The 115,343-nt window shown below is 73.2% G+C and carries 96 protein-coding genes and 1 other RNA gene (2 of these 97 cut by a window edge); 61 read left to right on the top strand and 36 right to left on the bottom strand.

Annotated elements, in window-relative coordinates:
- A protein-coding gene (ptsP, locus tag D5H75_RS23030; RefSeq protein ID WP_119928591.1) for a phosphoenolpyruvate--protein phosphotransferase crosses the window boundary here: on the top strand, nt 1-908 show its 3' portion. 775 nt of this gene lie to the left of the window's left edge; only the last 908 of its 1,683 coding nucleotides appear in the window; the start codon falls outside the window, past its left edge; its stop codon occupies nt 906-908.
- 164 nt (nt 909-1,072) lie between these two features.
- On the top strand, nt 1,073-2,812 hold the full coding sequence (locus D5H75_RS23025) for a glycoside hydrolase family 3 protein (RefSeq protein ID WP_119928590.1): 1,740 nt from the start codon (nt 1,073-1,075) through the stop codon (nt 2,810-2,812).
- A gap of 125 nt (nt 2,813-2,937) precedes the next feature.
- Here the strand turns inward: D5H75_RS23025 and D5H75_RS23020 are convergent, their stop codons facing one another.
- Nucleotides 2,938-3,351, bottom strand: a complete 414-nt coding sequence (locus D5H75_RS23020; RefSeq protein ID WP_119928589.1) for an ATP-binding protein — start codon at nt 3,349-3,351, stop codon at nt 2,938-2,940.
- 141 nt (nt 3,352-3,492) lie between these two features.
- Between D5H75_RS23020 and D5H75_RS23015 the strand changes: the two genes are divergently transcribed.
- On the top strand, nt 3,493-4,341 hold the full coding sequence (locus tag D5H75_RS23015; protein ID WP_119928588.1) for a helix-turn-helix domain-containing protein: 849 nt from the start codon (nt 3,493-3,495) through the stop codon (nt 4,339-4,341).
- 5 nt (nt 4,342-4,346) lie between these two features.
- Entirely contained in the window at nt 4,347-4,535 is a 189-nt protein-coding gene (locus tag D5H75_RS23010) for a DUF397 domain-containing protein (protein ID WP_119928697.1), read from the top strand.
- 428 nt (nt 4,536-4,963) lie between these two features.
- Here the strand turns inward: D5H75_RS23010 and D5H75_RS23005 are convergent, their stop codons facing one another.
- Together D5H75_RS23005 and D5H75_RS23000 are read right to left on the bottom strand one after the other, a co-directional pair.
- On the bottom strand, nt 4,964-5,842 hold the full coding sequence (locus D5H75_RS23005) for an alpha/beta fold hydrolase (protein WP_119928587.1): 879 nt from the start codon (nt 5,840-5,842) through the stop codon (nt 4,964-4,966).
- Between the two features lie 381 nt (nt 5,843-6,223).
- Complete coding sequence (locus D5H75_RS23000; RefSeq protein WP_119928586.1) at nt 6,224-7,423, bottom strand: acyl-CoA dehydrogenase family protein; 1,200 nt, start codon at nt 7,421-7,423, stop codon at nt 6,224-6,226.
- A gap of 108 nt (nt 7,424-7,531) precedes the next feature.
- On the opposite strand from D5H75_RS23000, the gene D5H75_RS22995 reads away from it, so the two are divergent.
- The 3 genes from D5H75_RS22995 (at nt 7,532) to D5H75_RS22985 (ending at nt 9,773) form a co-directional block, all read left to right on the top strand.
- The gene (locus D5H75_RS22995; RefSeq protein WP_277949967.1) at nt 7,532-8,236 is read left to right on the top strand and encodes an HAD family hydrolase; all 705 of its coding nucleotides are present in this window, start codon (nt 7,532-7,534) and stop codon (nt 8,234-8,236) included.
- Between the two features lie 357 nt (nt 8,237-8,593).
- Entirely contained in the window at nt 8,594-9,118 is a 525-nt protein-coding gene (locus tag D5H75_RS22990) for a DUF6912 family protein (RefSeq protein WP_119928584.1), read from the top strand.
- A gap of 19 nt (nt 9,119-9,137) precedes the next feature.
- Nucleotides 9,138-9,773, top strand: coding sequence for an HAD family hydrolase (locus tag D5H75_RS22985; RefSeq protein ID WP_119928583.1), 636 nt, complete (start codon nt 9,138-9,140; stop codon nt 9,771-9,773).
- A gap of 49 nt (nt 9,774-9,822) precedes the next feature.
- On the opposite strand, the gene D5H75_RS40930 is transcribed toward D5H75_RS22985, so the two are convergent.
- On the bottom strand, nt 9,823-10,011 hold the full coding sequence (locus D5H75_RS40930) for a hypothetical protein (protein WP_147425255.1): 189 nt from the start codon (nt 10,009-10,011) through the stop codon (nt 9,823-9,825).
- 112 nt (nt 10,012-10,123) lie between these two features.
- Between D5H75_RS40930 and pruA the strand changes: the two genes are divergently transcribed.
- From pruA to D5H75_RS22955, 6 genes are all read left to right on the top strand, one after another.
- Nucleotides 10,124-11,752 carry an L-glutamate gamma-semialdehyde dehydrogenase gene (gene pruA, locus D5H75_RS22980; protein WP_119928582.1) on the top strand — a complete coding sequence of 543 codons (1,629 nt, stop codon included), beginning with the start codon at nt 10,124-10,126 and terminating at the stop codon, nt 11,750-11,752.
- 102 nt (nt 11,753-11,854) lie between these two features.
- Nucleotides 11,855-12,553: an HAD family hydrolase gene (locus D5H75_RS22975; RefSeq protein WP_242454448.1), complete on the top strand. Its 699-nt coding sequence runs from the start codon at nt 11,855-11,857 to the stop codon at nt 12,551-12,553.
- A gap of 161 nt (nt 12,554-12,714) precedes the next feature.
- On the top strand, nt 12,715-13,065 hold the full coding sequence (locus D5H75_RS22970) for a hypothetical protein (protein WP_147425254.1): 351 nt from the start codon (nt 12,715-12,717) through the stop codon (nt 13,063-13,065).
- A gap of 359 nt (nt 13,066-13,424) precedes the next feature.
- Nucleotides 13,425-15,374 carry an acetoacetate--CoA ligase gene (locus tag D5H75_RS22965; protein WP_119928579.1) on the top strand — a complete coding sequence of 650 codons (1,950 nt, stop codon included), beginning with the start codon at nt 13,425-13,427 and terminating at the stop codon, nt 15,372-15,374.
- A gap of 96 nt (nt 15,375-15,470) precedes the next feature.
- Nucleotides 15,471-16,262, top strand: a complete 792-nt coding sequence (locus D5H75_RS22960) for a tryptophan 2,3-dioxygenase (RefSeq protein ID WP_119928578.1) — start codon at nt 15,471-15,473, stop codon at nt 16,260-16,262.
- A gap of 33 nt (nt 16,263-16,295) precedes the next feature.
- Nucleotides 16,296-21,191 (top strand): NAD-glutamate dehydrogenase, encoded by a 4,896-nt coding sequence (locus D5H75_RS22955; protein WP_119928577.1) that lies wholly within the window; start codon nt 16,296-16,298, stop codon nt 21,189-21,191.
- 79 nt (nt 21,192-21,270) lie between these two features.
- Here the strand turns inward: D5H75_RS22955 and D5H75_RS22950 are convergent, their stop codons facing one another.
- Complete coding sequence (locus D5H75_RS22950) at nt 21,271-22,299, bottom strand: DUF8094 domain-containing protein (protein ID WP_119928576.1); 1,029 nt, start codon at nt 22,297-22,299, stop codon at nt 21,271-21,273.
- Nucleotides 22,300-22,395: 96 nt separating this feature from the next.
- Between D5H75_RS22950 and prfB the strand changes: the two genes are divergently transcribed.
- Complete coding sequence (gene prfB / locus D5H75_RS22945; RefSeq protein WP_119928575.1) at nt 22,396-23,511, top strand: peptide chain release factor 2; 1,116 nt, start codon at nt 22,396-22,398, stop codon at nt 23,509-23,511.
- A 360-nt stretch (nt 23,512-23,871) separates the two neighbouring features.
- On the opposite strand, the gene D5H75_RS22940 is transcribed toward prfB, so the two are convergent.
- Nucleotides 23,872-24,057, bottom strand: coding sequence for a hypothetical protein (locus D5H75_RS22940; protein WP_119928574.1), 186 nt, complete (start codon nt 24,055-24,057; stop codon nt 23,872-23,874).
- A 252-nt stretch (nt 24,058-24,309) separates the two neighbouring features.
- Here D5H75_RS22940 and ftsE point away from each other — a divergent pair, with 252 nt between their 5' ends.
- The 9 genes from ftsE (at nt 24,310) to D5H75_RS22900 (ending at nt 31,792) form a co-directional block, all read left to right on the top strand.
- A complete protein-coding gene (ftsE, locus tag D5H75_RS22935; protein ID WP_119928573.1) occupies nt 24,310-24,999 on the top strand; it encodes a cell division ATP-binding protein FtsE in 690 nt (229 codons plus the stop codon).
- 21 nt (nt 25,000-25,020) lie between these two features.
- Nucleotides 25,021-25,929 carry a permease-like cell division protein FtsX gene (gene ftsX / locus D5H75_RS22930; RefSeq protein WP_119928572.1) on the top strand — a complete coding sequence of 303 codons (909 nt, stop codon included), beginning with the start codon at nt 25,021-25,023 and terminating at the stop codon, nt 25,927-25,929.
- Between the two features lie 60 nt (nt 25,930-25,989).
- Nucleotides 25,990-26,457, top strand: coding sequence for an SsrA-binding protein SmpB (smpB, locus tag D5H75_RS22925; protein ID WP_119928571.1), 468 nt, complete (start codon nt 25,990-25,992; stop codon nt 26,455-26,457).
- 2 nt (nt 26,458-26,459) lie between these two features.
- On the top strand, nt 26,460-28,385 hold the full coding sequence (locus D5H75_RS22920; RefSeq protein ID WP_202638410.1) for a penicillin-binding transpeptidase domain-containing protein: 1,926 nt from the start codon (nt 26,460-26,462) through the stop codon (nt 28,383-28,385).
- Nucleotides 28,386-28,906: 521 nt separating this feature from the next.
- Nucleotides 28,907-29,284, top strand: a transfer-messenger RNA (tmRNA) gene (gene ssrA, locus D5H75_RS22915).
- A gap of 48 nt (nt 29,285-29,332) precedes the next feature.
- Nucleotides 29,333-29,473, top strand: coding sequence for a hypothetical protein (locus D5H75_RS41845; protein WP_202638409.1), 141 nt, complete (start codon nt 29,333-29,335; stop codon nt 29,471-29,473).
- Between the two features lie 85 nt (nt 29,474-29,558).
- A complete protein-coding gene (locus tag D5H75_RS22910) occupies nt 29,559-29,969 on the top strand; it encodes an ATP-binding protein (protein ID WP_119928570.1) in 411 nt (136 codons plus the stop codon).
- Nucleotides 29,970-30,149: 180 nt separating this feature from the next.
- On the top strand, nt 30,150-31,418 hold the full coding sequence (locus D5H75_RS22905; protein ID WP_206781966.1) for a PP2C family protein-serine/threonine phosphatase: 1,269 nt from the start codon (nt 30,150-30,152) through the stop codon (nt 31,416-31,418).
- Nucleotides 31,419-31,435: 17 nt separating this feature from the next.
- On the top strand, nt 31,436-31,792 hold the full coding sequence (locus tag D5H75_RS22900) for an STAS domain-containing protein (RefSeq protein ID WP_119928568.1): 357 nt from the start codon (nt 31,436-31,438) through the stop codon (nt 31,790-31,792).
- A 388-nt stretch (nt 31,793-32,180) separates the two neighbouring features.
- On the opposite strand, the gene D5H75_RS41840 is transcribed toward D5H75_RS22900, so the two are convergent.
- Entirely contained in the window at nt 32,181-32,342 is a 162-nt protein-coding gene (locus tag D5H75_RS41840; RefSeq protein ID WP_202638407.1) for a hypothetical protein, read from the bottom strand.
- A 45-nt stretch (nt 32,343-32,387) separates the two neighbouring features.
- Between D5H75_RS41840 and D5H75_RS22890 the strand changes: the two genes are divergently transcribed.
- A complete protein-coding gene (locus tag D5H75_RS22890; protein WP_147425253.1) occupies nt 32,388-32,702 on the top strand; it encodes a hypothetical protein in 315 nt (104 codons plus the stop codon).
- A gap of 9 nt (nt 32,703-32,711) precedes the next feature.
- Here the strand turns inward: D5H75_RS22890 and D5H75_RS22885 are convergent, their stop codons facing one another.
- From D5H75_RS22885 to D5H75_RS22865, 5 genes are all read right to left on the bottom strand, one after another.
- Nucleotides 32,712-33,611 carry a hypothetical protein gene (locus D5H75_RS22885; protein WP_119928565.1) on the bottom strand — a complete coding sequence of 300 codons (900 nt, stop codon included), beginning with the start codon at nt 33,609-33,611 and terminating at the stop codon, nt 32,712-32,714.
- The gene (locus tag D5H75_RS22880; protein WP_242454447.1) at nt 33,608-33,913 is read right to left on the bottom strand and encodes a PadR family transcriptional regulator; all 306 of its coding nucleotides are present in this window, start codon (nt 33,911-33,913) and stop codon (nt 33,608-33,610) included. The genes D5H75_RS22885 and D5H75_RS22880 overlap by 4 nt, the downstream gene beginning before the upstream one ends.
- A gap of 101 nt (nt 33,914-34,014) precedes the next feature.
- Entirely contained in the window at nt 34,015-37,245 is a 3,231-nt protein-coding gene (locus D5H75_RS22875) for a S8 family serine peptidase (RefSeq protein ID WP_119928563.1), read from the bottom strand.
- Nucleotides 37,242-38,054 carry a hypothetical protein gene (locus tag D5H75_RS22870; protein ID WP_147425252.1) on the bottom strand — a complete coding sequence of 271 codons (813 nt, stop codon included), beginning with the start codon at nt 38,052-38,054 and terminating at the stop codon, nt 37,242-37,244. Before D5H75_RS22870 ends, D5H75_RS22875 begins: the two co-directional genes overlap by 4 nt.
- Before the next feature lie 119 nt (nt 38,055-38,173).
- Nucleotides 38,174-38,632: a YdeI/OmpD-associated family protein gene (locus D5H75_RS22865; RefSeq protein WP_242454446.1), complete on the bottom strand. Its 459-nt coding sequence runs from the start codon at nt 38,630-38,632 to the stop codon at nt 38,174-38,176.
- A gap of 321 nt (nt 38,633-38,953) precedes the next feature.
- On the opposite strand from D5H75_RS22865, the gene D5H75_RS22860 reads away from it, so the two are divergent.
- The 4 genes from D5H75_RS22860 (at nt 38,954) to D5H75_RS44235 (ending at nt 45,293) form a co-directional block, all read left to right on the top strand.
- Nucleotides 38,954-39,856, top strand: a complete 903-nt coding sequence (locus D5H75_RS22860) for an ABC transporter ATP-binding protein (protein ID WP_340137771.1) — start codon at nt 38,954-38,956, stop codon at nt 39,854-39,856.
- A 1-nt stretch (nt 39,857) separates the two neighbouring features.
- A complete protein-coding gene (locus D5H75_RS22855; protein WP_119928560.1) occupies nt 39,858-41,012 on the top strand; it encodes an ABC transporter permease in 1,155 nt (384 codons plus the stop codon).
- Nucleotides 41,009-42,169, top strand: a complete 1,161-nt coding sequence (locus D5H75_RS22850; protein WP_119928559.1) for an ABC transporter permease — start codon at nt 41,009-41,011, stop codon at nt 42,167-42,169. Before D5H75_RS22855 ends, D5H75_RS22850 begins: the two co-directional genes overlap by 4 nt.
- 244 nt (nt 42,170-42,413) lie before the next feature.
- Nucleotides 42,414-45,293 carry a helix-turn-helix transcriptional regulator gene (locus D5H75_RS44235; RefSeq protein ID WP_277949966.1) on the top strand — a complete coding sequence of 960 codons (2,880 nt, stop codon included), beginning with the start codon at nt 42,414-42,416 and terminating at the stop codon, nt 45,291-45,293.
- Nucleotides 45,294-45,414: 121 nt separating this feature from the next.
- Here D5H75_RS44235 and D5H75_RS22840 read toward each other — a convergent pair whose 3' ends face one another.
- From D5H75_RS22840 to D5H75_RS22825, 4 genes are all read right to left on the bottom strand, one after another.
- Entirely contained in the window at nt 45,415-45,816 is a 402-nt protein-coding gene (locus D5H75_RS22840; RefSeq protein WP_119928557.1) for a hypothetical protein, read from the bottom strand.
- Nucleotides 45,809-46,174 (bottom strand): hypothetical protein, encoded by a 366-nt coding sequence (locus D5H75_RS22835; protein WP_119928556.1) that lies wholly within the window; start codon nt 46,172-46,174, stop codon nt 45,809-45,811. The genes D5H75_RS22840 and D5H75_RS22835 overlap by 8 nt, the downstream gene beginning before the upstream one ends.
- 342 nt (nt 46,175-46,516) lie before the next feature.
- The gene (locus tag D5H75_RS22830; protein ID WP_119928555.1) at nt 46,517-47,221 is read right to left on the bottom strand and encodes a dienelactone hydrolase family protein; all 705 of its coding nucleotides are present in this window, start codon (nt 47,219-47,221) and stop codon (nt 46,517-46,519) included.
- A 4-nt stretch (nt 47,222-47,225) separates the two neighbouring features.
- Nucleotides 47,226-48,806: an AMP-binding protein gene (locus tag D5H75_RS22825; protein WP_242454461.1), complete on the bottom strand. Its 1,581-nt coding sequence runs from the start codon at nt 48,804-48,806 to the stop codon at nt 47,226-47,228.
- A 107-nt stretch (nt 48,807-48,913) separates the two neighbouring features.
- Here D5H75_RS22825 and D5H75_RS41835 point away from each other — a divergent pair, with 107 nt between their 5' ends.
- The 8 genes from D5H75_RS41835 (at nt 48,914) to pgfA (D5H75_RS22790) (ending at nt 64,064) form a co-directional block, all read left to right on the top strand.
- Entirely contained in the window at nt 48,914-50,998 is a 2,085-nt protein-coding gene (locus tag D5H75_RS41835; protein WP_202638404.1) for a hypothetical protein, read from the top strand.
- 115 nt (nt 50,999-51,113) lie between these two features.
- The gene (locus tag D5H75_RS22815; protein ID WP_119928553.1) at nt 51,114-53,330 is read left to right on the top strand and encodes an acyl-CoA dehydrogenase family protein; all 2,217 of its coding nucleotides are present in this window, start codon (nt 51,114-51,116) and stop codon (nt 53,328-53,330) included.
- A gap of 65 nt (nt 53,331-53,395) precedes the next feature.
- Complete coding sequence (locus D5H75_RS22810) at nt 53,396-55,372, top strand: MmpA family trehalose lipid delivery protein (protein WP_119928552.1); 1,977 nt, start codon at nt 53,396-53,398, stop codon at nt 55,370-55,372.
- 46 nt (nt 55,373-55,418) lie between these two features.
- A complete protein-coding gene (locus D5H75_RS44230) occupies nt 55,419-55,550 on the top strand; it encodes a hypothetical protein (RefSeq protein ID WP_277949965.1) in 132 nt (43 codons plus the stop codon).
- A gap of 216 nt (nt 55,551-55,766) precedes the next feature.
- A complete protein-coding gene (locus D5H75_RS22805) occupies nt 55,767-56,996 on the top strand; it encodes a glycosyltransferase family 4 protein (RefSeq protein ID WP_422674048.1) in 1,230 nt (409 codons plus the stop codon).
- Entirely contained in the window at nt 56,993-61,249 is a 4,257-nt protein-coding gene (locus D5H75_RS22800) for an alpha-(1->3)-arabinofuranosyltransferase (RefSeq protein WP_119928550.1), read from the top strand. Before D5H75_RS22805 ends, D5H75_RS22800 begins: the two co-directional genes overlap by 4 nt.
- Nucleotides 61,246-63,021: a hypothetical protein gene (locus D5H75_RS22795; RefSeq protein WP_119928549.1), complete on the top strand. Its 1,776-nt coding sequence runs from the start codon at nt 61,246-61,248 to the stop codon at nt 63,019-63,021. Before D5H75_RS22800 ends, D5H75_RS22795 begins: the two co-directional genes overlap by 4 nt.
- An 8-nt stretch (nt 63,022-63,029) precedes the next feature.
- Nucleotides 63,030-64,064, top strand: coding sequence for a cell envelope lipid trafficking protein PgfA (gene pgfA / locus D5H75_RS22790; protein ID WP_202638402.1), 1,035 nt, complete (start codon nt 63,030-63,032; stop codon nt 64,062-64,064).
- Here the strand turns inward: pgfA (D5H75_RS22790) and D5H75_RS22785 are convergent.
- On the bottom strand, nt 63,971-64,702 hold the full coding sequence (locus tag D5H75_RS22785; RefSeq protein WP_119928547.1) for a class I SAM-dependent methyltransferase: 732 nt from the start codon (nt 64,700-64,702) through the stop codon (nt 63,971-63,973). The two genes, pgfA (D5H75_RS22790) and D5H75_RS22785, sit on opposite strands and share 94 nt — an antisense overlap.
- On the bottom strand, nt 64,699-65,931 hold the full coding sequence (locus D5H75_RS22780) for an acyltransferase family protein (protein WP_119928546.1): 1,233 nt from the start codon (nt 65,929-65,931) through the stop codon (nt 64,699-64,701). The genes D5H75_RS22785 and D5H75_RS22780 overlap by 4 nt, the downstream gene beginning before the upstream one ends.
- Nucleotides 65,932-66,129: 198 nt before the next feature.
- On the opposite strand from D5H75_RS22780, the gene pgfA (D5H75_RS22775) reads away from it, so the two are divergent.
- Both pgfA (D5H75_RS22775) and D5H75_RS22770 read left to right on the top strand, forming a co-directional pair.
- The gene (gene pgfA / locus D5H75_RS22775) at nt 66,130-67,128 is read left to right on the top strand and encodes a cell envelope lipid trafficking protein PgfA (protein ID WP_242454445.1); all 999 of its coding nucleotides are present in this window, start codon (nt 66,130-66,132) and stop codon (nt 67,126-67,128) included.
- 222 nt (nt 67,129-67,350) lie between these two features.
- A complete protein-coding gene (locus D5H75_RS22770; RefSeq protein WP_119928694.1) occupies nt 67,351-68,466 on the top strand; it encodes an NAD(P)H-dependent flavin oxidoreductase in 1,116 nt (371 codons plus the stop codon).
- Between the two features lie 167 nt (nt 68,467-68,633).
- Here the strand turns inward: D5H75_RS22770 and D5H75_RS22765 are convergent, their stop codons facing one another.
- From D5H75_RS22765 to D5H75_RS22755, 3 genes are all read right to left on the bottom strand, one after another.
- Entirely contained in the window at nt 68,634-69,203 is a 570-nt protein-coding gene (locus D5H75_RS22765; protein WP_147425251.1) for a sortase domain-containing protein, read from the bottom strand.
- A 132-nt stretch (nt 69,204-69,335) separates the two neighbouring features.
- Nucleotides 69,336-71,738, bottom strand: coding sequence for a hypothetical protein (locus D5H75_RS22760; protein ID WP_147425250.1), 2,403 nt, complete (start codon nt 71,736-71,738; stop codon nt 69,336-69,338).
- Nucleotides 71,739-71,949: 211 nt separating this feature from the next.
- Nucleotides 71,950-72,762: a crotonase/enoyl-CoA hydratase family protein gene (locus D5H75_RS22755; protein ID WP_119928542.1), complete on the bottom strand. Its 813-nt coding sequence runs from the start codon at nt 72,760-72,762 to the stop codon at nt 71,950-71,952.
- Nucleotides 72,763-72,893: 131 nt separating this feature from the next.
- Between D5H75_RS22755 and D5H75_RS22750 the strand changes: the two genes are divergently transcribed.
- Genes D5H75_RS22750 through D5H75_RS22735 form a run of 4 tightly spaced genes read left to right on the top strand, consistent with a single transcriptional unit; the run spans nt 72,894 to nt 77,552 of the window.
- Nucleotides 72,894-74,447, top strand: a complete 1,554-nt coding sequence (locus tag D5H75_RS22750; RefSeq protein WP_119928541.1) for an acyl-CoA synthetase — start codon at nt 72,894-72,896, stop codon at nt 74,445-74,447.
- 1 nt (nt 74,448) lies between these two features.
- Nucleotides 74,449-75,360: a Zn-ribbon domain-containing OB-fold protein gene (locus D5H75_RS22745; RefSeq protein ID WP_119928540.1), complete on the top strand. Its 912-nt coding sequence runs from the start codon at nt 74,449-74,451 to the stop codon at nt 75,358-75,360.
- A complete protein-coding gene (locus tag D5H75_RS22740) occupies nt 75,357-76,391 on the top strand; it encodes a thiolase domain-containing protein (RefSeq protein WP_119928539.1) in 1,035 nt (344 codons plus the stop codon). Before D5H75_RS22745 ends, D5H75_RS22740 begins: the two co-directional genes overlap by 4 nt.
- 12 nt (nt 76,392-76,403) lie before the next feature.
- A complete protein-coding gene (locus D5H75_RS22735) occupies nt 76,404-77,552 on the top strand; it encodes a thiolase domain-containing protein (protein WP_119928538.1) in 1,149 nt (382 codons plus the stop codon).
- Nucleotides 77,553-77,772: 220 nt separating this feature from the next.
- Here the strand turns inward: D5H75_RS22735 and D5H75_RS22730 are convergent, their stop codons facing one another.
- Nucleotides 77,773-79,149, bottom strand: coding sequence for an MFS transporter (locus D5H75_RS22730; RefSeq protein WP_119928537.1), 1,377 nt, complete (start codon nt 79,147-79,149; stop codon nt 77,773-77,775).
- A 91-nt stretch (nt 79,150-79,240) separates the two neighbouring features.
- On the opposite strand from D5H75_RS22730, the gene D5H75_RS22725 reads away from it, so the two are divergent.
- From D5H75_RS22725 to D5H75_RS22710, 5 genes are all read left to right on the top strand, one after another.
- Nucleotides 79,241-79,801, top strand: coding sequence for a TetR/AcrR family transcriptional regulator (locus D5H75_RS22725; protein WP_242454444.1), 561 nt, complete (start codon nt 79,241-79,243; stop codon nt 79,799-79,801).
- 180 nt (nt 79,802-79,981) lie between these two features.
- On the top strand, nt 79,982-80,890 hold the full coding sequence (locus D5H75_RS22720) for an ATP-binding cassette domain-containing protein (protein WP_119928535.1): 909 nt from the start codon (nt 79,982-79,984) through the stop codon (nt 80,888-80,890).
- Entirely contained in the window at nt 80,887-81,669 is a 783-nt protein-coding gene (locus D5H75_RS43370; RefSeq protein WP_242454443.1) for an ABC transporter permease, read from the top strand. The genes D5H75_RS22720 and D5H75_RS43370 overlap by 4 nt, the downstream gene beginning before the upstream one ends.
- Before the next feature lie 11 nt (nt 81,670-81,680).
- The gene (locus tag D5H75_RS43365) at nt 81,681-82,793 is read left to right on the top strand and encodes a sensor histidine kinase (RefSeq protein WP_242454442.1); all 1,113 of its coding nucleotides are present in this window, start codon (nt 81,681-81,683) and stop codon (nt 82,791-82,793) included.
- Nucleotides 82,784-83,428: a response regulator transcription factor gene (locus tag D5H75_RS22710; protein WP_119928534.1), complete on the top strand. Its 645-nt coding sequence runs from the start codon at nt 82,784-82,786 to the stop codon at nt 83,426-83,428. The genes D5H75_RS43365 and D5H75_RS22710 overlap by 10 nt, the downstream gene beginning before the upstream one ends.
- Here D5H75_RS22710 and D5H75_RS22705 read toward each other — a convergent pair.
- Nucleotides 83,413-84,330 (bottom strand): LysR family transcriptional regulator, encoded by a 918-nt coding sequence (locus D5H75_RS22705; RefSeq protein ID WP_119928533.1) that lies wholly within the window; start codon nt 84,328-84,330, stop codon nt 83,413-83,415. The two genes, D5H75_RS22710 and D5H75_RS22705, sit on opposite strands and share 16 nt — an antisense overlap.
- Before the next feature lie 74 nt (nt 84,331-84,404).
- On the opposite strand from D5H75_RS22705, the gene D5H75_RS22700 reads away from it, so the two are divergent.
- Complete coding sequence (locus D5H75_RS22700; protein ID WP_119928532.1) at nt 84,405-84,974, top strand: cysteine dioxygenase family protein; 570 nt, start codon at nt 84,405-84,407, stop codon at nt 84,972-84,974.
- On the opposite strand, the gene D5H75_RS22695 is transcribed toward D5H75_RS22700, so the two are convergent.
- The 5 genes from D5H75_RS22695 to D5H75_RS22675 form a co-directional block, all read right to left on the bottom strand.
- Entirely contained in the window at nt 84,923-85,534 is a 612-nt protein-coding gene (locus tag D5H75_RS22695; protein WP_119928531.1) for a hypothetical protein, read from the bottom strand. The two genes, D5H75_RS22700 and D5H75_RS22695, sit on opposite strands and share 52 nt — an antisense overlap.
- Nucleotides 85,535-85,555: 21 nt before the next feature.
- A complete protein-coding gene (locus tag D5H75_RS22690; protein WP_119928530.1) occupies nt 85,556-86,140 on the bottom strand; it encodes a TetR/AcrR family transcriptional regulator in 585 nt (194 codons plus the stop codon).
- Complete coding sequence (locus D5H75_RS22685; protein ID WP_242454441.1) at nt 86,137-88,419, bottom strand: YhgE/Pip domain-containing protein; 2,283 nt, start codon at nt 88,417-88,419, stop codon at nt 86,137-86,139. The genes D5H75_RS22690 and D5H75_RS22685 overlap by 4 nt, the downstream gene beginning before the upstream one ends.
- Nucleotides 88,416-89,489: an ATP-binding cassette domain-containing protein gene (locus D5H75_RS22680; protein ID WP_119928529.1), complete on the bottom strand. Its 1,074-nt coding sequence runs from the start codon at nt 89,487-89,489 to the stop codon at nt 88,416-88,418. The genes D5H75_RS22685 and D5H75_RS22680 overlap by 4 nt, the downstream gene beginning before the upstream one ends.
- A gap of 141 nt (nt 89,490-89,630) precedes the next feature.
- Entirely contained in the window at nt 89,631-90,980 is a 1,350-nt protein-coding gene (locus tag D5H75_RS22675; RefSeq protein ID WP_119928528.1) for a M20/M25/M40 family metallo-hydrolase, read from the bottom strand.
- Nucleotides 90,981-91,235: 255 nt separating this feature from the next.
- On the opposite strand from D5H75_RS22675, the gene D5H75_RS22670 reads away from it, so the two are divergent.
- The 3 genes from D5H75_RS22670 (at nt 91,236) to D5H75_RS22660 (ending at nt 94,396) form a co-directional block, all read left to right on the top strand.
- On the top strand, nt 91,236-92,630 hold the full coding sequence (locus D5H75_RS22670) for an aspartate aminotransferase family protein (protein ID WP_119928527.1): 1,395 nt from the start codon (nt 91,236-91,238) through the stop codon (nt 92,628-92,630).
- A 48-nt stretch (nt 92,631-92,678) separates the two neighbouring features.
- Entirely contained in the window at nt 92,679-93,794 is a 1,116-nt protein-coding gene (gene ald / locus D5H75_RS22665; RefSeq protein WP_119928526.1) for an alanine dehydrogenase, read from the top strand.
- A 161-nt stretch (nt 93,795-93,955) separates the two neighbouring features.
- Nucleotides 93,956-94,396: an SRPBCC family protein gene (locus D5H75_RS22660; protein WP_119928525.1), complete on the top strand. Its 441-nt coding sequence runs from the start codon at nt 93,956-93,958 to the stop codon at nt 94,394-94,396.
- On the opposite strand, the gene D5H75_RS22655 is transcribed toward D5H75_RS22660, so the two are convergent.
- The 3 genes from D5H75_RS22655 to D5H75_RS22645 all read right to left on the bottom strand — a co-directional run bounded on the left by D5H75_RS22655 (nt 94,371) and on the right by D5H75_RS22645 (nt 97,389).
- Nucleotides 94,371-95,318 (bottom strand): sulfite exporter TauE/SafE family protein, encoded by a 948-nt coding sequence (locus D5H75_RS22655; RefSeq protein ID WP_242454440.1) that lies wholly within the window; start codon nt 95,316-95,318, stop codon nt 94,371-94,373. The two genes, D5H75_RS22660 and D5H75_RS22655, sit on opposite strands and share 26 nt — an antisense overlap.
- A 221-nt stretch (nt 95,319-95,539) precedes the next feature.
- Nucleotides 95,540-96,202 carry a response regulator transcription factor gene (locus D5H75_RS22650; protein ID WP_119928523.1) on the bottom strand — a complete coding sequence of 221 codons (663 nt, stop codon included), beginning with the start codon at nt 96,200-96,202 and terminating at the stop codon, nt 95,540-95,542.
- Complete coding sequence (locus tag D5H75_RS22645) at nt 96,199-97,389, bottom strand: sensor histidine kinase (protein WP_119928522.1); 1,191 nt, start codon at nt 97,387-97,389, stop codon at nt 96,199-96,201. The genes D5H75_RS22650 and D5H75_RS22645 overlap by 4 nt, the downstream gene beginning before the upstream one ends.
- Before the next feature lie 240 nt (nt 97,390-97,629).
- On the opposite strand from D5H75_RS22645, the gene ggt reads away from it, so the two are divergent.
- The 3 genes from ggt to D5H75_RS22625 all read left to right on the top strand — a co-directional run bounded on the left by ggt (nt 97,630) and on the right by D5H75_RS22625 (nt 102,347).
- Complete coding sequence (gene ggt / locus D5H75_RS22640) at nt 97,630-99,459, top strand: gamma-glutamyltransferase (protein ID WP_119928521.1); 1,830 nt, start codon at nt 97,630-97,632, stop codon at nt 99,457-99,459.
- A gap of 398 nt (nt 99,460-99,857) precedes the next feature.
- Nucleotides 99,858-101,207 (top strand): proprotein convertase P-domain-containing protein, encoded by a 1,350-nt coding sequence (locus D5H75_RS41830; protein ID WP_202638401.1) that lies wholly within the window; start codon nt 99,858-99,860, stop codon nt 101,205-101,207.
- 177 nt (nt 101,208-101,384) lie between these two features.
- The gene (locus tag D5H75_RS22625) at nt 101,385-102,347 is read left to right on the top strand and encodes a hypothetical protein (RefSeq protein WP_147425249.1); all 963 of its coding nucleotides are present in this window, start codon (nt 101,385-101,387) and stop codon (nt 102,345-102,347) included.
- Here D5H75_RS22625 and D5H75_RS22620 read toward each other — a convergent pair whose 3' ends face one another.
- Nucleotides 102,348-103,817, bottom strand: coding sequence for a flavin-containing monooxygenase (locus D5H75_RS22620; protein WP_119928518.1), 1,470 nt, complete (start codon nt 103,815-103,817; stop codon nt 102,348-102,350).
- 379 nt (nt 103,818-104,196) lie between these two features.
- Complete coding sequence (locus D5H75_RS22615; RefSeq protein WP_119928517.1) at nt 104,197-104,376, bottom strand: hypothetical protein; 180 nt, start codon at nt 104,374-104,376, stop codon at nt 104,197-104,199.
- An 86-nt stretch (nt 104,377-104,462) separates the two neighbouring features.
- Between D5H75_RS22615 and D5H75_RS22610 the strand changes: the two genes are divergently transcribed.
- Together D5H75_RS22610 and D5H75_RS22605 are read left to right on the top strand one after the other, a co-directional pair.
- On the top strand, nt 104,463-105,260 hold the full coding sequence (locus D5H75_RS22610) for an SURF1 family protein (RefSeq protein ID WP_119928516.1): 798 nt from the start codon (nt 104,463-104,465) through the stop codon (nt 105,258-105,260).
- 124 nt (nt 105,261-105,384) lie between these two features.
- A complete protein-coding gene (locus D5H75_RS22605) occupies nt 105,385-105,714 on the top strand; it encodes a DUF3817 domain-containing protein (RefSeq protein ID WP_242454439.1) in 330 nt (109 codons plus the stop codon).
- A 170-nt stretch (nt 105,715-105,884) separates the two neighbouring features.
- Here D5H75_RS22605 and D5H75_RS22600 read toward each other — a convergent pair whose 3' ends face one another.
- The gene (locus D5H75_RS22600) at nt 105,885-106,076 is read right to left on the bottom strand and encodes a hypothetical protein (protein ID WP_119928515.1); all 192 of its coding nucleotides are present in this window, start codon (nt 106,074-106,076) and stop codon (nt 105,885-105,887) included.
- A 248-nt stretch (nt 106,077-106,324) separates the two neighbouring features.
- Between D5H75_RS22600 and D5H75_RS22595 the strand changes: the two genes are divergently transcribed.
- The 3 genes from D5H75_RS22595 (at nt 106,325) to D5H75_RS40925 (ending at nt 111,396) form a co-directional block, all read left to right on the top strand.
- Nucleotides 106,325-107,023, top strand: coding sequence for a response regulator transcription factor (locus D5H75_RS22595; RefSeq protein WP_119928514.1), 699 nt, complete (start codon nt 106,325-106,327; stop codon nt 107,021-107,023).
- A complete protein-coding gene (locus D5H75_RS22590) occupies nt 107,023-110,928 on the top strand; it encodes a DUF4153 domain-containing protein (RefSeq protein ID WP_119928513.1) in 3,906 nt (1,301 codons plus the stop codon). The genes D5H75_RS22595 and D5H75_RS22590 overlap by 1 nt, the downstream gene beginning before the upstream one ends.
- A gap of 207 nt (nt 110,929-111,135) precedes the next feature.
- Complete coding sequence (locus D5H75_RS40925; protein ID WP_147425248.1) at nt 111,136-111,396, top strand: hypothetical protein; 261 nt, start codon at nt 111,136-111,138, stop codon at nt 111,394-111,396.
- A 143-nt stretch (nt 111,397-111,539) separates the two neighbouring features.
- Here the strand turns inward: D5H75_RS40925 and D5H75_RS22585 are convergent, their stop codons facing one another.
- Both D5H75_RS22585 and D5H75_RS22580 read right to left on the bottom strand, forming a co-directional pair.
- On the bottom strand, nt 111,540-112,382 hold the full coding sequence (locus D5H75_RS22585; RefSeq protein ID WP_119928512.1) for an SDR family NAD(P)-dependent oxidoreductase: 843 nt from the start codon (nt 112,380-112,382) through the stop codon (nt 111,540-111,542).
- Nucleotides 112,375-113,226 carry a M24 family metallopeptidase gene (locus tag D5H75_RS22580; RefSeq protein WP_119928511.1) on the bottom strand — a complete coding sequence of 284 codons (852 nt, stop codon included), beginning with the start codon at nt 113,224-113,226 and terminating at the stop codon, nt 112,375-112,377. The genes D5H75_RS22585 and D5H75_RS22580 overlap by 8 nt, the downstream gene beginning before the upstream one ends.
- Nucleotides 113,227-113,441: 215 nt before the next feature.
- Between D5H75_RS22580 and D5H75_RS22575 the strand changes: the two genes are divergently transcribed.
- A complete protein-coding gene (locus D5H75_RS22575; RefSeq protein ID WP_119928510.1) occupies nt 113,442-113,975 on the top strand; it encodes a MarR family winged helix-turn-helix transcriptional regulator in 534 nt (177 codons plus the stop codon).
- Nucleotides 113,976-114,173: 198 nt separating this feature from the next.
- A protein-coding gene (locus D5H75_RS22570) for an NAD(P)/FAD-dependent oxidoreductase (RefSeq protein ID WP_119928509.1) crosses the window boundary here: on the top strand, nt 114,174-115,343 show its 5' portion. The gene runs 18 nt beyond the window's last position; the window shows 1,170 of its 1,188 coding nt (coding positions 1-1,170); its start codon is at nt 114,174-114,176; the stop codon falls past the right edge of the window.

The following is a 115,343-nucleotide window of genomic DNA, read 5'->3' as shown; positions in this document are numbered from 1 at the left end:
ACGAGGTGCCGCTGCTGGCGAACATCGGGGGGCCCGCCGACCTGCCGACGGCGCTGGAGAACGAGGCGCAGGGGGTGGGCCTCTACCGGACGGAGTTCCTGTTCCTGGACCGGACGACGCCGCCGACCGTGGATGAGCAGGAGGCGGCCTACCGGGAGGTCCTGGAGGCGTTCCCCGGCGGGCGCGTCGTCGTGCGGGTGCTGGACGCGGGGGCCGACAAGCCGCTGGCGTTCCTGCCCCCGCCGGGTGAGGAGCCGAACCCGGCGCTGGGGGAGCGGGGGCTGCGCATGCTCCTGCGGAACCGCCCGACGCTGACCGGCCAGCTTGAGGCGCTGGCCAGGGCGGCCCAGGGGACCACCGCGAAGTTGCAGGTCATGGCGCCGATGGTGGCGGGTCTGGCGGAGGCCGAGGAGTTCGTCGCGGCCTGCCGCGCGGCGGGCGTCGAGACGGCCGGGATCATGATCGAGATCCCGGCGGCGGCGATCCGCGCGTCCGACCTGGGCCCCGCGGTGGACTTCTTCTCCATCGGGACGAACGACCTGGCGCAGTACACGTTCGCGGCGGACCGGCAGGTCGGGTCGCTGAGCGCGCTCCAGGACCCGTGGCAGCCGGCGTTGCTCGACCTGATCGCGATGACCGCGGAGGGGGCGAAGGCGGCGGGGCGGCCGTGCGGCGTCTGCGGCGAGGCGGCGGCCGATCCGGCGCTCGCGTGCGTGCTGGTGGGGCTGGGGGTCACCTCGCTGTCCATGGGGGCTCCGGCGCTGCCGCTGGTCAGGGCGGCGCTGTCGCGGCACACCCGGGCGCAGTGCGAGGCGGCGGCGGTGGCGGCGCGGCAGGGGCAGACGGCGGACGAGGCGCGCGATCTGGCGCGCGGGCTCCTGCCCGGACTGTCCGACCTGGCGCTCTAGCCTGCCGGGGTACGGCTCGCGCCGGGGTACGGCTCGCGCCGCGGTACGGCTCGCGCCGGGTGCGGGGGGCGTAGGTGGGCGGGGTTATCCACAGGCGTAGGGTTTTCCACAGGTTGGGGCGACCGGGGCCCGGGCGGTCCCGGGGAGGTACTAGCGTCGAACGCATGGTTTTCCGCTGGAGGTCGTTCGCCGCGCTGACATCGGGGGCGGTCATCGCATTGACGGGGTGCGCCGGGTCCGAGGGGTCCGGGTCACAGGGGCAGGCGACGCGCTCGCCCTCGGCCGTCGTGCCCGCGTCCCCGACGGCCGCGCCGACGCCGGCTCCGTCGGACCCGGTCGAGGCGGCGCTCGCGCGCATGAGCGTGCGGGAGAAGGTCGGCCAGCTCTTCATGCCCGTGGTCTACGGCCCGGCGGCCGACGCGCGCTCCGACCAGAACCGCAAGTCGTTCGGCGTCGCCACCCCGGCGGAGGCGGTGCGCCGCTACCAGGTGGGCGGGGTGATCTACTTCCCCTGGGCCGACAACGTCAAGAGCGCCTCCCAGCTCGCCCGCATGTCCAACGACCTGCAGCGGCAGTCGCCCAAGATCCCCCTCCTGATCGGCGTCGACCAGGAGAACGGCATCGTCTCCCGCCTGGACGGCATCGTCACGCCCATCCCGGGCCAGATGGCCCAGGGCGCGACCCGCCGCCCGGCCGACGTCGCCGACGCGGCCCGGGTGACCGGCGAGGAACTGCGCGCCCTCGGCATCCGCCTCAACTTCGCCCCGGTCGCCGACGTCAACGTCAACCCCCGCAACCCCGTCATCGGCGTGCGGTCCTTCGGCTCCGACCCCGCCGCCGTGGGCCGCCTGGTCGCCGCCGCGATCAAGGGCTACCACGCGGCGGGCGTCGCGTCCTCGGCCAAGCACTTCCCCGGTCACGGCGACACCCACGTGGACAGCCACACCGGCCTGCCGGTCATCGAGCACACCCGCGCCCAGTGGGAGCGCCTGGACGCCCCGCCGTTCGCCGCCGCGATCAAGAACGGCGTCGACGTCATCATGAGCGCCCACGTCGTCATGCCCAAGCTCGACCCCTCGGGCGATCCCGCCACCCTCTCCAAGCCGATCCTCACCGGCCTCCTCCGCGACAAGCTCGGCTTCCGGGGCGTGATCAGCACCGACGCCCTCGACATGGCGGGCGTCCGCAAGAAGTACGGCGACGCCGAGGTGGCCGTCCGCGCGATCCTCGCCGGCGCCGACCTCCTGCTGATGCCGCCCGACGTGAAGGCCGCCCACGAGGCCGTCCTGAAGGCCGTCGAGAGCGGCCGCGTCTCCGCGGCCCGCCTCGACGAGTCCGTGCGCCGCATCCTGCGGCTCAAGCAGTCCAGGGGCGTCCTCGCGCGGCCGGACACGGTGGACCCGGAGCGGGCCGCGCAGGCCGTGAACACCGAGGCCCACCGCGCGGTCGCCCAGCGCGTCGCCGACCACGCGGTCACGCTCGTCCGCAAGGGCCCCCTCCCCATCCAGGGCAAGGCCCGGTTCCTGGTCGTCGGCCCCAACCCGGAGGCGCTGGCCAAGCCCCTGGCCGCGCAGTCGGTCTCCCTCCCGGCCGACGGCACGGTCCCCGCCTCCCTCGCCCAGACCGCCGTCGCCCAGGCCAAACGCGCCACCGCCGTCGTGGTCCTGACCCGGGGCTCGTCGGCAGCCCAGCTCACCCTGGTCAACGCCCTCGCCAAGAGTGGCAGGCCGGTCATCGCCATCAGCACCGGCACCCCCTACGACCTCCCCCGCCTGAGATCCGCCAAGGCCGCCCTCGCCACCTACTCCACCAGCCCCGCCGCCATGCGCGCCGCCGCGAGCGTCATCCGGGGCACCCTGACCCCCACCGGCAGACTCCCCGTCCGGGTCCCCGGCCTCCGCTGACCCGCGCCGCCCGCCGCGCGTCCTCCGCCCGGCCCTACGGTCGGCGCCGCCATCGCGCACGGCGCCTGCCGTACGGCTCGCGCTGGGCGGGGGGTGGGGGAGTGGCGGGGCCGGGCGTGGGGTGGTCACAGGGCGAACCAGGTGGTCGTGCCGGTTTCCGAGGCGGAGAACCCCCAGGACCTGGACAGGGCGTCGACGAGCTGCAATCCGCGTCCCGAGGTGGCCAGGTCGTCGGCGGCGGACAACGCGGGAAGGCCCTCGCCGCCTTCGTCGTGGACTTCGACGCGCAGTCCCGGGGCGAGGGCCAGGGCCACCACGACGACGCGCCCTCCGGGTGACCCCGAACGCGAATGTTCTATGGAATTCGTCACCAATTCGGACACAAGTAATGCGACCGTCTCCGCCTCGTCGTCGTCCAGCGCGGGGGCGCGGCGGGCGAATTCCCGGGCCCTCGCCACCTCGGCGATCTCGCCCGGGAGAACCAGGACCCACGATCTGGCCGATACTTCGCGCCGGGCTTCGGTAGCGTTCTGCGTCATGGCGTACTCCGGTCCACGGTCCGACTCGGTGCACCCCCAAGCTTGTTCTTTGATTATCAATCTCGCAATACTAAAATCGTATTGTCCAGCAATCTTTGAATTCGCGTCTTCGGGAAGTTCGTCCGATTCACGGGAGAATTAGTGGATCTCCATAGTCCGACGATTCGCCGCCGCCGTCTTTCCTCGGAGCTGCGCCGTCTGCGCCAGGAGTCGGGGATGACCGCCGACGAGGTGTCGCGGCGGCTCGACTGGAGCGCGGGCAAGCTCACGCGCATGGAGCGCAACGAGTGGCGGCGGCCGAGCGTGCGCGACGTCACCGACCTGCTGAACGTCTACGGAGTCACCGACGAGAAGACGCGGACGGCGCTGGAGACCCTGGCCAGGCAGGCCCGCGACCGGGGCTGGTGGGCGGACTACCGGGACGTGTTCCGCGGCTCCCTCCCCGAGTTCGAGGCCGAGGCGAGCGCGATCCGCACCTACGAGGCGCTCCTCGTCCCCGGCCTCCTCCAGACCCCCGAGTACGCCGCCGCCATCATCCGGGGCGGCCGGGTGATACCGGAGTCCGAGGTGGATCGGCGGGTCGCCGCGAGGATGGTCAGGCAGAGGCTTCTCGATCGGCCCGATCCCCCGGCCTACTGGGCGATCGTCGACGAGGCCGCACTCCGTAAGAGCGTCGGCGGGCCCGAGGTGATGCGTGGTCAGCTCCAGCACCTCATCGCGATGAGCGAGCGCCCCAACATCGATGTCCAGGTGCTGACCGACGCGGCCGGAGCCCACTCGAGCATGACGGGCGGCATGCTGATCCTTGATTTTCCCGCGGACCCGAGCATTGTCTACATAGAGACCGTCTCTACCGATCTGTACTTCGAGGAGGTGGAGGACCTCCAGCGCTACGCGCTCCGATACGACCACGTGCGCGCGGCGGCGCTCAGCGTGGAGGCGTCCGTCGAGTACCTGACCGGTCTGCTGAGACGGATCGAGGAAGGGTGATGAGCATGTCCGAGTTCCCGATGGCCTGGCGGAAGAGTTCGTACAGCAGCGCGGAAGGCGACAACTGCGTGGAGGTGGCGCGGGCGGGTGGCGGGCGCGTCGCCGTACGGGACAGCAAGGACCCCGAGGGCGGCGCGCTCGCCTTCGGGCGTGAGGAGTGGGCCCGGTTCCTGCTGGACGTCAAGCGGGGCTGAGGGGCTGAGCCGCCGGAAGTCGCGCCCGGCCCCTGGCCGCCTTCTCAGGTGAAGAAAAAGGGGACGGCGGCGTCGCGGGCCAGGACGAAGCCGCGCCCCTTGCCCGGACGGGAGGCCCCGGCCCTCGGTGTTTCGGCGACGCCTGAATCACCGTGCGCTCCGCGCCGTCCGCGCGGATGCTGATGGTACTCCGCGGAGAACCGGAGGGCCGGGCGGGCGATCGCATCGCCCCACGGGGGTTCGACCGGCCGGCGGGGCTGATCGCGACGGGGCCGACCGCGATCACCCCCCGACTCTCCCCGGGCGGACGCCCGGCGTCGGCACCCGCCGCCGCCGGGCGTCCTCTCGCCCGGGGCCTCCCCGGACACGAGCCTCGCCGGCCGCGGCCCCTACCGCGGCCCGTACGGCACGCCTGAGGCGGGCGTGCGTCAGCAGGTGGTGAGGAAGTCGCGGACGGCGGCGGCCACTCGCCCGGGTTCTTCCAGGTGGACGTCGTGGCCCGCGTCCGGGATGACCACGAACCTGGCGCCGGGGGCGCGCCGCCGCATCTTTCGGGACTCCTCGGGGCCGACGATCCCGGACTCCGCGAGGATCACGAGCACGGGACAGGAGACGCGTTCCCATTCGTCCCAGTAAGTCCGCCGTGAGACCTCCTCCACGGACGCGACCATGAACGCCGGGTCGAACCGGGGCCGCCACCCGCCGTCCCGGCGTTCCAGCCCGTCGGCCCAGCCCCGGCCCGCCGGACCCCCGCCGAAGAACTCCGCCGCCGCCTCGGGAGACGGGAACGGCGCCGGCCAGGAGTCCAGCCAGGAACGGATCTCCTCCGGCAGTCCGGGCCGCCCGCCGCCGGGCCCGGCCTCGACCAGGACCAGTGCCCGCACCAGCTCCGGGTGGGCCGCCGCGGCGAGCATCGCCGTGTGACCGCCGAGGGACTGCCCCACCAGCACGACCGGCGCCAGCCCCAGCTCCCGCACGACGGTCGCGACGTCCGCGGTGTAGGCGGCCCGGGAGGCGTCCACCTGGCGGTCCGCCGCCCGCCGGGCACTGGCTCCGTGCCCGCGCTGGTCCAGCGTCACCACCCGGTGCTCGTCCGCCAGGCTCCGGGCCACGTCGTCCCACTCCCCGCCGTGGCCGGCGAGCCCGTGCAGCATCAGCAGCCCCGGTCCCCGGCCGCCCCGGTCCCGGCACACCAGCCGCACGCCGCCCGAGGCGACCTCCCGGACGGCTCCCGGCGGCGCGGCCCGCCTCCCAGGTGCCTCAGCCCGCTCCTCGGGCGCCGCCCGTACGGCTCGCCGCTCCGGCATCCTCTCCTCGCCTTCGTCTCGCCCGCTTTCACCGACCTCACCGGTCGCCCGGACGCCGGTGTTCGCATCCTCCCCGCCGACGCGTCCTCCCCGCCCGCGCGTCCTCCCGGTTCGCGCGTCCTCCCGGCCCGCGCGTCCTCCCGGTTCGCGCGACCTGCCGGTTTCGCGCGACCTGCCGGGCGTGGCGTCACCGGTCCGGGCCGGATCTCCGGGGCCGGCTGGTGAGGGAGCGCCCCCGGGCCGGAGCCGGTCGAGGGACGGGTGACGGCCCGACCACGCCTGATGCGCTGGATCAAGGTTGGGCGGGGCGCCGGCCGTACGCAAGCGGACGAGGGCGGCGGGGATGACCCGAGACGCATCGGCGAGGAGGCCCGGATCCCGTCAGAGGTGGCGTTTGAGCTCTCGGCGGGCCACGGAGCGGAGGTGGACCTCGTCGGGGCCGTCGAAGATGCGCATGGCCCGGGCGTGGGCGTAGAAGGAGGCCAGGGGGGTGTCGTCGCTGACGCCCATGCCGCCGTGGACCTGGATGGCGCGGTCGATGACCTCGCAGGCGACGCGGGGGGCGATGACCTTGATGGCGCTGATCTCGATCGCCGCGCGCTTCACGCCGACGGTGTCGATCAGCCAGGCGGCCTTGAGGGTGAGGAGGCGGGCCTGCTCGATCGCCAGGCGGGATTCGGCGATCTGCTGCTGGACCACGCCCTGCTCGGCGAGCGGACCGCCGAAGGCCACCCGGCTCACGGCGCGGCGGCACATGAGCTCCAGGGCGCGCTCGGCCATGCCCAGGGCGCGCATGCAGTGGTGGATGCGGCCGGGGCCGAGGCGGGCCTGGGCGATGGCGAACCCGTCGCCCTCCTCGGCGATCAGGTTGGCGGCGGGCACGCGCACGTCGGTGAAGACGATCTCGCAGTGCCCCTCCTGGTCCTGGTAGCCGAAGACCGGGAGGCTGCGGACGACCTCGACCCCGGGGGTGTCCGCCGGGACGAGGATCATGGACTGCTGCCGGTGCGGCGGGCCGTCCGGGTCGGTCTTGCCCATGACGATGTAGACGGCGCAGCGCGGGTCGGCCGCGCCGGAGATGAACCACTTGCGGCCGTTGATCACGTATTCGGACCCGTCCCGCACGATGGAGGTCTCGATGTTGGTCGCGTCGGAGGAGGCCACCGCCGGCTCCGTCATGGCGAACGCCGACCGGATCTCGCCGTCGAGCAGCGGGCGCAGCCAGCGCTCCTTCTGCTCGGGCGTGCCGAACATGTGCAGGACCTCCATGTTCCCGGTGTCCGGGGCCGAGCAGTTCAGCGCCTCCGGGGCGAGCCTGGGGGAGCGCCCGGTCACCTCGGCCAGCGTCGCGTAGTCCAGCACGGACATCCCCGACTCGGCCGGCAGGAACAGGTTCCACAGTCCGCGCTTCCGGGCCTCGGCCTTGAGCTCCTCGACGATCGGCGGGCACTCATGGTCGTCCGGGCCACGCTCGGCCCGCCACGCGGCGTACACCGGCTCGGCCGGGTAGACGTGCGTGTCCATGAATTCGTTGAGCGTGCCGAGGTACTCCTGGGCCTTGGGGCTGAGCGCGAAGTCCATGCCGCCCAGTCTGGCACCGCCGTACCGGCTGCGACAGAGGCGAATTGAATCTGAATTCAGTTTCACCGAGAGGGGTCGCCCGGTCCTGCGGCCCCTAGGCTGGAGGGCGTGACAGAAACGGGTTCTATCAAGGGTGTCGTCATCGACTGGGGCGGCGTCCTCACGACCGACATGTTGAGCGCGATCATCAAGTGGATCGAGGCGGACCGGATCGACGGCCTGCACTACCGCGAGGTCATGCGCGAGATGGTGCGCGGCGCGTACGGCGGCGGCGAGGGCGGCACCGCGGCCGTGGCGATCGAGGCGGTGGGGCAGGACGCCAACCCGGTCCACGCCCTGGAACGCGGCGAGGTGGACACGGCCGAGTTCGAGCGCGAGCTCGCCTCCCGGCTGCGCACGGAGGACGGCGGGCGCCCCCGGGCGGAGGGGCTGCTGAGCCGGATGTTCGCCGGGTTCGAGCCGGTGGAGCCCATGTACGCCATGCTCCGCACCGCCCGCGCGAACGGCCTGGTCACCGTCCTGCTGTCGAACTCCTGGGGCAACGACTACCCGCGCGAGCGCTTCGCGGAGACCTTCGACCACGTGGTGATCAGCGGCGAGGTGGGCATGCGCAAGCCCGAGGAGCGCATCTTCCGTCACACCCTGGACCTGGCCGGCCTCGACCCGCGCGAATGCGTCTTCATCGACGACATCGAGGCCAACATCGCCGCCGCCGAGGCCCTCGGCATGATCGGCATCCACCACACGTCCCCGGAGGCCACGCTCGCCGAGCTGGAACGCCTCACCGGCCTGGAGTTCCCCCGCACGGCCTGACCCTCCGGCGTGCCCCGTTGCCCCGTGTCCCCGGCTTCGGTCCGTGCCGGCTTCGGTCCGTGCCGGCTTCGGTCCGCGCCGGCTTCGGTCCGCGCGGGCCCCGGCGCGAGCCGCCCCCTCGGTCGTACGGCTCGCGCCGGAGCCGTACGGCCCCGCCCCCGCGCGCGCCGTACGAACCCGCGCTCCTGTCTCTCTGTGACGTACGAGAGGGACGAAAGGTTCTTGTGGGACGCGTGTTCGCGGCATAAGCCGGGTTCGGGCGCGAAGGGGGCGTGCGTGGCAGGCGTCCCACACCTGCCCCGGCGGGCCTGGCACACTCTGAGTGTTTCGCCACCCGCTTTCGAGATCGAGGAACGCATGCGCGTCTATCTGCCGAGCACCCTCGCCGCCCTGGGCCGCGTCCTGGCCGACGGCGAGCTGGGCCCGGCGCCGCTGGCCGGTCACGCGGTGACGCCGGCCCTGATCGAGTGGTACGTCTCGGGGGACACCGAGGAGCTGGAGTACGTCGCCCTGACCGAGGCGGCCAGGTCGTCGCTGCGCATGCTCGCCGCGGACCTGGCCGACGGGGTGGACGTGCCCCCGCGCCGCGTCGTGCTCGCCGCCGAGGTGCCCGACGCCCGGGTCAAGGCCGGGGTGGACCTGGAGGAACGTTCCTGGGTGCGGCTCGCGGAGCCGGTGCCGCTGAGCAAGATCGTCTCGGCGCACGTGGACGATCCCGCGGCCGAGGACGACGTGATGGCCGCGATCGACGCGCTCCCGGCGGCCGACGGGGGCGACGACGACGCCCTCTTCGTGGTGGACGGCGCGGAGGCCCACGAACTCATGTGGTACGCGACGCAGGAGTTGCCGGATCTCGTCCGTTGGCGGGAAGACAAGGGCTAGCCGTACCCTTGGCCCTGATATGAAACACATTGTCTGGGACTGGAACGGGACGCTCTTCCACGACATCGACGCGGTCGTGGACGCCACCAACGAGGTCTTCCGGCCGTACGGCCTGAGCCCGATGGACGCCGCCGGCTTCCGCGCCGTCTACTCGCGCCCCATCTGGGCCTGCTACGAGAGGCTGCTCGGCCGCGCGCTCGCCGAGGGCGAGTGGGAGGCCCTGGACCGCTCCTTCCACGACAACTACCACCGCCTGATGCTGACGTGCGACCTGGCCGAGGGCGTGCGCGAGGGCCTGAAGCGCTGGGACGAGACGGGCGGCAGCCAGTCGCTGCTGTCGATGTGGCGGCACGAGCGGCTCGTGCCCGCGGTGGCCGAGTTCGGCATCGCGCCGCACTTCCGGCGGGTGGACGGCCTGCGCGAGGCGGAGAGCGGCGGCCACAAGGCGCGGTACATGGCCGCGCACGTCCAGGCCCTCGGCGTGGACCCGGCGACGGTCACCGTGATCGGCGACAGCGTGGACGACGCCGACGCCGCCGTCCACGTGGGCGCCCGCGCGATCCTCTACACCGGCGGCATGACCACCCGCCGCGACCTGGAGGCCACCGGCTTCCCCGTGGTCGACTCCCTCGCCGAGGCCCTCGACCTCGCCTGACCCGTCCGTACGGCTCCCGCTCGGGGGCCCCGCGGCGGCCACACCCGCCTCACCGTGAGCCGTACGGCGATCGCCCCCGCCCGCCCAGGCCGTACGGCGACCACGCCCGCCCCGCCCGATGCCGCACCGCGACTCCGCCCGCCCCGCCGGGGTCGCGCGGAGTCCTCGCGCGCACCGGGCGGAAGCCGTACGGCGTCTTGTCCAGGACCGTGACTTGGGCGGACGGCGACACGATCACCTGCGGAAACGTCTTTCCGGCGATGTGCCCCGAGGGGTTTTCGGCAGGGGTCGTAAGGGGACGATCCACGCGTAGGCGACAACGACGTCGTACCGCCGGGGAGCGAAGCCATATGGACGCCGTGACCAACGTGCCGGTGCCGAAGAACGAGCCGGTCAAGAACTACGCGCCGGGCAGTCCCGAGCGCGCCGCGCTGGAAGCCAGGATCAAGGAGCTGGGGCAGGAGCAGCCCGCCCTGAACCAGTACATCGGCGGGGTGTGGCGCGAGAGCGGCGGGGAGCCGTTCGACGTGGTCTCGCCGCACAACTTCCGGCACGTGCTGGGCCAGGGACGCAACGCCGCGCCGTCCGACGTGCGCGCGGCGATCTCGGCGGCGCTGGAGGCGGCCCCCGCCTGGCACGCGATGTCCTTCGACGACCGCGCGGCGATCTTCCTGCGGGCGGCGGAGCTGCTGGCCGGGCCGTGGCGGCAGACCCTGAACGCGGCGACGATGCTGGGCCAGTCCAAGTCGGTGTACCAGGCGGAGATCGACTCGGCCTGCGAGCTGATCGACTTCCTGCGGTACAACGTCGCGTACGCCCGCAAGCTCTACGAGGAGCAGCCGGACTCCTCCCCGGGCGTGTGGAACCGCATGGAGTTCCGCCCGCTGGAGGGGTTCGTCGTCGCGATCACGCCGTTCAACTTCACGGCGATCGCCGCCAACCTGCCGTGCGCGCCCGCGCTCATGGGCAACGTGGTCGTGTGGAAGCCGTCGCCGACGCAGCAGTTCGCGGCGCACTACACGATGAGGCTCCTGGAGGAGGCGGGCCTGCCGCCCGGCGTGATCAACATGGTCACCGGCGACGGCGTCGCCGTGTCGGAGGAGGCGCTGCCCGACCCCGCGCTGGCCGGGATCCACTTCACCGGCTCCACCGCGACCTTCCAGATGCTCTGGAAGGCGGTCGGCGAGAACATCGGCCGCTACCAGTCGTACCCGCGCCTCGTCGGCGAGACGGGCGGCAAGGACTTCATCGTCGCCCACCCCTCCGCCGACCCGTCGGTGCTGGCCACCGCCATGATCCGGGGCGCCTTCGAGTACCAGGGCCAGAAGTGCTCGGCCGCCTCCCGGGCGTACGTCCCGCGCAGCCTCTGGGAGGGGATGCGCGACGACTTCTGCGAGGAGGTCGAGTCGATCCCGATGGGCGACGTGACCGCCGACCTGTCCATGTTCATGGGCGCGGTGATCGACGAGCGGGCGTTCGGCCGGCACCGCGAGGTCCTGGAGCGGGCCCGCGCGGTGGAGAGCATCCGCGTCCTGACCGGCGGCGGCTGCGACGGCAGCGTCGGGTGGTTCATCGAGCCCACGGTCCTGGAGGTCGCCGACCCCTACGACGAGCTGTTCGCCAAGGAGTACTTCGGCCCGATCATGGCGGTGCACGTCTACGAGGACGCCGCCTACGACGACATGCTGCGCCAGATGGAGAGCCACGCCCCCTTCGCCCTGACCGGCTCGATCATCGCCCGCGACCGCCAGGCCATCGCCGAGGCCGCCGGCGTCCTCCGCTTCGCCGCGGGCAACCTGTACATCAACGACAAGCCCACCGGCGCCGTCGTGGGCCAGCAGCCCTTCGGCGGGGCCCGCGCCTCGGGCACCAACGACAAGGCGGGCTCGATCTTCAACCTGATCCGCTGGACCAACGTCCGCACGATCAAGGAGACCTTCGCCGCCCCCACGGACTACCGCTACCCCCACATGGGCTGACCCGGCGGCCTCGGGCGCCATCCGCGCATCGCGGCACGGGGAGTGCGACAATCGGGACAGTTCTGACCGCGCTCCCCGGAGGTCATCATCGACCGGCTGGTCTTGTGGAACATCGATCTGACGCTCGTCGACGTCGCGATCGTGACTCGTGAGGCGTACGCCCAGGCGTTCCGGGAGGTGACGGGGCGGCCGCTGGTCAAGCTGGCGCCGGCCGCCGGCCGGCCGGACTCCGAGATCATCTTCGAGACCCTGGCCGTCAACGGCATCCCCCCGGCCGACCATCACCTGCCCGCGTTCATCGACGCGCTGGCCAGGGCGTTCGCGGAGCGCCGCAAGAGCCTGCGCAAGCAGGGCCGGGCGCTCCCGGGGGCGGCCGAGTCCCTGGCGGCGGTGGCCGGGCTCGACGGCGTGGTCCAGTCGGTGCTGACCGGCACGATCAAGGCCAACGCCGTCCACAAGCTCCGCGCCTTCGGCCTCGACAAGCACGTGGACTTCGAGGTGGGCGGCTACGGCGAGGAGGTCTACCCCAAGGCCACCCTCCTGCAGGTGGCCCAGGGCCGGGCCAGGGAGCGGTACGGCTACGCCTACGACTCGGCCACCACCGTCCTGATCGGCGACTCCGTCCGCGACGTGCAGGCGGCCAGGATCGGCGGCGCGGCCATGATCGCGGTGGCCTCCGGCCGGTCCCTCCCGGCCGAGCTCAGGGAGGCCGGCGCCGACGTGGTCCTGCCCGACCTGTCCGACCCCGCCGCCCTGGTCACCGCGATCACCCAGCTCACCGGGCACCGCCGGGCGGGCTGAGCCTGGCAGGGCTGGGCCAGGCAGGGCTGAGCCGGCAGGGCTGAGCCGGCAGGGCAGAACCCGGGCTGAACCCGGCCCGGCTGAGTAGGGGCTACTCATGACCGCGGGCCCGCCCGCCGCCACGGTGGTGGAAAGCGATCCATCGGCCTGTGGAGGCGACGATGACCGAACGGAAGCTGGAAGACGGGCTGAAGCGGGACTTCACCCTGGCGCCCGAGGGTCCCGGGCACGTGATCTGTTTCCCGAGCTCCGTGGACGCCTGCCTGGTGTTCCCGGTGAGCGAGCCCGAGGCGTTCCTCGTGCCCAGGAACTCGACGCCGGCCAACGACGAGGACCTCGCCGAGGCCACCCGGCGCATCAACCGCATCCTGAGCGAGGTCGCAGAGAAGCGGTTCGCGGCGGGCACGGGGGAGCGGCTGTCGATCCTGCGGACCCGCCGCGGTCCCATGTTCGGCTGGGTGCGCTGCGTGGACGACGACCCGGAGACGTTCGAGCGCGTGATGGGCATCTAGCGCCGCGCCCCCCGCCCCCGGTGCGCCGCGGTGCGCAGCGGTGCGCCGCGGCGCGTCCCCTGATGTGCCCCGCCCGGCATGTGGGCGGGGCACATCGTCGTGCGACCCGGGCCGCCCCACGGCGGGCGTCCCCGCGGCGTCCCCGGCCTGGGGGCCGCCCGCCCGCGCGTGTCGCCATATAGGCGGACACGGCGGGTGGGCTATGTGGAGCGGCACCAGTGAAGCGCCCGGGCGGGTGGGGGGATCCCCGCTGGTCCCGCGCGCCCGTCCCCTGGTGGGATGGAGGGCGTGGTACGGCGTGCGGGGGAGCGTTAGCGTTGGGGGCGACCGGGTTCGGGCTGTGTGATCGGGAGGATGCGGTGAAGGCTGTCGACGAGGGTGCGCTGCTGTGGGAACCCTCGCCCGACGTTGTGCGGGACGCTCGGATCACGCGGTACATGGCCTGGCTGGGCCGCTCCGGTGAGTCCTACCAGGAGTTGTGGCGGTGGTCGGTCGAGCGGCCGGAGGAGTTCTGGCGGTCGGTGTGGGACTTCTTCGAGGTCGTCGGCGTCCGCGATGACTCGCGGCCGGTCCTGAGCGGGGAGATGCCGTTCGCGAGGTGGTTCGAGGGCTCGACCGTGAACTACGCCGCGAACGCGCTGCGCAGGGCCGCGACCGACCCGGACCGGACCGCGCTGATCTTCCGGGCCGAGGACGGCTCACGCCGTACCCTGTCGTACGGCGAGCTGGGGCGCGAGGTGGCGCGGGCCCGGGAGGGGCTGCGGCGGCTCGGGGTGGGGCGCGGCGACCGCGTCGTCGCCTACCTGCCGAACATCCCCGAGGCGCTGATCGCGGCGCTGGCGGCGGCGAGCCTCGGGGCGATCTGGTCCTCCTGCTCGCCCGACTTCGGCGCACCCAGCGTGATCGACAGGTTCACGCAGATCGAGCCGAAGGTGCTGTTCGCGGTGGACGGCTACCGCTACAACGGCAAGGAGTTCGATCGCGCGGAGGTCGTGGCCGACATCGCCGGGAAGCTGCCGTCCCTCGCCGCGACCGTGTGGATCCCGAACCTGCGCGGCGTCCCCGAGACCGCCGCGCACACGTGGGAGACGCTGCGGGCCGAGGCCGGGGAGCTGGAGTTCGAGGACGTCCCCTTCGACCACCCGCTGTGGATCCTGTACTCCAGCGGCACCACGGGCCTGCCCAAGCCGATCGTGCACGGGCACGGCGGCGTCGTGCTCGAACACCTCAAGGCGCTCAGCTTCCACCAGGACGTGGGGGAGGGCGACGTCTTCTTCTGGTACACCACGACCGGCTGGATGATGTGGAACTACCTCGCCAGCGCGCTGCTCGTGGGGGCCACCGCCGTCCTGTACGACGGGGCCGCGACCTACCCGGAGACCGACGCCCTGTGGCGCGTGGCCGCCGAGGAGGGCATCACGTACTTCGGCGCGGGCGCGCCGTACATCGTGGCCTCGATGAAGGCGGGCCTGCGGCCGGGCGGGCTGCGGGCGCTGCGCGGGGTCGGCTCCACCGGCTCCCCGCTGCCGCCCGAGGGCTTCCGCTGGGTCTACGACGTGCTGCCCGAGGTGCAGCTCGGGTCGTTCTCCGGCGGCACCGACGTGTGCACCGGGTTCGTCGGGCCGGTGCCGCTGCTGCCGATCCGGGCCGGCGTGATCACCTGCCGCTGCCTGGGCGCCCCCGTCGAGTCGTACGGCCCGGCGGGCGAGCCCGTGGTGGACGAGGTGGGGGAACTGGTCCTGACCGCGCCCATGCCGTCGATGCCGGTGATGTTCTGGAACGACCCGGACGGCGAGCGCTACCGGTCGAGCTACTTCGAGGACGACCTGCGAGTGTGGCGGCACGGCGACTGGATCAAGATCCTCCCGGACGGCGGCTGCGTGATCTACGGCCGGTCGGACTCCACCCTGAACCGGGGCGGCGTCCGGATGGGCACCTCGGAGTTCTACCGCGTGGTGGAACGCTTCGAGGAGATCGCCGACAGCCTCGTGATCGACACCGGGCAGCTCGGGCGGGAGGGCCGGCTGCTGCTGTACGTCGTGCCGGCCGAGGGCGCTACGATCGACGACGAGCTCACGGCGCGGCTCAAGAGGACTCTTCGCACCGAGTTGTCACCCCGTCACGTTCCGGATGAGATCTACGTCGTTCCCGGGGTACCGAGGACATTGTCGGGGAAGAAACTAGAGGTACCGGTACGGAAGATCCTGCTCGGCACTCCGGTGGAGCAGGCGGCCAACCCCGACGCCATGGCCAATCCCGAGGTCCTCCGGTACTTCAGCCCGGAATCACAGCAAACCCGATCAAGTTGACGTAGAGCGACATATGGGCCTAAATCAGGTCCGGCGGTTTTTGCTCCCGGTCAACGGGGATCGGGGGATAAGTCCGCCAGATGAGGTGTGTTGGCGATGACGTCGTCGGGGCGCAACTTCGGAGAAGAGGGCGGCCGCCTGTCCTACGGGGCGTATCTGCGGCTGCCCGAGCTGCTGGCTCAGCAGGTCCCCCAGTCGTCCCCGCCTGCCCATGACGAGCTGCTGTTCATCACGATCCACCAGGTGTACGAGCTGTGGTTCCAGCAGCTCCTGCACGAGCTGGAGACCGCGCGGGACTGCATGATGGCGGGCGAGCTGTGGCGCGCCCGCCACCTGTTCCGGCGGGTCCACGCGGTGGAGCGGGTGCTCGTCGAGCAGGTCGGGGTCCTGGAGACCATGACCCCCCAGGACTTTCTGGAGTTCCGCGAGCTGCTGGCCCCGGCCAGCGGCTTCCAGTCCGTGCAGTTCCGGGAGATCGAGTTCCTCTCCGGGGCCAAGGACCCGGCGTACCTCGACCGGCTGCGCAACCTCGGCGACGCCGAGGTCGCGCGCCTGCGGCGGCGGCTCGAGGAACCGTCGCTGTGGGACGCCTACCTCACCGCCCTGTCGCGTCGCGGCCTCCCCACGGGCGACGACGACCAGATCATGTCCTCCCTGCTGGCCGTGGCCAGGGATCGCGGCTCCCACGACGACCTGTGGGAGCTGTCGGAGGACCTGCTGACCCACGACGAGACCGCCGCGCACTGGCGCATCCGCCACGTGCAGATGGTCGAGCGCCAGATCGGCACCAAGTCGGGGACCGGCGGATCCACCGGGGCGCCTTATCTGCGGGGGAGGAGTTCCATGCACTACTTCCCCATGCTGTGGGAGATGCGGGCATGGTTGTAACCGGGCTACCCCTCACAAAGGAGTGAGAGCGAGATGCCGCTCGACGAGGCCAAGGACGAGCTTCTTCAGCGCGCCGCGCGCACATGCGCGAGCAAACCCCTGACCCAGGAGGAGGTGCTGGCCTTCCTCCGGGTCTACTACCGGCACGTCGCGCCCGAGGACCTGCTCGAACGCGACCCGGTGGACGTCTACGGCCCCGCCCTGGCCCAGCGCGCCCACGCCGGGACCCGCCCCCAGGGGCGGCCCATCGTGCTCTGCTACAACCCCTCCCTCGAAGACCACGGCTGGGACCCGGGGCACTCGGTGGTCGAGGTGGTCACCGACGACATGCCGTTCCTCGTGGACTCGATCACGATGGTGCTGGACCGGCACGACATCGGCACCCACCTGGTCGTGCACCCCCAGATGAAGGTGCGCCGCGACATGACCGGCCGCATGCTGGGCGCGGACGAGACCGACCGCACCGGGCAGCTCCTGACCGAGTCGTGGATGCACATCGAGGTGGACCGCCAGCCGGACCCGGCGGTGCTCAAGGAGCTGGAGTCCGAGCTCACCCGGGTGCTCGGCGACGTGCGCAACGCCGTCGAGGACTTCCCGAAGATGCGGGCGCTCGCGCTGCAGACCACCGACGAGCACGCGCTCGACCCCGAGAGCCTGGACTTCCTGCGCTGGCTGGCCGACGACCACTTCACGTTCCTGGGCTACCGGGAGTACCGCCTGGAGCGCGCCGAGAGCGGCGACGAGCTGCGCCCGGTCACCGGCACCGGCCTGGGCATCCTGCGGCACGACCGGCCGGGCTCGGACAGCTTCGCCGCGCTCCCGCGCGAGGTGCGGGCCCAGGCGCGGCGGCGCGAGCAGCCGCTGATCATCACCAAGGCCAACACCAAGGCCACCGTGCACCGCCCGGCCTACCTGGACTACGTGGGCGTCAAGCTGTACGACGACGCGGGCGACGTGATCGGCGAGCGCCGCTTCCTCGGCCTGTTCACGCACGTGGCCTACAACGAGTCGATCTCGCGCATCCCCTTACTGCGCACCAAGCTCTCCCAGGTGCTGGAGCGCGCCGGGCTCGCCCCCGACAGCCACGACGGCAAGGACCTCATCGAGATCCTGGAGACCTACCCCCGGTCGGAGCTGTTCCAGACCTCGGTGGAGGAGCTGCTGCCGATCGCGCTGGGCGTGCTGCGGCTGCGCGAGCGCAAGCAGGTCAAGCTCTTCCCGCGCCGCGACGACTACGGCCGGTACATCTCCTGCCTGATCTTCCTGCCGCGCGACCGCTACACCACCAAGATCCGGCTGCGCATGCAGGACATCCTGATGCGCGCCTTCCACGGCGTCTCGCTGGACTACAGCGCCATGATCGGCGAGTCCGCGCTGGCCCGGCTGCACGTCGTCGTGCGCGGTGAGCGCGGGCAGATCATGGCCGAGCCGTCCCCCTCCGACGTCGAGCGGTTGGAGGCCCGCCTGGCGGCGGCCGTACGCTCCTGGGAGGACGACCTGGCCGACGCGATCGGCGAGCTGGCCCCCGAGGAGGACGCCCCCGACCTGGTACGGCGTTACGCCAACGCGTTCCCCGAGGCGTACAAGGCGGACTTCCCCGCGCGCACGGCCGTCGCGGACCTGCGCCGGCTGGAGGGCCTGCCGGGCGGGTTCGGGCTCAACCTGTACGAGCCGTACGGCGCGACCGGGGGCGAACGCCGCCTCAAGATCTACCGCGTCGGGCAACCGATCTCGCTGTCGCAGGTGCTGCCGCTGCTCCAGCGCATGGCCATCGAGGTCGTGGACGAGCGCCCGTACGAGATCCGGCGGGACGGCGAGCCGGAGGCCTGGATCTACGACTTCGGGCTGCGGTTCGAGTGCGGCGAGGACGTGGACCGTGACAACCTCAAGCGGCTGTTCCAGGACGCGTTCGAGGCGCTGTGGCGCGGCGAGGTCGAGAGCGACGGGTTCAACGCGCTCGTCCTGCTGGGCGGCCTGACCTGGCGCCAGACCGAGATCCTGCGGCTGTACGCCAAGTACCTCCGCCAGGCCGGCACCACGTTCAGCCAGGACTACATCGAGCGCGTGATGCTCAACAACGTACGGCTGGCGCGCCTGTTCGTGCGGCTGTTCGAGGTCCGCCTGCGCCCGCACGCCCGCACCGCCGCGGCGGTGAACGGCGGGGCCGCCGGGACCGCCGGCGCCTCCGGCCTGGCCGCGGAGCCCGCCGACTCCGGCGCGGACGAGGCGGCGCGCGCCGAGCTGACCGACGCGCTGGTGGAGGAGATCCACGGCGCGCTGGACGAGGTGGCCTCGCTCGACGAGGACCGCATCCTGCGGGCGTACCTGGAGATGATCCGCGCGACGCTGCGCACGAACTACTACCAGGAGCCGCGCAAGCCGTACATCTCGATCAAGCTCGACCCGGAGGCGATCAGCGTCCTGCCGCTGCCCCGGCCGAAGTACGAGATCTTCGTCTACTCGCCGCGGGTCGAGGGCGTGCACCTGCGCTTCGGCAAGGTGGCGCGCGGCGGCCTGCGCTGGTCCGACCGCATGGAGGACTTCCGGACCGAGATCCTCGGCCTGGTCAAGGCGCAGATGGTGAAGAACACCGTGATCGTGCCGACCGGTTCCAAGGGCGGGTTCGTGGTCAAGCGCCCGCCGGCCGGGGGCCGCGAGGAGATGATCGCCGAGGGCGTGGCGTGCTACCGGCACTTCATCAGCGGCCTGCTGGACATCACCGACAACCTGGTCGGCGGCGAGGTCGTGCCGCCCAAGGACGTGGTGCGGCACGACGGCGACGACCCCTACCTGGTGGTCGCGGCCGACAAGGGCACGGCGACGTTCTCCGACATCGCCAACGAGGTCTCCCGGCAGTACGGCTTCTGGCTGGGCGACGCCTTCGCCTCCGGCGGCAGCATCGGCTACGACCACAAGGCCATGGGCATCACCGCCCGGGGCGCGTGGGAGTCGGTCAAGTACCACTTCCGCTCGCTCGGCCACGACGTGCAGACCACCGACACGACCGTGGTGGGCATCGGCGACATGTCCGGCGACGTGTTCGGCAACGGGATGCTGCTCTCCCGGCACCTCAAGCTGGTCGCGGCGTTCGACCACCGGCACGTGTTCGTCGACCCCAACCCCGACCCGGCCAAGAGCTGGGAGGAGCGGAACCGGCTGTTCGGGCTGGAGCGCAGCTCGTGGGCCGACTACTCGCCCGAGCTGATCTCGCCCGGCGGCGGGGTCTGGCCGCGCACCGCCAAGTCGATCCCGGTGTCGCCGCAGATGCGGGCCGTGCTCGGCATCTCCGAGACGGTCACCGCGCTGCCCCCGCACGAGCTGATCCGGGCGATCCTGACCGCCCCGGTGGACCTGCTGTGGAACGGCGGCATCGGCACGTACGTCAAGGCGACCGCCGAGACCCACGCCGACGTGGGCGACAAGGCCAACGACGCGCTCCGGGTCAACGCCTCCGAGCTGCGCTGCCGGGTCGTGGGCGAGGGCGGCAACCTGGGCCTGACCCAGCTCGCCCGCATCGAGTTCGCGCTGGCCGGCGGGCTGATCAACACCGACTTCATCGACAACTCGGCGGGCGTGGACACCTCCGACCACGAGGTGAACATCAAGATCCTGCTGGACCGGGTCGTCCGCGACGGGGAGCTGACCGACAAGCAGCGCAACCAGCTCTTCCTGGACATGACCGACGAGGTCGCCTCGCTGGTCCTGCGCGACAACTACAACCAGAACGTCGTGCTGGCGGCGGCCCGCACCCAGGCCCCCGAGATGCTCCACGTCCACGCCCGGTACCTCCGCAAGCTGGAGCGCGAGGGGCTGCTCAACCGGGAGCTGGAGGCGCTGCCGTCCGACAAGCAGCTCGCCGAGCGCCGCCAGGCCGGGCTGGGGCTGACGCTGCCGGAGTTCTCGGTCCTGCTGGCGTACAACAAGCTGGCCGTGGACCGCGAGCTGCTGGCCTCGGACCTGCCCGACGACCCGTACCTCGCGTCCTGGCTCGTGTCGTACTTCCCCTCGGCCCTGCGCGAGCGCTTCCGGCCGTACATGGACGACCACCCGCTGCGCCGCGAGATCATCGCGACGACCGTGGTGAACGACCTGGTCAACAACTCCGGCACGACGTTCGTGTTCCGCCTGGCCGAGGAGACCGGGGCCTCCACCTCCGACATCGCCAGGGCGTATCTCGTGGCGCGGGACGTGTTCGACATGCCCACGCTGTGGCGGGCCGTCGAGGCGCTCGACACCGAGGTGGACACGGCCACCCAGATCGCGCTGCTGCTGGAGGGCCGCAAGCTCACCGAGCGGGGCGCCCGGTGGCTGCTCACCAACCGGCGTCCGCCGCTCGACCTGGCCTCCACGGTGGACTTCTTCCGGGGCGGGGCCGAGGAACTGCTGCCGCACCTGCCCAAGCTGCTCGTCGGCCGCGACCTGCTGGCCTACGAGGACCGGCGGGACGGGCTCGTCGCCCGGGGCGTGCCGGCCGAGCTGGCCGAGCGCGTGTCGGCGATGGTCCCGGCCTACTCCACGTTCGACCTGGTGGAGATCGCGTCGGTGACCGGGCGGCCGGTGCAGGAGGTGGCCGAGGTCTACTTCGACCTGGCCGACCGGCTCCAGCTCTCCCGGCTGCGCGAGCGGATCATCGCCCTGCCGCGCGACAGCCGGTGGAACTCGATCGCCCGCGCGGCGCTCAGGGACGACCTCTACGCCGCCCACGCGGCGGTCACGAGGGACGTCCTGATGACCAGCAAGCCGGGCCTGTCCCCCGAGGAGCGGCTCAAGGCCTGGTCGGACGCGAACGCCGCCGCCCGCGACCGCGCCCGCCAGACGCTGTCGGAGATCTGGGAGAGCGACACCTTCGACCTGGCCACTCTGTCGGTCGCCCTCCGCGCCATCCGCACCCTGGTGGCCGCCAGCAGCCTCCCCCACACGGAGGCGTGACCCCCGCGTCCCCCGCCCGCCGATCCCGCGGTTCCGCGCGCACGCCGCGACGGAACCGCGGGATCGGCGCGGGCGCGGATCAGGTGTTGTTGACCTTGGTTATCGCGCCGTCGTAGGCGATGACCCTGGCCGCGCCGCCGCCCTTCGGGGGGACCGTGGCGACGTACTGCTGCGTCTCCACGACCTCCAGGGACCGGCGCACGACGGGGTCCTTCAGGAGGGGGACCGCGCCGGGCGGCGGCTCGATGCGGAACACGCTCTTGGCCTTGGCGTACCACGTGGTCGTGCGCGACAGCACGTAGAAGACCAGCCCGCCGCCGTCCTCGGTCTTGAGGGCGTAGACGGGGAAGTTGGCCGCGCCGAAGATCGAGTCGTAGCCCATGCCGGACTCCTTCGCCCGCTGCCGGTTGGTCTGGATCTCCACGTGCCGCGCGGTCGTGTGCGGCCCCGGCGCGACCAGCCCGGCGGCGGCCCCGCCCGCGCCCTCCTCGGCGATCGTCGCGTGCAGCGGCCCGAGCAGGCGCGGGCTGATCGCCAGGTCGTCGTCGAACGTCGCCAGCGGCGTGGCGTACCCGTCGGCGTCCAGCGCCAGCTCCGGCAGCTTCTCGCCGGACTCCAGCAGCGAGGAGGAGCTGAGCCGCCAGCGGTCCTCGTCGTCGGCCTTCATGAACACCATGACCGCCGTACGGCTCGCGCCCGCCTCACGTCGCTCGGCCGCCGCCGCGAACCACAGGGGGTACCGGTCAAGCTTGGGGATCATCAGCCGGGGGCGTCCCCAGCGGGCCCGGGGCACCGCCGTGCCCCGCTCGATCGCGGCCCGGAACGCCGCCATCGTCAGCAGCGTGCGCCCGTCCCTGGCCAGCGCCAGGCCCAGCCGCTCGTCCCCGGTGGCCCGCGCCACGTCGTCGGTCGCGAAGTAGGTGGCCACCACGCGCCCGGCCTCGGCGAAGTCCGTCTGCTCGGGCGGCGCCTTCGAGGGCGAGGCCGTGCCCGTGCCCGTGCCCGTCGCGCTCGCGGACACGGTGGCGGCGGGCTTCGACGGCGCAGTGCACGCGGCGGCCGCGCAGACTGCCGCGAGCAGGGCGATCGCAGCCCCCCATGCCTTCATCGCGTCGAGCCCCTCCTCCTATGCTGGATTGAATCGTAGCCAGCCGGGGCCCTCGGCCGTACGCCATGGGCCGAGCCTCGCGTACCCTTAGCAGACGTGGCAGCCATCGATCGCAATGAGGAAATCACCGAGCTCTCGGCGACGCTGAAAGGCATCGCGTCCGTGCTCGATCTGGACGCTATGCGCAAGGAGATCGCGGACCTCGGGGAGCAGGCTGGCGCGCCCGACCTGTGGGACGACCAGGCACGCGCGCAGAAGGTCACCAGCCGCCTCTCGTTCCTCCAGGGTGAGCTGACCCGGGTCGAGAACCTCCAGCGCCGTCTGGACGACCTCACGGTGCTCTACGAGCTCGCCGAGGGCGAGGACGACGAGGACACCCGCCAGGAGGCCGACAGGGAGCTGGAGTCGCTGCGGGGCGACATCGGCGCGCTGGAGGTCCGCACGCTGCTCTCGGGCGAGTACGACGCCCGTGAGGCCCTCGTCACGATCAACTCGCAGGCGGGCGGCGTGGACGCGGCGGACTGGGCGCAGATGCTGCTGCGGATGTACATCCGCTGGGCCGAGCGCAAGGGCTACCCCACGGAGGTCTACGAGACCTCCTACGCCGAAGAGGCCGGCATCAAGTCCGCGACGTTCGCGGTCAAGGCGCCCTACGCCTACGGCACCCTGCGCGGCGAGCACGGCACGCACCGGCTGGTCCGGATCAGCCCGTTCGACAACCAGGGCCGCCGGCAGACCTCGTTCGCCGGCGTGGACGTGGTGCCCGTGGTCGAGCAGACCGACCACATCGAGATCAGCGAGGACGACCTGCGCATCGACGTCTACCGGTCCTCCGGGCCGGGCGGGCAGGGCGTCAACACGACCGACTCGGCCGTGCGCATCACGCACATCCCGACCGGCATCGTGGTCTCCTGCCAGAACGAGCGGTCCCAGCTCCAGAACCGCGCCACCGCCATGAACGTGCTCCAGGCCAAGCTGCTGGAGCGCAAGCGGCAGGAGGAGGCGGAGAAGATGTCCGAGCTGCGCGGCGAGTCCACCAGCTCGTGGGGCACCCAGATCCGCAACTACGTCCTGCACCCGTACCAGATCGTCAAGGACCTGCGCACGGGCGTCGAGGCGGGCAACCCCTCGGCGGTCCTCGACGGCGACATCGACGAGTTCATCGAGTCCGAGATCCGCTGGGCCCGCAAGCAGGAGTCCGGCACCGCCTGACCTGAGGGTTCCCCCGCCCGGCCGCGCCGCGCCGCGGACCGGGCCGCCGGCGCCGTACGGCCGGGCTTGAGCCGTACGGCCGGGATTGGCCCGTACGGCGGGGCCGGGCTTGAGCCGTACGGCGGGCGAGGCCGGGCGCGTGCCGTACGGCCGGCGAGGCGGCGGCGTGCCGTACGGCGGGCGGGGCGGCGGCGGGCGAGGCCGGGCGCGAGCCGTACGGCCCGGGCGGCACGAGACGGCGCGAGACGGCGCAGGGGGGCGGCGGCGGGGGCGGCGCGCGGCGGGTGAGGCGGGTAAAGCGTGGACAAAGCCGCCGCCCGTGCGGGCGGCGGCGCGGTATGCCTTCGGGGTCGGCGGCGGTCAGGCGTGCAGGTGGACCGCCAGCGCGAGCATCAGGACCAGCAGGACGGCGATCGCGATGAGCAGGGGAGACGCGCTCAGCATGCCCTGTCCGTGGAGTTCCTCCCGGGCGGCTCGGCAGGCCGGGCAGCGGCCCTCCATCACCGGGCCGGCACACCGAGCGCAGATCAGGTGGTCGCAGCTCATTGTTTCGCCTCGCTCTGCTGTCTTCTGTCGTCGACGGGAGGGATGGGGTGGTTTGGGCCCCGCCCGGCTCGTCGAATCGTTTTGTTTCCGTTATGGACGTTCCATGCCAGTGTTACCCCTAGACTGAGCCCTGGCCAACCGGAGTGCTGGAAGCTCAACATCGGTTCCCGGTTCGGTCAAGACGGAGTGTGTTCCCCCGGGAACCGCTCCGTCGTCGTCCCAGCCCCTAGACTGGCTTGCCGTGATGCGCCCGTGATCCACTTCGATAACGTCACCAAGGTCTACGCCAACCAGAACCGGCCCGCCCTCGATCACGTCAGTGTGGACGTCGACAAGGGCGAGTTCGTGTTCCTGGTCGGCCCGTCCGGCTCGGGTAAGTCCACCTTCCTGAGGCTGATCCTCAAGGAGGAGCGACCGAACAACGGTCAGATCCACGTCGCGGGCAAGGACCTCGCGCGGCTCTCCAACTGGAAGATCCCGCACCTGCGCCGCCGGATCGGCTGTGTGTTCCAGGACTTCCGCCTGCTGCCCAACAAGAACGTCTACGAGAACGTCGCGTTCGCCCTCGAGGTCATCGGTAAACCCAACCGGTTCATCCGCAAGGTTGTTCCCGAGGTCGTCGAGCTGGTCGGACTCGAAGGCAAGGCCCACCGCATGCCCGACGAGCTGTCCGGCGGCGAGCAGCAGCGCGTCGCCATGGCCCGCGCGTTCGTGAACCGCCCGATGATCCTCCTGGCCGACGAGCCGACGGGGAACATCGACCCGGCGACCAGCATCGGAATCATGAAGGTGCTCGACCGCATCAACCGGACGGGCACGACCGTCGTCATGGCCACCCACGACGCCGCCATCGTCGACTCCATGCGCAAGCGCGTTGTGGAGCTCGAGGACGGCAAGATCGTTCGCGACCAGTCGCGTGGCGTCTACGGCCAGGCGTACTGATCGCATAGGGGGTCGCACAACATGCGGACGAACTTCATCTTCTCCGAGGTCTGGATCGGCCTCCGGCGCAACCTCACGATGACCATCGCGGTCATCGTGACGGCCGCCATCGGCATGGCCCTGTTCGGGACCGGACTGCTCATCCGGAACCAGGTCTCGAACATGAAGGGCTACTGGGCCGACAAGATCAGCATCTCGATCTACCTGTGCAAGAAGAACGACGCGATGCCCAGGTGCAAGGGCCGCGGCGCCGCCAGCGAGCAGGAGCGCAACGACCTCAAGGCCGCGCTGGAGAAGATGCCGCAGGTCGAGGAGGTCAAGCACGAGACCTCCGACCAGGCGTACGCGCTGTTCAAGGAGCAGTTCAAGAACTCTCCGACCTTCGTCGAGATGACCAAGCCGGAGGACCTGCCGGAGTCGTTCCGCGTGAAGCTGCGCGACCAGAAGGACTTCAAGGCCGTGCAGGAGGTCGCGGCCGGCCGCCCGGGCGTGTCCAGCGTGCAGAACCAGGAGGACGTCCTCAACACGTTCTTCGAGCTGCTCGGCAAGCTCCAGGGCAGCGCGATCGCCATCGCGATCATCCAGGGCCTCGCCGCGATCCTGCTCATCGGCAACACGATGAGGCTGGCCGCGTACAACCGCCGCCGTGAGACGGGCATCATGCGGCTGGTCGGCGCGTCCAACCTCTACATCCAGATGCCGTTCCTGCTGGAGGGCGTCCTCGCGGGCCTGGCCGGCGGCCTGATCGCGGCGGTCATGCTGGTGATCGCCAAGATCACCGTGTTCGACCAGCTCCAGAACTACTTCGCGTTCGCCGTACGGCTGAGCTGGGGCGCCGTGGCGTGGAACGCGGTGCTGGCGATCGTCCTCGGTGTGCTGATCTGCGCGGTGGCCTCCTTCGTCACGCTCCGGCGCTACCTCCGGGTGTGACGCGGTCCCGGTAACCTCGTTAGGACCACCGGATCCGCTTGACCGACGAAGAGGCTGAACGTGCCACGTGAGCAGGGGCGCAAGATGATCGCCCAGAATCGGCGTGCCCGCCACGACTTCCACATCGAGGACACCTTCGAGGCGGGCCTCGTCCTGACCGGCACCGAGGTCAAGTCGCTGCGGGCCGGGCGGGCCTCCCTCGTGGACGGGTTCGCCCAGGTCAAGGATGGCGAGGTGTGGCTGATGAACGTCCACATCCCGGAGTACACCCAGGGCACCTGGACCAACCACGAGCCGCGCCGCCCCCGCAAGATGCTGCTGCACCGCAAGGAGATCGCCAAGATCTCCGAGGAGACCCGGGAGCGCGGGCTGACGCTGGTGCCGCTGGCGCTGTACTTCAAGGACGGCAAGGCCAAGATCGAGTTCGGCGTGGCGCGCGGTAAGAAGAACTACGACAAGCGCCACGACCTGGCCGAACGCCAGGCCGCCCGGGAGATGGACCGCGCCGTCCGGGGCCGGAGGCGCTAGTCGTGCGCCTCCCGGAACGCACCCCTTCCCGCAAGCGCGTCACCCCGCTGAGGCGGGGCCTGGCCGACGTCCGAAGGCGCGGCCCGGCCCCCGCCCGGAGGCGCGGCCTGGCCGCCGCGCTCTCCGCGGTGGTGCTGGCCCCGCTCCTGGCGGGGTGCTTCGCCGAGCCCTCGCCGCAGGAGGCCGTGCGCGACTTCCTCGTCGGCTGGCAGTCCGGCGACTTCGCCAAGGCGGCGGCCCGCACCGACGGCGACCACAAGACCGTCGAGAAGGCGCTCTCGCAGGTCGGGCCGCAGCTCGACGCCACCTCGTTCCGGTTCAGGCTCACCTCGCTCGACCAGAACGGCGACAGCGCCCGCGCGGTCTACCACGCCACGGTGGACCTCGGCGAGAACGCGCCGCCCTGGTTGTACGACGGGCGGCTGGACCTGCGGCTGATCGGCAACCTGTGGAAGGTGCGCTGGAGCCCCAGCGCGATCCACCCCAAGCTCGGGCCCGGCCAGCGGCTCGCCGTGGTGAACGAGGTCGAGCCCCGGGCCCCGGTGCTCGACTCGCGCGGGAACACCCTGCTCACCGAGGCGACCGTCTACGTCGCCGGGGCCATCCCGTCAGGGCTGAGCAACCCGGAGGAGGTCGGCGCTCGGCTGGCCAAGGCCACCGGTTTCGCCGAGGACCGCATCCTCGGGCAGATCAGGTCCGCGCCGCCCAACGAGTTCGTCAAGCTCGCCACGTTCGGCAAGACCAAGTACGCCGAGCTGAGCGGCAAGCTCGCGGCGATCCCCGGCATCGAGATCCGCCAGGAGCCGATGCCGATCGCGGCCAAGGCGCCCACCGAGATCGTCGGCGCGGTGAGCGCGCCCACCGCCGAGACCGCCGCCCAGCTCGGCGGCCCGGCCGAGGCCGGCGACACCGTCGGCCGCTCCGGCCTGCAGAAGGTGTACCAGGACCAGCTCGCGGGCTCGACCTCGACCGAGGTCGTCGCGCTGGACCAGAACGGCCGCAAGGTCGGCGAGCTGGCCAAGTGGCCCGCCAAGCCCAACGCGCCCGTCCACACCACGATCGACTCGGCGGTGCAGCAGCGCGCCGAGGAGGCCGTCGCCGGCGCCGGTCCCGTCGTGATGGTAGCCGTGCACGCGCCGACCGGGAAGGTGCTCGCGGTCGCCGACGAGGGCCTCAACCAGGTCAGGAACGGCCTGGCCGGGCGCTACCCGCCGGGCACCGCGTTCTCGATCGTCTCGACGTCCGCGCTGGTGCGCTCCGGGGTCGGCACCGGTCTCAAGGTGCCCTGCCCGGCCGAGCGCCGGGTGGGGGAGGCCACGTTCCAGCAGGCCGGCGCGTCGGCGAACGAGGCTCCCTCGCTGCGCGAGAACTTCCTGCGCGGCTGCGTCACCGCCTACGCCGCGCTGGCCCGCCGCGTCTCCCCGGGCGTGCTCGCCGAGGAGGCCCAGCGCTTCGGCATCGGCGGGGACTGGTCCCTGCCCCTGCAGACCTACACCGGCTCGCTCCCGGACATGACGCGCGAGTCGCAGCAGGCCGAGGTCATGACCGGCGAGAGCGTGCGCGTGAGCCCGCTGGGCATGGCGCTGATCGCCGCGTCGGTCTCGACCGGGGGCTGGCGCCCGCCGCAGCTCGTGGTGGACAAGACCAAGCCCGAGGCCGTGCCGCGGGCCCGCCTTCTCGACCCCGACGCCCTGCGCGCGCTGCGCAAGCTGATGCGCGACTCGGTGAAGCGCGACACGCGGTTCCTGGGCATCGACGGCCTGAGCGGCGTGAGCTCCACGGTGGGCTACACCGAGAAGGGCCAGCGCCGCGAGGGTTCGTGGTTCGTCGGCTACCAGGACGAGATCGCGGTGGCCGTGTTCGCCCAGAACGTGGGCGGGGATTCGGCGACGGAGGTGGCGGCCCGCTTCTTCCGCAGCCTGTCCTGACCGGCCGGGAAGCCCAGGCGCGCCGGCGGCGTTCGCCGTACCGGGGCGCGCTGAGGGGCGTTGTCCGTACCGGGGAGCGCTGAGGGCGTTGGCCGTACCGAGGGTGATGGCGGCGTTCGCCGTACCGGGGCATGCCGAATCCCCCGGGGGCGCGGCTCTCGGCGCACGCCCCCGGGGGTCGACCGGCAGGGTCGGGCCGGTCCGGACGGCAGGGCTTCCCCCGAGATGAAGCCCTGTTCTCATCACGGCGACTGAGTCCGCAACCCCCCAAGCGGTGCTCAGTCATCCTGGAAGACGCCACCCGCCCCCGGAACGGTTGCTCGCGGTTCCAAGATTTTTTCCGCCCGTGTACGGCTGGCGCGGGGGCCCGCCGTACACGGGGATCGCGGCCGATGGTGACGGTGCGTCACCAAACTGGGGAGATCGTGGCCGGGACGGGAATGCGGTTGGCACTGGGGGTGTTGTACGGGGTACATTCGGGTTGCCCGGCCGCCGCGGTGGCCGGTGTTGACAACTCAAGAGGGGGTGACTGGTTTCGACTTCGTCATGACTGATCAGGGGAAGCGAGCCGAGGGTTGCGGTTGTGACCTCGTTAATCCTGTGACCGCAAACCAATAAGTGCCAATGAAACGCGCACTCAGGGCCGTATGGCCCTCGCCGCCTGAGCGAGGACCAGCCCTTGTCAGCCCGGGATAGCCTCCGGCCCGGGACCTGGCATCGCTAGGAGGCTCAACCGAGAAGCCCGGCCACGGGGCTGATCGGGAAATCTAACAGTGGCTGAGCCCGTCGGCGACTCGCCTGCGTGATCGCCGGGGCTGAGAAAAACACAGCAGGCTGCGCTCGGAGAAGCCCTGGCCAGATGCCGAAGGACGCGGGTTCGATTCCCGCCACCTCCACCAGTACGCAACAGCCGCTGACCTGCGAAGACAGGTCAGCGGCTGTTGCGTGTGAAGATCGTGGACACGCCCTGGACAGGCGTTGCCCTCCCACCACCCTCGCTCAGCCGCCTCACGGGCGATCGTCATGAGCTGGTGCCGACGTTGCCCATCGACTCCGAGCGCATCCAGAATCTGAAGGATGTCGTCTGATCGGGAGGGATGGGGACTCGATATGACGCCCCGACTGGGATGAGGAACAGGGATGTGCGCATGAGTCAGGAGCGCCCGGGCGGCGATGGGGGTGACCTCGTTGCTGGATTCGGCTGATCCGGGCCATACAGTGCGTCATCCAATCGGTGGGGATCTGGCGGCGCACCGTCAACAGGTGCGCGAGTTCCTTGCGCCGCTGGACCTCGGCGGGCAGGCGTCGGAGGACTTCGTGCTGGCGGTGGACGAGGCGATCGTCAACGTGCTCGAGCACGCCGGTGGCCGGGGTACGCTGATTTTGACCCGTGGCGGTGGTGAGGTGAGCGCGCAGGTCTGCGACCGCTCCGGGCGTCTCATCCCGGACGATGCCGGGCTGGAACCACCATCGCCCGGGGCGCCTCGGGGATACGGGTTGTATCTGATCCGGCAGTTCTGCGATGACGTGCGCATCACGCGCCTTGTGGATGGCACCTGCGTGCAGATGACGCTCCGCCTGTAAGCACCCGCGGGGGACGCCCGCGGCCCGTGGTTCGTGATGGGAAGCCGAATGGCTACCATTCCTCGTGAAAGTCGGTCATTTCGTATTGATCTGTGACAGTTCGGGTGTGGTGCCGGGCAGAGGGCAGGGCGGATGAGCGTAGACGTCGGTGTTCCCGAGAGCTTGATTCCGGCAGATGAGGTGCGGCGGCTGGCTGCGGTACGGCGTTACGCCGTCCTGGACACTCCGCCGGACGGGGCGTTCGACAGGGTGGCGGCGCTGGCCGCGCGGATGCTGGATGTGCCGATAGCGACCGTGACCATCGTGGACACCGACCGGGTCTGGTTCAAGGCGAAGCAGGGCCTGGGCGAGGATGTCACCGAGATCGGCCGCGATCCCGGCCTGTGCGCCTCGGCGATCTTGCACAGTCAGCCGTACCTGGTCACCGACGCGCTGACCGACCCGCGCACCGTGGGCAACCCGCTGGTACATGGCGAGCTGGGGATCCGCTTCTACGCCGCCGCGCCGATCACCACGCCCGACGGCTATCGGCTGGGCACCGTCAACGTGCTGGACACCCGGCCCCGGCAGATGGACGAGCAGGGTCTTGCCACCCTGGCCGACCTGGCCGCGGTGGTGATGGATGAGCTGGAACTGCGGCTGGCGGCGATGACCACGGTCCGGCTGGAACGCGAGAGCCGCCTCCGCGCCGAGGCCGATCAGCAACGCCTGCAAGTGATCAACGCGACCCTGCAGCGGGCTCTGCTGCCGCCACGGCTGCCGCAGATCGAGGGGCTGGCCGCGGCTGCTTACTACCACACGGCCTCCACTGAGCACGTCGGAGGAGACTTCTACGACCTGTTCGCCCTCGGAGACCGCCGGTGGGGCTTCTTCTTGGGTGATGTGTGCGGCAAGGGTGCCGACGCGGCGGCGCTCACCTCGCTCACCCGGTACACCCTGCGGGCGGCGGCCACCTACGATCCCGACCCGGTCTCGGTGCTGGCCAATCTCAACACCGTTCTGCTCCAGGAGTACGTGCACGACACCCCGCGCTACTGCACCACCCTGTTCGGAATGGCCACCCTGACATCCAGCGGGCTGGAGCTGACGCTGGCCGGGGGCGGGCACCCGCCGGCCTTGATCATCCGCGCCGCCGGCATGGTGGAATGGTTGCACCCCGAGGGCGGGGACCTGGTCGGCCTGTTCCCCGATGCGTCCTTCGCCGTGGCCCCCGCGCGGCTGGCCCCGGGGGACGCGCTTCTGCTGTACACCGATGGGCTCACCGAGGCCCGCGTCGCCGGTGGTTCGCTGTTCGGCGACGAGCGCCTGCAACACGTGGCGGCCGGCCTGGCCGGCGCCCCCGCCGATCAGATCATCGCCGCACTCCAAGACCTGCTTACCGGGTTCGGGCCGGGCCTCGCGGATGACACCGCCCTGCTCGCCCTATCCGTTCCGCCGAGTACCCCATAGGGGGAAAGACCAGCACTATGACCGCTTCGCTGACCATCGACACCGAGCTCGACCAGCCGCCCGTGTGCGTCCTGTACCTGAGCGGTGAACTGGACTACAACACCGCTCCCCGCCTGAACCAGGCGATCGAGACCGCCCGCGCCAGCGGCTGCCGCCACCTCATCGCCGACCTGACCGACCTGGACTTCTGCTCCTCCAGCGGCATCACCGCCTTCCTCGCGGCCCGAAAGGCCCTGCACGCCCAGGGTGGCACCCTGGCTCTGGCCGGCCTGAACGCCCGGCTCGACCGCATCTTCCGCCTGACCGGGCTCACCCGCGCGTTCCCCATCTACCCCACCGCCGCCGACGCCCGCGCCGCCGTCCCAACCACCTGAAGACCGGGAACCGGTCCCCTTACCGAGCCTCTCACGCGAGCCTCAGGCTGGGAGGAAGCCGGGCACATAGCCCGGGAGGCTTCCCGTCCGCCGGTGGAAGCTCTGGCTGCCGGAGCCATTTGGTGACCAGTTCGGAGCTGGATGTCGCTGTGAGCGTCCTGATTCCCGCCACCTCCACCAGTCAGCGACAAGCCGCCGACCCTCCCGGGTCGGCGGCTTTCGCGTTTCCGGACCCCGTTCCCGCGATCCCCGCCCACCCCGAACCCGCCTACGCGATCATGTCCCCCATGTCGGACAAGCCGCCACGCCTGATTCTGCCCACCGCGATCCTCGCCGGCACGACCCTGATCGCCGCGGCGTCGGCGTACGTACTCAACCACCAGCCTCTTCACACGCGGCCGGGCTTCAGCCACATGGTGGTCCTGGACGCGCGGGGGACGACCCTGGAGAACGCCGTCACGGTCCGGTCCAACGTCCATGTGCCCATCGAGTACGACGCGAGCCTGCCCGACGCGGGCGGCTGGGTGGAGGTCGGCCTCAGCCTCACCAACGACGGCCCCTTCCCGGTCGAGGTCGTCAAGCTGGGAGTGCCACCGTGGTGGAGCGGGTGGTGGATCACACCGAGACGCTCGTCAGCCCGTCGAGCGGCGGGTACCCCACGGTCGGGTTCCGCCCTCTCACGGTCGGAGCCGGGGAGAGCCGGGAGTTCGCCCTGAGGCTGCGCATCCGCCGATGCCCGCGGCCGCCCGAGCTGCGGGAGATCGAACGCCGTCGGGGCGTCGTCCTGACCGGTCTCGTGGGCGGGTTCCGGGTGTTCGGGGTGCCGCGGACGGACGAGGTGCCCCTTGTCACCGGTTACGTCATCCGGAACCTGCCGACCTGTGACACCCCCGCGCCCGAGCCGCGGTGACCGTCCGTCTCAGGCCGGGGTGGTGAGGCGGCGGAGGAGGGCGGTGGCGGCTCTGGGGGCGTCGCAGGCCGCGAGGGCGGCGGTGGCCGTGAGGGCGGTCAGGAGGGTCCAATAGGCCAGGTGCCGGGAGGCCGGGGTCTGGAGGTGGGGCGTGAGGGTGGCCGAGGCGGCCAGGAGGTAGAGGATCGCGCCCAGGGACCAGCGGGGGTCGCGGGTGAGGCGGCTCGCCCAGACGGCCAGGGCCAGCAGGCACAGCTCCAGGGCGATCCGGCCGGCGTCGAGGGGATGCGGGGCGGCGGCGGGCGTCCAGGCGGCGAGCGGCACGGCGGCGGCCCACCACCATGAGCGCGGGGCGGCCCGGCGCCCGCGCGCGGCCAGGACCAGGAGGGCGGCCCCGGCGAGGGCGTAGCCCGCGGCGACCGCGACGGGACCGGTCCGGGCGAACAGGGGGCTGTCGGCGAGGACGGCCGGGAAGACCGGGAGCAGGGTGGTGTCGAACAGGGGCGTGCCCGCCGCGATCGCGACCGACTTCGCGCCGGTGAGCAGCACCAGCGGCAGAGCGAGGAACGGGCGCCCGCGCATCACCGCCAGCAACGCCAGCGCGGACAGAGCCGTCCAGAGGGGGATGGCCGGGGCGTACGGCAGAAGCGCGGCGAACTGGACGGCGGTGAGCGCGGTGGCGCCCAGGTGCAGGCCGTCGGCCCAGGCCGGACCGCGCCGGGTGGCCGCGGCGAGACGGGCGCGGACTCCGCCGGACACGAGGCCCGCGACCTCCCGGGGGTCCGGGACCGTGCGGCCGGGCGGGGCGGTGTCCAGGAGGAGACCGAGGAGTTCGCCGCCGTGGGCGGCCCGGTAGTCGCGCGGATAGGCGAGCAGGAAGCCGCGGTACCGGCGTTCGAGGGGCGTCATGCGGGCTGGATCCGGTTCATCACCAGGGCCGCGGCCTGCTGCATCCGCCGCGCCTCGGCGAGGACCACGTCGCGGCCGGCCTCCGTGACCCGGAAGTGGCGGCGCACACGGCCCTGCACGGTCTCCTCGCGGTCCACGGTGATCATGCCGCGTTCGCAGAGGCGGTCGAGGATTCCGTACAGCGTGCCCACCGAGGGGCGCACCCGGCCCCCGGACAGCGCGGCGATCTCCTTCATGATCGCGTGCCCGTGCATCGGCCCGTCCAGCAGGACGGTGAGCACGAAGTACATGGGCTCACTCACCTCAGCGGTTCCCCTTGGCATGCGGCCGACCGTATTCCGTTCAACGAAGCGTTTCAATCGCGGCTCCCGGGACCGGCCGCGACCGGCCCCGGGAGATCCGCTCATCGCACGGCGTAGGCGCGCAGGATCGTCTGCGTGACGCCCGCGCCCGACGCGTCCTTCACGGTCGCCCGCAGCGACACGAAGCCCGGCGCGGCGGGGGAGCGCACGAGCGCCGTCCAGCCGTCACCCGTGCGCACGGCCGGGACGCGCCGCCAGGTCGCGCCGTCGTCTCCCGACGCCTCCAGCGTCAGGGACCGTACGGCGGAGCGGGGCGCTCCGGGGTTCCGCTCCACCCAGAGCGGCACCCGGACCAGCGATCCGGCGCGGGCCCGGTTGTGGGAGTCGAGCCCGCCCGGGGCGTACCGCACCGCCATGAGCGGCAGCGGCCGTTCCTCCGGCGTGGTCCCCGAACGGAACGTCCAGACGCTCTCCACCGAGGTGGACAGCGCGGAGTGCGCCACCTGCCTGCGGAACACCGTGCTCAGTGTGTAGTCGCCCTCCCCGGCGGGCACCTCCGCGCCGATCCGGCAGTTCCGCGGCCGCCGCCCGCACCCGGCCAGGTCGGCCCGGGCGATCTCCCGCCCGTCCCGGCTGAGCACGATGGTGCCCGTCGCCGCGTCGTCCAGGCCCAGGCGGCCCCGGACGCCGTCGCTGAAGAACGGCCCCGCGGTGTAGGCGATCCTGTCGCCGGTGCGGCTCGCGTCGCCGGTGCGGCCTTCGCCGCCGGAGGCGAACGCGGGGCCGCTGACCGCCACGTTCCACTCCTCGCGGCCGGACCTGGCCCGCCGGACCGGGTCGTCGAGGGCCATCGCGCCCACGACCAACGCGCCCGTCCAGTCGAACCCCGGGGTCCGGTGGTGCGTGATGGTGGCGGGCAACTCCATCCGGTCCCGATTCGGCGTGGTCGTGTTCATCAGCCATCCCGGGATGACCGGGCCGCTCCCCTCGAGCCCGGTGGCGGCCACGCCCGACGCGCGATAGACCGCCGTCACCGTGGTCAGGTCGCGCCGCCTGCCCATGATCACCGGGTCCTCGGGTATCTCGCCGTCCCGCCGGTCGACCAGGTCGTAGCGGTACGGGCTCGGCGTCGCGCCCTTCTTGAACCACGACGTGTGGGCGGCGTACCGGAGTCCCGGACGGCGCGCGGGGATCACGTGGAGGCGGCCGATCCCGCCCCGCATGCTCACCATCGAGGCACCCCAGCCGCCCTCGGCCAGTGACCACTGGTAGGCGGGCCCGCGTTCGGCGGTGGGGTCGTCCAGCTCCGAGCGGACCTGCCGGCCCCGCCGGGCGTCCACCGTGACGCGCGAGGTGGCGTCCTTCACGGTGAACGCGGTGGAGGCGATCGTGATCCGCGCCTGATCCTCGCGCACCTCGGCGTGCAGGCGCCAGTCGCCCTCGGTCAGCCGCACCTTCGCCTCGCCGCCCTGGAACACCAGGTCGCGGAAGGCCCCGGACTCCGGGTGGTACACCTGCGCCCACGGCTCCGCCGGCGCGCCCTGGCTGTCGAGCGCCGTGATCGTGACGTCGTACGACTCGGGCTCGACGTAGGCTCCGGCGACCGTGCGGACGACCGTCTCGCCCGCGCGCGCGGTGATGATCCCGGGATAGTCTCCGGGAGCCTTTCCCGTGGCGTCGATGGTCACCGTGACCTGTGCGCGCCCGCCCGCGGGCACCTCCACCCGCCGCGCCGCGAGCGCGATCACCTCGCCTTCGGCGGACAGGTCCAGCGTGACGGGGCTCTCACCCGTGTTGACGTAGGTGATCGCCTTGGTGGCCGTCCGCCCGCCCGGGCCGTCCCAGGGGAACGCGGCCCACGCCCCGTCCGTCTCGGCGACGATCCGCTGGCCGAGCGCGCGCACCAGATCGACGCGCCCCGTGCCCTGCCGGTACGGCGACACGCCCGCAGTCGGCGCCGCCGTACCGGTGAGGGCGGCCTTGAGCCGCGCGCCGGTCCAGTCGGGGTGGAGCTGGGCGAGGAGGGCGGCGGCCCCGGCGACGTGCGGGGACGACATGGAGGTGCCGCTCATCTCGCCGTGTCCGCCGCCCGGCAGCGCGGCGGAGATCTCCTGGCCGGGGGCCGTGAGGTCGGGCTTGATCGCGTGGTCGCCCTCGCGGGGCGCGCCGCTGGAGAACGCGGTGACGCGGTCCTCCCGGTCCACCGCGCCGACGGTGAGGGCGGCGTCGGCGCTGCCGGGGCTGGACGCGGGAGAGCTCTCGCCGCTGTTGCCCGCGGCGACGACGAACAACGCGCCCGTCCGCTGGGAGAGCGTGTTCACGGCCTGCTCGACGGGGTCGAGCCCCGGGCTGTCGGGGGCGCCGAGGCTGAGGTTCACGACCTTGGCCCCGGCCTCGGAGACGGCCCAGTCCATGCCGGCGATGATGGCGGAGTCGCTCGCCCCCTGCTGGCCGCCCACCTTGCCCACGGCGAGCTTGGCGCCCGGCGCGACCCCGCGGTGCTTCTCCCCGGCGCCCGCGACGATCGAGGCGACATGGGTGCCGTGGCCGAACGTGTCGCTGACGTCGGGTTCTTCGCTGAAGTTCTTCGCGTGGGAGACCACGTCCTTCAGATCCGGATGGCTGGGGTCGTAGCCCGTGTCGAGCACCGCGACCGTGACGCCCGCGCCGGTCACGCCCTGTTTCCACGCGGTGGTGGCGCCGATCTGGGCCGTGCTCCGGTCGAGGGTGAACTCCCTGCGGCCGTCCAGCCAGAGCTTCCCCCGCCCGGCGGCCAGGGCGCGGGGAGCGGCTAGCTCCTGCCAGGCCCGGCCCGCCTCCTGCTTGGGGACGCGCAGCGCCGTCAGCCCGAGCCCGCCCATCGGCCGTACGGCTCGCGCCGACCGGGGCGCGGCCGCCGCGCCCTGCGCGATCAACGGGATGTCCGAGCGGTCGGCGTCGCCGTACCGCCAGGTCAGGAGCTGCGTGACCGCGAAGAGGCGGCGATCGAGGACGCCGGAGGCGACCAGGCGGAGCGCGTCGGACGGGATGACGTACAGGTGGCCCCCGCTCACCTGCGTGTGGAAGTCGACGGTCCTGCCGGGTCCGGGTTCGGCCCGGTGCCCGGATTCCGACACGGTCACCAGGTCCCCGGTGATCAGGGTGACCTGGCCCCGCACCTTCGGCACCGCGGGGCCACCCGTCGCCGGCGGGGGAGCGGCGGGCCCGGGAACGGACCCGGCGGAGGAGGCCCGCGGGATGGCGTTCGCGGGTCCGGCGTGCGCGGCCGGGGTGAGGGCGAGCGTCCCGGCGGCGAGCGCGGCGGCGAGGAGCCCGTTGATGAGCGCCCTCATCGGCCGAACTCGGCGTCGATCCGCGCGGTGATCTCCGCGTCTATCGGAAGGTAACGGGTGTAGAAGCTCTTGCCGCACGAGAAGTCGTCCCGCGCGTCCTTGATCTCCCTGGTGAGGTACGGCTTGGCCCGGGCGGCCGTGAGCTCGCCCTTGGCCGCCCTGGAGGCCTTCTTCAGCTCCGCGCCGAATCGGCGCTCGCCCCGGTCGGCCAGCGCGGACGGCGTGCGCGACTCGACGGTGTAGCCCTTGCCCGCGAGGCAGTCCCCGAACGCGCCGGCGAGCCGCACCAGCTCGGGGTCCTTGTCCACGCGCCGCGCGCGGAGCTCGGCGCGGAGGGCCGCTCGCTGCTGGAGGACGTCGGCGTAGCTCTGCACGTCCTTGTTCAGTGCCTTCTTGTACGCCACGGAGACGCAGACGGCGGTCGCGTCGGCGTAGGCGGCGGCCTGGCTCTCGTTGAGGCGTCCCGGGGGATTGGGGTTCTCGCGGCCGTCGGTGACGAGCGCGCCGGAGGCCGGGTCGTCCGGGTAGACGTACTGGGCGAACATGCGGTAGCCGTACCTGGCCCTCGACTCCGCCGTCGCGGCGAGGTCGCCCGCCTCCACGCGGCGCTGGAGCTCGGTGGTCCTGGCCTGCTGGACATGGGGGATGTAGGCGAAGCCGCGGTCCCGCATGCAGTCGGCCCGCGCCAGCTCCAGCCGCCACTGCCGCTCCGACACCCCCTCGGGCCGGGGAGCGGGCGTCGCGGACGCCTGGGCGGCGCACCCGGACAGCAGGGCGAGGGCGAGCGCGGTCTTGACGAGAACTCTCACGGGGTCTCCGGAGTCGAAGGAGGAGACGCCACGCGTGGCGCCGCCGACGATGATCATCGGCAGTCGCCGAACATACTCTGTTAAACGTAGTATGACAATGTCCTCGCCCTGGGCCACCGTCAGCGGGGGCGGCCCTCCTGGAGCATCGCGAGGGCCTCGCGGACGCGGCGTTCGCGGGTCTCGGGCTTCTTGGCGGACTCGATCCATTCGGTGAAGCGGCGCTGCTGGGAGTAGGACAGGCCCTCGAAGTAGCCCCTGGCGGCCTGGTCGCCGGCCAGGGCCTCGGCCAGGTCCGGCGGGACCGCGATCTCGCGGGGCGCCGTGTCCAGGTCGAGTTCGAGGTCCACCTCGTCGCCGGCGCTCACACCCGCTCCCGTCCGGTGCTCGGCGCTCAGCGGCACCAGGAAGCGGCCTCCCATCACCGCCACCGTGCTCCGATAGGTGTATCCGCCGTTCACCGTCACCGTGACCGCCGGCCGCTTCCCGGCCCCCAGCCCCTCGACCACCTCCGCCGGGATCTCGAACCCCGTGGCCGTCTTCCCGCCGAGTTCCACCACGGTCCGAAACTTCATCCCCATGAGCGATCTCCTTCCGTATTAGCCCGCATTTATAGACGCTCCACGCGCCCCTCGCCCACCCTCCACCCCGATTCATCACCACACCTCCCCCGCCCGGGCGGCGTGATTCTGGGAGCGCCGTCCGGTATCGAGATCGGCCTCGGTGAGCTGCGCGGCGGGTGAATGCCGTGGAGCCGCCCCGGGGGGCCGGCGGCGTCTCCGGCATGAGGGGAAATGGGCCTTGTGCCGCGGGCCGGGCGTCGGGAAGCTGAGGGCGGCTCCTCGGGTCTGGAGGCGGGGATGGGGGACGAACCGGTTCTCGAATGCCGTGGCTTGCGGAAGGTGTTCGGGGAGAACACCGCCGTGGACGGGGTGGGGTTCTCGATCGCGGCGGGCGAGACGTACGGGCTGCTGGGGCCCAACGGGGCGGGGAAGACCACGACCATCTCGATGGTCGCGGGGATCCTGGAGCGGGACGCCGGGGATGTGCTCGTCGAGGGGCGGGTGCACTCGCCGCGGGACGGCCGGGGGAAGTCGGCGATCGGCTACATCCCCCAGGAACTGGCGATCTATCCGGATCTGTCCGCCACGGAGAATCTCAGGTTCTTCGCGCGGTTGTACGGCCTGAGCCGGGCCCGCGCCCGCGCCCGCACGGCCGAGGTGCTGGAGGTGATCGGGCTCGCCGATCGGGCCAAGGAGCCGGTCAAGCAGTACTCCGGGGGGATGAAGCGGCGACTCAACATCGGGATCGGGCTGCTGCACGAGCCGAGGCTGCTCATCCTCGACGAGCCCACCGTCGGCGTGGACCCGCAGAGCCGCAACGCCATCCTGGAGAGCGTGGCGCGGCTGGCGGCGGAGGGGGCGGCCGTGCTCTACACCACGCACTACATGGAGGAGGCCGAGCGGCTGTGCGACCGCGTCGGCATCATCGACGAGGGACGCCTGCGAGCTGAGGGCACGCGCCGCGAACTGGTGGGCCTGGTCGGGGAGAACGACCGGGTGCTGCTGACCGCGGAGGGCGACCTGGCCGCGGCCGCCGAAGCCGCCGGGAAGCTGCCCGCCGTCAGGCAGGCAGGGCACGGCGAGGGCCGCGTCGACCTGCTCGTGGAGTCGGCGCGGGAGGTGCTGCCCGCGGTCCTGGACACGGTGACGCGGGCGGGGGCGGCCGTGCGCGCCGTGGAGGTGCGCGAGCCGAACCTGGAGGCGGTCTTCCTGCACCTCACCGGCAAGGCCCTGCGAGACTGACATGCGGGCCGTACTCCTGATCGCGGGCAACGACCTGCGGCAACGGCTGCGCGACAAGTCCCTGCTGATCATGGCGATCCTCGTGCCCCTGGGACTGACGCTCGTGCTCAACCTGGTCTTCGGCGGCCTGGAGAACGAGGAGATCGCGGCGTTCGCGGTCGCCGACCAGGACAACGGCCCGGTGGCGACGCAGTTCACCGGCCGGGTGCTGGGCGCGCTGGAGCGCGAGGGCGTCGTGGACGTGCGGCGCGTGCGCACGCCGGAGGAGGGCCGCGCGCTCACCGAGGAGGGCGCGGTCGCGGCGTCGATCTCGATCCCGCCAGGGTTCTCCCAGGCGGTCCAGGCGGGGCGGCCGGCCGTGATCCGGATCGTCGGGCACGTGGACCGGCCGGTCGGGGTGCAGGTCGCGCGGTCGGTGGTGGAGGCGTTCGCGGCCGAGCTGAGGTATGTCCAGATCGCCGTGGCCACCGCGGGCGGGCCGCCGGAGCGCGTCGCGGGCGAGGCCGCCCAGGCCCCGGCGCCCGTGAGGTTCGCCGAGGCGGAGGCCGCGCGCAGGCAGCTCGACATCGGCGCGAACATGGCGGCCGGGATGGCGGTCTTCTTCCTGTTCTTCACCGTGCAGTTCGGGGTGACCAGCATCCTGGACGAACGCCGCGACGGGACGCTCGCCCGCCTGGTCGCCGCGCCCATCCCCCGATCCGCGATCCTGGCCGGAAAGCTGCTCAGCAGCGTCGTCGTCGGGACGGCGAGCATGGCCGTGCTGCTCGTGGCCTCGGGCCTGATCCTGGGTGTGACCTGGGGAGACCCGCTGGGCGTGGCCGCGCTGGTGCTCGCGGGCGTGCTCGCCGCCACCGGCGTGATGGGGGTGGTGGCGACGTTCGCCCGCAACGCCGAGCAGGCCGGCGGGCAGCAGAGCGTGGTCGCGGTGCTGCTGGGGCTCCTCGGCGGGGTGTTCCTGCCGGTCGCCCAACTCGGCGCGGCGTTGTCCGTCGTGAGCCTGGCCACGCCGCACCGGTGGTTCCTGCGCGGGCTGTCGGAGCTGGCCGATGGCGGCGGACCGGGCCGCGTGGCCGTGCCGGTGCTGGCCCTGCTGGCGTTCGCGCTGGTGACCGGGGCCATCGCGATGGCGAGGGTGGGGAGGATGCTGCGGCCATGAGAGCGCTGGCGATCGCGGGACTCGGCCTCCGCCGCCTGTTCCGCGAGCGGATCAACATCTTCTTCGTGATCATCCTGCCGATCGCGATGATCCTGATCTTCGGGGTGTCGTTCGGCGGGTTCGAGCCCAAGCTCGGCCTCACGGGAGGTCAGGACGGCCCGCTGGCGCGGCGGCTCGCCGCCGAGACGCTCCGCACCCAGGGTGTCGTGATCGAGCGCGCCGCGGGCGAGCGCGCGCTGCGGGAGGCCGTCGAGCGCGGGGAGATCACCGCCGGGCTGGTCATCCCCGCCGGATATGACGCCGCCGTGCGCGAGGGCCGCGAGGTCGTGGTGCGCTACATCTCCCGCGACGACCCCGCCGCCCGGCAGATCGGGGCCGCGGTGCGGGCGGCGATCACCCAGGAGACGTATGTGCTGCGCGCGGCCCGCTTCGCCGTCTCGCGGGGCGGGGGCGACTTCGACCGCGGCCTCGCCGCCGCCAGGAACGCCGCGCGGGCCCTGCCCGGCATCCGCATTGAGAGCGCGACCGCCGGGACCAGGCTCTTTCCCGAGACGGTGACCAGCTTCAACGTGGCCGCCGGCTCGCAACTGCTGCTGTTCATGTTCCTGACCTCGCTGACCGGCGCGGCCGCGCTGATCGAGACGCGGCGGCTGGGGCTCTCGCGGCGGATGTACGCCACGCCGGCGTCCGCGTCCGCGATCCTGCTCGGGGAGGGGCTCGGGCGGGTGGGCGTCGCGCTCGCGCAGGGTCTGGTGATCATGCTCGGGTCCGCGTTGCTGTTCGGCGTGGGCTGGGGCGACCCCCTCGGCGCGGCCGCGCTGCTGGTGTGCTTCTCGCTCGTGGGCGGAGGGGCCGCGATGCTGATGGGCGCGGTGTTCCGCACCGAGCAGCAGGCGGTGTCGCTGGGGCTGCTGCTCGGCCTGGGGCTGGCCGCGCTCGGGGGGTCCATGCTGCCGCTGGAGCTGTTTCCCGAGGGGCTGCGTGTCGTGGCCCGCCTCACGCCGCACGGCTGGGCGAACGAGGGCTTCGCCGCGCTGACGCGGCACGGCGCGGACATCGCCGGGATCGTCCCGCAGCTCGGGGCGCTCACGGCCTTCGCGGTGGTGTTGTTCGCCGTCGGCGCCTGGCGGCTGCGCGTCGCGCTCACCCGGGGCTGACGGCCCGTCGTGCCTGATCATGCCCGTCCTCCTTTCGGTCCCGGTCGTCAAGCTACGGCTCCGGCCCCGCGCCGCCCGGAGGCGAACGGCGTTCTGGGGATAACCCGCGGAAGACCCCTACGGGTAGGAGGTATCGGCGCCGGCGCGCCCGCCGTACCTGGGAAAAGAGAAATGGGCGTGATGGGAGGGTCCGGGGGGTTTCGGGGGCATGTGATACTGGCACGTGTCCACGGATGGCAATGTCTTGATCGGGCGGGACGTCGAACTCGGGCTGCTGCTCGGGGTGCTCGATCGAGCCGCCGTAGAAGAGTCCCCCGAAGCGGGGATCGCGCTGGTCGGCGGCGACGCGGGGATAGGCAAGACCCGGCTGGTCACCGAGCTGGCCAGGCGCGCGCGCGAGCGCGGGTTCCTGGTGCTGGTCGGGCACTGCGCCGAGCTGGGGGACTCCTTCCCCTACCTCCCCTTCGTGGACGTGTTCCGGGACGCCATGCGCGACCCGCAGATCGCCCCGTCCTTCCGGCGGGCCGTCCTCGACCGGCCCGTGCTGAACCGGCTGCTGCCCGGCGCCACCCCCGACGACGGGGGCATGGCGGGCGGCGGCGGGCTGGCGCAGCAGCAGCTCTTCGGGGCCGTGCTCGGGCTGCTCACCGACCTCGCCGACGAGCGGCCGGTCCTGCTGGTGCTGGAGGACCTGCACTGGGCCGACCGCTCGACGCGCGACCTGCTGACCTTCCTCAGCCGGGTGCTCCAGCGCGAGCGCGTCTGCCTCGTGGGCACCTACCGTGCCGACGACCTGCACCGCCGCCACCCCCTGCGGCCGGTGCTGGCCGAGCTGGTCCGGCTGCCGATCGTGACCCAGTTCGGCGTGCCCCCGCTGAACCACGACGAGATGGCCGCCTACCTCAGCTCGCTCGGCTGCGGCGGCGACAACGAGGACGTCATCGAGCGGGCCGAGGGGAACCCCTTCTACGCCGAGGAGCTCGTCGCGGTCGGCGGCGGCGCGGCGGGCATGACGACGGGCCTGTCCGCGCTGCTCTTCAACCGGGTCGAGCGGCTGTCGGAGGACGCGCAGCAGGTGCTCAGGGTCGCCGCGGTGGCCGGCCGCACGATCGACGACGCCCTGGTGCGGCAGGTCACCGGACTGCCGGACGGGCAGTACGACGAGGTCCTGCGCGAGATCGTGTCCCACCAGCTCCTCACGCCCACGGGCGACGGATACCGGTTCCGGCACGCGCTGCTGCGCGAGGCGGTGTACTCCGACCTGCTGCCCGGCGAGCGGACCCGGCTGCACGCCGCGTTCGCCCGGATCCTCGCCGGGGCGCGCGGGTCCGCCGCCGAGCTGGCGTACCACTACCTGGCCAGCCACCAGAACGCCGCCGCGCTGGCCGCCTCCGTCGAGGCCGCCCGCGAGGCCGAGCGCGCGGGCGCCCCCGCCGAGGTCCACCGCCACCTGGAACAGGCCATCGAACTGTGGGAGAGCGTGCCCGACCCCGAGGCCCAGGCCGGGACGGACGCCGTACGGCTGGCGCTGTGGAGCGCGGGCGCGGCGGCCGACAGCGGGGGCAGCCGGCGGGCGGCCGCCCAGCTCAGGCGGGTCCGCGACGCGCTCGGGCCGGACGCCGACCCGCTGGTGCGGGCCGAGGTGAACGAGCGGCTGGCGTACTACGTGTCCGACACCGACGACCAGGAGTTCGCGCTGGCCGCGGGCTGGGCCGCGGTCGAGGCGCTGCCGCCGGGACCGCCGACGCGGGTGCACGCCGACGCCTACGCGACGTACGCCCGCGCGCTGATCTGGTCCGAGAAGCACCACGAGGCGCCGGACTGGGCGCGGAAGGCGCTGGAGGCGGCGCACGCGACCGGGGCGGGTGGGGCCGAGGCCGGGGCGCTGGCCACGCTCGCGCTCTACCACGAGGTCTCCGGCGACGAGCCGGAGCGCTGCGAGGAACTGCTGGAACAGGCCGCCGCCCGCGCCCGCGAGGCCGGGGACCTGCCGGTCGAGCTGCGCGCGACGTTCCACCTGGCGCGGGTGCACTTCGAGCGCGGGCACCTGGGACTGGCCAGGACCACCGCCGACGACGGCGTGCGGCTGGCGCTCGACACCGGCCTGGCGTGGAGCAACTACGGCAACGACCTGCGGTTCCTCCAGATGCTCGTGCACTACGTGGCGGGCGAGTGGGACCGCGCCGAGGCGCTGGCCGACGGGTTCGCGATCCGCGTGGGCAGCGTCCCGGAGGCCGTGCTGTCGTCGTTCGCGCTGTTCGTGGAGGTCGCGCGGGGCAATCCGCGCGCCGCCGAACGGCTGCCGTGGCTCGCGCGCATGTGGCACGAGAGCTACTTCCTGGCCTACCTCGGCCGCGGCCTCAACGCCGAGCTGGAGCTGTGGCAGGGCCGCCCCGAGCGGGCGCTCGAACACGTCCGCGCCCTGATCGCCCGGCTCGACGAGTTCGACGACCGGGTGCTGCGCATCAGCGCGATCGGCCTGGGGGCGCTGGCCGAGATCGCCCGCCGCCCGGGCGACCCGGACGCGGCGCGCGAGGCGGTGCGCGAGGCCGACGAGCTGATCGAGCGGGCCCGCCGTACCAACGTGGTGGGGCCGTTCCAGTACCACCTGGGCATCGAGAGCGTCGCCTGGCTCAAGCGCGCCGAGGCCGAGTGGCTGCGCGTGCGCGGCGAGGACACCCCGGAGGTGTGGCGGGAGGTCACCGACGCGTTCGACTTCGGGTACGTCTACGAGGTGGCCAGGTCCCGCTGGCGGCTCGCGGAGTCACTGGCCGCCGGCGACCGGCGCGACGAGGCCCGCGAGCAGTGGACCCTGGCGGTGAACGCCGCCGACCGCCTGGGCGCGGCCCCCCTCCGCGAGGCCCTGCGCGCCTTCGGCCGCCGCGCCCGCCTGGGCGAGGACGGCCCCGGCTCCCCCCACCAGGTGCTTCCCACGCTGACCAGCCGCGAACGCGAGGTCCTCCGCCTGGTCGCCGAGGGCCGCAACAACCGCGAGGTGGCCGCCGCCCTCTTCATCTCGCCCAAGACGGCCAGCGTCCACGTGTCCAACATCCTCGCCAAGCTGGGCGTCACCAGCCGCACCAGCGCCGCCGCCATCGCCCACCGCGAGGGCCTCCTCCACTGACCCCACCGGCCGCGGGGCCGCCGGCCCGCCCCAGCGCCCGGCTTACGGCAGGCGCTGGAGAGCAGCCCGCCGTACGGCGTGAGCGGCCGGCGCGCCGGGGGAGCGGGTCAGGGGCGGGGGGTCAGGGGCGGGGGCGGGTCCGGCGGAGCCAGAGGAGGCCGGCCACCGGGAGGACCAGCGGGATGAACAGGTAGCCCTTGCCGTAGGTGGACCAGACGGTCTCGTCGGGGAACGCGGCGGGGTCGAGGAGGCTGAGGGTGCCGATGACCAGGACGCCCGCCAGCTCCAGCGAGCAGGAGGCCAGGGCCACCCGGCGGGACGTGCGGCCGCCCCGGGCCAGGGCCACGGTCGCGAGCACGTAGACGGCGGCCGCCAGGGCGGACAGGGAGTAGGCCAGGGGGGCCTCGTGGAAGCGGGTGGAGATCTGCACGGCGGCGCGCGCGCCCGCGGCCAGGGCGAAGATGGCGTAGATCGCCACCAGGACGCGGCCGGGGCCGGACGAGGTCGTCTTCGGGTCAGACACCGGTGCCCTGCCAGATCTGCTGGAGGCGGGCGATCATGACGGGGACGGCCAGGCAGGCGACCATGATGACCGCCGGGCCCCAGCGGCTGCGCTCGATGAGTCCCCAGAAGGCCGCCGCGGGCGGGATGAGCAGGACTCCGACGAGGTATCCGATGAAGGTCGCGAGCTCGGCGGGGCCGTTACCGCCCGCCGCCTGGGCGATGCCGATCCCGGCCAGCACCAGCAGCGCGATCTCCAGCGCGGCCAGCGCGACCAGGTGAAACATGTTCATCGACTTCTTCATCACGGTCGTGACCAGGCAGAACGCCGCGATCACGAGGGACGCGACGATGACGCCGGTCGCCAACGGGCCGGTCATGACCGCGACCGGGCACAGGGGGCGGGAGACATGGCCGTAGGGTATCGCTCCCAGGACCCGCCCCCTTCACCGCCCGGGACTCCCACCAGGGCAAATCCCCCAAGTCGGGCTCACGCCGGGCGGCCGCGTCCCGCCTCCGGCAGGGGTTTCCGGCCCGTCCCCCGCTGCTCGGCCGAGCGGACCGCTCGGGCGGAACCGAGGTCCGGGGTTTCAGCCGGGATCGAGACGGGGGTTCAGCCGGGTTCGAGACGGAGGTTCAGCCGTGGTTCAGGCGGGGGTTCAGGCTGGGCGCGTGCGGGACACGGCCGGGCGCGGCCGGGCCGTACGACGCGGGCGGCGTCGTCAGGGGGTGAGGTGCCTGGCCAGGAAGGCGGTGATGGACCGCCAGGCGCGGGCTCCGGCCTCGGGGTTGTGGAAGATCGGGGACACGAAGTTGTGGAAGGCGTGGCCGGCCTCCTCCTCGACGAGGATCTCGGCGCCGGGGTGGGCGGCGACGGCCTCCTCGACGCGGGCGACCCGGTCACGGGTGATGTAGGGGTCGCTGCCGCCGAAGTGGAACTGCGCGGGGCAGGTGATGCGGGGCAGGGCGTCGAGCATGTCGGGCACGCCGGAGCCGTACAGGGACACCAGCGCGTCGGGCTCGGCCTCGGCGGCCACGCCGTACGCGACCGTGCCGCCCAGGCAGAAGCCGAGCACGCCGGTCTTGCCGGTGACCTCGGGCAGCGCGGTCAGGTGGCGCAGCGCCGTGATCGAGTCGGCGACGCCCTGGGCGAAGTCGAAGCGGGCGCCCATCTCGATGGAGCGCTTGGTCCCCTCCTCGTCGTGCGAGGACCGCCAGTTGGGCTGGAGACGCCAGAACAGGTCGGGCGCGGCGGCGACGTAGCCGAGGGCGGCGAGGTCCTCGCACACCTTGCGGATGTACTCGCCGACGCCGTAGATCTCCTGGATGACGAGCACGGCGGGGCCGCTTCCGGCCGGGGGAAGCCAGAGGGGCAGGTCGAAGCCGCCGTCGGCGGTCGTGACGGTTTCCACGCGGGTCAAGGTCATGCGATCAAGGATGCCGGGAGGGGCCGCCGCCGGTGAATTCGGCCCTCAGCCGGGAGCGGGAGAGCTTGCCCGTGGCCGTGCGCGGCAGCGTGGCGCGGTATTCGAACTGGCGCGGGTGCTTGAGCCTGGCCAGCCGGGTCTCGCAGTGCTCCAGCAGCGCGCGGGTGAGCGCGTCGCCGGGCCGCGCGCCGGGCGAGGGCTGCACGAGCGCGACCACCCGATGCCCCCACTCGGGGTCGGGCACGCCGATGACGGCCACGTCGGCCACGGACGGATGCTCCATCAGCGCCGCCTCGATCTCGGCGGGGTAGATGTTCACCCCGCCGGAGATGATCAGGTCGGTGCGGCGGTCGCGCAGGAACAGGTAGCCGTCCTCGTCGAGGTAGCCGATGTCGCCCGGGGTGTAGAGCCGGTCGCGCATGGCGGAGCGCGTCTTGCCGGGGTCGCGGTGGTATTCGAACCGGGCGACGCCCCGGACGTAGACGAGGCCGCTCTCACCGGGGGGAAGCTCCTGGCCGTCCTCGGACAGGATCCGGATCTCCATGCCCTCGACGGCGCGCCCCACGGTGCCGGGCCGCTCCCGCCACTCGCGCGGCCCCACGAAGGTCGCGACCGCCGCCTCGGTCGATCCGTAGTACTCGTAGAGGATCTCACCCAGCCAGCGCATCATGGATTCCTTGATCGCGGGCGGGCACGGGGCCGCGCTGTGGAAAACCCTCGTGAGTGTGGACAACGCGTGCCGCTCCCGCTCTTCGGCGGGCAGCGCCAGCAGCCGGTGGAACATCGTCGGCACCATGAACGTGTTCGTCACCCCGAACCGCTCGATCAGCTCCAGGGCCGCCACCGGCTCGAACCGCTCGGGGGCGATCACCGCGTGCCCGAGGTTCAGCGACATGAGCGCGTGCGCGTACGGCGCCGAGTGGTAGAGCTGCGAGGCCACCAGATGCACCTCGTCCCCGGGGACGAGTCCGAAATGCCGGTAGGTCTTGCGCATCAGGATCGTGTGCAGTTCCTCCGGCGTGATGTCGATGATCCGCCGCCGCACGCCCTTGGGCCGCCCGGTCGTGCCGGAGGTGTAGAGCATCATCGAGCCCATCCGCCGGTCCGCCGGCGGGGTGTCGTCCCCGAGCAGTTCGTCCAGGTCGCGGAACCCGAGCACGCCCGCCGCCGTCGCGAACCGGTGCTCCGTCCCCGCCCGTTCCGCCGCGCGGTGCACCGCCCTGCCGTACGGCGCGGCCGTCACGACGACGCGCGCCCCGCAGTCCCCGAGGATGTAGGCGATCTCCTCGGCCGTGAAGTGCCAGTTCACCGGCACCAGGTAGGCCCCGATCTGGAGCGTGGCGAGCTGGAACGCCACGAAGTCGAGCCCGTTCGGCAGCACCACGACCACCGGGTCCCCGGGCTCGACGCCCAGCCGGACCAGCCCGTTGGAGATCCGGTCGACCAGCCCGCGCAACTCGCCGTACCGGGTGCTCCGCCCGTCCGGCAACATGTCCACCACCGCGAGCCGATCCGGACAGGTCTCGGCGATCTCGAAAAACCCCCGCAACCCCGCTAACTCCGGCGAAACATCGCGCAGCGTCATGGCCCGCACCATACAGAACCGCGTTCTAGTAAGGCCAGACCCAGGCGTATCCGAAGCGTGACCGCCTCTGCCCGTCCCCTGCCCCGATCTTGTCGTAACCTCCCGACATGTCGGGCACCCCCTGGAACGAGGCGAACAACGGCACCCCCCACCGCCCCGCGGCCGACGACGACACGGCCCCCCTCCCTCGAATAGTCGACGAGACCCTCGCCGACCTCCAGGTATGGCCCCCGGCGCAGCCCGCCGACCCCCGCGCCGCCTCCGCGAGGGGACCCCGGCCTCCCGCGGCCCCCAGGGGCGACGCGAAGGCGAAGGCGGAGACCGACCCCGCCGAAGAGGACCCGGCCACCGGCGAGGACGCCGCCCCCAGCCCGCGCACCCCCACGGCGCCCCGCGAGGCCTCCCCCGAAGCGGAGGGCGCGCCGGAGCGCGGCGAGCCCCCGGCGGATCCGTCGCCGGTCGATGTGTCGTCGGTGGACGCGGGTACGCCGGAGCGGGTGGGCAAGCCGCAGGGGAAGGCGGCCGCCGCGTCGGGTGTGGAGAGCGCCGATGCGGAGGCGGGTGGGTTCGCCGACGGCGGGAGCGCCGAGCGGGGCCCCGGTGGCCGTACGGCGGAGCGGGGCTCGGCCGAAGCGGAGGGCGCGCCGGAGCGCGGCGAGCCCCCGGCGGGCCCGTCGCCGGTCGATGTGTCGTCGGTGGACGCGGGTACGCCGGAGCGGGTGGGCAAGCCGCAGGGGAAGGCGGCCGCCGCGTCGGGTGTGGAGAGCGCCGATGCGGAGGCGGGCGGGGACGCGTCGGGCGTTCCGGGGGACATCTCGGGGGTCGCCACCGATGAGTGGGACATGGCGGTGATCCGGCGTCTGGTGGCGGCGTCCCGGGAGGAGGGGGCGGAGCCGTCCTCGGGGCGGGCGCCGGGCTCCTCGGGCGAGGAGGCGGACCGGGGCGAGAACGGGCGTGGTCCCGGCGACGGTCTCGGAGGCGACGAGGCGGCCGGGGTCAACGGCGTGACCGCCGCCGCCGGGACTTCATATGAGCTGGGGGTCTCCCCGGGGCCGGAGACGGAGGCCGGCGGCTCCGGCGGGAACGGTCCGGGACTGAACGGGACCCGCGCCACCTCGGCCGGTGGGCGTCCCGAGCCCTCCGCCGCCGAACCCCCCGCCGCGAGCACGGCGCGGCCTTCGCCTTCCGCGTCGTCTTCCGCGTCGTCTTCCGCGTCGTCTTCCGCGTCGTCTTCCGCGTCGTCTTCCGCGTCGTCTTCCGCGTCGCCTTCCGCTTCATCCACCGGTTCGGGCTCCGGGGCGGTGCCCGGGCGGGCGGCGGGGGCGGCGGCGGTTCGGTATCGGGCTTCGCGGCCCAAGCCCTCGATCTGGACGCAGCTCGGGGATCTGCCGATGCGGATCTGGTATCGGATCCTGGCCGGGGCCGTGGCGGTGGTGGTCGCGGCGGTGGCCGGGATCGTGGTGCTGACCTCCGGCGAGGACGACCCGAACCCACCGCTGGCCCGGCCCGCGCCCGCCGCGCCGCCCGCCGCCTCCGCGCCAGCCGCCCCGCCGAACGCGAGCGCGAGCGCGGGCGCGGGCCTGAACCCGAATCCGAACCCGAGCGCGCCCCCGTCCCCGACGCCGAGTCCCGCGCCCCGGCGGCCCGCCGCCGGGCCGCCGAAGGGCGCGGCGTTCCCGCCGGTCCCCGCCGCCAAGCGGCTGGGCAAGCTGCCGGGCAAGGCCAGCGGCACGCGGGGACGGATCACCGACAAGCGGGCCGGGGTCGGGTACGCCCGGCTGGAGGGCTCCTGGCGCAAGGTCAAGTCCTCGCCGTTCTCGGCCGCGCAGTCCCCGGTGCGGAACCGGCGGCTTCCCCGGGCGATGCTCGTGTCGGCCCCGCTGCCGGTGAAGCCGGTGAAGGGGCTGCGGACCGCGGCCGCCAGGCGCGCCACCGCGGCCGCCGCCGCGCGCTGGACCCTGCGCCACCACCCGAAGGGCAGCCGCGTGCGCTGGGTCGCCTCGCAGCGGATCAAGTCCGGCTGGGCGCTCGTGTACGAGGTCACGTACGGCAAGCGCCGCTCCCTCGCCGCGGTCGCCGTTCTCAAGACCCGCAAGAAGCCCGCCCTGGTCTTCATCACCCTGCCCGAGTCGCGCCGCAAGCACTGGCGCGACATCAACACCGTGATCGCCTCCATCCGCCCGGCCCGGTGACGTCCCGCGCCTGAGAGAGGTCGCCGGAGGACACCGGAAGACTCCAGGAACCCTGGCGGCGGACCGGAAGGTGGTTCTAGAATTCTGTTCTGTAGGGACCGGTAGGGAGGGCCAGATGGCGATCGGGTTGAGCGAGGAGCACGAGGCGCTGCGGGAGTCCGTGCGCGGGTGGGCGGAGCGGGCCATCCCCGCCACCGTCGTGAGGGCGGCGGTCGGCGCCGAGGCCGAGGGCCGGCCGGAGTTCTGGGGCGGCCTCGCCGACCAGGGCCTGCTGGGGCTGCACGTGCCCGAGGAGTACGGCGGGCAGGGCTTCGGGCTGCTGGAGGCCGCGGTCGCGGTCGAGCAGCTCGCCGGGGTCGTGGCCCCCGGGCCGTACCTGCCGACGGTGCTGGCGAGCGCGGCGATCGGCGCCTCGAAGGCGGACAAGGCCAAGGCCGCGCTGCTGCCCGGCCTCGCCGACGGGACCGCGATCGGCGCCGTGTCGCTGGCCACGGGCGTCACGGGCCGGCGCACCGACGACGGCCTGGTGATCTCCGGTGCGGCCGAGCCCGTGCTCGGCGCGGCCCTCGCGGACGTGATCGTGCTGCCGGTGAGCACCGACCGCGGCGAGGAGTGGGTCGCGATCGACGCCGCGGGGGCGACGGTCACCGAGCTCAAGAGCCTCGACCTGACCCGGCGCGTGGCCAGGGTGGAGGTGGACGGCCTCGCCGTGCCCGCGGACCGGGTGCTGGACGGACTGGAGGGCCCCGACGTCCTCAACCTGGCCGCGATCCTGGGCGGGGCCGACGCGGCGGGCGTCGCCGGGTGGTGCGTGACCGCCGCCGCCGACTACGCGAAGGTGCGTGTGCAGTTCGGTCGCCCGATCGGCCAGTTCCAGGGCGTGAAGCACAAGGCCGCGCGCATGCTCGTGGCCTACGAGCAGGCGTGCGCGACCGTGTGGGACGCCGCCCGCGCCTACGACGACGGGCGCGCGGGGGAGGACGAGGCGGCCTTCTCGACCGCCGTCGCCGGCGTGGTGGCCCCGGACGCGGCGGTCCAGTGCGCCCAGGACGCCATCCAGATCTTCGGCGGCATCGGCTACACCTTCGAGCACGACGCCCACCTGTACTACCGTCGCGCCCTCACGCTGCGCGCCCTGCTCGGCTCCTCCGGCGAGTGGGCCGGGACCGTCGCGGCGCTCGCGCTCAAGGGCGTGACCCGCGAGCTGGAGATCGACCTGCCCGAGGGCGCCGAGGAACTGCGGGACCAGATCCGCGCCGAGGTGGCGCACATCGCGGCGCTGCCCCGCGAGGAGCAGAAGGCCGCGCTCGCCGACGGCGGCTTCGTGATGCCGCACCTGCCGCGCCCGTGGGGCCGCGACGCCTCCCCACTGGAGCAGGTGCTGATCATTCAGGAGCTCAAGGCGGCCAAGGTCAAGCTCCCGATGCTGATCATCGGCGCCTGGGTGGTGCCCTCGATCGCGTCGTACGGCACGCGTGAGCAGCAGGAGCGGTTCCTGCCCGCCACGCTGCGCGGCGACCTCATGTGGTGCCAGCTCTTCAGCGAGCCCGGGGCCGGATCCGACCTGGCGAGCCTCCAGATGAAGGCCGAGAAGGTCGAGGGCGGCTGGAAGCTCACCGGCCAGAAGATCTGGACCTCCGTCGCGCACGTCGCCGAGTGGGGCATCTGCATCGCCCGCACCGACACGTCCAAGCCCAAGCACGACGGCATCACCTACTTCCTCGTGGACATGAAGGCCCCCGGGGTCGAGGTGCGCCCGCTCACCGAGATGACCGGCGAGAACCTGTTCAACGAGGTCTTCTTCGACGAGGTCTTCGTGCCGGACGACCTGGTGGTCGGCGAGGTGAACGAGGGCTGGCGCGTCGCCCGCAACACCCTGGGCAACGAGCGCGTGTCCCTGTCCTCCGGCACCGGCGGCACCGGGTCCTCCGTGCCCGACCTGCTCGGCCTGGCCGGGCGCCTCGGCCGCGAGCTGACCCCGGTCGAGAAGGACCACCTCGCCCGCGTCGTCTGCGAGGGCCACTCCATCGCCGCGCTGGGCCTGCGCGTCACGCTCAAGCAGCTCTCCGGCGGCGAGCCCGGCGCGGACGCCAGCGTCCGCAAGCTGCTGAGCACCTCGCACGCCCAGCACGTGGCCGAGGCCGCGGTGTCCTTCCTGGGCGCGTCCGCGACCGTCGCCGCCGACATGTCCCTGGGCGACCCCGGCTACTGGAACCGCGCCGTCCTGGCCACCCGCGCCATGACGATCTACGGCGGCACGACCGAGGTCCAGCTCAACATCATCGCCGAGCGCATGCTCGGCCTCCCGCGCGACCCCGAGCCCGGGAAGTAGCCCCCCCGGGCGCGGATGCCGCGGGCGGTTGGTCATCCGTCCGCGGCATCCGCCATTGTGTCCCTGTGACGAGGACCTGGCTCGTACGGCTCGCGCCCGCGGCGCTCGGGCTGGTCCTCGGCGTGCTCGCGCTCGGCCCGGCCCTGGGACCGGGGTTCGCCCTGCGGTACGACATGGTGTTCGTGCCCGGCCCGGAGTTCTCGGCGCGGATGTTCGGGCTGGACGGGACGCTGCCCCGCGCCGTCCCCAGCGACGCAGTGGTCACCCTGCTGTCCCAGGTCGTGCCGGCCGAACCGGTCCAGAAGGGCCTGCTGCTCGCGATCTTCGCGCTGGCCGCGGCCGGGGCCGCCGCGCTCGTGCCCGGGGGCCTGGCCGCCCGCCTGGCCGCCGCCGCCTTCTACGCGTGGACCTCCTACCTGGCGCAACGCCTGCTCCTCGGGCAGTGGGCGCTGCTGCTGGGGTACGCCGGGCTGCCCTGGGCCGTCCGCGCCGCGTCCCGTGACGGTTTCCGGCGCCTGGTGGTGGCGCTGGTCCCCGCCGCCGTGGGCGGGTTCGCGGCGATGCTGGTCACCGGGCTCGCCGTCGCCTGCGTGAGCGCCTTCGGCGGCCTGCGCCGGTTCCTGCTCGCGCTCCTCGCGCTCCTCGTCATGGCCCTGCCGTGGCTCGTGCCCGCCCTCCTCAGCCCGGCCGGGACCGACCCGCGCGGGGTGCGCGCGTTCGCGCCCCGCGCCGACACGCCCTTCGGCGCGCTCGGCAGCCTCCTGTCCCTCGGCGGGATCTGGAACGCCGAGGCGGGCGTCCCCGGCCAGTCCGCCTGGCCCCTCGCCGCCGCCCGCCTCCTCCTCTCCCTGGCCGCGATCTGGGCGTTCACCCGCCTCACCCGCCGGTCACGTCCCGTACGGCTCGCGCGGGCCCTCCCCGTACGGCTCGCGCGGGCCCTCCCCGTACGGCTCGCGCGGGCGCGGCCGCAGGCCGTACACGACGGGCCGGACCGGGCGGACGCCGTACGGGAGGGGCCGCGACGGGGACCCGGCCGGGACGCCGGCCCGGCCGGGGACGGGACATGGGCCGGGGCGGGGGCCGCGGCGTGGGCGCCGGGGCTGGCGCTCGCGGCGGCGGCCGGGCTGGGGATCGCGCTGCTCGGGGCGTACGCCCCGGGGGCGGTGGAGTGGCTGGTGGGGGCCTGGGCGGGGTTCGGGCCGCTGCGGGACGGCCAGGTCTACGTCGCGCCGCTGGCCCTGCTGGAGGCCGTCGGCTTCGGCGCGCTCGCGGCCCGCTTCGCGGCTCCGCCCCGAACGCCCCGAACGCCGCGAACGCCGCGAACGCCCCGAACGCCCCGAACGCCCCGAACGCCGGAGGCCCCGGACGGGCGGAAGGCGCGGGAGGCGGCGATCGCGCGCGGGTTCGCCTTCGCGGCGCTGCCGGTGATCGTGCTACCGACGTTCGCGCTGGGGGCGTTCGGGACCCTGGGCGCGGCGCGGTATCCGGGGGAGTGGTCGCGGGTCAGGGAGATCGTGGACGGGGACCCCGCGCCCGGGGCGCTGGTGAGCCTGCCGTGGACGGCGTACCGGGGCTTCCCCTGGAACGGCGGCCGGGTCGTGCTGGACCCCGCGGTCAAGTTCTTCCGCCGCCAGGTGGTGTGGAACGACGCGCTGCGGGTGACCGACGCCGCGAGCGGCCGGGTGATCGAGGTGGGCGGCGAGGACCCGCTCGCGCGGCGCGTGGCCGCCGCCCTCCACGGCCCGGGCCCGCTGGTTCCAGCCCTGCGGGAAGCGGGGATCCGGTATCTCCTGATCACTCGCCAGGAGGGCGCGAACAGTAACACGTTTCCATCTCGGCTGTCCGGCGGACGCCCAATTCATGTGGGCCGGGAACTCGCGTTGTACCGGGTCGAAGGCCCCCTCGACCTGCCGAGAATGTCCTCCCTGATCTCTTTAGTAACACCTGTTTGGTTCATCACGGTTTCGATAACTATCTGGTCAATGGCGGGATCAAGTTCTAGTCTCGTCCCACTGCGTTCGCTCCGCCGGGCACGTCCTTGAGCATGCCCGGGTGGGCACGCGCGAGATGCGAAGGAGGGAGAGGCTCGTGGTGCGAGTGTTCGCGGCCCTGTTCGTCGGGGCGATTCTGGCCTGGGGCACGTCGGTCGCCGTCGTCAACCTGGCCAGCCCCACCCCCAACCCCCCGAACAAGCCGCTGTACAACTACGGCACCCGCTGACGAGGGGTTTCGCGGCCGTCGGCCGGTCCGGCACCCCGGGGCCGGCTGACCGGATCTGCTCCCGGCCCTGCGCGTCATGAGGCGTACGGCGGGGCGGGGCGCGTCGTTCACGTATCGATCGTGGGCGAAGCGCGCCCGCAATCCACCGATTTGCGGTAGATGGGGGCGATGGTTTTAGAGTCGCCGAGTCCAGCGCGGGAGCACGAAGGAGATCGAGTGGTCGCACAGGCCGCGAACGCGGGCGGGTATCCCCTCGCCCTGCCCGGCCCAGAGGCCGCCGCCCCCCCTTTCGAGGAACCCTGGCTCGGCGGCGTCCGCGTCGCCGTACTGAACTTCCGGGAGCCCGGGCAGTCGGTGGCGGGCGGCGCCGAGGAGTACGCCTGGCAGGTGTGCCGGTACCTCGTGAGCAGGGGCGCGCGGGTGGACTTCGTGACCGGCCGGGAGCCGGGCCAGCCCCGCACGGAGGTGCTCGACGGGATCACCCTGCACCGGATGGGCGGCAAGTTCTCGGTGTACGCGCTCGCGCCGCTCTGGCTCGCGCGTCACCGCCGCTCCTTCGACATCGTGATCGACTGCATGAACGGCATCCCGTTCTTCGCCCCGGCGGTCGTGCCGCGCCGCGTGCCGGTGATCTCGATGGTCCACCACGTGCACGACCGGCAGTTCTACGCCTTCCTGCCGCACTGGCTGGCCCGGATCGGCTGCTTCATCGAGGGCCCGGTCGCGCACCGCCTCTACCGGAACTGCACGACCGTCACCGTCTCGGAGTCCTCCCGGACCGAGCTGCGCGAGAAGCTGGGCTGGCGCGCGCCCATCCACGTGATCCCCAACGGGAGCCCGATCGCCGCCGAGATCGGCGAGGGCACGGCCGCGGGCGATCCCGCGGTCGTCTACCTGGGCCGGCTCGTCGTCCACAAGCGCGTCGAGCGCGTCGTGGACCTGGCCGAGACGCTCGCGCCCGACTGGCCCGGCATGCACGTCCACGTCGTCGGCCGCGGCCCCGAACTGGAGCCGCTGAGCGAGCGCGTCGCGGCCAAGGGCCTGCGGGACCGCGTCCACCTGCACGGATTCCTGGACGACCCGGAGAAGAACGCCGTCCTGGCCTCCGCCAGGCTGGCCGTGACCGCCTCGGAGTTCGAGGGGTGGGGCCTGACCGTGATCGAGGCCGCCGCGCTGGGCGTGCCCACGGTCGCCTACGACGTGCCGGGCCTGCGCGACTCGGTCAAGGACGGCGAGACCGGGTGGCTCGTGCGCGACGGCGAGGACCTGCCCGGCGTCGTGAGCCGCGCCCTGAAGGAACTGGCCGACCCCGAGCGCCGCGAGGAGGTACGGCGGGCCTGCACGGCGTGGGCACGGGAGTTCACCTGGGGCAAGACCGGCAGTAGCATGACGTCACTCATCGCGGCAGAACTCGCGAAGTCCACAAAAAGGCCCTCATCTCCGTGACGTCCGACGCCCGGCTCCACCCCCCGCCCGACCCTCCGTACCCCGCCGCCGACCCCGCGGCGGACGCCGCGCCCCCGGCGGAGGACCAGGCGCGGCGGGCGCGCCGGGCGGACGCCGTACGGCCCGGCGACCCCGCGGACGCCGTACGGCATGAGCCGGGGGACCCGGCGGACGGCGGGGCGCCGCCCGGGAGCGGCGGCGGCGCGGAGCGGATCCGGCACCGGCTGCGGCTGATCGCGGGCTGCCTCTTCCTCGGGGCGGTCGCGTTCAACACCGCGCCCGACCGCGTCATGTCCGAGACCAAGCTGGACATGGCCGTCGATCCGCTCAGGTTCATGCTGCGCTCGCTCCACCTGTGGAACGAGTCGTTCTTCGGGCACCTGCCCAACCAGGCGTACGGCTACCTGTTCCCGATGGGACCGTTCTACCTGGTGGGCCAGTGGCTCGGCCTGCCCGCGTGGAACACCCAGCGGCTGTGGATGTCGCTGGTGCTGTGCGCGGCGTTCCTCGGGGTCGTCCAGGTCGCCCGCGCCCTGGGCATCGGCACCCCGCTCACCCGCGTCCTCGGCGGCCTGGCCTACGCCCTGGCCCCGCACGCCCAGGCCCTCGTCGGCATCAACTCCAGCGAGTTCCTCCCCAGCGCCGTCCTGCCCTGGATCCTCCTCCCCCTGATCAAGGGGACCCGGGAGGGCACGAGCGCCCGCCGCATGGCGCTCGTCTCCGCGGCGGCGTTCCTGTTCGCCGGGGGCATCAACGCCACGGCCGAGATCGCCGTGCTCGGCGCGCCGTTCCTCTACCTGCTCACCCGCAAGCGCGGGCCGCGGAAGCGGCGGCTCATGGCGTGGTGGCTGGGCGGGATCGTCGCGGTCTCGTTCTGGTGGCTTGCCCCGCTGCTGCTCATGGGCCGCTACATCTTCTCGTTCCTGTCGTACATCGAGACCGCGGACGTCACCACCCGCGTCACCTCGCTGACGAACATCCTGCGCGGCACGTCGAGCTGGCTGTCGTACCTGAAGATGGAGGGACGCGACTGGGTTCCCGCCGCGTACGCCCAGGGGACCGTCCCGTGGCTGGTCGTGGCCACCGCGCTGGTCGCCGCCCTGGGCCTGGCCGGCCTCGCGCGGCGCGACCTGCCCGAGCGGGCGTTCCTCGCGCTGACCCTGCTCGCCGGGGTCGCGATCATCGCCACCGGGCACGCCGGGATCATCGAGAACCCCTTCGCCGGCCAGCTCCGCGAGCTGCTCGACGGGAAGCTGGCCGCGCTGCGCAACCTGCACAAGTTCGACGCGCTCGTGCGGCTGCCCCTGGCGCTGGGCCTGGCCGCCGTCGCCGCGCACGGCCTGCGCCGCCTGTCCCCGCGCCCGCGCGTCCGGCGGCCGCTGGGCTGGGCCGCCGCCGGGCTGGTCGCCGCGACGCTGGTCCCCGTGGCGAGCGCGGGGCTGACGCCGCACGGCTCGTTCTGGGCGGTCCCCGGCTACTGGCGCGAGGCGACGGACTGGCTGAACAAGAACAGCGGCGACGGCGTCGTGCTCGTGGTGCCGGGCTCGCGGCACGGGGAGTACCAGTGGGGGCGACCGCTGGACGAGCCGCTCCAGCCGCTCCTGCGCGCCGGATGGGCCACCAACACGATCGTGCCCTGGGGGTCGGCCGGGCTGTCCCGCCTGCTGAAGGTCATCGACCAGCGCATCTCCACAGGGCAGGGCTCCGCCGGGCTGACCCACACGCTGCGCCGCCTGGGCCTGCGCTACATCGTCGTCCGCAACGACCTGGACCGCGCCACGGTCGGCATCGCCTGGCCCGCCCGCGTCCACGAGGCGCTGGCGGAGTCGCCCGGCCTGCGCCGCGTCCGCGGATTCGGGCCGGTCGTCGGGAACCAGGGCAGCGCCACCGCCGCGGGCTGGCGCGACCAGCCGTACGACAGCGTGGAGATCTACGAGGTCGCCGACGTCGCGCCGCGCGTGGGCACGGTGCCGATGGACAGCGCGCTGCGCGTGACCGGCTCGCCGGACGCCCTGGTCACGCTGGCCGAGCAGGGCGTGCTCGTGGGGGACAGGCCGGTCCTGGTCGGGGACGAGCCGGGCGCGGAGAGGATCCCGACGAAGGACACGGTGATCACGGACTCGCTGCGCCGCCGCGAGGTGTCCTTCAGCGACCTGCGCAACGCCTCGTCGGCCACGATGACCGAGGACCAGCCGTACCGCACCGACCGGCCCGCCCGCGACCTGGTGGACCCGGCCTGGCGCTCGGCGACCTCGACCGCGCGGTTCCTCGGCGGCGTCGAGGTGCGCGCCTCCTCCTCCGAGTCCGAGGTGGACGCGCTCCCCGCCTCGCGCGACCCCGGGCGGCAGCCGTACGCCGCGATGGACGGCGACGACCGGACGAGCTGGCGCACGGGCGGCTGGACCGGGCCGGTGGGCGAGTGGCTGGAGGTACGGCTGCGCGAGCCCGTCTCCGCGCCCGACCTGCGGGTGGCCTTCGAGCGCAGCGGCATCGGGCCGCCGGTGTCGGAGGTCGCGGTGGAGACCGACGCGGGCAGGCGCGTGGTCCCGGTCGCGGCGACCGCCGACCCGCAGACCCTCCCGCTGCCCGCCGGCGCCACGAGGCGCGTGCGGATCACGATCACCAAGATCGCCGACGACTCCCGGGAGACGCTGGGCTTCCGCGCCGGGATCACCGAGCTGACCATCCCGGGGGTGCGGGCCGAGCGCACGATCGCGGTCCCCGGCGTGCCCGAGGACGGCGCGGGGGCCCCGACCGTCGTGCTCTCACGCGAGGACACGATCTCCGAGTGCATGCAGGGGTCCTACATCTGGTCCTGCTCGCCGGAACTGGGCGTGCTCGGCGAGGACGGGTACGGCTTCAACCGCACCTTCGTGTCGGAGTCGGCGGGGCCGCGGGTGCTGACCGGGCAGGCCGTGCTGACCGACCGGGCGATGGCCGAGACGTTCACCAACCTGGAGAACGTCTACCCCAAGGTCACCGCGTCGTCGATCGTCACCCAGCATCCGGCGGTGCTCGGCCGGGCCGCGTTCGACGACGACCCCAAGACCGCGTGGTACGCCGGTCTGCTCGACCCCCGGCCCACGCTCACCGCCGACCTCGGCAGGCGGACGACCGTGTCCAGGATCAGGTTCCGCTTCCCCGACTCCTCCCTCGGCGCGCCCCCGGTCAAGATCACGGTGCGGACCGACGAGGGCGTGCGTGAGGGGTACCCCGGCGAGGACGGCTGGCTGGAGTTCGCGCCGGCGCGCACACGGAAGGTCCAGATGGAGTTCACCTCCGCGATCTCCCGCCCCATCGAGGTCATTGACGTCCAGATCCCCGGGGTGCTGCCGCTGCCCGACCTGGCCGGGCACCCCCTCACCATGCCCTGCGGGTTCGGCCCGACGTTCCGCGTGGACGGCCGCCGCGTCACCACCGAGATCGTCGGCGGCACCATCGACGACCTGCTCAACGCCCGTCCCGTGACGTACCGGAGCTGCCGCCCGATCGACGTGATCAGGGGCGAGACCCGCGTCAGCGCGGCCCCGGGCGACCCCTTCCGGGTCACCGCCGCGGTGGTCAAGCCCACCGGGGCCGCGCCGGTGGAGCGGGTCGCCGCCGAGCCCGCCGAGATCAGGCGGTGGACGGTCTCCGAGCGCCGCGTCGCGGTGGACACGGACGTCCCGTCGTACCTGACGATCAACGAGAACTACAACGAGGGCTGGCAGGCCTACCTCGGCGGCGTCCGGCTCAAGCCGGTGCGGCTGGACGGCTGGCGCCAGGCCTGGGAACTGCCCGAGGTCACCGCCGACGTGGTGCTGCGCTACGAGCCCGACCGGCCGTACCGCGTCGCGCTGGCCGCCGGCGGCGGCCTCGCCCTGCTCGTCGTGCTGCTCGCCCTCCTGCCCGTACGGCGGGGCCGCGACCGCCCGGCCGCCCCCGCGGGCCACCTGCGGGCGCGGTGGGTCTGGCCGCTCGCCCCGGTCCTCGGCTTCTGGATCGGCGGCGTGATCGGGGCCGCGCTCACCACCGCCGTGTTCGCGCTGGTGGTGTGGCTGCGGGCGGTCGCACGGGCGCAGCACGCCGCCACCCCGCTCGTCTGGCCGGCCCGGGTGGTCGCCTCGCCCTGGGTGCCCGCCGCGCTGGCCGGCGCGGCCGGGGTCCTGCTCGCGCTGACCGGCGCATCGGCCGCCGCCGAGGTCGCGCCGCAGGCGCTGTGCCTGATCGCGCTGGGGCACGTGGCCGCCGCGACCGTCAGGGAGGAGACGTGAACCGGCTCACCGGCCGCGCCGTCACGATCGCCGCGGTGGCGCTGATCGCGCTCCAGACGGCCGCCAAGGCGTTCATCGTCTCCCGGGCGTACTTCAAGGAGGACGACTACGAGTTCCTCGCCCGCGCCGCGGAGAACGGCCTGACCTGGGACTACCTCGGGCGCTCCCACCTGGGCCAGTTCATGCCGGGCTCCTTCGCGCTGGTCTGGGTGCTCGCCCGCGCCGCGCCGTACGACTGGGGGCTGGTCACGGCGGTCACGCTGGCGCTGCACGCGGCGGCGGGGCTGGCGGTCTACCGGATGCTCGCCGTCGTGTTCGGGCGGCGGCCGCTGATCCTCGTGCCGCTGCTGGTGTTCCTGGCCGCGCCGGTCGGGCTGCCCGTGCTCACCTGGTGGGCCGGGGCGATCAACACCGTGCCGCTGCAGATCGCGCTGCCGATGGCGGTGGCCGCGCACGTCACCTACCTGCGGACCGGGAACGCCCGGCACGTGGCGCACGCCCTGCTGTGGACCGTGTTCGGGATGGTGTTCTTCCTGAAGGCCGCGGTGATCCCGGTGCTGCTGTTCGCGCTGTCGCTGCGCCGCCGCCACGGGCCGTTCCGGGAGCTGGCCGCGCATCCCCGGGCCTGGGCGGCCCACGGCACGGTGCTGGCCGGCTACCTGGTCCTCTACTTCACGCAGCAGTCCACGTCGGAGGAGATCGGGGGCATTCCCAAGCTCGCCGACGCGGCCGGGTTCGTCGGGAACCTGATCTTCCGGACGTTCATGACGACCGTGCTCGGCGGGCCCTGGGGCTGGTTCGGCGGCCCCGACTGGGGCGTGGCCAGCCCGCCGCCGCTCATGGTCGCGGTGTCGGCGGCCGTCGTGGCCGCGCTCGTCGCCATCACCCTCGTCTACCGCCGCCGCGCCTGGTACGCCTGGACGATCCTGCTGGCGTACCTGCTGTTCGTGGACGTGCCGCCGCCGCTGTACGGGCGCGTGTACCTCGGCGGGGCCTTCCTCGGGCAGGACACGCGGCACGTCGCCGACGCCCTCCCGGTGTTCGCCCTGGTGCTCGGGCTCGTGCTGCTCCCGGTCCTGGGCGAGGAGGACCCGTACCGGCGCACGCCGCCCGCCAGGGAGATCGCGTACGGCGCCGGCTCGCTGCTGCTGGGCGCGTTCGTGGTCTCCTCGCTCGTGTCGATCAACAACTACGCCGAGCGGCTGGGCGCGCCGGACCGCGAGGCGTTCATCGCCGGGGCCCGCCAGGCGCTGGCGAAACCGCTCGGGCAGGCCGTGTTCGACCGGAAGGCGCCGGACTTCATGCTGACCCCGGGCTACGGGGAGTACAACCTGGTCTCCCGCATCGTGGGCCCGCTGGCCACCCCCGCCCAGCGCGAGGCGCTGTACGCGCCCCCGGCCGCGCCGTCGGGCGTGGTCTTCGACGACCGGGGCCGGCTGGTCGCGGCCGACATCGAGGGCGAGAAGCTGACCCCGCCCGGCGGCGCGGACTGCCGCCCCGAGCACGGCGGCAAGGTCGAGGTCACACTGCCCCCCGCCGCCCTGGGCGAGGAGGCCCGCCTGATCCGCGTCGGCACGCTCACCAAGGGCGCGACGCGGGCCCGCGCCGAGGCCGGGCGGCGCGTGCTCCCGATGAACGTGCCCGACGGGCTCGGCCAGCTCTACCTGTCCGTCGGCGGCGACGCGGTGGACCTGCGCGTCGTCAAGGTCGGCAGGCTCGGCTTCCCCTGCGTCTCGGACGTCACCGTCGGCAGGGCCGTACCGAAACGATGACGACGACCATGACGACACCGGCGAACACCGGCGAGACGGGCCAGGCCCCCGCGGCGCGGGCGGGCGACCCCCGCCTGCCGATGATCCTGCTCGGCTGCGGAGCCTTCCTGGCCGTGCTGGGCCTGCTCGTGCGCCTCCACGTGTACCCCAGCGGCCTCGGCCACCCGGTCGACCCCGACGAGGTCGTACGGCTGCGCGCCACCGGGGCGTCGTACTTCGACCTGGCCGGGCTGCGGCAGGTGCGCGGCGCCGACATCGAGGTGGTGACCGCGCTGCGCGGCAACCCCGGGCCGGCGCCCGACCGGGCCGTGTGGACGGAGATCACCTCGACGCTGGCCGGGGACCGCTCCCGCATCGGCTACCGCGAGCGTCGCGTGGCCGTGGACCGTTTCACCGGCATGGCCGTCAACTGCTGCGGGGAGTACGTCGACAACGACCGGAACGCGCGGCAGGCGGGCCTGTCCTTCCGCTGGCCCTTCGGCGCGGCGCGGCGCGACTACCCCTTCTACGACCCGGAGCTGCGGCAGGCGGCGCCGATGCGGTTCGACGGCGTGGAGACCGTCCGCGGCGTGCGCGTCCACCGGTACACCCAGCGGATCGAGCCCACCCTCGTCGAGGAGCTGCGCGACCCGCTGCCCGGCGCGGCGGTGGGCATGCCCGGGCGGGCCCGGGTGGCGCTGCAACGGTGGTACTCGGTGGACCGGACGTACTGGGTGGAACCGTCCGGCGGGCTGCCGGTGGCCGTGCGGGAGGCGCAGCGGCAGACGCTGCGCACCGCCGACGGGACCGAGCGGGCGGTGCTGTTCCAGGCCGACCTGCGCACCGACGAGAACGACGTGGAGGCGCTGACCGCCCGCGCCGCCCGGTTCGTGACCTGGTCCCGGTGGATGAGCGTGATCATCCCGGCCGGGCTGGGCGGCGCCGGGATGGTCACGGCCCTGGCCGGGCTCTACCTCTTGCGCAGGACCAGGAGCAGGTTCCAGGTCAGCAGCTCCCGCAGCCCCGGCACGGACACGACGGAGGCCGCCCAGCGCGGGTGGTAGCGGGGGAGGGCGTCCACGATCTCCACGTCCTCCCGGCCCCTGGCCCAGCGCAGCGCCGCGCCGACCGAGACCGGGAACAGGCTCCGGCCGTACAGGTTCTTCGGCGGCCTGCCGGTCCGGCGCTCGTAACGGCGGGCCGCGAACCGCCCGCCCAGGTAGTGCCACGGGCGCGTCTCGTGGCCCCCGGCCCACGACAACCAGTTGGTGAAGGACAGGTAGATGACGCCGCCGGGGCGGGTGACGCGGATCATCTCGGCGGCCATCGTCCACGGCTCGGGGACGTGTTCGAGCACGTTGGAGGAGAAGCAGACGTCCACCGCGCCGGACAGGACCGGCAGCCGCAGCCCGTCGCCGATCACCACGCCCTCGGGCGGCGCCCCCCGGGCGCGCATCTCGCCCAGGTCGGCGTCCAGCCCGACGCACAGGGCGCCGGCCGCGCGCAGCTCCTCGGAGAAGTACCCGGGCCCGCAGCCCACGTCGAGCAGCACCGCGCCCTTCAGCTCGGTGTAGGAGGCGAGCTGGGCGGCGGTGTCGCGGGCGAGCAGGCCGTAGAAGTGGGCGGGGTCGCTGCCCTCCTTGCCGAACGCCCTGAGCAGCCGCCAGGACCTGGCCGTCGTCGCGCGGTGCGGCTCGGTCACCGGACCAGACCCCGCAGCCGCTGCAGGGGCCGCTCGACCAGGCGGTGCGTGAGCGTGGCCAGCAGCAGGGTGAGCCCGGCCACGGCGAGCAGGTTGAGCGGGAAGTTCCCGGTCCACGGCCGCTGCCCGGTGAGCTCGTACCACGCGTACAGGACGACGAACTGCCACAGGAACACCCCGTAGGACACCTCGCCGAGGAACCGCATCACCGGCCCGCCGAAGAACCTGCCCAGCGCCGAGTCCCGCGCGTCGGCCACGGCCACCGGGGCCACCAGGGCGAGGGCGACCACGGTGTAGAGCACCAGCTCGAACCAGGCCGTCCACAGCGTCTCCTCGCCGAAGAAGCGCTTGCCGGTCACCGGCGTGGACGCGATCGCGTACGCCATCGCCGCGATCACCCAGCACGTGCCCCACGACGCCGCCAGGCCGCGCGCGAACCGCCCCGCCGGCCCGTCCCCGCCCCCGGCCCCGTGCCGGTCCCCGTCCTCGTGCCCGTCCCGCTCCGAGCGCACCCACGCGAGCAGTACGGCCAGCGCCATGCCCGCCGCGAAGTACGTCCACGCGCGCGGGAGCCAGACGTTCATCTCGGGCCGGTAGACGGGATGGAACGCGAAGTACGTCCACACGTAGCCGAGCAGGGCGAAGACCCCGAGGCCGGCCAGCAGCCGCTTCGCCCGCCCCGAGGGGGAGACCGCCCCCGCGGCGCACCGGCCCAGGACCCAGGCCATGAGCGGGAGCGTCAGGTAGAAGGCCATCTCGACGGACAGGCTCCACATCTGCGCCAGCCCGCGCGGCCCGAGCCCGCCCCACCAGGGGTCGGGGACGTAGTTCTGGCCGAGCAGGAGCAACTGGACCCAGGTCCACACGTCGTCCAGGCGGTCCCGCGACCACAGCGCGAGGGCCACGACGACCACGATCCAGTACGCCGGGAGGATGCGCAGCACGCGTTTCCACAGGTAGGCGCGGACGCGCGGCGGTTCGACACCCAGGACGGCACGGGCGGCCCAGGGCCGGTAGAGGAGCAGGCCCGAGAGCACGAAGAAGATCGGAACGCCGACGTCGCCCCGGGCCAGGACACCGCCGAAGAACCCCTCCGCGAGGCCCGCGCCGGACTCCATGGCGACGTGGTACAGGAGCACCACGAAGGCGGCGATCGCGCGCACGCCGTCGAGGGCGGGCAGGCGGTCGCCGCCGAACGGCCGGTCATTCGTGACCGGCCCGTGATTCAAAAGCGGCAGGTCTTCGGCGGAAGATTGGTTTCTCCGCGCAGCGGAGGTCGGGTTAGAACCTGTTCCGATCAAAAGTGCGCACCCTCGTGACGAGGACCACAGGACGCACTACTATAACCGGCACGTCAATGGCGATTCATGACAGACAATGACATAGCGGGACCCCCGGAGGATCGTATGCGTCGCACCACAGGAGTCGTGCTACTGGGAATCGGGGCGTTCCTCATCACCTTGGCCGCGCTCGTCCGGTTCTACGCCGCGGGACAGCTCATCGCCGCGCCGGCCGACCAGTACGGCATCACCAAGCTACAGGCCGCCGGGGCGCAGTACTTCAGCATCCCGGACCAGAAGGTCCTGACCGGTGATCTGCTCATCACGGTGACCACGCGCGGTGACGTGAAGGAGTCCAAGGGCGACCGCGTCGTCTGGGACGAGTTCATGTCGGTGGCCGACGCCACCAACCAGAAGCCGCAGATCAGCATGTCGTCCCGGCGCAGCGCGTTCGACAAGTACACCGGCCGGGCCGTCGCCTGCTGCGGGACCAACATCGACGGGCAGCCCGCGGAGATGTCCGGGCAGGTCTACCTGTTCCCGTTCGGCACCGAGAAGAGGACGTACGAGGTCTTCAACTCCACCGCCCGCAAGGCGTTCCCGGCCCAGTTCGTGGGCGAGGAGACGGTCGCCGGGCTGAAGGTCTACAAGTTCGAGCAGAAGGTGCCGGCCACCAAGACGCAGACGCTGAGCGTCCCGGCCAACCTCATCGGCATGGAGGGCAACGACGAGGTCCAGGTGGACCGGGTCTACGAGGGCACGGTGACCTACTACGTCGAGCCGACCAGCGGCACGCCCGTACGTCAGGACCAGAGCCGCGACGAGACGCTGCGCACGCAGGACGGCGTCGAGCGCTCGATCGCCTTCCGCGCCGACGCGAAGATGACCGACGAGTCGATCGCCGAGCTGGCCGCCAAGGCCCGGGACGCGATGAACAAGATCACGCTCATCAAGACCACCATGCCGCTGGTGCTCCTCGTGGTGGGCCTGGTGCTCGCGATCGGCGGGATCGCGATCCTCGCCCGCCGCCAGGCCCGCCCCGCGGCCGCCCGCCGCGAGGAGCCCCGGCCGGAGCCCGCCGCGTCCTCCGCGTCCTCCACGACCCCCGCGTCCTCCGCGACCTCCGCGTCCTCCGCGGAGGACTGACCCTCCCGGGCTCACGCCCGCCCGACGCCGGCCTCGCGACGACCCGGTCATCGCGAGGCCGGTCCTTTTCGCGCGCCCGCGGTCCCGCTTCCCGCTCCCCGGAATTTCCCGCCTCAAGTGAAACGTGTTCCACCGGCTGGCTACTCGCGGGTAACCCTCGTCAGGGAAATGTCTCACTAGAACACGTTGCAGTTCGTTCCCCCGGCGTCCTACAGTCAGATCATGCGGACACGTGTGACCGAGATGTTCGGCATCGAGTTTCCGATCTTCGCCTTCAGCCACTGCCGCGACGTCGTCGCCGCCGTGAGCCGGGCGGGCGGCATGGGCGTTCTCGGCGCCCTCTACTTCACTCCGGAAGAGCTCGAGACCGAGCTCAAATGGATCGACGACCACGTGGACGGCATGCCGTACGGCGTGGACGTGGTCATGCCGGCCTCCTACGAGGGAGCCGACCTGGGCGTGGACAGCCCGGAGGAGCTCGTGGGACGCCTCCAGTCGATGATCCCCGAGGGCCACCGCAAGTTCGTGGACGACCTCCTGGCCGAGCACGGCGTGCCCCCGCTGGGCGGCGACGCCGAGGCCGGCAAGGTCCTCCTCGGCTGGACCGACGCCACGGCCAGGCCGCAGGTCGAGGTCGCCCTCCGCCACCCCATCAAGCTCCTGGCCAACGCCCTCGGCCCGCCCCCCGCGGACGTCGTCGAGCAGGCCCACGCCCACGGCGTCAAGGTCGCCGCGCTCGCCTCCACCGCGCGCCACGCGGTCAAGCAGGTCGAGGTGGGCGTGGACGTGGTGGTCGCCCAGGGCACCGAGGCGGGCGGCCACACCGGCGAGATCTCCACCATGGTCCTCATCCCCGAGGTCGTGGACGCGGTGGACGTCCCCGTCCTGGCCGCCGGCGGCATCGGCAGGGGCCGTCAGATGGCCGCCGGGATGGCCCTGGGCGCCGAGGGGGTCTGGACGGGCTCCATCTGGCTCGCCGTCGAGGAGGCCGACACCCCCGAGACCGCCAAGAACCACATCCTCGCGGCGACCTCCCGCGACACGGTCCGCTCCCGCTCCTGGACCGGCAAGCCCGCCCGCCTGCTCAAGAACGCCTGGACCGACGCCTGGGAGTCGGAGAAGAGCCCCGGCACCCTGCCCATGCCCCTGCAGTTCATGCTCATCAGCGACGCCCTGCGCCGCATCGGCCGCTCGGGCAACTCCTCCCTGGCGACCTTCCCCGCGGGCCAGATCATCGGCTCCATGAACCAGGTCCGCTCCAGCCGCGACGTCGTCTTCTCCCTCGTGGAGGAGTACGTCGAGGCCATGGAACGCCTCAACCGCATCACCGACTCCTGACCCCCGCCGCCGTCCCGGCCCGGCCCCGCGCCCGCTCCGGCCGCACACTCCGGACGGGCGCGGCGGCATGCCGTACGTGAGGGCCGGGAGGGCGCGCCGCGGGGGCGCGCGTCCTCCCCGCCCCGCGCCGGCTCATGCCGTACGGCCTGAGCCCGGGGCGGGACGGGTCACGCGGCGGGGGGCCTGGTGGCGGCCAGGTGGGCGAAGACGACGATCATCTCCTCGCCGTAGGTGAGCAGGCGCAGGCCGGGGTGGCGCAGCTCGCCGAAGACGCGCTGGGTGGGGACCTGCTTCTTGGGGAACTTCTCGACCGAGTCCACCTTGAACACCGCGCGGGAGCCGTCCTCGCGCACGACCTCGACCTCGTCGCCGGGGGTCACCTCGCCCAGCTTGTAGAACGCGTCGCCCTCCGCGGCGGCGTTCCCGGCGATCACGGCCGGGCCGAGCTGGCCGGGGGTGGGGCCGAGGCGGTACCACCCGGGCTCGGCCGGGGCCTGCGCGAGCGTGCCGTCGGTGTTCAGGGCGATCTGGGAGACCGGCGTCCGCAGGCCGATCTTGGGGAGCGTGAGCGAGGCGGGCGGCGACCCGGCCAGCGGCCTGGTCTTGGGCGGGTCGCCGGCGCGTACGGCCTGAGGGCGGGCGGCGTCGGCGTCGGGCCCCGGGGCGCCCCCCTCGAAGAGGCCGCACCCGGTGACGAGCAGCAGCGCCGCACCGGCGGCGAGGACCGAAATGCGCATGTTCACTCCAGGGGTTCCGGCCCGCGACGGGACACCGGGGCCGGGAAGTCAGCCGACTGGCCACCGCCGGGGGCGGCGGTGGCCAGTCGTCGTGCTCTGATCATTCAGTTGTGCCTTCGCGGTCCGCTGGGGCTAGAACCGCGGGATGGCCATCACCTGGTTGTTGCTCGGCCAGACGGTGTTGTGCTTGGGCTTGAACCCGCCGGCGCCGCCGCAGAGGAAGTAGTGGCAGTCCGAGGCCTTGCGGGCCACGGTGAAGACCGCCGTCGCCTTGCTGCCGTCGGCGCAGGTCACGTCCGCGGCCCACTCACCCGAGCCGGCCCGGCGCTTCACGTGGCCCTGGAAGGTGTACTGGCCGTTGGCGTCCAGCGTGACCTCGTGGCTCTTGCGGTAGAGGGCCGAGGAGAAGACCGTGGCCTTGCCCTTGGCGGCGCAGAACACCGAGATCTTCAGCAGGCCGCCGGGGCGGACCGAGAGCGGGTCCACGGAGATGTTCGCCTTCTTCGCGGCCACCGTCAGGGTCGAGTTGGCGGACTGCCCGGTCTCGTTGCACTTGAGGGAGATCGGGTACTGCCCGGCCGGCGCGCGGGAGTCGATCTGCGCGGTGAACACGGCCTTGCCGCGCTTGAGCGCCACCTGGAAGGTGCCGCCGTACAGCGCCGCGCCGGAGGCCACCTGGGCGGTGGTCGAACGGCGGCAGGTCACGGCCACGTCCACGGAGTCACCGTGGGCGGCGCTCGCCGGGGTCAGCGCGATCGAGGCCGGCGGGAGCTGGCCGCGGATCACGCGCACCTTGCCGACGGCGGTGGCGCCGGTGTCGCAGACGACGGTGACCGGGTGGTCCCGGGCGGTCTTGACGCCCTCGGGGACGATGCCCTCGACCTTGCCGGCGCCGTTCACGAGCGTCACGGTGAGCGGGGTGGCGCCCAGCGCGGCCGAGGAGACGAGCGCCTCGGCGCCGGGGGCGCAGGTGAAGTTCACGACGACCTTGCCGCCGACCGGCACGCGGGCGGGGCTCACGGTGACCGTGGCCTTGCCCTCCTTGACGATGCCCAGCTTGGTCTGCGCGGTCGCGCCGCCCTCACAGGCGAGCTTGACCGGGTAGCTGCCGTCCACGGCCCACTGGCGGGACCGGACGGTCGCGGAGCCCTTGCCCTGGGCGTCCACCGGCACGTCGAACTGGGTCGGGTTGAGCGCGTCCGAGGACACGACGCCCTTCGCGCCCGGGAGGCACACCACGTCGATCTTGACGGGCAGGTCGCGCTGGATCGTGAGCGGCTTGACCGCGATCTCGGCCCTGGCCGCGAGGACGTTCAGCGCCGCCTTGACGGGGGTGCTGTTGTCGCGGCACTTCAGCGTGATGTCGTGGGCCTTGGCCTCGGCGGCGCCGTTGACCTTGACCTCGATGGTGCCCAGGCCGTTGGTGACCGGGACGCCGAAGGCGGCGGGGTCGAGCGCGGGGGAGGAGACGAAGGCCTTGCGGTTCGACAGGCCGCGGCACGCCACGTCGATCTTCACCGTCTGGTGCTGGTACGCCTGGCCCGGGTTCACCGTGACGGCGTCGCCCTTGGGCCGCACGGTGAGGCCGACCTTGGCCTCGGCGCCACCCTCACAGGTGACCTTCACCTCGTGCGCGCCGGCCGGGGCGGTCGGCAGGGTGTACACCCGCACCGAGGCCTTGCCGTGGCGGTCGAGCCGCAGGGTGCCGTCCCAGTTCTTGAACAGCGCGGTGTCGACCTTGGCGGTCTTGCCGGGGACGCAGGTGACCGTGATCTTCACCCTGTCACCGGCGTCGAGGGCCGTCTTGTTCAGCGTGATCTCGGCCTTGCCGGCGTTGCCGGGCTCGCCGGCGACCTTGAACCTGGCCGTCGCGGTGGCCTCGGTCGGGTCACAGATGACCTTGACGTCGGCCTCGCCGGTGCCGCCGAGCACCCTCAGGTCCGCGACGGCCTTGCCCTGGGCGTTCAGCTCGACGGTCTTCTCGCCGAACACGGCGCCGCCGTCGATCTTGGCCTTGGTGGCGTCCTTGAGCCCGGGGGTGCAGTCGATCTCGGCCTTGACCGGGTCGTCCTTCTTGCCCTCGGCCGGGGTCAGCTTCAGGGTCGCGCCCGCCTTGGGCACTTCCACCTTGAGGCTGCCCTTGGCCTCCCCGTCGGTGAAGGTGTCGCACTTGGCGAAGACGTCGTGGGTGCCGTCCGCGAGATCCTGCTTGACGGTGACCTTGGCGGTGCCCGTTCCCCAGCTGTCGTCCTGGCCGTCGACGAGCGGGGCCGTGATCTTCCCGAAGGCGCTGGAGCTGAAGACGACGTTGAACTTGGGCTGGGGGGTGTTGGCCTTCGCCACCCCCTCGTCCGTCGCCTCCTTCGAGGGCATGTCCTTGAAGCAGTTGGCCGAGATCGTGATCTCCTGGCCGGGCTTGACCGAGGTCGTGGGCAGCGTGAGTTGCGTCTCGAAGTCCGCCGCTGCGGGGCCTGCCGTCAGGAGAGTGGCACTGATGGCCATCCCCGCGGCGGCGATTGCTGAGACTAATCGCATTCGAAGCTCTCCTGGTTGATTGAGCTCTTGACCCTCACTCCGCACCGGGGGTCAGCTCAGACGGAGAGCATGACAGCTATCTGACTCTGTAAGGACTATTTACCAATTTATCTACATCTAATTGTAATACGTCACTTACGTCACTTTGGCGGGCTCGCGCATCACCGTGCGCGAGCCTCCGCAGGTCGGTGGCCCGGGTAAGCCGGATTTCCTATTTCCCCTCATAGACGGCGGGGCGCTTCTCCTTGAACGCGCGCGAGCCCTCCTTCGCGTCGGCGGAGCCGATGACCGGCCAGCCGATCGCGTCGGACACCTTCAGCGCCTCCTCTTCCGGCAGGCAGAGAGTCTCCCGGTACGTCCGCAGGATCGCCCGCACGGCCAGCGGCCCGCAGGAGGCGATCTCGTCGGCGATCTCCCGCGCCACCGCGAGCGCCTGACCGTCGGGGACGACGCGGTTGACCAGGCCCATCGCCAGGGCCTCGGCCGGGGTGACCGAGCGGCCCGTGAGCAGGATGTCCATCGCGAACGCGTACGGGATCTGGCGCGGCAGCCGTACGGCGGCGCCGCCCATCGGGAACAGGGCGCGCTTGGCCTCGTACAGGCCCAGCGTCGCGCCCTCGGCGACCACCCGCAGGTCGCAGCCCACGAGCAGCTCGGTCCCGCCCGCCACGGCGTACCCCTCGACGGCGCAGATGATCGGCTTGGTGGGCTGCCCGTCGCGGAGCAGGCCCTTCCAGTGGAAGTCGGGGATCTCCGCGGCGCGCCGCCGCACCCGCTCGTCCTCCGAGGGGGTGCCCATGGCCTTGAGGTCGGCGCCGGCGCAGAAGGTGCCGTCCGCGCCGGTCAGGATGCCGACGCGGACGCCGGGCTCGGCGGACACGTAGGCCCAGGCGTCGGCGAGCCCGACGAGCATGTCGGTCGAGAGCGCGTTCTTGGCTTCCGGCCGGTTGAGGGTCACTATGACCACATGGCCGTCGCGCTCGACGTCGCAGTGGGGGGTGCTGATGGGCAGCTTCTCGGCCATGCTCCGGCTCCTCGTATCAAGCGCTTGCTAGGTCTCTCTGTCGCACGTTAGTCTCCCGTTCGAACACAAAACAAGAACACGTTCTTGTTGTGGCGCCACGGTGCCGCGGCCTCGACCTGAGGAGCATGCCCATGGGCACGCTGGGCTTCTGGAGACTCGCGCAGGCGGATCCCGACTGGGTCGCGGCGGTCGACCCCGACGGTACGGAGCACACGGCGGGGGACCTCCTCGCCCGCGCCAACCGCCTCACCCACGCGCTCCGCTCGCTCGGCCTGGAGGCGGGCGACGGAATCTGCGGGCTCGTCCCGAACGGGGCGGACGGGCTCGTGCTCTACCTGGCCGCGCTGCAGGCCGGCTGGTACTACACCCCGATCAACTGGCATCTCACCGGTCCCGAGATCGGCTACATCGTCGCCGACAGCGAGGCCAAGGCGTACTTCGTCCACGCCAGGTACGCCGCCGAGGGCGCCCGGGCCGCCGAGGAGTCGGGGATCAACCCCAAGCGGTGCTTCGCCGTCGCGGGCGAGGTGCCCGGCTTCACGCCGTACGAGAGCCTGGTGGCCGGGCATCCGGACACGCTGCCCGGGGAGCGCACGGCGGGCGCGACGATGCACTACACGTCCGGGACGACGGGGCGGCCGAAGGGCGTGCGGCGCAGGCTGTCGGGGCTGGACCCGGACGACGGCGCGGAGCTGATGACGTTCCTGCTGTCGCTGTTCGGGATCACCCCGGGGCGGCCCAACGCGCACCTGGTGACCTCGCCGAACTACCACACGGCGGTCACCCAGTTCGGCGGCACGGCGCTGCACATGGGCCACACCCTCGTCTACGTGGACAAGTGGGACGCCGAGGAGACGCTGCGACTGGTCGAGCGGTACCGCGTGACGAACACGCACATGGTCCCCACGCACTTCAAGCGCCTGCTCGCGCTCCCGGAGGACGTCCGGAGCCGGTACGACGTGAGTTCGATGCGCTGGATGATCCACGCGGCGGCGCCCTGCCCGGTGCCGGTGAAGCGGGCGATGCTCGACTGGTGGGGCGACTGCGTCTACGAGTACTACGCGGCGACCGAGGGCGGCGGCACGCTGGCCACGCCGGAGGACTGGAAGGCGCATCCGGGCACGGTGGGCAAGGCGTGGCCGATCAGCGAGCTGCGCATCGTGGACGACGACCTCAACGACGTGCCCGCGGGGACGCCCGGCACGATCTACATGAAGATGGCCGGGGTCAGCTTCGACTACAAGGGCGACAAGGCCAAGACCGAGGCCAACCGGCTCGGCGACTTCTTCACCGTCGGGGACGTCGGGTACCTCGACCAGGACGGCTTCCTGTTCCTCTGCGACCGCAAGTCCGACATGATCATTTCGGGCGGGGCCAACATCTACCCGGCCGAGATCGAGAACGAGATCATGGTCCACCCGAAGGTCGCCGACGTGGCGGTCTTCGGCATCCCCGACGAGGAGTGGGGCGAGCAGATCAAGGCCGTGGTGGAGCCCGCCGAGGGCGTCACCCCGGGGCCTGGGCTCGCCGAGGAGATCCTCGCGTCGCTGGAGGGCCGGCTCTCCCGGATGAAGTGGCCCAAGTCCATCGACTTCATCGCGGAGATGCCCCGCGAGCCCAACGGCAAGCTGCTCAAGCGCAAGCTGCGCGACCCCTACTGGGAAGGGCGTGACAGTGCCATCTGAGATGTCGGCCGGGGTGCCCCTGACCGCCGAGCACGTGCTGGAGTTCCCCGGCGGCTACACCCGCACCACCGGCCCGGTCATCGGCCGGTTCCTGACCGAGCTGCGCGAGGGCCGCCTGATGGGCGTGCGCACGGCCGGCGGGCGCGTGCTGGTGCCGCCGCTGGAGTACGACCCGGAGACCGGCGAGCCGGTCACGGACGAGTGGGTGCGGGTGGGCCCGGCCGGGACCGTCCTGACCTGGGCGTGGGTGGAGTCGCCGCGGCCGTCGCACCCGCTGGACCGGCCGTTCGCCTGGGCGCTGGTCAGGCCGGACGGGGCGGACACGGCACTGGTGCACGCGGTGGACGCCGGAAACGTGAAGAGCATGCGCACCGGAATGCGGGTCCGGCCGGATTTCGTCCCCGGGCCCGAACGGCGGGGTCACATCCGCGACATCCGCGCCTTCGTCCCCGAGGTGACGAGAATCGTCTCGCCGATCCGGACCCGTTACCGGGTGTCCGCCGGGAAGGCGCTCACGCGATTCCTTGAGGGCGTCGCCGAGGGGGTGTTCATCGGCGGCCGTTGCGACACGTGCGCGAAGGTTTATGTGCCTTATCGAGTCTCGTGTCCGGAATGTGGGGGAGTAATAGCGGAAGAGGTAAATCTTCCTGACACTGGGACTATCACCACTTTCGCCATCAACAACCTTCCCGACCCGCGCGCCCCCGAGGTCCCCTTCGTCTCGGCGTACGTCCTGCTGGACGGCGCCGACATCCCGATGATCACGCTGGTCGGCGGCGTGCCGGCCCATGAGGTACGGCAGGGCATGCGTGTCCGCGCCGTCTGGGTGCCGCCCGAGGAGCGCGGCATGTCGATGTCGAACGTGAAGTGGTTCGCCCCCACCGGAGAGCCCGACGCGGAGGTCAGCCGATGAGAGACGTCGCCGTCGTCGCGTTCGCGCAGACCGCGCACACGGCCGAGGACCAGGGGCTGAGCGAGCCCGAGCTGATCCTGCCGGTGATCCAGGAGGTGCGGGAGAAGGCCGGGACGCGGGACTTCGGCTTCACCTGCTCCGGCTCGTGCGACTACCTCGCGGGCGCGCCGTTCTCGTTCGTGTCCGCCCTCGACGCGCTCGGCGCCTGGCCGCCGATCTCGGAGAGCCACGTGGAGATGGACGCGGCCTGGGCGCTCTACGAGGCGTGGGTGCGGCTCCAGCACGGGGACGTGGACACCGCCCTGGTGTACGGCTTCGGCAAGTCCTCGCAGACGGACGTGCGCGAGCTGATGACGCTCCAGCTCGACCCGTACTACCTGGAGCCGCTGGGCCTGGACCAGGTCTCGTTCGCGGCGCTCCAGGCCCGCGCCTACCTGGAGCGGACCGGCCGGGCCGAGTCGGACCTCGCCGAGGTGGCGGCGCGTTCGCGGCGGTCGGGGCGGGACAATCCGTACGCCCTGGACCTGCCCGAGGTGTCCCCGGAGGACGGATACGCGGTCGCGCCGCTCCGGCCGCACGACATCGCGCCGGACACCGACGGGGCGGCGGCGATCGTGCTGGCCGCGGGGGACCGGGCGCGGGAGATGTGCGAGCGGCCGGCCTGGATCCGCGGCATCGCGCACCGGACCGACGCCCACTACCTGGGCGGGCGCCCGCTGGACCGGTCGGAGTCGGCCGCCGCGGCGGCGCTCGCGGCCGGGGTGGGCAAGGCGCCGGTGGACGTGGCCGAGCTGCACGCGCAGTTCACCCACGAGGAGCTGATCCTGCGCGAGGCCCTGGACCTCGGCCCCGACGTGCTGGTGAACCCCAGCGGCGGGCCGCTGGCGGCCAACCCGATCATGGCGACCGGCCTGATCCGGATCGGCGAGGCGGCCGCCCGGATCCACGACGGCACGGCGGGGCGCGCGGTCGGGCACGCCGCCGCCGGGCCCTGTCTCCAGCACAACCTCGTCACGGTCCTGGAAGGCTGAGGGGATACGTCAATGGGCAATCGGTGCGCGGTCATCGGCGTCGGCCAGACCCGGTACCAGACCAAGCGGCGGGACGTGTCCATCGCCGGGCTCGTGCGCGAGGCGGCGCTGCGGGCGCTGGAGGACGCCGGGCTGACCTTCGCCGACATCGACGCGGTGGTGATCGGCAAGGCGCCGGACCTGTTCGAGGGCGTGATGATGCCCGAGGCGTACCTCGCGGACGCCCTGGGCGCGCGCGGCAAGCCGATGATGCGCGTGCACACGGCGGGCAGCGTGGGCGGCTCGACGGCGCTGGTCGGGGCGTCGCTCATCCAGGGCGGCGTGCACGACCGGGTGCTGGTGGTGGCGTTCGAGAAGCAGTCGGAGTCGAACGCGACCTGGGCGCTGAGCACGCACCTGCCGTTCAGCGCGTCGCTGGTGGTGGGCGCGGGCGGGTACTTCGCCCCCCACATCCGGGAGTACATCCGCCGGACGGGGGCGCCGGAGCACGTGGGCGCGCTGGTCGCCGTGAAGGACCGGAAGAACGCGCTGCTCAACCCGTACGCCCACCTGAAGATCCCGGGCATCTCGCTGGAGATGGTGCAGTCCACGCCGATGCTGTGGGAGCCCATCCGGTACCTGGAGACGTGCCCCTCCTCCGACGGCGCGTGCGCGATGGTGCTCTCGTCGGAGAAGGCCGTCACCGGCACCCCCGCCTGGGTGCACGGCACGGCCATGCGCTCCGAGCCGATCTTCCGGGCGGGCCGGGACACCGTGAACCCGCGCGGCGGCCAGGACTGCGCGGCGGACGTGTACCGGCAGGCGGGGATCACCGACCCGCGCCGGGAGCTGGACGCGGCCGAGGTGTACGTCCCGTTCTCCTGGTACGAGCCGATGTGGCTGGAGAACCTGGGCTTCTGCGCCGAGGGCGAGGGGTGGAAGCTCACCGAGAGCGGGGTGACCGCCCTCGGCGGCGACATGCCGTGGAACCCCTCCGGCGGCGTCCTGTCGTCGAACCCGATCGGGGCCTCGGGGCTGATCCGCTTCGCCGAGGCCGCCCTGCAGGTGCGGGGGCGGGCCGGGGAGCACCAGGTCCCGGGGGCCCGCCGCGCGCTCGGCCACGCGTACGGCGGCGGCGCCCAGTTCTTCGCCATGTGGATCGTCGGCTCCGACCGGCCCTGAGCCGCCGCCCGGTCCTGAGCGGCTCCGGCCGGTCCTGAGCGGTTCCGCCCGGTCCTGAGCGGCTCCGGCCCCGCCGGCCGCGATCGCCCTCCGCCGTACGGCCGGCGCCGGGGGCGGCGGAGCGGTCTCCGCGCGTTCCCGGCGCGACCGGCTCTCGCCCGCACGCGGCGCCTGCCGTACGGCCCGGTACCGGCCGGCAGGTCAGAGTTCGGCCGGGAAATCAGAGTTCGGCCGGCAGCGGCGGGGCCGGGGCGGGGGTCGCGGGGCGGGGCAGGAGGCGCGCCAGGGCGGAGACGGCGAGGGTGGCGGCGACCAGGACCAGCAGGGACTGGACGAAGGCGTGGGGGACGCCCTGGGAGGCCGCGCCGTAGAAGACGACGCCGATGAGGCCGACGCCCAGGGCGTTGCCGATCTGCTGGGCGGTGGTGAGCGTGCCGGAGGCGGCCCCGGCCTGGTGGGCGGGGACACCGGCCAGCACGGCGCCCATGAGCGGGGCCAGCGCCAGGCCCATCCCCGCGCCGTCCAGGGCCAGCAGCGGGACGAGCACGGCGAACGGCGCGTCGGTGGCGACGGCGGCGGCGAGCGCGGCCAGGGAGACGGCGCGGACGATCCCGCCGGCGACGATCACCTGACGCCCGAAGCGGGCCGACAGCCGGGGCGCGGCGAGCGAGGCGGCGAGGTACCCCGCCCCGATCGGGGCGAAGACCAGCCCCTCGGCGAGCGGCCCGAGACCCCGGCCGCCCTGCATGTACAGCGCGAAGACCAGGAAGTACGCGCCCATGCCCAGGTTGAACGCGATCTGCGCGACCAGCCCGGCCGTGAAGGACCGGGAGCGGAACAGCGTCAGGTCCACCAGCGGCGACGGGTGACGGCGGCGGGCGTACGCGGCCAACAGCACCACGGCCGCGCCGAAGGACGCCCAGATCCAGCCCGGCCACCCCTGCTCGCGCCCCTCGATCAGCGGCAGCAGCACCGCCGTGAGCGCCGCGGTGATCAGCGCCGCGCCCCCGAGGTCGAGGCGCACGCCGTCGGCGCGGCTCTCCGGGACCGTACGGCGGGCCAGCGCGAGCGTCACCACCCCGATCGGCAGGTTCACCAGGAAGATGGCCCGCCAGCCGAGCCCGAGCACGTCGGCCTCGATCAGCAGCCCGCCGATGAGCTGCCCGAACACCGCCGCCATGCCCAGGGTCAGGGCGTACGTCCGCAGGGCGCGGCCCAGCGCGGCGCCGGTGAAGGCGGTCCGCATGATCGCAAGGACCTGCGGGGCGAGCAGGGCGGCCGAGACGCCCTGGGCGATCCGGGCCGCGACCAGCGTGCCCGCGTCGGGGGCCACGCCGCAGGCCAGCGAGGCGAGCGTGAACAGCGCCAGCCCGAGCATGAGCATCCTGCGGCGGCCGTGGACGTCGCCCAGCCGGCCGCCGAGGACCAGGCCCGCGCCGAAGGCCAGGCCGTACCCGGCGACGGTCCACTCGATGGCGGCCGCACTCGCGGACAGGTCGCGCTGGATCTCGGGGACGGCCACGTTGACCACGAAGAAGTCGAGCGTCGTGACGAAGGCGCCCGCGAGGAGGGTGGGCAGGGGGCCTGGACGGATCATGAGGGGAACTCCAGGGATAGAACGGTCGGTCTACGCCGAGCTATTAGATAGACCGGTTGATCTACTGTCAACCCCATGGCAGAATCGGACCGTGACGACGACCAGGCCAGGACCCCGCGAACGCCTGCTCGACGCGGCGCGCGAGCTCACCTACGCCGAGGGCGTCCACGTCGGCGTCGACGCCATCCTCAAGCGCGCCGACGTCGCCCGCCGCTCGCTCTACCAGCACTTCGGCGGCAAGGACGGCCTGATCACCGAGGTCCTGCGCGGCTCGGGCGTCCTGGAGCGCTACCGCCGCGCGATGGACGACGCGGGCGACGACCCCCGCGTCCGCGTGCTCGCGGTCTTCGACGAGCTGGACCGCATCACGGCCGCGCCCGGGTTCCGCGGCTGCCGCCACACCTCCGCCGAGCTGGCCATCGCCGATCCCGCCCACCCCGTCCACGCGGAGGCCCGCGCCTTCAAGGACGACCTCCACGCGCTCTTCGCCGCCGAGCTGGACCGCCTCGGCCACCCCGACCCCCGCTTCGGCGCCGACCAGATCCTCGTCCTCGTCGACGGCGTCTTCGCCCACGCGGTCACGCGCCCCGACGCCCGCCCGGCCCGGGCCGCCCGCGCCCTCGCCGAGACGGTCCTGTCCGCCGCCCCCTGATCCCGCCCCGCCCGATGCCGTACGCCGGGGCCGCCCGCCCCGGCCGTTCCCCTCGCCGCGGCGGCCGCGGGCACGGAGCGATGCCGGGCCGGCGCGGGCGGCGGATTACGGGAAACCGCCATCGGAGTCGGCGGGCGGCCCCGTGGCGCGGGCGGGGACGGCGTCCCTAGCGTCGGGGGCGTGATCAATCTCGCCAATCTGACCAAGCGGTACGGCGACCGCCTCGCCGTGGACGATCTGACGCTGTCCATCAGGCCCGGGGCGGTCACCGGCTTCCTCGGGCCCAACGGGGCCGGGAAGTCCACCACGATGCGCATGATCCTCGGGCTCGACCGGCCCACCTCGGGGACCGCGCTCGTGTGCGGCAGGCCGTACCACGAGATCGAGCGCCCGCTGCGGACGGTGGGCGCGCTGCTGGACGCGCGGGCGGTGCACCCGGGGCGGAGCGTGCGCGGGCACCTGCTGGCGCTGGCCCGCAGCAACGGGATCCCGGCGCGGCGAGTGGCGGAGGTGCTGGAGCGGGTCGGGCTCGCGGCCGCCGCCGGGAGGCGGGCGGGCGCGCTGTCCCTCGGCATGAGCCAGCGGCTGGGCATCGCGGCTGCGCTGCTCGGCGACCCCGGGGTGCTGATGTTCGACGAGCCCGTCAACGGGCTGGACCCGGACGGGGTGCGGTGGGTGCGGAACCTGATGCGGTCGCTGGCCGCCGAGGGGCGCACCGTGTTCGTGTCCAGCCACCTCATGAGCGAGATGCAGCTCACGGCGGACCACCTCGTGGTGATCGGCAGGGGGCGGCTGATCGCGGACGCCCCGCTGGCGGACCTGCTCGTGGCCACGGCGGTGCTGGTGCGTAGCCCGCACGCGGGCGATCTCGCCGTACGGCTGGCCGCCGAGGGGTGCGAGGTGGTGCGGCGGGCCGAGAACGAGCTGGTGGTGACGGGCGCGCCGGTCGAGCGGATCGGCGACCTGGCGCACGAGGCGGGCATCCGGCTGCACGAGCTGAGCCCCCGCGAGCCGTCGCTGGAGCAGGCGTACCAGGAGTTGACGGCCGACAGCGTGGAGTACCGGGTGAGCGAGGGGAGCGCGCGATGAGCGGGGCGATCGCGGCGGAATGGGTCAAGGCGCGCACGGTGCGGTCCACGTGGACGTGCCTGCTGGCGGGGGCCGTCCTCACGGTGCTCGGCGCGGTGACCCTCGGCGGGGGCAGGGCGACCGAGCTGGTGCGGGAGGGGGTCACCGGGGCCCGGCTGCCCGCCACGGAGGGCGTGGTCTCGGCGATGGCGTTCGCGCAGTTCGCGCTGGTCGCTCTGGCGATGCTGACGGTCACCTCGGAGTACTCCTCGGGATCGATCCGGGGGACCCTCCAGGCGGTGCCGGTGCGCGGGCGGGTGCTCGCCGCCAAGGCGCTGGTGGTCGCGCCGGTGCTGTTCGCCGCCGGGGTGGTGTCGGGCGCGCTGGCCGCCGTGGCCAACCACGCCCTGCTGGCCATGCCGGTCTTCGGCGGGTTCGGGACGCTCGAACCGGGCCGCACGGCCGGCGACCTGCTGCGGCTCGGGGTGTTCTGCGCGCTGGCCGGGGTGCTCACGGTGGGCGTCGGGGCGGCCGTGCGCAGCGCCGCCGGGACGCTGAGCGTGGTCTTCATGCTGATGATGGGGCTGCCGCTGCTGCTCATGATGACCGGGAGCCAGGCCGCCGTGGAGCTGGCGACGCGGCTGCCGCTGTTCGCCGGGCTGGCGTTCATGGGCAGCGAGTCCAACCTCACCGGCGGGCCGATCCCGTACCCGGCCTGGCAGGGCCTGGCCTGGCTCGTCGCGTGGGCGGCGCTCGCGCTGGCCGCGGGCCACGCCGTCCTCCGCCGCCGCGACGCCTAGACTGCGCGCCCGTGGTGGTCCTACTCGCGCGGCGGTGCGCCGGAGTCCTGCTCGGCCTGGTCACGGGCGTGGCCGAGCTGGCGTTGCTGGCGCTCGCCTGGCCCTGGCGGAGCCGGTGGGTCCCGCGCGCCGTCGCGCTCGAACGCCGCCGCCTGGCCGCGCTGCTCGGGCAGGACGGGCACGCCGGCGACGCCGGGCCGGGATACCTGGCGCTGCGGGCCGTCGTCGCGGTGCTCGGCGGATACGTCGTGCTCGCGCTGGTCACCGTCGGGACGCTGTTCGTGACCGGGGCCGTGTGGGCGACCGTGGCCGGGGTGTCCTCGCCGGTGACCCTCGCCTTCCCCGGGATCCGGCTCATCACCGAGACCTGGGCGATCGGCCTGCTCCTCGGCTCCCTCTCCCTGGCCCTGGGCGCGCTCGCGGGGTGGGCGGTGGCCGGGGCGGAGCGGCGGCTGGCCGTACGGTTCCTCGGGCCGGGGTCGCGGGAGCTGATGCGGCGGCGCATCGCCGAGCTGACCGCCACCCGGCGGGGCGTCCTGCGGGCGGTGGACGAGGAGCGCCGCCGGATCGAGCGCGACCTGCACGACGGCGTGCAGCAGCGCGGCGTCGCCCTGTCCATGCTGCTCGGGCGGGCCCGCCACGACCCCGCGGCCGCCGCCGACCTGCTGGAGCAGGCGTACGGCGAGTCGCGGCGGCTGCTGGACGAGCTGCGCAGCGTGGCCTGGCGCGTCTATCCGACCGCGCTGGACGAACTGGGGCTGCGCGCGGCGCTGCTGGGCATGGCCGAGGGGGCCGGCGCCCCGGTCTCGGTGCACTACGGGTTGTCCGGGCGGCCGGAGTCGGAGGTGGAGACCGTGTTGTACTTCGCGGCGCGCGAGGCCGTCACCAACGCGGTCAAGCACGCCCGCGCCCGTGACATCCTGATCGTCCTGACCGAGGACGAGCGGACGGTGCGCATGGTGGTCTCCGACGACGGCGCGGGCGGCGCGGACCCCGCCGGCGGCGGCCTGTCCGGGCTGGCCCGCCGCGTCGAGGCGCTGGACGGCGTCTTCGAGGTGTCGAGCCCGCCCGGCGGAGGGACGCGGGTGTCGGTCACGCTGCCCCGGGAGCCCTCGTGCGCCTGATCCTCGCCGACGACGCGGTCCTTCTCCGCGAGGGCCTGGCCAGGCTGCTGGAACACGCCGGGCACGAGGTGGTGGCGGCGGTCGGCGACGCGCCCGCGCTGGTCGCCGCGGTCGCCGGGAACCGGCCGGACGTGGCGATCGTGGACGTGCGCATGCCGCCGGACCACACCGACGACGGGCTGCGCGCCGCGCTGGAGATCCGCGAGCGGTGGCCCGAGGTGGGCGTGCTCGTGCTATCGCAGTACGTCGAGAAGACGTACGCCGCCGCGCTCCTCGGGGGCACGCCCGGCGGGCTCGGCTACCTGCTCAAGGACCGCGTCTCGGAGGTCGCGGAGTTCCTGGACGCGCTGGAGCGGGTCAGGGCCGGGGGCACGGTCATCGACCCGGAGGTGGTGCGGCAGCTCCTCTCCCGCACCACCCGCGCCGACCACCTGGCCCGGCTCAGCGAGCGCGAGTCCGAGGTGCTGCGGCAGCTCGCCCAGGGGTACGCCAACGGGACGATCGCCGCGAACCTCCACCTGTCCCTCAGCACGGTCGAGAAGCACATCAACGCCATCTTTGACAAGCTCGACCTGCCCGCCACCCCGGTCTACAGCAGGCGGGTCCTGGCGATCCTCCGTTACCTCGACGGCTGAGCGGCGGTGGCCGCCGCGGGCCAGTGCACGGCCTCCGCCGCCTCGTCCCGCAGGCAGTCCAGGAGCGCCGTCGTGGCCGGGGGGTCGGGCGGCGCGCCGTACGTCGCGGCGAAGACGTAGCGCGGCGAGGCGGGCAGGCGGGTGAAGCGGACCGCGGGGTTGCGGTGCGCCGAGATCGTCAGCGCCGGGAGCACGGTCACGCCCATCCCCGCCGAGACCAGGGCCTGCACCGCCACGTAGTCGTCGGTGGTGAAGGCGATCGTGGGGGTGAAGCCCTCGTGCGCGCAGAGGTCGAGCAGGTGGCTGCGGCAGCGGTCGCAGCCGGCGATCCAGCCCGCGTCCTGGTGGTCCGTCAGCGCCGTGCCGTCGCGGTCGTCGCCGGTGACCAGGTAGCTCGGCTCCTCCAGCAGCGGCGTCGTGCGGATCCCCCGGTCCTCGGGCTCGGTGTCGTCGTACCGGAAGGCCACCGCCACGTCCACGTACCCCGCGCGGAGCATGCGCAGCGCCTCGGGCGGCTCGGCCTCGACCAGGTTGATGCCCAGCCCCGGGTACTCCCGCTTGAGCCGCGCGGCGGCGGCCGGGATGAAGGTGCCCAGCGCCGAGGGGAACGCGGCCAGCCGCACCTGGCCCTGGCGGAGCCCGACGTGGGCGGCCAGCTCGGTCTCGGCGGAGTCCAGGCGGCCGAGGATCTCGGCGGCGCGCTCGGCCAGGAGACGCCCGGCGGAGGTCAGGCGGATGCCGCGCCCGGCCCGCTGGATCAGCTTCGCCCCGGTCTCGGCCTCCAGCTTGGCCAGGTGGTGGCTGACGGAGGGCTGCGTGTAGTGCAGCTCACGGGCCGCCGCGGTCACCGAGCCGTGCCGGGCCACCGCCGCCAGCACCCGCAGTCGCGTCACGTCAAGCATTCATCCACCATATCTATTAAAGTCCGAAAAAGTAGGCATTAGACCTATAGATCAACTCCTGCGAACCTGAAGACATGGCTCTCATGACGCAGGAAACCGTGTCCCGCCCGGGTCTCCGGGAGCTCGCCGATGGTGTCCGCGCGATCGTGGACCAGGGGCTCCCGGCCCGCCGTACGGCCTGGCTGGTGGCCGACCTGCTGCGTGGCGGAGCGCTGCCGGGGCCGGAGGTGCTGACCGAGGAGGAGCGGCGAGGCGACCCCGAGCGGTACACGTCCCGCGTGCTGCACGCCGAGGACGGGTTCTCGATCGTCGGCCTGGTCTGGCTGCCCGGGCAGGAGACGCCGGTGCACGACCACATCGCGTGGTGCACCTTCGGCGTCGTGCAGGGCGCGGAGCACGAGATCCTCTACCGTCTCGACGGCGACCGGCTGGTGCGCGTCGGCGAGAGCACCAACGGGGCCGGCGAGGTGAGCGGCTTCGCCCCGCCCGGCGACATCCACCGCGTGCGCAACGTGAGCGACGGGACCGCGATCTCCATCCACATCTACGGCGCGGACGTGACCCGGGCCGGCGGCAGCAGCGTCCGCCGCGTCTACGACCTGCCCGAGGCCGAGGGGGCGGAGCCGAGCAGGTCCGGCCGGTAGCGGCGCACCCACGCCCCGATCGGCCCCTCGGCCCAGCCCGGGTCGAGGTCGCCCAGCGGGATCGCCACCTCCGGCCGCCCGGTCCCCGGCTCCGTGGGCACCGCCGCCAGCCGCTCCCTGAGCCACCCGGGGATCCGGGGCGGCAGCTCCCGCTCACCCCACCCGATCAGCCCGTGCGAGCGCAGCGCCCCCGCCCGCACCCGCAGGCCGCCGGGCCGCCCGATCCGCCGCGGACTCGCCATCCGCGTCTCCACCGGGCCGATCCGCGTCACGTCCGCCCAGGCCAGCCGTACCCGGAAGCCCTTGGCGTCGCGCAGGGTCACCCCGTCGGGCCCCAGGCGCAGGACGGTCCCGGCGGTGAGCGCCCGGTGCCGGGCCGCCAGCACCAGCGCCAGTACGGCGACGCCCAGCGCGCCGACGGCGGCCCCGCCCGCCGACGACCCGGTGAGGATCGCCCCCAGCAGCAGCATCACCAGGAAGAACAGCACCAGCGGCGGCAGGAACGGCGCCGCGAACCGAGGGAACGACGTGCGCGGCCGGAACTCCGCGGGGGTGTCCATGATCCGGCATTCTCCCCGACGTCAGGCGGGCGGGCGGAGGGTGCCCCCGATCCGGCCGTGGAGCAGGTCCGTCAGAGTCGCGTGGGCGTCCTGCACGGGGAGGGCGTCGGCGCGGCGGGAGAGGCCGACGGTGAGGACCATGCCGAAGACGGCGACCGCGGCCGTCTCCACGTCCAGGTCCTCGCGGAGCAGGCGGGCGTCCACGGCGTCGCGGAGCACGCGCACGTAGACGCCCATGACGTCGGTGCGCAGCGCCCCCATCGCCTCGCGCCACGCCGTGCGCCACATCTCCGCGAGCAGGAGCCGGGCGAAGTGCTCGGACTCGTCCACGAACGCCAGCTCGGCCCGGACCAGGGCGTCCAGCGCCTCGATCGGCTCCAGCCCGGCCACGGTCTCGCGCATGGTCGCCGCCAGCCGCGCGATGCCGTCCTCCAGCAGCGCGGAGAACAGCGCCTCCTTGCTGCCGAAGTTGTAGAACACCGTGCCCTTGGCCACCCCGGCGCGCTCGGCGATCGCGTCCACCGTGGTGGCGGCGTACCCCTGCTCGGCGATCAGGTCCACCGCCGCCGCGAACAGCCTCTGCCGGGTGCCCTCCCGCCGGCTCACAGTGTCAGCTCCGGATGCAGCCGCTTCATCGACCAGACCCGCGACCGGCCCGCCGCGAACGTCGTCAGCAGCAGCCCCCCGGCGAGGAACGCCGCGAGCACGCCGCACCCCTGCCACACCACGGTCAGGTCGCCGCCGCTGACCAGCCGCCGAAGCCCGCTCACCACCCAGCTCATCGGCAGGTACGGCGAGATCGCCCGGAAGAACGCCGGCGAGGTCTCGATCGGGTACGTGCCCCCGGCGGAGGTGAGCTGGAGCATGAGCAGCGCCAGCGCGACCACCCGCCCGGGCGCCCCGAAGAACGCGACCACGCCCTGGATCATCGCCATGAACGCCAGTGACGCCAGCACGAGGTACCCCGCCGTGGCCACCGGGCGGGCGAACTCCATCCCGAGGCCCGCGCGCAGCACGGCGAGCAGCACGGCGACCTGGAGCACCCCGATCGCGGCCCCGGGCAGCCAGCCCGCGAGCGCCGCGCGCCAGGGCGGGGCCGTGCCCGCGAGCAGGCGTGAGTTGAGCGGCTTGAACAGCATGAAGGTCAGCATGCCACCCACCCACAGCGCCAGCGGCACGAAGAACGGCGCGAAGCCCGTGCCGTAGTTGGGCACCTTGTTGTCGATCGCCGTGGACAGCCGCACCGGCTCGCTCATCATGTCCCCGCGGGCCGCGCGCTCGCCCGGGCTGAAGGCCGGGATCTTCCCGGCTCCCTCGCGCAGCCCGTCGGACAGCGTGTCGGCCCCGTCCCCGAGCCTGCCGAGCCCGTTCCCGAGCTTGCCCGCGCCGTCGCCCAGCTCGCCCAGCCCGGAGCTCAGGTCCGCGGCGCCCCGGTGCAGCCTGCCCAGGCCGGCGTCGAGCTCGTTCGCCCCGTCGCCGAGCTGCTCGACCCCGCCCGCGAGCGTCCGCCCGCCCTTGGCGAGCTGCCCGGCGCCGGCGCCGAGCTGCTCGACGCCCCGGGTCAGCTTGGCGGACCCGTCGGCGAGCCGGGAGAGCGCGTCGTTCAGCTTGTTGAACCGGCCCCGCGCGTCCTCCAGCCGGCCGCCCAGCGTCGGCGCGATCCGCGCGATCTCCTCGGCGGTGTCCGCCACCTCGCGCGCCTGCCGCCGGAGGTCGGCCAGCGAACTCGTCTTCACCGACCCGTCGAGCCGCTGGGCCGCGTCGGCCACCCGCCGGGCCTGGGCGACGGCGCTCTTGAGCTGCTCGCGCACCTCCGGCTCCAGGTCCGGATGCGCGCCGAGCGTCCGCTCCAGCCGTTCGTACGCCCGGTCGGCGTCGGCGGCGGTCCGCCGGACCTCGGCGGGCAGCGTCCCGAGCGCGTCGGCGAGCGCGTCCGCGATGTCGGCGACGGCCAGCGCGATGGACCGGATGCGCGGCGCCTCCTTCTCCAGGAACGGCACGAGCTTGTCGGCGGTGTCGTTCACCAGCGGCGACAGTTTCCCGACCTGCTCGGAGACGGCGGCGTTCCCGTCCGCGATCTTCTTGGCGGCCTTGCGCGCCTCGTCCAGCCTGGCGGCCAGCGTCCCGGCGCCCTCGCTCAGCTTGGCGGCGCCGCCGGTCAGCTTGCCGGCCCCGTCCGCGAGCCGCTCGGCGCCGCTCTTGGCGGTGCCCAGCCCGCTCTCCAGCCGGGTGGCCCCGCTGCGGGCGCTGCCCAGGCCGTCCGCGAGCCTGCCCGCGCCGTCGTTGAGCTCGGCCGCGCCCTCGGCGAGGTCGCCGGCCCCATCGGCCGCCTTCCTCGTCTGCTCCCGCAGGTCCCCGAAGGACACGAAGACCTGGTCGAAGTAGTCCTTGATGGCCGTACGGCCGGCCGCCTGCTTCACCTCGGAGAACACCGTCGAGGCGATGGTCTCGGCGATGTAGCTGCGGCCCATGTCCACCCGGACCCCGAGCTGGGCGGGGGAGGGGGTCGTCCCGGTGTCGGACGGCGTCCCCAGCTTCGCGCTGAAGTCCCGGGGGATGGTCAGCGACATGTAGTAGTCCCCGGCCCGCACCCCCCGGGCCGCCTCCTGGGCGCTGACGGCCCGCCAGTCGAACACCCTGCGCTCCAGCAGCTCGCGCCGCAGGTCGGCGCCGGCGTCCACGGTCTTCCCGTTCACCGTGGCCGGCCGGTCCTCCACGACCAGCGCCACGGGCAGGTTGTCCACGTTGCCCTGCGGGTCCCAGAACGACCACAGGTAGAGCCCCGCGTACAGCAGGGGCAACAGCACGACGGCCGCCACCGCGGCCCGGGTGATCCGGGCCCGCATGAACCGCCGCAACTCCAGCGACCCCACCCGCAGACTCACGCCTTCTCCTCCGTCCGCTCCGCATCGCCACGGGTCGCCCCGCCGTCCGCCGCACCGCCGCCGTCCGGCCCCCCGGCCCCGTCCGCGGCCCGCCCGTCGCCGGCCACCAGATCGCCGTCGTCGGTCGCCCCGCCGTCGTCGGTCGCCCCGCCGTCGCCGGCCGCCGCGCCGTCGTCGGCCGCCGCGTCCTCGTCGTCCGGCCCGGCGGTCCCGGCCTCGTCCGCCCGGGCCCCGCCGGGCGCGTCCCCGACCACGCCGGGTACGGCCCCCGCCGCGCCCCCGTCCACGCGGCCCGCGCCCCCGGCCGAGTCGTCCACGTCGTCCACGTCGTCCACGACGTCCACGTCGTCCGCGGTCTCCGTCGCGCTCTCGTCCACGCCGGGTACGGCCCCCGCCGCGTCCCCGTCGTGGTCGTCAGAGCGCGCCTCGCCCAGCGGGACGGGACCGGCGTACGGCGTGGCGGGCGCGGGGTCGGCGCACGTGGCGACGACCGTGAGGCCGGCCTCCGCGAGGGCGTGGAGGCGGGACCAGATCTCGCGCTGCCGGTCGCCGGGGAGGCCCGCGTCCAGGTCGTCCACGACGAGGAGGCGGGGAGTGTCCAGGAGGGCGAGGGCCACCGCGACCAGGAGGCGCTCCGGCCGGCCCAGCTCGCGGACCGGCGTCGTCACGTCCAGATCGGGGAGGCCCGCCTCCTCCAGGGCCCGGGCCAGACGCTCACGCCGGGCGCGGCGGGAGGTCCAGGGGGTGAAGCGCTCGGTCGCGTGCTCGGCGACCGTGAGGGCCGGTTCGAGGTCGTTGACGCCGGTGACGGGGCCGAGGGCGGCGATCCGCCGTACCCTGCCCGCGTCCTTCGGCAGGGTCAGGCCCCCGACCGCCGCGGTGCCCGAGGTGGGCCGGAAGCGCCCGGCCAGCGTCAGGAGGAGCGAGGTGCGGCCGGAGCCGGCCTCGCCGTACAGCGCGGTGACCGTGCCGGGAGCGGCGTCGAAGGAGACGTCCCGGTAGGAGGGGCCGTGCGGGCCCTCGTAGGTGAGGCCGCGCGCGATCACGCGGACTCCGTCGTACTGGCGCATCTAACCCCCGAGTTGTACTGACCAGTCGGTACAAATTGTAGGGCGGCGAAAAGGCCGCCCGCCAATCGCGGACGGCCTTTTCGCCTGTGGTCTCCGTCTCAGCGGAGCCTCAGGGGGAGTCTCAGCGGAGCCCCGGCGGGGTCACGAGGGCATGTTCTCCGCCAGCTCCTGGAGGAACAGGGCCTCGGTGAGCGCGGTCATGCGCAGCTCCTCCAGGTCCACGCGCTCGTTGGGGGCGTGGATCGCGGCGTCCTTGTCCTCCGCGCCGAACAGGAAGATCTCGGCCGCGGGGAACAGGTGGGTCAGCGTGGCGACCAGCGGGATCGACCCGCCGGAGCCGATCTCGCGGGCCGGGCGGCCGTACGCGCGGGCCATCGCGCGCTCCAGCGCGGCGCGGGCCGAGCCGCCCTTGTCCGCGAGGAAGCCGGAGCCCACGACGGCGTCGGAGACGTTGACCTCGACGCCCCAGGGCGCGACCTGGCGCATGTACTCCACGACGGCGTCCATCGTGGTCTTGGGGTCGCCGGCCGGGGGCACGCGCACGGTGACGCGGGCGCGGGCCACCGGCTGCACGGCGTTGGCCGCGCCGGAGACCGACGGCACGTCCAGGCCGGTCACGGTGATGGCGTAGGAGGCCCAGAGGCGGTCGGCGAGGGTGCCCGAGCCCACCAGGCTCACGTTGTCGAGCACCCCGGCGGTCTGCCGGAACTCCTCCTCGGACATGCCCGGGGCCAGCCAGTTCCCGCGCGGCAGGCCGGGCACCGCGACGTCGCCCGCCTCGGTGTGCAGCGCGACCAGCACGCGCATGAGCGCCGCGAGCGCGTCGGGGGCGGCCCCGCCGAACTCGCCGCTGTGCAGGGCCTCGCGCAGCGTGCGCACCTCGACGGTGAACGCCGCGAAGCCGCGCAGTGAGGTGGTGAGGGAGGGGTCGCCGAGGCGGGCGTTGCCGGTGTCGGCGATGACCATCGCGTCGCAGCGCATCAGTTCGGGGTTGGCCTCGACGAAGCTCTCCAGCCGCTCGCCGGCGTATTCCTCCTGGCCCTCGACGATGACCTTGACGCCCACCGGGAACCGGCCGCCGAACGCGCGCAGCGCCATGACGTGGGCGATCACGCCGGACTTGTCGTCGGCGGCGCCCCGGCCCCACATCTTGCCGTCCTGGATGACCGGCTCGAACGGCGGCGTGCGCCACTGCGCGAGGTCGCCGGGCGGCTGCACGTCGTAGTGCGCGTAGAGCAGGACGGTGGGCGCGCCGGGCGGGGCGGGCGCCGCGCCGTACACCGCGGGGAAGCTGTTCTCGACGGGGATCTGCTGGACGTGCGGCAGCCCGGCCGAGCGCAGGAGCTGCTCGGTGTAGGCGGCCGCGGCGTGCACCGGCTCCTCCGGGTGCCCGGGGAACGCGATCGACGGGATGCTCACCAGCCGCGCGAGCTCGTCCACGCCCTGCGCCATCCCGCCGGCGATCGCGCTCTCGATCTGCTCTGGAGTCACCTAATCTCCCTCAACTTCCCCTCAGGGTCCGATGGCATCCATTGCACCACAACCGAGCAGGTGGGCACGCCTGCCCGCGCGGCGCGTCACGCGCCCGGGGGCCATGCCGGACATCTTGCGGATTCGGTCGCCCAATCATGGTCATTTTTCGGATTCCGAAGATGTCGGATTTTCTACCTACGCAATCCCTTGTCAAGAAACGGCCCTTCTTGCACACTGAGCGCAGAACCGACGACCCATGAGGGACTGAAGTGAATGACGCTGCCTGACGTCACCCCCGAACCCCCGGGCACGCCCGCCGTGCTCCGGGCCGCGCAGGACAACCTCTGGATGCACTTCACCCGGCACAGCTCGTACGCCGGGGGCGAGGTGCCGATGATCGCCCGAGGCGAGGGCGCGTACGTCTACGACGTCCACGGCAAGCGGTACCTCGACGGGCTCGCGGGCCTGTTCGTGGTGCAGGTGGGCCACGGGCGCGCCGAACTGGCCGAGGCGGCGTACAAGCAGGCGCAGGAGCTGGCGTTCTTCCCGCTGTGGTCCTACGCCCACCCCAAGGCCGCCGAGCTGGCCCACCGGCTCGCGGAGATGACCCCCGGCGACCTCAACCGCGTCTTCTTCACCACCGGCGGCGGCGAGGCGGTCGAGTCGGCGTGGAAGCTGGCCAAGCAGTACTTCAAGGCCGTCGGCAAGCCCCTCAAGACCAAGGTGATCAGCCGCGCCATCGCCTACCACGGCACCCCGCAGGGCGCGCTGTCGATCACCGGCATCCCCGCGCTCAAGGCCGTCTTCGAGCCCCTCGTGCCCGGCGCGATCAAGGTCCCGAACACGAACTTCTACCGCGCGCCGGAGTACGGCCACGACGAGGAGGCGTTCGGGCGCTGGGCCGCCGACCAGGTGGCCGCGGCGATCGAGATGGAGGGCCCGGAGACCGTGGCCGCCGTCTTCGTCGAGCCCGTCCAGAACGCCGGCGGCTGCTTCCCGCCCCCGCCGGGCTACTTCCAGCGGCTCCGCGAGATCTGCGACCGTTACGACGTGCTGCTGGTGTCCGACGAGGTCATCTGCGCCTTCGGCCGCCTCGGCACCTGGTTCGGCGGGCAGAAGTTCGACTACGTGCCGGACATCATCACCTGTGCCAAGGGCCTGACCAGCGGATACTCGCCCATCGGGGCGATGATCGTGCACGACCGGCTGTTCGAGCCGTTCAGGTCGGGCACGGAGATGTTCGCCCACGGCTACACCTTCGGCGGCCACCCGGTCTCCGCCGCCGTCGCCCTGGCCAACCTGGACATCTTCGAGCGCGAGGACCTGCTCGGCCACGTCCAGCGGAACGAGCCGGTCTTCCGCGCCACCCTGGAGCGCCTGCTCGACCTGCCCATCGTCGGCGACGTGCGCGGGTCCGGGTACTTCTACGGGATCGAGCTGGTCAAGGACAAGACCACCAAGGAGACCTTCGACGAGGCCGAGTCCGAGCGCCTGCTGCGCGGATTCCTGTCCAAGGCGCTCTACGACGCCGGCCTGTACTGCCGGGCGGACGACCGCGGGGACCCCGTGGTGCAGCTCGCCCCTCCGCTGATCTGCGGTCCCAAGGAGTTCGACGAGATGGAGTCGATCCTCCGCGCCGTGCTCACCGAGGCCGCGAACCTTCTGTAACCCCCTACCCGGGGCACCGAAGCCCCCTTCACCCCCTAAGGAACGGCTATGAAGATCGGCGTGCCCGCCGAGGTCAAGAACCACGAGTACCGTGTCGCCGCCACCCCCGCCGGCGTGCACGAGCTGGTTCGCCACGGTCACGACGTGCTCGTCCAGCGCGGAGCGGGCCTCGGCTCGCACATCTCCGACGAGGACTACCTCTTCGCCGGCGCCAAGATCCTCGACACCGCGGACGCCGTGTGGGCCGAGAGCGACATGATCCTCAAGGTCAAGGAGCCCATCGCGGAGGAGTACCACCGGATGCGGCCCGGTCAGCTCCTCTTCACCTACCTCCACCTCGCCGCCTCCCGCGAGTGCACCGACGCCCTCCTGGAGCGCGAGGTCACCTCGATCGCGTACGAGACGGTGCAGGTCGGGAACACCCTGCCGCTGCTCGCCCCCATGTCCGAGGTCGCCGGCCGCCTCGCCCCGCAGGTGGGCGCGTACAACCTGATGCGGTTCAACGGCGGGCGCGGTGTGCTCCCCGGCGGCGTCCCCGGCGTGGCCCCGGCCAAGGTCGTCGTGATCGGCGCGGGCGTGTCCGGCCTGAACGCCGCGCAGATCGCGGTGGGCATGGGCGCCGAGGTCACGATCATGGACATCAACGTGGACCGCCTGCGCCAGATCGACGCGATCTACCAGGGCCGGATGAAGACGCTGGTCTCGAACGCCTACTCGATCGAGAAGGCCGTGCTCGACGCCGACCTGGTGATCGGCGCGGTGCTCATCCCCGGCGCCAAGGCCCCGACGCTCATCTCCAACGAGCTGGTCTCCCGCATGAAGCCGGGCGCGGTGCTCGTGGACATCGCGATCGACCAGGGCGGCTGCTTCGAGGACTCCCGCCCGACCACCCACGCCGAGCCGACGTACCAGGTGCACGACGCCGTCTTCTACTGCGTCGCCAACATGCCCGGCTCGGTGCCCAACACCAGCACCTACGCCCTCACCAACGCCACCCTCCCGTACGCCGTCAAGCTCGCCGGCCTGGGCTGGCAGGAGGCGCTGCGCCGCGACGAGGCCCTGGCCCTCGGCCTGAGCACCCACGCGGGCAAGCTCTACAGCGAGCCTGTCGCGGTCGCCCACGGCCTGCCGCACCTGCCCGCAGCCCAGGCCATCGCCGCCTGACCCGTCGCCTCGCGCCCGGTACGGCTCGCGCCCGGTACGGCTCGCGCCCGCGTGAGCCGTACCGGATCCGCCGTCCGGGCGGGCTCCCGCCGCGCCCCGGGACGATCTGTCTGGCCGAGCGCTTGGCCGGGCGGTTACGGTGGGGGCGAGGAGGTGGGGCCATGCCCGAAGTGGTCGCGAGCACGGTCGTGGACGCCCCGGCGGACGAGGTCTGGGGCCTGCTGCGGGATTTCGGCGGGATGAGCCGGTGGCATCCGGCGATGGCGCCCAGCGAGATCGAGGGCGGCGGCCCGGCCGACGCGGTGGGCTGCGTCCGCGTGTTCACGACGGTCCTCGGCCCCGGGCACCGGGACCGGCTGACCGCGCTGGACGACCGCGAGCGCACCTACGCCTACACCTCCGAGAGCACCCGCATGCCGATCCGGGACTACCGCGCCCGGGTGCGCGTGCTGCCGGTGACGGAGGGCGACCGCGCGTTCGTGGAGTGGTCGGCGCGGTTCGACTGCGACGCGGACGTCGCGGAGAAGATGGTCGTGACCTTCCGGGACATCATCTTCGCGCCCGGCCTCGCGGCCCTCAGGAAGCGCCTCGAAAGTCGATGAACCCGGTGTACATCCCCATCGCGCAGACGTAGCGCAGCCGTCCCGGCGCCGGGACCCCCAGGCTCACCCGGACCTCCCCGGTCGCGGGCAGCGTCACCTCGCGCCCGGCCACGGTCAGCCGCCGCGCGCAGCCGCTCGTCTCGTGGGTCCGCAGCACCAGCTCCGTCGGCATCCCCGCCCGCGCGCTCACGAACCCCGGCCGGTACCCCCGCCCGGTGGCCCACACCGTGATCGTCTGCGTCCCGTCGGGGCGTACGGCCGTCGCCGCGGTCACCGCCGCCGCGCGCGACCCGAACTCCGGCAGCCAGTCCCCGAGGCGCAGCCCGGACACCACCGTCCACGCGCCCGCCAGCAGCGCGATCACCCCGGCCACCGCCGCCGCCCGCCCCCGCGTGACCCGCCGCAGCACGAGCCCGAGCGCGGCGAACGCCGGCGCGGTCCCGAGCACGAACCCGGCCATCACGGCCGCGCCGCCGAGGGGGGACCCGCTCGACACCGCGACCAGCTCGACGGTCAGCGTCACGCCGCAGGGGATCAGCACGGTCGCCGCCCCGAGGACCACCGCCCGCCCGAGGTCGGGGGCCGAGGCCGTGCCCACCGGGCCGGTCACGTGCCCGGTGACCAGCAGCCTCGCGGCGAAGGCCATCACGGCGAGCCCGGCCGCGACCAGCAGCGCCGCCCGGGTCGGCGCGTTCAGCGTGACGGCGGCGCCCAGCCAGCCGAGCAGGGCCCCCACGAGAGCGTGCGAGGCGAGGCGGCCGCCGACGAACCCGCCGACCGCGGCCAGGTCCCGGCGCGGGGCCTGGTCCCGGCAGTGCGCGCTCATCCCCACGAGCAGCCCGCCCTGCACCGCGGTGCACGAGGCGCTGCCCGCCACCACCCCCGCCGCGAACCCGCTCGCGAACAGGACTCCCGCGCTCAAGGCGCGGTGACCCGGCTCGGCGTGCGCGTGTGCATGACAGCCTCGATTCCGTCGCCTCCACCCGCAACGTAACGTGTCCGTCCGGACGCCCGAAGTGACACCTCGATTACCGCCCCGCGCCAAAACTCGCGCCGATCACGGAGTTTCGGAGCACGCCCTGTGCGCAAGACCGCATGATCACGACGACGGGACGAGCCCGGGGGCGGGGTGGGTGCGCGAGGTCAGAGCCAGCCGGGGCGGACGAGGCCGGACTCATAGGCGGTCACGACGAGCTGGGCGCGGTCGCGGGCCTGGAGTTTCATCATGGCGCGGCTGACGTGGGTCTTGGCGGTGGCCGGGCTCATGAAGAGCTTCTCGGCGATCTCCTCGTTGGACAGGCCGGCGCCGACCAGCGCCAGCACCTCGCGCTCGCGGTCGGTCAGGGAGTCCAGGTTCCGGGTGGGCAGGGGCTCCTTGGCGCGGCTGGCGTACTCCTCGATCAGCCGCCGGGTGATGCTGGGGGACAGGAGGGCGTCGCCGCGCGCGACCACGCGCACCGCCTGGATCAGCTCGGCCGGCTCGGTGTCCTTGACCAGGAAGCCGCTCGCGCCGTTCCGCAGCGCCTCGAAGACGTACTCGTCCAGCTCGAACGTCGTGAGGATGACGATCCGGATCGCCGTCAGCGCCGGGTCGGAGGTGATCTCGCGGGTGGCGGTCAGCCCGTCCACCCCGGGCATGCGGATGTCCATGAGCACCACGTCCGGGCGGTGCTCCCGCGCCAGCGCCGCCGCCTCGGCCCCGTCGCCGGCCTCGGCCACCACCGTCATCCCGTCCTGGGAGTCCAGCAGCGCGCGGAACCCGGCGCGCACGAGGGCCTGGTCGTCGGCCAGCAGTACCTTGATCAACGTGTCTCCGCGAACGCAGGGATGGGCAGGTGGGCCACGACCTGGAAGCCGTGGCTCGGCAGGGGCCGGGCGTCGAGGGTGCCGCCGAGCGCGACGGCGCGCTCGCGCATGCCGGGGATGCCGTTGCCGCCTGGCGTCCGCGACGGCACCGCCGCGGGCGGCCCGTCGTCCTCGACGCGCAGGGTCAGCTCGCGCGGGCCGTACTCGATGAGGACGGTGGCCGTGGCCTGCGGGCCGGCGTGCCGGGTCACGTTGGTGAGCGCCTCCTGGACAATGCGGTAGGCGGCCAGGTCCACCCCGGCGGGCAGCGGCCGGGGCGTGCCGCGGGTCTCGGGCCGCACGCGCAGCCCGGCGGCGCGGAACCGGGCGAACAGCTCCTCCAGGCCGTCCAGGCCGGCGACGGGGGTGCGCGGGGCCTGCTCGCCGCCCTGGCGCATGACGCCCAGCACCGACCGCATCTCGCCGAGCACGTCCTTGCTGGCCTGCTTGATCGCGGCGAGCGCCGTGCGCGCCTGCTCGGGCTTCTCGTCCATCAGGTGCAGCGCCACCCCGGCCTGCACGTTGATCAGTGAGATGTTGTGCGCCAGCACGTCGTGCAGCTCGCGGGCGATGCGCAGCCGCTCCTCGCTGGCCCGCCGCAGCGCCTCCTCGCTGGAGCGCCGCGCCTGCTCGGCCACCCGCTCGTGCTTGATCCGGCTGACCTCCGACAGCACCAGCACGAGCAGCAGGAACGACGCGACGGCGATGTCGTGGAACAACCCCGGCGTGGACCGGGTGAGATGCAGGTAGAGCACGAGCCCGACGTACCAGAACCCGGCCGTGAGCCAGGCGACCTGCCGCCGCCCGGCGACGATCGCGGCGTAGAACGCGCCCATGAGGGCGATGAAACACGGCCCGTAGGCGTACCCGAGGACGGCGTAGACCGACGTGATCCCGACGACCGTCAGCAGCACGGCCGTCGGGTGGACCCGGCGCAGCACCAGCGCGACGGGCCCCGCGACCAGGAGCGCGTAGCCGAGCCAGTCCAGGGGCACGCGGTCGAGCACGCCGTCGCTGAGCTGCGGCGTCTGGACGACCCGCGTCCCCATGACCTGGAGCACGCCGATCAGGACGGGGATCAGCACATCCTTGGGCCCGTCCAGCCGCCGCAGGAGCCCCAGCCGGCTCCCCGCCTCCATGTCTCCCATGCCTCCAAGCCGCGCCGAGCGCCGCCGGTGTTCACCGGTCGCCGCGTTTGCACCCTTCACGCTAGGTCATATCCCGCCTGTACGGCATCGCCCGCCGGGTGCAGTCATCGCTACTCCCGGTGGCGTAGCCATACCGGGATTGACCGGAACCGGTCATTTTCCCGGTGTGCCCCGCCGTACTCCGGGGCCGGGGTTAGCCTGGCCCCCCGGGATTCTCGCGCGCCTTCCGGAGGGACGCCCATGAGACCTCGCCGGCTCGCCGCCACGGTGTTCGCCCTGACCGCGCTGAGCGCGCCGGTCGCGATCCCCGCACAGGCCGACGCCCCCTCCGCCGCCGGTCACGGCGCCCCGCACGCGCCGCCGTACGGCAAGCGCCCCACGGCGACCGGGTACGGCGGGGCGGTGTCGACCGTGGACCTGGACGCCAGCCGCACGGCGATCGAGATCCTGGCGCGGGGCGGGAACGCCGTGGACGCGGCGGTCGCGGCCTCGGCGACCCTCGGGGTGACCGAGCCCTACGTCGCGGCGCTGGGCGGCGGCGGGTTCTTCCTCTACTACGACGCGAAGACGCGGCGGGTGCACTCGATCGACGGGCGGGAGACCGCGCCGAAGGCGATGACCCCGACGTCGTTCCAGGAGAACGGGCAGCCGATCCCGATCGCCGAGGCCATCACCAGCGGCCTGTCCGTGGGCGTCCCGGGCACGGTGCGCAAGTGGGAGCAGGTCCTCGACCGCTGGGGCTCGATGAGCCTGGCCGAGACGCTGCGCCCGGCGATCCGGGTGGCCGAGCGCGGGTTCGTCGTGGACGAGGAGTTCCGCGCGCAGACGGCGGTGAACGAGGCGAGGTTCCGCCAGTTCACCTCCACCCGCGACCTGTTCCTGCCCGGCGGGCGGCTGCCCGAGGTCGGTTCCCGGATGCGGAACCCCGACCTCGCGCGCACTTACCGCGAGCTGGGCCGGCGCGGTCCCGACTGGTTCTACGAGGGCCCGGTCGCGAGCGAGATCGTCAAGACCGTCAAGCACCCGCCGCTGGTTCCCGGCTCCACCCTCAAGGTCCGCCCGGGCCTGATGGAGCCCGGCGACCTGGCCGCCTACCGCGCCCCCTACCGGCAGCCGACCCGGTCGGACTACCGGGGCCTTGAGGTGTACGGCATGGCCCCGCCGTCCTCCGGCGGCTCGACGGTGGGCGAGGCCCTCAACATCCTCGAACGGTTCCGCCTGTCCGGCGACCGCGTGACGGCCCTGCACCGGTACCTGGAGGCGTCCCGCCTGGCGTTCGCCGACCGCAACCGGTACGTCGGGGACCCCGCGTTCGTGGACGTGCCGCTGCGCGAGCTCCTGTCCGACGGCTTCGCCCGCGAGCGCTCCTGCCTCATCGGGGACACCGCGATGGCGCACCCGGCCGCCCCGGGCTCGCCCGACGGCTCCTACGAGCCCTGCGCGGCGGTGAGCGGCGCCGGGACCGCCGACCCGTACGAGGGCCCGCAGACCACCCACCTCGTGGTGTCGGACAAGTGGGGCAACGTCGTCGCCTACAACATCACGATCGAGCAGTTCGGCGGGAACGGCATGGTCGTCCCCGGCCGGGGCTTCCTGCTCAACAACGAGCTGACCGACTTCTCCTTCGCGGCCCCGCCCGGCGTCGTGGACCCCAACCTCCCCGCCCCCGGCAAGCGCCCCCGCAGCTCGATGGCCCCCACGATCGTGCTCAAGGACGGCCGCCCCCTCCTCGCCCTGGGCAGCCCCGGCGGCTCCACGATCATCACCACCGTCCTGCAGATCTTGCTGAACCGCGTGGACTTCGGCATGGACCTCCCGGAGGCCGTGGCGGCCCCCCGCGCCACCCAGCGCAACACCGCGGCGACCCTGGCCGAGGCCGGGTTCATCAGCGAGTACGGCGCGGCCCTGCGCGCTCGCGGCCACGTCATCGACCCGTTCCCCGGCCCGCCCGCCGGTCAGATCGGCGCCGCCACCGCCCTCGAATTCCTCACCAGGACCCGGGTCCAGGCGGTCGCCGAACCCACCCGCAGAGGCGGCGGCAGCGCCCTGGTCGTCATCCCCGCCCGCTGACCCCGCCCCCGCGAGGCTCACCCCGAGACACGGGGTGAGCCTCACCCACGCCGCCCTCGGAACGCCCGAGGCGGACCCGGAAGCCGCCCGCGCCGCCCTGAGCCGCTTTCACGTGGCGAGACGTGGAAGCGGCCTGCCGCCGATCCTCGTCTTCAGGGAATTGGGGCTTTCAAGTCCTTGAAACATCAGAGCGGAGGTGACGGAGGGGGCCGGGAGGAGGCGAGCGCGGTGCGGAGGGCGTGATCAGGCGGGGGGCGGCCGAGCCTGCGGGGAGTGGAGGGCGTCGCGCCTTCACTTTATTGGCTCAGGTGTCAACAGGGCTCTTGTCGCTGGTGGCGGGCGCGGGGACGCTGCGGGGCGACGGGCGGGCGCCGCCCGTCGGGCGAAGGGAGCGCGTCATGGGATTGCGAGGGCGTACGGCTGCCGCCGTGCTCGGGGCATGCCTGCTCGCCGGGACGGCGGGGCCCCCGGCGTACGCCGGGACCGCGACGGCGTACGCGGGGGACGACGTGGCGGCGCAGGCCGGGAGCGGGGCGGCGGGCGCGGCGGAGGCCGGGCGGAGCGCGCGGGGGCTGGAGGACGCGGTCGTGGGGGCGATGCTGGCGGCCTCCGGCCAGTCCGCGCGGACCCTGGTGGCGGCCGGGCGTGAGACGCAGGTGAACGTGCAGCGGGCGGCGGGGGACTGGGCCTTCGGGTCCGGGGTGCTGACGGTGGCGCGCGGGGCGCACGCCGCGCCGGACGGGTGGCTGTTCACCGCCCGGCGGCAGGGCGGGACGTGGACCGTCGGGCTCGAAGGGAGCGCGGAGTTCGCGGCCCTGGTGAAGACGGCGCCGGAGAGCGTCGTGAGCGCGGGGGAGAAGCGCACGTTCGAGAACCACGCGCGGAACGCGGCGGCGGTGCCCACCGGCCTGTCCCTGCCGTACCCCGTGGGCGAGAGCTGGGCGATCGTCGGTGGGCCGCACGGGTGGAGCGGGCAGCCCCGGCCGTGGAGCTCGATCGACCTGAACAAGACCTTCGGCTCCGGCAGCTACGAGGTGCTCGCGGCGCAGTCCGGCCGGGCGTACTGGATCTGCGGGAACGGCGGGCACATCCGGATCATCCACGACAACGGCTGGACCACGGAGTACTACCACCTCGCGCAGGAGATCCGGCCCAACGGGACGCAGGTCGCCATGGGCGCGTACCTCGGGATGACCAGCACGCGCATCCCGTGCGGCGGGTCGGCCGGCAGCAACCACGTCCACTTCGGCCTCAAACAGGGCGGCTCGTTCGTCCCGCTCCAGGACAAGGTCATCGGCGGCTGGACCTACTACGAGGGCTCCTCGGCGTACGGCGGGGGCGCCCGGCGCGGCGGGACCAGCGTCGGCGTGCGCGGGCTGCTGCGGAACTACGGCCCCGAGGACGGCCGGTACTTCGAGAACACGACGAACCACACCATCCCGGACCAGGGTCAGGTGGAGTCGCCGATCACCGTCTCCGGGGTGCCGGGGAACGCGCCGAGCCGGCTGTCGGTGTACGTGGACGTGCACCACACCTGGATCGGCGACGTCACGCTCGACCTGGTCGCGCCGGACGGGACGGCCTACCGGATGAAGGGCCCCGACCCGGACGACGACGGCGACATCCTGCACGAGACGTACACCGTGGACGCGTCGGCCGAGGTCGCCAACGGGGTGTGGCGGCTGCGCGCCGCCGACGTGTCGGTCAACGACAGCGGCTACATCGACGCCTGGAACCTCACCTTCTGAGATGCGGACAGACCATACGGGCATCGGAACGATACAAAATCCGTTAAATCCCGCAAAGCGAGGAAGTCATCTCGACGAGGCCCGCCGGATGTGCTGTTATCTCAAAGGATTCAATTTGCTGAACAGGCAAGAATCCAGACAAATCCGGCGGGCGCACTCTCGTCACAGAGGACTTCGATGCCACAACAGGTACAGCTCACGGGGGCATCAAGTCGACGCGACACCCTGCGGCCCGAGCTGGAGGACGCGCTGCGCGCGGGTCCGTTCAGCCGGGCACTCCAACTCGCGATCCAGGCGCGGGGCCTCAGCCTGGAACGCCTCCACGCACGCCTGCTCGAACGCGGCGTCGCCGTCAGCATGGCCAGCCTCAGCTACTGGCAGCGGGGGCGCTGCCGTCCGGAGCGCCACGACTCCCTGCGAGCCGTGCGCGCCCTGGAGGAGATCCTCGGACTGCCCGAGGAGTCGCTGGTGATGCTGCTCGGACCGCGGCGTCCACGCGGGCGCTGGCTCAAACGCGTGCCCGGCGCGCTCACCTACCGTGAGGTCTGCCCGGTCCACGCCAGCCTCGGCGATCTGCTCCAGAAGATCGAGAACCCGGTCGACGGGCAACTCGCCACCCTGAGCCACCACGAGTACTACACGGTCGGTCCCTTCCGCGAGGAGCGGGGGGCGCACAGCCGCATGGTCGTGCGCGCCCTGTCCGACGGGGTGGACCGCTTCGTGGCCATCCACCACAACCCGCACGGCATGCTGCCGGACGGCTGGCGCGTGGAGTACGCCAGGGCGGGGCGGGTGCGCACCGACGAGCGCGCCGGCCTGATCGCCCTGGAGGTGCTCTTCGACCGGCCGCTCACGAGCGGGGAGACGTACGTCCTGGAGTACTCCTTCTGGTACGAACGCCCCGGGCCGGCCGCCGTGGAGTACCACCGCGGCTTCCGGTTCCCGGCGCGGGAGTACCTCCTCCAGGTGCGCTTCGACCCGGCCGCCGTGCCGCCCCGCTGCTACCGGACGTTTCGCCCGGACATCGGGGCGGCGGTCGAGGACGTGCGCGAGCTGCGCCCGGACAACTGGCACTCGGTCCACCTCATGGAGCTGGACGCGAGACCGGGGGTCCACGGCGTGCGCTGGGAATGGCACTAGCTACCTGATGATCTCGTAGGCCCGCGGCTTCACCTTCCGGGTGCGCGCCCAGTACTCGAAGGTGAAGCCGGGCCACAGCGTGCGGTTCACGCCGTTCTCGTCGAGGTACCAGCTCCGGCAGCCGCCCTCGTTCCACACGAGGTGGTCCAGCCGCTCCCGCAGGCGCCGGTTGAAGCGGTCCTGCGCGCCCTGCCGTACGTCCAGGGCGTGGGCCTTCTCCCTCGACAGCAGCCGCAGGCACTCCATGACGTACCGGACCTGGCACTCGATCATGAAGACGACCGAGTTGTGGCCCAGCCCGGTGTTGGGGCCGAGCAGCAGGAACAGGTTGGGGAAGCCGGAGACCGAGATCCCGTAGTGCGCCTCGATGCCGTCGCGCCAGGCGTCCTGGATCTTGACGCCGTTCCGGCCCACGATCCGCTGCTCGTTCAGCGCGTCGGTGACCTTGAAGCCGGTGCCGTAGATGATCGCGTCCACCTCGTGCTCCCGGCCCTGCCCGTCCACGATCGAGTGCTCGCGGATCTCGGTGACGCCGTCGGTCACCAGCTCGACGTTGTCCCTGGCGAGCGCGGGATAGTAGTCGCTGGACAGCAGGATGCGCTTGCAGCCGATCGTGTAGTCGGGGGTGACCTTGCGGCGCAGCTCGGGGTCCTTGATCTGCCGCTCGATGTGCCGGCGCGCCACGATCTCCTGGACCTTCATCAGCCTGGGGTCGATCGTGAAGCCCAGCGCCCGCGCCTCCAGCGTCCAGTAGATCCCGTTCCGGAACGCCCGGGCGAGCCCCGGCACCCGGCGGAACGCGGCCCGGGCGGCGCGGGGGAACCGGAAGTCCGGCTTGGGCTGGATCCACGGGGGCGTGCGCTGGAAGACCGTGAGCCGCGCGGCCCGCTCGGCCACCCGCGGCACGAACTGGATCGCCGACGCGCCGGTGCCGATCACCGCGACCCGCTTGCCGGTCAGGTCGAAGGAGTGGTCCCACCGCGAGGAGTGGAAGGCCCGCCCCCGGAAGGACTCCATCCCCGGGATCGTCGGGTACGACGGGACGTGCAGCGCCCCGATCCCCGACACCACCGCGTTGGACACGAACACGCGCCCGTCCCGGGTGGACACGTGCCACTTGCGGGTCTCGTCCTCGTACTCGATGCCCACGACCTCGGCGTCGTAGCGCAGGTGGCGGCGCAGGTCGTGCTTGTCGGCCGTGCGCCGCATGTAGTCCCAGATCTCCCGCTGCGGAGCGAACATCCGGGACCAGTCGGGGTTGAGCTCGTAGGAGAAGGAGTACATGTGCGAGGGCACGTCGCAGGCGCAGCCCGGATAGACGTTCTCCCGCCACGTGCCGCCCAGGTCCGGCGCCTTCTCCAGGATGACGAAGTCGTGGAACCCGGCCTCCTTGAGCTTGATGGCCATGCCGAGCCCGGAGAACCCGGAGCCGATGATCGTGATGGCGGGGGTGGCCGTGGTGACGGTCATGCGCTCTCCTGAGGGGTTCCGGACCGGGGGACTGCGCGGCAGGGAGGACGCGGCTCACGCCTTATTGGACATCGCATCCAATGTAAGTGGCTCAAGTCGGGATTGACCAGACGAGACGGGCTGTGAACCCGCTCACAATGATCTTGCGCGGCGCCGGCGGAGAGACCGTGGAAACGGAGAAAGCCCGCCACCTGGGGTGACGGGCCTCGAAGGGGGTGTTGTTGAACGTATGGGGACTATCGGGAATTCTTGATTTCTTACCAGGTTCCGGGGCGGATCGGGGGCCGGGGAAGCCGCCCGAACGCCGAATGCCGCCGGACCCCTGGGGCGTACGGCGGTGCGGTGCGCGGCGGAGCGGACGCCGCGGCGGGCGAGCCGGTCAGCTCAGCACGAAGATGTACAGGAAGATCAACCCGATGACGATGACGACCGCGAAGATGCCGGCGGTGATGAACACGACCCGCCCCTCGCGCTGGGGCTGCTTCTCGTCGTCGCCGCGCTGGGCGAAGGCCTTGAACTGCTGGGTGTTCTTCGCCGGATCGTTCTCAGGATTGGACATGATCCGACTTTAACCAGGGAGTCCGGGATGGGGTAGCACGCCCTCCCGTGTGTCGGGCGCGCCCTCCGGCCGATACCGTGGAGGACATGCTGCGCACCCTGTTCTCCCTCCGCCTGCTCGGCCTGCACGTGGCGGTCATCGGGGTGCTCGTGTCGTTCACCCTGCTCGGCAACTGGCAGCTCGGGCGCTTCGAGGACTCCGGGCAGGCCGCGGTGGACACCGACCCCGCGCCCGTGGCGGTCACCCAGCTCAGCAAGGTCGGCCAGGCCATGCTGAAGGACGGCGTCGGCCGCAGGGTCACGGCCACCGGCGAATACGTCGCCGACCGGCAGCTCCTCGTCGCCAACCGCTCGGTCAAGCCGGGCAACCCCGGCGACGGTTACTGGATCCTGACCCCGCTCCGGCTGTCCGACGGCTCGATGATGCCGATCGTGCGCGGCTGGGTCGCCGACGCCCGGGACCCCTCGGTGGCGGTGCCGTCCGGGCGGGTCACGGTCACCGGGCGGCTCCAGCCGTCCGAGCCCACCGACACCGTGCGGCGCAAGGGGGCCCTGCCGCCCGGCCAGGTCTACTCGGTCTCCACCGGCGAGCTGGTCAACCTCTGGCCCGGCGTGCCCGTCCGCGACGGCTTCGTCGCCGACCAGGCCGCCCGCGCCCCGGTCCAGGTCCTGCCCCCGGCCGAGATCGCCTCCTTCAACTGGCGCAACCTCGCCTACGCCGCCCAGTGGTGGATCTTCGGCCTGTTCGCCGTCTACATGTGGTTCCACTTCGTCCGCGACGCCGTGCGCCAGGCCGCCGCGCGCGAGCGGGCCGGGGAGGCCGGGGAGCCGGGGGAGGCCGAGGGGGCCGAGGGGGCACAGCCGCAGGCACCCGCGCCGGCCTGACCCCGCGCCGGCCTGACCCCGCGCTGCTCGCCGCCGCACCGCGCTGACATGCGGAGGCGAGTCACGGACCGGTGCCCGGCCCGGATATCGTGAGGTGTCATAACCCCGAACGAGGTGCCTCCCGATGCTGCGATCCGCGCTGAAGCCGTTCCGAATCCTCGCCTACATCGTCGGCGTGATGTTGCTGCTGCTCGTCGTCGCGATGGTGCTGAAGTACGGCCTGGGCCAGGAAGGCATGATCGCGATCGTGGCCCCGGTCCACGGCTTCCTGTACGCCGTCTACCTGCTGGCCGCGCTGAACCTCGGCCTGAAGGCCCGCTGGTCCTGGATCTACATCGTGGGCGTGCTGATCGCCGGCACGATCCCGTTCCTGTCCTTCGTCATCGAGCGCAAGGTCACCGCCCGCGCGCTCGCCGAGGACGGGGCCGCGGCCACCGCCGAGGGCACGGCCTGACCGGAGCTCGCCGCGCCCCCGCCCGCACGTCCGCGTGAGCCGTACCGGCCGCGTGAGCCGCGGCTGCCGCGTGAGCCGTACGGCGGCGCGCCGGCGGCACCGGCGGCGCGAGCCGTACGACCGAGGAAACAAACGGCCCGTCACCGGAGAGGTGACGGGCCGTGCCGCGTTCAGCGGCCGAGCTGGCGGCGCCGCACGCGCTTGAGGCGGGCGCGCTGGGACTCGTCGAGCATGAAGTAGGCCACGACGGGGGCCGCGACGAGGCCGGCCGTGATCAGGAGCGCGATCAGGTTGGGGAAGAGGAACCAGGAGACGAGCGCGACCGCTCCCGCCCCCAGGGCGTACTTGGCGACCGGCGACATTGGACGAACCCTCCGTTCACGGGGGCGGAGCCGCCCCCCTGCGTTCATTCTCCGCCAGGAGGACGCCCGGAGGGGTCAGGGACATCCCCCAATGATCCCGGACCCCTCGCGGGCACACCCTCCACCCATCGCAACGCCCGGTGCGCGTCCCCGGTTCCAGCGCGAAGACGGGAAATGTCCGCCGGACTCCACAAAACCTGAACATCTCCCCCGGGACCTCTGCACCCGCGGCCCCTAGGCTGCGTGCCATGGCAGGTCAAGTCCCCCGAAAGCGCGTACTCGTCGTCGAGGACGACGCCACCATCGCCGCCGCCGTCCACACGCGGCTGGCCGCCGAAGGGTTCGAGGTGCGGGTCGCCGCGGACGGCGAGACGGCGCTCGCCGCGTTCGACGCCTTCGAGCCCGACGCGGTGATCCTGGACCGGCTGCTGCCCGGCATCGACGGGGTGGAGGTGTGCCGCAGGCTCCAGGCGGCCCGCCCGGTGCCGGTGCTCATGCTGACCGCGCTCGCCGAGGAGACCGACCTGCTCGTCGGGCTGGGGGTGGGCGCCGACGACTACATGACCAAGCCGTTCAGCATGCGCGAGCTGGTCGCGCGCACGCACGCGCTGCTGCGGCGGGTGCAGCGGGCCTCGCAGCTCGCCCAGGAGGACAGCACGATCCGGGTCGGGCCGGTGGAGATCGACACGGCCGAGCGGCGCGTGCTGTTCCACGGCGAGGAGGTCCACCTGACCCGCACCGAGTACGACCTGCTACGCCGCCTGGCCGAGCGCCCCGGCCAGGTCTACGAGCGCGAACGCCTCCTGTCCGACATCTGGGGCTTCACCGAGGCCGCCGCCACCCGCACCGTGGACAGTCACGTCCGCGCGCTGCGCCGCAAGCTCGGCCCCGAGGTCGTGCGCACCGTCCACGGCGTCGGTTACGCCCTGTCGAAGGGGCCCTCCTGATGCGCCCCCTGGACTTCCTCGGCCGGATCAAGGTCAAGCTGGGCCTGGTCATCCTGCTCTCGGTGGCCACCGCCTTCGTGGTCAACGAGCTCGGATACGCCCTCGGCTTCGACGGCCCCTTCCGGGTCGCGATCGCCGCCCTGCTCAGCCTGGTCATGGTGCAGGTGCTGGCCCGGGGCATGACCAAGCCGCTGCGCGAGATGGCCGCCGCCGCCCAGACCATCGCCCGCGGCCGGTACGGCCTGCGCGTGCGGGCCACGTCGCGGGACGAGGTGGGCGAGCTGGCCCGCGCCTTCAACTCGATGGCCGCCGACCTGGGCGAGGTGGACCGGCAGCGCCGCGAGCTGGTGGCCAACGTCAGCCACGAGCTGCGCACCCCGATCACCGCGCTCCAGGCCGTGCTGGAGAACGTCGTGGACGGCGTGTCCAAGCCCGACCCCGGCACGCTGCGCACCGCCCTGGCCCAGACCGAGCGCCTGGGCAAGCTCGTCACCCAGCTCCTCGACCTGTCCCGCCTGGACTCCGGCGCGACCCTGCTGGAGCCCGAGGCCGTCGAGCTCGAACCCCTCTGCGCCCAGGCCGTGCGCGAGGCGGAGATGACCGGCGACGCCGTGGCCATCTACAGCGCCGTCTCGCCCAGGTCGCTCACGATCCGCGCCGACCCCGCGCTGCTGGCGCAGGTCCTGGCCAACCTCCTGGACAACGCCGTACGGCACAGCCCGCCCGGCGGGCAGGTCACCCTCATCGCCCGCGAACGCGAGAACGTCGTCCGCATCACCGTCACCGACGAGGGCCCCGGCATCCCCGAGGGCGAGCGCGCCCGCGTCTTCGAGCGCTTCTCCCGCCTGGACGCCGGCCGCGCCGCCAACGCCGGGGGCGCGGGGCTCGGCCTGGCCATCGCCCGCGAGATCGTGGAACTGCACGGCGGCGCCATCCACGCCGCCGACGGCGACCCCGGCGGCTGCCGGATGACCGTGGACCTCCCGATCTCCCTCGTCGTCCCCGCGCCGCCGTCCTCGTCCCCGCCGCCCGCCCTCGCGGGCCGCCCGTCCGGCGAGGTCCCGGGCGTGCCGGGCTTCGAGCGGGCCGGCGTCCCCGCGGAACCGGCGGGCCGCGCGCCCGCCGGGGCTCGGCCGAGCCGGGCCGTGCCTGCCGAGGAGGCCAGGTCCGTGCCGGTCCCCGATGAGCCGGGCGGCCGGGCGGGGGGCGCGGATCCGGCCGGGCCGGGGGAGGCCCGCGAGCCGGCCGGGGATCCGGTACGGCGGAGCGAGGTCCGCGCGGACGCCGTACGGCGGGCGCCCGGGGCGGCGGCGGACTCCGCGGCCGGCGGGGACAAGGCCGGGGACGCGTCCGGGGACACGGCCGGGGACGCGTCCGGGGGCACGGCCGGGGCCGAGGCGTCGGCCGCGTCCGCGGCGCCGGACGGGGGCGCGGCCGAGCGGGACCGGGACGAGGGGGCCGGTCCGGCCCGGCCGGAGGCGGCGCGCCGGGGCGGCGGGGGGCCGGGGGAGTGGACGCCGGTGCTCCACGGGGACCCGTGGCGGGAGCCGCGGCACGGGAGCTCGGTGCTGGCCGTGGTGCTGGGGCTGGTGTTCGGGTTCGCCGCGGGGATGATCGGGGCGCTGGTCTTCGGGCTGTTCTTCGGGACCTCCGCGGCGCTGCTGGTCTTCGTGGCCTGCCTGGGCGGCGGCGCGCTGCTCGGCTCCACCATCGGGCGCGCCCCGGCCGGGGCGCGCCCGCCGTACTCCCACGCGCCGTACCCGCACCCGCAGGGTCACCTCGCCCACCAGGGCCACCACACCCCGCCCGGCCCGCTTCCGGTCCCGGGCCCCGCGGGCTCGCGCCCCGCCGTGCGGGCCGAGGCGGCGGGACCCGGCGGCGCGCGGGCGGCGGCGACGATCGGCGAGCCCGGGGGAGGCCGGGCACGGGAAGCGGCGGAGGAGCGGACGGGAGAGGCGGCCGGCATGGGTCACGGCGATCGGGGCGAATCGGCTCATCGGGGCGAATCGCCCGACCGGGGCGACTCGGCCCCGCGGGACGGCTCGGCCTCGCGGGACGGTGCGACCGGGCGGGGCGGCGACGCCTCAGGGGGCGAGCGCCCGGCGGCGTCCGGAGCGGGACGCGGCGCACCGCCCGCACCGGGCGCGCAGGACACATCGGCCGCGCAGGACACATCGGGCGGACCGGCCGGGCCGGCGGGGGCGGGCGTGCGGGGCGCGTCGGGGACGCCGGGCACGGGCGGCGACGCCTCGCGGCGTGACCAGGGCGAACGGGTTCCGGTGGGGACCGGGGGACGTCCGGCGGCGACCCGGCCGGGCGCCGCCGGACCCCTCGCGGCGTCCGGGGCGGGCCGGGCGGCGGGGGCGCGGCCGGGGGATCCCCGGCGGCCCGACGCCGGATATCCGGGAGCGCGGGGGGTCGCGGGCCAGCCGCCCGCCTACGTGCCGCCGCCCCTGCTGCCCCGGCCCGAGCTGCCGGAGGCGCCCGGCTGGCTGCTGGGCGCGCTGGCGGCGGTCGGCGCGCTGGCCGCGGTCGCGGTGCCGGGGCACTCGGCCGGCCTCGGGATGGTGCTGGCGGCGGTGGCGGCCGGGCTGGTCGTGCTGCCGGTGGCGGTGAGGACGCGGCTGAACCCGTGGTCGGTGGCGTACGGCCTCGTGGCGTACACGCTGGTCGCGACGCTGCTCTACCGCGACTCCGAGTGGGTGTCGCTGGTCGCCGTGGCCGGGGCGTTCGGGATGGCCGCGCTCGCGGTGTCCGGGGCGGGCCGGACCTGGCTCGGGCTGCTGCTCGGCGGGCTGTCGCTCGTGGTGTCGGCGTTCCCGGTGCCGTGGTTCCTGGCGCAGCCGGTCAAGCGCCTGGCCGGGCGTCGCAGGCTCCTCCCGGGGGTCCTCAGCGCCGGGGTGACGCTCGTGCTGCTGGCCTTCTTCGGGCTGCTGTTCGCGTCGGCGGACGCGGTGTTCGCCGACATCGCGCGCCGGATCTTCACCGCGCCCGACTGGGCCGACTCGCTGCCCGGCCGGCTCTTCGCGGCCGTCGCCGTGATGGTGCTCGCCGCGTCCGGCGTGCTCACGGCGCTCCGCCCGGCCACCGAGCCCGAGGGGGCCCACGTGCGGCCCGCGCTCGGCCGCACCCTCTGGCTGGTCCCGCTGGCGGCGCTGAACGCGCTGTTCGCGGCGTTCGTCACGGTGCAGATCACCGTGCTGTTCGGCGGGAGCCGGCGCGTGGTGGAGACGGCGGGGCTGACCTACGCCGAGTACGCCCGGCAGGGGTTCTTCCAGCTCGTCGCGGTCAGCGTGTTCGTGCTGGGCATCGTGGCGCTGGCCTCCTGGCTGGTGCCCGGCAGACGCGGGACCGACGGGTGGCTGCTGGCCGGGCTGCTCGGCCTGCTGTGCGGGCTGACCCTGGTGATCCTGGCGTCCGCGCTGCACCGCCTCGGCCTCTACACCGACGTCTACGGGCTGACCCGGCTGCGGGCGTCCGTCGCGGCGGCGGTGTGGTGGATCGGCGCGACGTTCCTGCTGGTCCTGGTCGCGGGCGCGGCGCGGCTGGCCGGCCGCTCCGCCCGCTGGCTGCCGCGCTCGGCCGCCCTCATGACGGGGGTGGCGATCGTCGCCTTCGTCGGGTGGAACCCCGACCTGCGCATCGCCGAGACCCAGACCGCCGCCCGGGGCCCCGCGCGCGCCGACCACCTGTACCTCGCCGGTCTGTCGGCCGACGCGGTGCCCGCGGCCGACCGGCTCCCGGAGCCGTACCGGGGCTGCGTGCTCTCGCGCATCGCGCACAGCCGCCACCTGCGCGAACCCGGCTCGTGGGGCTCGTGGAACCTGGCCCGCGACCATGCCAGGGCGCTGCTCGTGACCCGCCCCGCCCGCTCGCACCCGGACTGCGCCGTCCCCCCGCGCTGACCTCGCCCGCCGTACGCCGGGGGCGGGAGGGCGCGGCGGGGAGGGGCGGGTACCCCGATCCGGGCGGGCGAAGCGCGCGGCCGGTTGGCGCGAGGGCTGCGTTCCTCTGTCCCGCGCGCGACCTGCTGTAACCGTCATGGGGGCGGATCGCGGCAGGCGGCGGGCGTAGAGTGGCGCGTTGGAGGCACCGACCGCTGGCAGGGGCGGATGAGTGAGCCCTATTTAGACGCGCTCGCCCTACTCTTCGCCGAGGAACTTCAGCACCTCGGCGCGGTCCGCCGACGCTACATGAGCGAACGCCAGCACGCCCTGCTCAGTGAGGCCGGCCGCCGTGCCGCCCGCATCCTGCGCAGGCCCGTCACCACCTACGTGGCCGACGGGTGCGTCCAGCTCCGGCTGGCCGACGCCGACTCCACCGAGCCCCTCCCCCCGCTCGGCCGCTCCCTGCGCCTCCCCGACCTCCCCTGACCGGGCGGCGGACCGCACCCCCGCGACCACCGCGACCACCCGCGACCACCGCGTCCGCCCGCGACTGATCGTGGCCGCCCGCGACCGTCCGCGCGGGCGGTCCCGCCGCACGGCCGGGCGCACGGGGCCGTACGGCGGGAGCCTCATCGGGAGGGTTTCCCGCGGGTGAGGTACGCGCCCGGGTCGAGGCGGGCGCCCAGGCGCAGCAGGCCGGGGGAGAGGCGGGACAGGACGAGGCCCACCCGGGCCTCGGGGGTCACGGGCAGGATCGCGGGGTCGCGGCGCACGGCCCGCACGATCTGGTCGGCGACCTTCTCCGGCGGGTAGCCGCGGCGGCGGTACGCCTTCTGGAGCCTGCGCCGCGCCTCGGCCTCGCGGGCCGCGTCCACCCCGGCGAAGCGCGTGGTCCGGGTGATGTCGGTGTTCACCACGCCCGGGCAGACGGCGGTCACGCCGATGCCCTGGCCCGCCAGCTCGGCGCGCAGGCATTCGGTCAGCATGAGGACGGCGGCCTTGGTCGTGGCGTAGGCGGGCATGGCCGCCGACGGCAGGTACGCGGCGGCGGAGGCCACGTTGACGATGTGCCCGCGCCGCCCCGCGCCGACCATCTGCGCGGCGAACAGGCGGCAGCCGTGGATCACGCCGAACACGTTCACGCCGATGACGCGCCGCCAGTCCTCCGGCCCGGTGTCGAGGAACGAGCCCGAGACCCCGATCCCGGCGTTGTTGACCACGACCCCCGGGGCGCCGTGCTCACGCCGTACGGCGTCCGCGAACTCCTCCATCGCGGCCGCGTCGGAGACGTCCACCCGGTAGGCGCGGGCCGGCCGGCCGAGCAGGGACGCCAGCTCGGCGGTGCGGCGGGCCGCGGCCTCGTCGATGTCGGCGGCGATGACCACGCCCCCGGCCTCGGCGAACGCGAACGCGGTGGCGCGGCCGATCCCGCCGCCGGCCCCGGTGATCACCACCACCCGGCTGTCAGGCACGCGACGTCACCTCGCCGGCCGCCCACCGGCGCACGTGCGGCAGGTCGTCGTCGAGCCAGTGGGCGTCGTCCTCGGTGACCACGAGCAGCTCCTCGAACTTGGCGCCGACCGCGCCGGGCGTGCGGGTGCGGAACCCGATGTGCGGCTCGACCGCCCACAGGCCCGGAGTCGGCGGGTGATCGGACGACCGGGCGTTGTTCCACAGCGGCGATCGGCCCTCGAACCGCTCCTTGACCAGCTCCCGGCCGATCGTCTCCAGGGTGCGCAGCCCGAACGACCGCGCGACCACGACCCGCGGCAGCCGGCTGGTCAGCCGCCCCACCTGATGGCCGATCACCCTCCCGGGGTAGACCTGGTGCCGGTTGTCGTATCCCTGCCGCGTCGCGAGCGCGTCCACCTCGTCGTAGATCTCCGCGAACCGCCGGCGCCGCCGTACGAGGTCCAGGATGAACCCCCGGTATTCGGCGAGGTCGGCGTACAGCCGCTCCCAGACCGGGTTCGGCCCGAGGCACCCGGAGTACCCGATGTCGGCGACGTACCCGTCCACGATCGGGGCCACGTCCAGGACGTACGGCATGCCCTCCGCCAGCGGCCGCGCGGTGGGGAGGAACTGGTGCGGCAGGCGGAACCCGCGGAAGGCGGTCCGGTCGCCGAACCACGCGAACGGCACGTGGAACCAGTCGTCCACGCCGTTGGCCAGGAGCCAGCGGCGCATGCGGCGGGTGGTCTCGCGCTCGGTGACCCCCGGTTCGAGCCCGGCCGCCACCTCCTCGGCGCAGCGGTACGCCAGCCGCTGCACCCGCCTGTGCCGGTCCAGATCGGCGCGTTCGAGGTCGGCTTTCACGACGTCCCCCAGCCTGAGCCGCTGTTCGCCCGGGCATCGCCCGGACCGCTATTAGACGCAAAGTACAACTAGCTTGTGAAGAGGGTCAAGACGGACTGTCCGATGACGGCCATGTTGCTCTTGAGATGGGAGTTGAAACGGGTCGAGATCCATCTACTCTTGAGCTTCCCCGGTCGTTTCGGACCGGATGATCACCTCACCGAGGCGGAGCGTCCATGACCGGCCACCACACCCTCACGGAGACCGAGCGCGCCGTCCACGAGCGGCTCGGCGACCTCCCGCTCGACTTCCGCGCGATGGCCGCCGTCTCCAACCTGCACCGCGCCGTCAACGCCATCCGCAACCACCTCGAACAGGCCGTCCTCAAGGACGCCGACCTCACCTGGACCGGGTTCGTCGTGCTCTGGGTGATCTGGATCTGGGGCGACATGGAGACCCGGCACGTCGCCGCCGAGGCCGGCATCTCCAAGGGCACCCTGACCGGCGTCATGAAGACGCTGGAGGCCCGCGGCCTGGTCGCCCGCACCCCGCACAGCACGGACGGGCGGCTGGTGCTGCTCGGCCTGACCCCCGCCGGGAGCCGTCTCATGCAGGACATGTTCCCCCGCTTCAACACCGAGGAGACCTACGTCCTCAAGCCCCTCGACGGCCCCGGCGCGGACGGCCTCGCGGCCACCCTCCGCGCGATCATCGGCCACCTGGAGGAGGACGGCCCCCGCCGCCGCGCACAGCTCCGCGCCACCCCCTGACATCCCGTACGGCCGCCGCGCCGCCGGGCCGGACGCCGGGCCGTATGCCGGCCGTACGGCGGAGCGGGCCGCCGGGCGCGCGGGGCGGGCCGCCCGGCAGCGTCGGGGCGAAGGGACGGGGGTGACGAAGGCGACACCCGGCCCACCGGGTATGAGGAAGTAGTCTCGACAGGTCAAACGAGATCGTGGAGTGGCACCTTGGGTCATCGCGTCGTCGTCGTCGGAGCGTCCCTGGGCGGGCTCCGCAGCTCCGAGCAGTTGCGCGCCGCCAAGTACGACGGGGAGATCGTCGTGATCGGCGACGAGCCCCACATGCCGTACAACCGGCCGCCGCTGTCGAAGGAGGCGCTGTCCGGCGAGGTCCCGTTCGAGACCGTCGAGCTGCGCCGCCGCAAGACCGTCGCCGACGTGACCTGGCGGCTCGGCTCCGCCGTCCTGCGCGCCGACCTGCGCGAGCGCCGTGTCGTGCTCGCCGACGGCTCCGAGCTGTCCTACGACGGGCTCGTCGTCGCCTCCGGTCTGCGCCCCCGCTCCCTCGGCCTGCCCGGCCCGCGCGACGGGCGGCACGTCGTGCGCACCCTCGACGACGCGCTCCGGCTGCGGGCCGCGCTCACGCCCGGGGCCCGCGTGGTGATCGTCGGGGCCGGGTTCATCGGCTGCGAGGTCGCCGCGACCGCCGTCAAGCTGGGCTGCGACGTCGAGGTCGTCGCCGCGGACCCCACCCCCATGATCCGCCCGCTCGGCGCGGAGCTGGGGGAGGCCATGCGCCGCCGCCACGAGCGCGAGGGCGTGCGCTTCCGGCTCGGCCACACGATCACCGAGGTCCACGGGGGCCTGCGGGTGGCCGGGGTCGTGCTCGACGACGGCACCGCGCTGCCCTGCGACGTCCTGGTCGAGGCGCTCGGCTCGCTGGTCAACGTCGAGTGGCTGGAGGGCAACGGCCTGGACCTGTCCGACGGCGTGCTCTGCGACAACCACATGCGCGTGGAGTCCCGCCCCGAGGTGGTCGCGGTGGGCGACGTCGCCCGCTTCCCGAACCCCCTCTTCGACGACGTGCCGCGCCGCGTCGAGCACTGGAACATCCCCACCGACACCGCCAAGCGCGCCGGTCCGGTCCTGGCGGCCCACCTGCGCGGCGAGCCCGCCCCCGCCACGCCGTTCGCGCCGATGCCGTCCTTCTGGAGCGACCAGTACGGCCTGCGCATCCAGTCCTTCGGCGCGCCCGACCTGGGGGAGCCCCGGGTGCTTGAGGGCGATCTGGACGGTGAGGTGGTCGTCGGCTACTTCCGCGGGGACCGGCTCGTCGGGGTGGTCGCCGTCGGCCTCCTCGAACGCGCCATGCACTACCGCGGCGAGATCGCCGCCCAG

The organism is Bailinhaonella thermotolerans (assembly GCF_003594875.1).
Taxonomy (GTDB): domain Bacteria; phylum Actinomycetota; class Actinomycetes; order Streptosporangiales; family Streptosporangiaceae; genus Bailinhaonella; species Bailinhaonella thermotolerans.
This window is presented reverse-complemented; position numbering and strand designations above follow the sequence as displayed.

Excerpts from the sequence above, each read along its gene's own strand:
- D5H75_RS22695 (WP_119928531.1), bottom strand. The coding sequence starts at position 85,534 with ATGGACACCCCCGCGGAGTTCCGGCCGCGCACGTCGTTCCCTCGGTTC.
- D5H75_RS22680 (WP_119928529.1), bottom strand. The coding sequence starts at position 89,489 with ATGCGCCAGTACGACGGAGTCCGCGTGATCGCGCGCGGCCTCACCTAC.
- ald (WP_119928526.1), top strand. The coding sequence starts at position 92,679 with ATGAAGATCGGCGTGCCCGCCGAGGTCAAGAACCACGAGTACCGTGTC.
- D5H75_RS22910 (WP_119928570.1), top strand. The coding sequence starts at position 29,559 with ATGGGGGTGACCTCGTTGCTGGATTCGGCTGATCCGGGCCATACAGTG.
- D5H75_RS22865 (WP_242454446.1), bottom strand. The coding sequence starts at position 38,632 with ATGGGGATGAAGTTTCGGACCGTGGTGGAACTCGGCGGGAAGACGGCC.
- D5H75_RS22610 (WP_119928516.1), top strand. The coding sequence starts at position 104,463 with ATGCTGCGCACCCTGTTCTCCCTCCGCCTGCTCGGCCTGCACGTGGCG.
- D5H75_RS22575 (WP_119928510.1), top strand. The coding sequence starts at position 113,442 with ATGACCGGCCACCACACCCTCACGGAGACCGAGCGCGCCGTCCACGAG.
- D5H75_RS22985 (WP_119928583.1), top strand. The coding sequence starts at position 9,138 with ATGAAACACATTGTCTGGGACTGGAACGGGACGCTCTTCCACGACATC.
- D5H75_RS22740 (WP_119928539.1), top strand. The coding sequence starts at position 75,357 with ATGAGAGACGTCGCCGTCGTCGCGTTCGCGCAGACCGCGCACACGGCC.
- D5H75_RS22705 (WP_119928533.1), bottom strand. The coding sequence starts at position 84,330 with ATGCTTGACGTGACGCGACTGCGGGTGCTGGCGGCGGTGGCCCGGCAC.
- D5H75_RS41835 (WP_202638404.1), top strand. The coding sequence starts at position 48,914 with ATGTCGGGCACCCCCTGGAACGAGGCGAACAACGGCACCCCCCACCGC.
- D5H75_RS22660 (WP_119928525.1), top strand. The coding sequence starts at position 93,956 with ATGCCCGAAGTGGTCGCGAGCACGGTCGTGGACGCCCCGGCGGACGAG.
- D5H75_RS22595 (WP_119928514.1), top strand. The coding sequence starts at position 106,325 with ATGGCAGGTCAAGTCCCCCGAAAGCGCGTACTCGTCGTCGAGGACGAC.
- D5H75_RS22750 (WP_119928541.1), top strand. The coding sequence starts at position 72,894 with ATGGGCACGCTGGGCTTCTGGAGACTCGCGCAGGCGGATCCCGACTGG.
- D5H75_RS23020 (WP_119928589.1), bottom strand. The coding sequence starts at position 3,351 with ATGACGCAGAACGCTACCGAAGCCCGGCGCGAAGTATCGGCCAGATCG.
- D5H75_RS22940 (WP_119928574.1), bottom strand. The coding sequence starts at position 24,057 with ATGAGCTGCGACCACCTGATCTGCGCTCGGTGTGCCGGCCCGGTGATG.
- D5H75_RS22645 (WP_119928522.1), bottom strand. The coding sequence starts at position 97,389 with ATGGGAGACATGGAGGCGGGGAGCCGGCTGGGGCTCCTGCGGCGGCTG.
- pgfA (WP_202638402.1), top strand. The coding sequence starts at position 63,030 with ATGACGACACCGGCGAACACCGGCGAGACGGGCCAGGCCCCCGCGGCG.
- D5H75_RS22605 (WP_242454439.1), top strand. The coding sequence starts at position 105,385 with ATGCTGCGATCCGCGCTGAAGCCGTTCCGAATCCTCGCCTACATCGTC.
- D5H75_RS22950 (WP_119928576.1), bottom strand. The coding sequence starts at position 22,299 with ATGAAGGCATGGGGGGCTGCGATCGCCCTGCTCGCGGCAGTCTGCGCG.
- D5H75_RS22900 (WP_119928568.1), top strand. The coding sequence starts at position 31,436 with ATGACCGCTTCGCTGACCATCGACACCGAGCTCGACCAGCCGCCCGTG.
- D5H75_RS22850 (WP_119928559.1), top strand. The coding sequence starts at position 41,009 with ATGAGAGCGCTGGCGATCGCGGGACTCGGCCTCCGCCGCCTGTTCCGC.
- D5H75_RS22615 (WP_119928517.1), bottom strand. The coding sequence starts at position 104,376 with ATGTCCAATCCTGAGAACGATCCGGCGAAGAACACCCAGCAGTTCAAG.
- D5H75_RS22625 (WP_147425249.1), top strand. The coding sequence starts at position 101,385 with ATGCCACAACAGGTACAGCTCACGGGGGCATCAAGTCGACGCGACACC.
- D5H75_RS22730 (WP_119928537.1), bottom strand. The coding sequence starts at position 79,149 with ATGATCCGTCCAGGCCCCCTGCCCACCCTCCTCGCGGGCGCCTTCGTC.
- D5H75_RS22760 (WP_147425250.1), bottom strand. The coding sequence starts at position 71,738 with ATGCGATTAGTCTCAGCAATCGCCGCCGCGGGGATGGCCATCAGTGCC.
- D5H75_RS22875 (WP_119928563.1), bottom strand. The coding sequence starts at position 37,245 with ATGAGGGCGCTCATCAACGGGCTCCTCGCCGCCGCGCTCGCCGCCGGG.
- D5H75_RS23010 (WP_119928697.1), top strand. The coding sequence starts at position 4,347 with ATGTCCGAGTTCCCGATGGCCTGGCGGAAGAGTTCGTACAGCAGCGCG.
- D5H75_RS22735 (WP_119928538.1), top strand. The coding sequence starts at position 76,404 with ATGGGCAATCGGTGCGCGGTCATCGGCGTCGGCCAGACCCGGTACCAG.
- D5H75_RS22770 (WP_119928694.1), top strand. The coding sequence starts at position 67,351 with ATGCGGACACGTGTGACCGAGATGTTCGGCATCGAGTTTCCGATCTTC.
- D5H75_RS22970 (WP_147425254.1), top strand. The coding sequence starts at position 12,715 with ATGACCGAACGGAAGCTGGAAGACGGGCTGAAGCGGGACTTCACCCTG.
- pruA (WP_119928582.1), top strand. The coding sequence starts at position 10,124 with ATGGACGCCGTGACCAACGTGCCGGTGCCGAAGAACGAGCCGGTCAAG.
- D5H75_RS22670 (WP_119928527.1), top strand. The coding sequence starts at position 91,236 with ATGACGCTGCCTGACGTCACCCCCGAACCCCCGGGCACGCCCGCCGTG.
- D5H75_RS23025 (WP_119928590.1), top strand. The coding sequence starts at position 1,073 with ATGGTTTTCCGCTGGAGGTCGTTCGCCGCGCTGACATCGGGGGCGGTC.
- D5H75_RS22745 (WP_119928540.1), top strand. The coding sequence starts at position 74,449 with ATGTCGGCCGGGGTGCCCCTGACCGCCGAGCACGTGCTGGAGTTCCCC.
- D5H75_RS22600 (WP_119928515.1), bottom strand. The coding sequence starts at position 106,076 with ATGTCGCCGGTCGCCAAGTACGCCCTGGGGGCGGGAGCGGTCGCGCTC.
- D5H75_RS23005 (WP_119928587.1), bottom strand. The coding sequence starts at position 5,842 with ATGCCGGAGCGGCGAGCCGTACGGGCGGCGCCCGAGGAGCGGGCTGAG.
- D5H75_RS22990 (WP_119928584.1), top strand. The coding sequence starts at position 8,594 with ATGCGCGTCTATCTGCCGAGCACCCTCGCCGCCCTGGGCCGCGTCCTG.
- D5H75_RS41830 (WP_202638401.1), top strand. The coding sequence starts at position 99,858 with ATGGGATTGCGAGGGCGTACGGCTGCCGCCGTGCTCGGGGCATGCCTG.
- D5H75_RS22825 (WP_242454461.1), bottom strand. The coding sequence starts at position 48,806 with ATGACGCTGCGCGATGTTTCGCCGGAGTTAGCGGGGTTGCGGGGGTTT.
- D5H75_RS22835 (WP_119928556.1), bottom strand. The coding sequence starts at position 46,174 with ATGACCGGCCCGTTGGCGACCGGCGTCATCGTCGCGTCCCTCGTGATC.
- D5H75_RS22755 (WP_119928542.1), bottom strand. The coding sequence starts at position 72,762 with ATGGCCGAGAAGCTGCCCATCAGCACCCCCCACTGCGACGTCGAGCGC.
- D5H75_RS22815 (WP_119928553.1), top strand. The coding sequence starts at position 51,114 with ATGGCGATCGGGTTGAGCGAGGAGCACGAGGCGCTGCGGGAGTCCGTG.
- ftsX (WP_119928572.1), top strand. The coding sequence starts at position 25,021 with ATGCGGACGAACTTCATCTTCTCCGAGGTCTGGATCGGCCTCCGGCGC.
- ggt (WP_119928521.1), top strand. The coding sequence starts at position 97,630 with ATGAGACCTCGCCGGCTCGCCGCCACGGTGTTCGCCCTGACCGCGCTG.
- D5H75_RS22960 (WP_119928578.1), top strand. The coding sequence starts at position 15,471 with ATGACGTCGTCGGGGCGCAACTTCGGAGAAGAGGGCGGCCGCCTGTCC.
- D5H75_RS22855 (WP_119928560.1), top strand. The coding sequence starts at position 39,858 with ATGCGGGCCGTACTCCTGATCGCGGGCAACGACCTGCGGCAACGGCTG.
- D5H75_RS40925 (WP_147425248.1), top strand. The coding sequence starts at position 111,136 with ATGAGTGAGCCCTATTTAGACGCGCTCGCCCTACTCTTCGCCGAGGAA.
- D5H75_RS22830 (WP_119928555.1), bottom strand. The coding sequence starts at position 47,221 with ATGACCTTGACCCGCGTGGAAACCGTCACGACCGCCGACGGCGGCTTC.
- D5H75_RS22885 (WP_119928565.1), bottom strand. The coding sequence starts at position 33,611 with ATGACGCCCCTCGAACGCCGGTACCGCGGCTTCCTGCTCGCCTATCCG.
- D5H75_RS22955 (WP_119928577.1), top strand. The coding sequence starts at position 16,296 with ATGCCGCTCGACGAGGCCAAGGACGAGCTTCTTCAGCGCGCCGCGCGC.
- D5H75_RS43370 (WP_242454443.1), top strand. The coding sequence starts at position 80,887 with ATGAGCGGGGCGATCGCGGCGGAATGGGTCAAGGCGCGCACGGTGCGG.
- D5H75_RS23000 (WP_119928586.1), bottom strand. The coding sequence starts at position 7,423 with ATGGACTTCGCGCTCAGCCCCAAGGCCCAGGAGTACCTCGGCACGCTC.
- D5H75_RS22620 (WP_119928518.1), bottom strand. The coding sequence starts at position 103,817 with ATGACCGTCACCACGGCCACCCCCGCCATCACGATCATCGGCTCCGGG.
- D5H75_RS22700 (WP_119928532.1), top strand. The coding sequence starts at position 84,405 with ATGGCTCTCATGACGCAGGAAACCGTGTCCCGCCCGGGTCTCCGGGAG.
- D5H75_RS22590 (WP_119928513.1), top strand. The coding sequence starts at position 107,023 with ATGCGCCCCCTGGACTTCCTCGGCCGGATCAAGGTCAAGCTGGGCCTG.
- D5H75_RS22765 (WP_147425251.1), bottom strand. The coding sequence starts at position 69,203 with ATGCGCATTTCGGTCCTCGCCGCCGGTGCGGCGCTGCTGCTCGTCACC.